Genomic DNA, 101,977 nt, shown 5'->3' with positions numbered 1-101,977 from the left:
CTCCTCAGCGGCTCAACCACCAAACACACACGCCTCGTCGCTGCGCTCCTCAGCGGCTCAACCACCAAACACACACGCCTCGTCGCTGCGCTCCTCGTCGGCTCAACCACCAAACACACACGCCTCGTCGCTGCGCTCCTCGTCGGCTCAACCGCCGTTCTTTGGTGGTCGAGCCGGGACCGAGCCCCAAGGGCGAGGACCCGTGTCGAGGCCCGGTGACCCGACATTGTCGGCAACCACCTCGGAGGTTTCGACACGTCTCGTCGCTGCGCTCCTCAGCGGCTCAACCACCAAACACACACGCCTCGTCGCTGCGCTCCTCAGCGGCTCAACCACCAAACACACACGCCTCGTCGCTGCGCTCCTCAGCGGCTCAACCACCGTTCTTTGGTGGTCGAGCCGGGACCGAGCATCGCGAGGACCCGTGTCGAGACCCGGTGACCCGACATTGTCGGCAACCACCTCAGAAGTGGTCACACGATGATCGAGCAGGTCGTTGTCGCGGTTGGCCACCATTGACCGAGAGTCGGGGGAGACGTACCGTCGGCTCTGGATACGCACGTATCCAGAATTGGGGAACGGGATGGCGGGTCGGAACGGGCACCGCACGAGCCGGGCGCCGACGACGCTGTTCGATCTGGTCACCACGCTGGGGCTGACGAGCGGGGTCGCGAACATCATCATGCAGTTGTCATTACCGCCGGTTGGGTATGGCGTCAACGAGAGCCGTGTGGTGTCGGGGAGTCCGCGCCGCCACCCGATGAAGCGGGCGCGGACCACCGGCCAGTATCTCGTGACGGCGGTGATCGGCACCGCCGCCGACCGTGACCTGATGCGCGCCGAGATCGCCGCGGTACACCAGGCGGTGGTCTCCGGTCCCGACAGCCCGGTCCGCTACAGCGGGAACTCCCCGGATCTACAGAAGTGGGTGGCAGCCTGCCTGTTCCGCTTCTACCTCGACCAGTACACCCTGCTCTACGGCGACCTCGCCGAGCCCGAACTCGACGTGCTGACGCGGGCCGCCGAACCGCTCGCCACCGGCGTCAACGTCCGCGCGAGCGCCTGGCCGACGAGCTGGTCGGAGTTCACCCGGTACTGGGACTCCCGGCTCGGTGAGCTGGCGATCGACCCGCCCGTCCGTGACGACTTCGAGACGCTGTCGAATCTCGAGTTCATCGCCGAGGCGTGGGGACCGCTCGGCAAACCGTTCCCGATGCTGCTCGGGCCGACCTATCGGTATCTGACCCGCGCGAACCTGCCCGCCGACTTCCGCATCCTGATGGGCTGGGACTGGTCGGAGCGTGATGCCCGACGATTCGATCGGGTGAAGACCGTGCTGCGGGTCGCCGACCGGTTCGGCGGACGGGCGTATGTGCGCACCGTCTATCGCCTCCAGCTCGCCGACTTCCGGATTCGGGCTCGATTGGGCGTCCCGGTGCTCGGCCCGCTCCGGGTGTCGGAGGTGCGGATCGCCGACGGCGGCGCGCCCCGGTGGATCACGCGCCGTCGTCCGCGGTGAGGATCAGCGACGGGGGAACGGATTCGGTGTCACCGACAACCCCTGTGCTGCACCCACTTCCGGGCTGAACAGCTCGCCGTTGTGGGTGCTCAGGCCCGCGGCCAGGGTGGGATCGTGGGACAGTGCACGTTCCCAGCCCTGATCGGCCAGCCGGAGCAGATAGGGCAGCGTCGCGCCGGTGAGGGCCTGCGTCGACGTGCGGGCGACGGTGCCCGGCATGTTGGCCACGCAGTAGAAGACGGTGAGTCGTGCACGGTGAACGTCGGATCGTCGTGGGTGGTGGGGTGGGAGCCTGCGAAGCAGCCGCCCTGATCGATCGCGACGTCGACGAGGACCGCCCCTGCACGCATCTGCGCCACCAGTTCGTTGGGCACCAGCACCGGTGCCTTCGCGCCGGGCACCAGGACCGCGCCGATCACCAGGTCGGCGTCGACGACGGCCTCCGCCACCGCCAGGGATGTGCTGTAGCGGGTGTGGACGCGTCCGGCGAAACGTACGTCGACAGCGCGCAGCTTGGCGATGTCGACGTCGAAGACCGTCACCTGCGCGCCCATCCCGACGGCGACGATCGCCGCGTTCATCCCCGCCACGCCGGCGCCCAGGATCACGATGTGGGCGGGTTCGGTGCCGGGGGTGCCGCCCATCAGTACGCCGCGTCCGCCCTCTGACCGCATCAGGTGATACGCGCCGACCTGTGGGGCGAGGCGGCCGGCGACCTCGCTCATCGGTGCCAGCAGAGGTAGGGAGCCGTCGGCGGCACGCACGGTCTCATAGGCGATCGCCGTGGTCCCGGCGGCGAGCAGCGCGTCGGTGCAACCTCGATCGGCGGCCAGGTGCAGATAGGTGAACAGGGTCTGTCCGGCACGCAGACGCGGGTACTCGGCCGGGGTCGGTTCCTTGACCTTGACGATCAGGTCGGCCTGCTCCCACACCTCGCCGGCGGTGGTGAGGATCTGGGCACCGGCCTGCTTGAAGTCGTTGTCGGTGATCGCCGATCCGAGTCCGGCGCCGGCCTGCACGATCACCTCGTGACCGCGGTGGGTCAGTTCGGCGATCCCCGCGGGGGTGGTGGCGACCCGGTCCTCGTGGTTCTTGACCTCGGTGGGGATGCCGATCCGCATGGTGACCTCATTCCTCGGAGGAACTACCCTCGATGGTGAAGTTCCGTCGGGGTTCACGCAACAATTCTGACGATGATTCTCGACAAGGCCTGATCGGTGAAGAACCGGCGACATCGGAGGTGTCCATGACCGAGGAATCGAAGGATGTTCGACCGCAACTCGATCACATCGACCGCCAGATCCTGCGACATCTGCAGGCCGACGCCCGCGTCACCAACGCCGACCTCGCCCATGCCGTCGGGATCGCGCCGTCGACCTGTCACGGGCGTGTGCGTCGCCTCGTCGACCTGAAGGTGATCCGCGGCTTCTTCGCCGACGTCGACCCGGCCGCCGTGGGACGGCCGCTGCGAGCGATGGTCGCGGTGAGCCTGCAATCGGATGCACGTGGTCAGATCCGGCGATTCGTCGCCGACATCACCGGGCACGACGAGGTGATCGACGTATTCTTCCTCGCAGGCAAGGACGACTACCTACTGCACGTCGCCACCGCCGACACCGAGGCGCTGCGACGGTTCGTCGAGCTGCTCAACTCCCGCCGAGAGGTCGCGGGCACCACCACGTCACTGGTGTTCGAGCACCTCCGTGGCGACGCGCCGATCTTCTGAGCGACGCCCCGAACCGGGCGACGGCGGTGGCTGCATAGACTTGACCGCAGCACCCACGACGAAAGGCTGGCATGGCTCAGGGCATCAGGGTTGGCGTCTTCGGTTCCAATGGCAAGGTCGGTCGCGCGATCGTCGCCGGGATCGAGGCAGCCGACGACCTCGTCTACACCGCCGGCGTCGACAAGGGCGACGCACCGGAATTCTTCTCCGACACCGACACCCAGGTCGTCGTCGACTTCACCCATCCCGACGTGGTGATGAACAACCTGAAGTTCTTGATCCAGAACGGGATTCACGCTGTCGTCGGTACCACCGGATTCACCGACGAACGACTCGACCAGGTCCGTGAGTGGTTGTCGGAGGCTCCCGGCGTGGGCGTGCTGATCGCCCCGAACTTCGCGATCGGCGCGGTGTTGTCGATGCGGTTCGCGCAGGCCGCCGCCCGGTTCTACGACTCGGTCGAGGTGATCGAGTTGCATCATCCGAACAAGGCCGATGCGCCGTCGGGAACCGCCTACCGTACCGCCGCGCTGATCGCCGAGGCCCGCGGCGCGGCCGGGGTCGGCAAGAGCCCCGATGCCACCACCACCGAGCTCGAGGGTGCCCGCGGTGCCGAGGTCGACGGTGTGCGTGTGCACTCGATCCGCCTCGCCGGTCTCGTCGCGCACCAGGAGGTTCTGCTGGGCACCCAGGGCGAGACCCTCACCATCCGTCACGATTCGATGGACCGCACCTCCTTCGTCCCCGGCGTGCTGTTGGGCGTGCGCGGGATCGGTGACCGTCCGGGTCTGACCGTCGGGCTCGACGACCTGCTCGATCTCTGACGACGAGGATATCCGCGAACATGGCCGCCGACCCCAAGCCCAAGAAACCCCGCGGGGGTGACGCCCGCCCGACCATCTGGATGATCGGGTTCTTCGTCGTCGCCCTGTGCGTGTACTTCGTGATCCTCGGCAAGCGGGCGATCGACCTGATCGCCGAGGGGACCGCGATCGGGATCGGGCTGGGTCTGGCGGTGCTGTTCCTGCCGCTGCTCGGCGTCTGGATGGTGGTCTCGACGCTGCGGTCGGGGATCGAGCATCAGAAGCTGGCCCGGATCATCTCCGAGCAAGGACGCGAGCTCGACGTGTCGGATCTGCCGCGCCGACCTTCCGGCCGGATCGAACGCGACGCCGCCGACACGCTGTTCGCGCAGGTCAAACAGGAGTGGGAGGCCGATCCCACCGACTGGCGCAACACCTACCGCATCGCCCGCGCCTACGACTACGCCGGTGACCGCGGGCGAGCCCGGCAGATGATGAAGCGTGCCTGCGAGCAGTTCCGCGAGTCTGCGGACGGTCAGGGCGCATGAGCCGGCTGCTGATCGTCCACCACACGCCGTCGCCGTTCTGCCAGGCGATGTTCGAGGCGGTGATCAGCGGGGCGACCGACCCCGAGATCGACGGGGTCGAGGTCGTCCGCCGGGCCGCGTTGTCGGTGACGGCGAGTGACTTCCTTGACGCCGACGGCTACGTCCTCGGAACGCCGGCGAATCTCGGGTACATCAGTGGGGCGCTCAAGCATGCCTTCGACTGCGCCTACTATCCGATCCTGGATTCCACGCGCGGCCGGCCGTTCGGCGCCTACCTGCACGGCAACGAGGGCACCGAAGGCGCCGAACGAGCCATCGACACCATCACCACCGGACTCGGCTGGGAGAAGGTCGCGCAGTATGTGGCGGTGTCGGCGAAACCCGGCAAGGACGATCTCGAGAAGTGCTGGGAGCTCGGTGCGACGGTGGCCGCTCAGCTGATCGAGAGCTGAGCGGCGCAAACCCCAGTTACAACCGAAGCTGGCTCAGCAATCGTCGGGTCGACGGTGCTGGCGCGGCGTCGATGGCCGCCAGCGCGTCCTCGCAGCGCGCGTAGCTCTCCAGGACGAGTTCGTCGAGTCCGAAGGCGCTCGCAAGACGCATCCGAAGCCGCCACGCCGGCTCGCGCAGGGGATCCTCTGCGAGAGTGATCTCGACCAACTCCTTGGATCGGGTGTGGAGCCCCAGGTTATATGCCAGTTCAGCCGCCTGGTATCGGCTCTCGGATACCTTTGCTGCGATCTCGCGGCGACGGATCTCCGCCCATTCGGTGTGGACGCCTACTGCATAGTCGCCGCGCCCGGCGATCTCGAGCATCGTCTCCAGCGTCCGCAGGCGTCGATGGTTCTCCTGTTGGCTCGCCAAGGCGATCATGGTCTCCACCGTCCCGGACTCAGTCTCGATGACGATGTCGCCCGACAAGGAGATCGTCTCGGCATCGGCTTGGAGACCGCACTCCGGAGGGAGGATCACCTTGAGCTGATGAATGGCCTGTCGCAGGTATGCCTGGGCCGATCGTCGGTTGTCGGTGTCGAAAAGACTCGACAACGCCTGCGCCCGGCTGATCGAACCCCCACGGGCCGCGATCAGCGCGAACAGCTCGTTGCTCTTCTTGATACGCGGCGTCACGGTGACGCGGTTGACCTCGATCGACAACGCGCCGAACTCACGCACGAACACCCCCGACGAGGACTGGGTGACCTGTTTGGCGCGACTCGTGCCCAAGACCAGACGTGCAAAGATGTGCCACGGCGTCTCGCTCTCGACCGACGAGTCGATCCGCCGGGAGATCACCTCGGGGAACTCCGCAAGGGCCTTCATGATGGTGTGTTTGGTGCGCTGCTTCCGCGTCGCGTCGAGCGCAAGATCGGCGGCCCGGTCGGCCTCGTCGAAGTGTCCACACCGCCAGCATGCTTCCGCCAGATAGACAGCAGCAGTAGGGAGTTCGAGAATTCTCTCGGAGCGGCTCATCGATTCGACCGCGGCGCGTAATCGTGCCAGGGCACGACGGTCGCGTCCCAGCCGAAGCATGGCGGCGCCATGCCACGTGTCGATCTGCTCGGCCGTCGACGCGTAGAGCCGGGCTGCGGGATTCTGCTCGAGGTCGTCGAGGATCTCTGCCGCACGGAGCGGCCGATCGCGTAACCGCAACTCGGCCTTGGCTTCCGACAGACTGGCAAACATCTCCCAGACGAGTGAGCCTGAGCCGATCGCCATCTCACGGCCCCGGCGAATCGAGTCGAATGCTTCGTCCTCGCGGTTCATCTCGATGAGCAGGTCGGCGCCGATCACCGCATGCAGACTCGCCGTGCCCCAGGAACTCTGCAACGCCTGCTCATACAGTTCGTACGCATCAGCGGTACGGCCGGTGCAGCGAAGCGCTGCGATCCGCCATGGGTCAGACACCGCCCCCGCCCAATTCGAATGCTGTGCTGTGGCCGCGAGCTCGGGACGACCACGCCAGTAGTCGAGCCGGGAGAACAGTCCGTCCATGATCGGATCCGCGTCGGGATCCACATCCCGTCCCGGAGTCAGTGGCTCGTCACCGACCAGGGTGAGCAACATCTCCACCGCGGCGGTCGCGGGCGATTCGTCGGTGGCGGCGAGCACCGCGTGCACGTCGTCGAGTCGGCACGCGTGGTAGTAGCTCCATGCCATCATTGCTGCAGCCCGAGGCGATTCTTCGGCCAGCTTCTCCCGCTCACCGAGGGCCTCGAGCTGGTCGGCGATCCGGGCGCCGCGGCCGTACTCCTCCCGGGCGACGGCGAGCATCAGTTCGCCGGTGGTGAGGGCGCTGGCGGCGCTCGGGCCCTGGTCGCGGAGGAGGTCGAGCCAGCGATCCGCCATGGCGTAGTCGAATCGTTCGATGATCTGTTCGACGGCCACCTCGGCCAGCGGCAGAGCCGATTCGAGCTCGCCGATCTCCAGCATCAGTTCGACGGCGTCGGGGAGTGCCCCCTGGCCCGCCAGCGTGTGCGCGAGCCGGGCCCGTAGTGCGGCGCGACCTGCCGCATCGGTTCTCTCATGCTCGATTGCGAGGCACCGCCGGAAGCACTCGTGGAATCGAATCGACCGACCGTCGGGCGCCCAGCCACCCGGCAGCCGGTACCGGTAGAGCGCGTGCATGTTCGCGGCAGCGTCGGGCAGTCCCATCGCCTCGGCGCCATCGACCGACAGCTCTTCCAGCACCGAACCGGCGAGGACAAAATCTCGCAAACTCGCCGGGAGCGGCGTCAGGATCTGCGTCCAGACATAGGTGAGGAGATCACGTTCGAGCTCTGCAGTCGGCGTCGCGGGCGAGGATCTCGCCATCGACAAGGGCTGAACCCAGCCACCGGTCAGACGAACCAGCTCGCCGTCGCTCATCGAGATGCCCGAGTCGGGTCCGGTCAGCAAGGTGGCTTCCGCCTCGGTGAACGCGAGATCGTCCTCGCCGAGGGCCAGCGTGATCTTCGCGTCACCGCGACCGCCCACGACGCGGTCCAGGCCGTGGCGCGAGATGAGCACCACGGCCAGGTCGACCGGTGCGTATCGGAGCACGCTCTCGAGGACCCGCTCGGCATCCGGTTGGTCGAGCAGGTGCTCCACCTCATCGATCACCAGCACTGCAGCAGTCCCGGCGGCGGCTTCGACAAGCAGCCCCGCACGTTCGGCGTCGGGGACGGCGAATGCGGCGATCCGGGCCGCGACCTCGGCGACCGCGGGGATCGCTCGGCTCAACGCCGCTTCGAGGTAGGTGGTCAGGCGTGCCGACTGGGTGTCGGTGGAGTACAAGGTCAGCCAGGCGAGATGCGGGTGATCGGCCAGCGCGGCAGCGACGGCACAGGTCTTTCCACTCCCGGCAAAGCCGACAACCGGGACCACACCGCCGTTCGCCACGGCCCCGACGATGCGGCGCTCGAGTCGGTTCCGCACGATCTGACCTGTGGTGGTCGGCGGCTGGATCTTGCGTTGGATGATCGGCGTCCGGTTTCGCATGATGAAACCACCATCCGAACTGCTCTTTTCGCATCGATTGAGTTCGCGTTTCGCATCCGTTAACGCTGCCGACCGCATACTTCGGCCATGCAAAGTCACGAACCTGCGCAAGGTCACGAATCGGCACGGACCGGTGGCCGGCCTGTTGCAGCGGCGCTGACCGGGCGAGAGGTACGGCGACTCACCGACATCGTCCTGGCCGCCGAGGCCGTGGGGGCTCCGGTGCCCGCAATCGCCGCGATCACCCCTGGTCTCACGTTCGAGGATGCCTTCCGGATCCGGCAGGAAGCGTTCGCTCGGCGGTTGGCCACGGTGTCGGCCATCGCTGCCGTCGTGGCCCTCCCCGACAGTCCGGTGCGGTTCTACACCGATCGCATGGTCCGTCGGGAGAGTGCGCAGGAGGAGACCGGGCAACTGCAGCTGACCGCCCAGCCCGTCGTTCTCTTCCGGGTCGACGACCCGTCAGGACCCAGGGCCACACTGGGTATCGAGGTGCGTCGGATTCGGGCACCCCATCCTGCCCGGCAGGAATGGCATACCGGGCACGACGATGTCTGCACCAATGGTGGTGCCCATCTCCTGATCGTTCCCGATCCGGACCGGTCCGATGTCACGGGGGACCCGGCGATCGAGCGCATAGCGTGGTCGGCCGGCGACGACCACATTCTTCGCACCTCCCACCGAGCGACCCAATCCGAGAGCGTCGGTGCCGCGATCTCACGTGCGCTGGACGAATTGTCGGCCGAGACGCCGGAGCGAGATCCCGAGCTCGAGGTCGGCGTCGAGCCACTGGCGCCCGCGGTCTTGCTGGCCGCCGGGACGTGCGCGACGCTGCGGTTCACCACGGCATCCGCCAAAGACTCGGACCTCCCACCGGTCGAACGCGACCATCACCTGTCATTCGCCGTCCATCAGCAGTCATGCCAAAACGGAAAGTGAAGCCCATGTCCACCTCGAACAGTGAGGTACCGACGACCACGTCGTCAGGGACCGAAAACAGCACCGTGGCGACGAAGTCCACGACGCGCCCTGCATCGGGCGGTTCACTGTCTGCCAGATTGCTTGCACGCTACGGTGTGCTGTTCCTCCTGCTGGTGATGGTGGCCGTCTACACGGCCCTCTTGCCGGACATGTTCTTCACCATGGCCAATTTCCGCGTCATCTCGTCCACCCAGGTCGTCTTGCTGATCGCTGTACTTGGTCTGCTGCTGCCGTACTCGGCGGGTGAGTTCGACATGTCCTTCGGGGCGGTGATCGCCTGGTCGGCAACCCTGACCGCTGTTCTGACCGCAAAGGCCGGTTGGGCCGTCGGACCCACACTGATCGTGGTGATCGCGTCCGCCATCGGATGGGGACTGATCAACGCATTCTTCATCGTCCGCGTCGGGATCAGTTCGCTGATCACCACATTGGGTACCGGAACGGTCATCATCGGGCTGACGCTGGCGATCTCGAACTCCCAGGTGATCGGCAACGTACCGCCGCTGTTGTCCGACATCGCCACCGGCCAGCTACTCGGATTGCCGTATCCGGTCTACGCGGTCGTGATCCTCGTCGTTCTGTTCGCGATTCTCCTGGAACACACGCCTCTCGGGCGCTATCTGTACTTCACCGGCGAAGGTCGAGAAGTGGCCCGGCTCAGTGGACTTCCGGTCGATCGGCTTCGGACCGGCGCTCTCGTCGCATGCTCGGCGATCTGCGGGGTGGCCGGGGTGCTCTCCTACGCCCGACTCGGCAGCGCCGACCCCAACCTCGGTATGTCGTTCCTGTTACCTGGCACGGCCGCGGTCTTCTTGGGTGCCACCGTGATCAAACCCGGACGGTTCAATGCCTGGGGTTCCATGATCGCCGTGCTGCTGCTTGTCACCGGTGTCAGCGGCCTGCAGATGCTCGGCGGTGCCGGCTGGCTCGAGAACGTCTTCAACGGCACCGCACTCGTCTTGGCGGTCACCTTCGCCCACCTGATGGGCAAGCGACGCGCAATCGCTTGACCGTCACGAGGCTGCTGCCGCGCCTCACCAGCTTTCCATACCGCGTTCCACTCACCCAGCCAGGCAATGGCGCCGAAGCGACCTCGCCCTTTCCCGAAAGGTTCAACCGTGTCCGAGAAGACAACCATCCGCGGCTCCGCACTCAAGTCGATCGCAGTCGCCACCGGTGTGGCCGCCGCCATGTTCACTGCCGCTTGCAGTGGCAGTGACACCAGGAGTGCAGACGGTCTGCCCTCCCGCAGCGTGACCGCCGCGGTTGACGACGCGGCCGGAAAGCAGGCCGCCATCGACCTGGTCGAGTCCGCATCCGGCCCCGTCCAGTTCATCGCACCCGGCGACGAGCTCGATCTCGCCGAACTGCAGGGCCGGACGATCGCGCTGGTGACCCTCGACCTGTCGGTGCCGTTCGTGCAGGCGGTGGTGGCAGGCTTCCAGGAGGCAGCCGAGACCGCCGGGGTCCAGGTGACCATCTTCGACGCGAAGGGATCGTCGGCTACGGCCTCCCAAGGTGTCGATCAGGCCGTCGCGGCGGGTGCCGCCGCAATCGTCGCTTTCGGCGTGAACTTCGACCAGGTCGCCGGGTCGGTTGCCGGAGCCGAAGCTGCCGGCATCCCGGTGATCGGCACCATGAACATCGACTCCAATTCGGCGCCCGAGCCGGGATCGGCGGGTTCGGTCAGTGTGGACTACTACGAGTCGGGTCGACTCCTGTCGGCGTACGCGATCGCCGAGACCGACGGCCCGGTACACGCCGCCTACCAAAACCTCCCGTCCATCGCCACCTTCACCGCGATGTTGCAGGGCGTCCAGGACGGCTTCACGGAATTCTGCCCGCAGGAGTGCACCCTCAGCGTCGACGACCTGACCCAATCGGACTTCAAAAAGGCGACTGAGGGGCTCACCTCCTCAGAGATCGCCCGTCAACCCGACCTCAACTGGATCCTCACCGCGATCGACGGTATCGCCCAGTTCACCATTCCGGCGATCGAACTGGCCGGAAAGCAGGATCAGATCCGGGTGGGCAGCATCAACGCTGTCACCGCCAATCTGGAGTTCATCGCGGACGGCCGGGTTCAGGCCAGCGATGTCGGCAACAACAACACCTGGCTCGGCTGGGCGGCGATGGACCGTGCACTGCGAGCCGCGTCCGGTGAACCTGCCGCGATGAGTGAAGTGCCGATCAAGCTGTTCGACGTCCAGACCCTGACCGGAGTCGACATCACGAACGAGGACGCCTTGTTCGACAACGTCGACTACCGCGCCCGGTACGCGGCGCTCTGGGGAAAGTGACATGACACCACTGGCGCGCGGAGTGAGTGTTCGGACGATGTCGAAGACCTTCGTCACCACAACGGTCCTGCACTCGGTCGACGCGGACTTTCCCGCGGGGTCGATCACGGCCGTGCTCGGCGAGAACGGTGCAGGAAAGTCGACGCTCTTCAAGATTCTGGCCGGGTTCCACGAACCGGACTCCGGTGCAGAACTGTTCGTCGACGGACAGGCGCATCCACTCCCGTTGACCGTGACCTCCTCGGCGCATCTCGGATTCGCGTTCGTCCACCAGGATCTCGGACTCGCCGACTCGCTGACCGTCAGCGAGAACGTCTGCGTCGGATCGTTCGTGACGCGTGCCGGTGTGGTCTTATGGCGCAAACAGCATGATCTCGTGCGGACACTGATGGCCGATCTCGGAATGGACATCGCTCCCACGGCCGCGGTGTCGACGCTGACCCGGGCCGAGAAGGCCACCGTTGCGATCGCTCGTGCCGTGTACGCCCGGGGACGTCGGTCCTCGGCGCTGCTGGTGTTGGATGAGCCCACCGCCAATCTCACCGAACGCGAACGCGACATCGTGTTCACGGTGATGCGCAATGCGGCGGCGATGGGAACGGCGGTGGTGTTCTGCACACACCGTCTCGATGAGGTCCTTGCAGTCACCGATGGAGTGATCATCCTCCGAGATGGACGGGTAGTGGCTCGGCACACGACCGCCGACATCAACGGGGAGGCGGAGCTCGTCCGTGAGATCCTCGGCCGCGAGGTCGACGAGTTCGTCGAGCGCAGGGCATCGAGTACCGATCGTGCGTCAACCGTGTTGTCGGTCCGCGGGCTCAGTGGGCACGGCGTGAACGACATCCACTTCGACGTTCGGCGCGGCGAGATCTTCGGTCTCACCGGCCTGGCCGGGGCGGGACAGGACACTGTGGGTCCGCTGCTGATGGGAGCGCAGACACGCAGTGCCGGACGTCAGTCGGTCAATGGGATCGAGCTCCGAACCGTCGACCCCCACCACGCGGTCGGTCTGGGACTGGCCTTTCTGCCGGCAGACCGCAAACGCAGCAGCGGTGTACAGGCCGCGACAATCCGGGAGAACTTCTCGATGGTCACCCTGGCGGATTTCACCAGGGGGTGGCTGGTGAACCGGAAGTCCGAACGTGAGTCGACGTTGTCGGCGATCGCCGAGTTCGACATCCGTCCGGCGGGAGACTCGGAACGACCGCTGGGTTCCTTGTCCGGCGGCAACCAGCAAAAGGTTCTCCTGGCAAAGTGGCTGACCCGAAAGAAGCTGTGTTGCCTGATCTTGCACGAACCGACGCAAGGCATCGATGTCGGCGCCAAGGCGATGGTGCTCGCCATGCTCTCCGATCTCGCCGCCCGCGGAATCGCGATCGTCCTCATCTCGTCCGAACACGAGGAGCTCTCGCATCTCTGTGATCGGGTCGCGGTGATGCGTCAGGGCACGATCGCCGCCGAACTCGAGCGCCCGACCGCACATCAGATCGCCCAGCAGTGTTATGCGAGTCGGGGTGCGGCGTGACCCGTCGCATCCTTGTCGTCAACTCGAACTCGTCTCCATCCGCCGGTGCGGCGATCGGAGCCTTGGCGGGAGAGTACGCGACCGACACGACCGAGCTGGTCACGAAGTCGGCCTCGGCCGGATGCACCGGAATCGACGGGAGACTCGACTCGGCGATCGCCGCAGTCGAAACGGCAAAGGTGATCGCCGCCCACCGCCACGATTTCGACTCCTTCGTCATCGCCTGCGGCAATGACCCGGGACTCGCGGCCGCACGGGAGATCGCAGTAGGACCGGTCGTCGGGACCGCGGAGGCGGGAATACTGCAGGCCTGCGTGCTGGGTGCCCGCTTCGCGATCCCGGTGTTTTCTGCCGCGAAGGTCACGGCGATGCATGAACTGGTGGCCGGCTACGGCCTGAGCCGACGGCTGGCGGCCGTCGTTGCGATGGAGACCACTGTCCGGCAGGCCGTGAGGTCGCCCGACGCGCTCTATCACCAGCTGTCGGCGGCAGCCCGCCGGGCACGTGATGACCATCGCGCCGACGTCGTCGTCCTGACCGGGACGGTGATGGCACCCGTGGCGGCACGCCTGCAGGCCGACCTCGGCATCCCGGTCGTCGCCGGTCTGCGAGCGGCTGTGACACAAGCAGAGTCGCTCGTCGACGCTGACCTGTCCACCTCCCGGTTCCACGGGCGCGGCGACCGCAGGCCGGGCGGCCTGGTCGGCTACCCCGACTTCGCCGACCTCTATGACCACACGAATTCCGAGCAGGAGCTGTCACGATGAAGACCATCGTCCATGGTGGGCCGATCCTTGATGTCGAATCCGGAACGTTCCATCACGATGCCGCTCTGGTCATTGCCGACGGAGTGATCGAGTCGTTCCAAACACACTTCACCGTGCCGTATTCGAGTGACCACTCCCTCATCGATGTTCGCGGGGGTCACGTTATTCCCGGGCTGATCGACAGCCACTTCCATCTGATGAGCCGATCGGGGGTCGTCGCCGACGCAGACCTGGTGACACGCAGCGTGGTCGACGGGGTGATCACCGCACGCCGCGCGGTCGAATCCGGGGTGACGACCGTCCGGGACCCGGGCTGCAAGCACCGCGGAATCCACCGGCTGCGCGACGAGATCGCTGACGGGCGAGTCATCGGTCCCCGCGCGTACACTGCCGGCCCCAACATCGTGGGGTCAGGAGCTCCAGTCGACTGGCGAAATCACTTCGCCAACGGCGCTGATCAGGTATGCGCCGCGGTGAGAGAAGAGCTGCTTGCGGGCGCAGACTTCATCAAGCTGGTGTTGTCCCACACCACGGGATCATCGCGTTGGGCAACCTGTCTGCGATACCTCAACGACGAGGAGATCGCGGTCGCGGTCGCCGAGGCCCATCTCCTCGACGCACGCGTGGGGTGCCATTGTGAGGGACTGGCCGCGGCCCGCGCCGCCGTCGCTGCCGGGGTGGATGTGATCGACCACGGACTCGCCCTCGACGACGCGTTGGTGGTGAGAATGGCGGATCAGGGCACCTTCTACGTACCGACGCTCTGGGCGTTCCGGACAAACACACATCTGCACGTGGGCAAGACCATCACTGCCGATCAGTCGGCAGACTACGAGGATCGCATCGCAAGGGTGCACCGCGAGTCGGTCCAGCGGGCGATGGCAGCGGGTGTGAAGATCGCTGCGGGCAGCGACCCGATCCACTGGATCCCCGCCCGTGACGTGTTGCTCTGTGAGCTCGAAGCACTCGTCGACGCCGGGATGAGCACCATCGACGCCATTCGCGCCGCCACGGTGGTCGCCGCGGACGCGATCGGTCGGCCGGGCATCGTGGGCACGCTCCGACGGGGCGCCCATGCCGATTTGGTCGTCGTCGACGGCGACCCGCTGACCGAACTGCGAGTGCTCGGCCGGCCCTTGCTGGTGGTCAAGGGCGGCACGACCCTGGTCGATCACCGCACTGAATCCACCCAACGTGCAGCGCTCTGGGACGACATCGCCTCGGGCTCACCGGCGTCGGCGCGACAACCGGAGATCTGGCTGTCGCGCGACTGACCGGCAGCACCACGTCATCACCCCGAAACAAAGGAACACCAATGACCGTAACCGATACCCCCCAGGCCGCCGACATCCCGCGCACCGCAGAGCAGTGGGCGGTGACCGCACGGAACATGCCGATCCAGAGCCGCGCCTTCATCGACGGCGCCTTCGTCGATGCGCGTTCCGGAGCGACCATCGACTCGATCTCCCCGGTCGACGGCTCCGTCATCACGTCTTTCGCAGCATGCGAGGTGGCCGATGTCGACGATGCGGTCGCGGCCGCGCGGCGGGCATTCGACGACGGGCGCTGGTCGGAGGCGTCGCCACGCGTGCGCCGGGAGACCCTGCTGGACCTGGCCCGACTGGTGCGGGCCCACCGCATCACGCTGGGCGCGATGATCACCCTCGACGCAGGCCGGCCCATCTCCGCGGCGCTCGGAGAAGTCGATCACACGGCGGACGTGATCCAGTTCTTCGCCGAGGCGATCGACAAGACCTTCGGCGAGGTCCCGCCGACCGCCACGAGTGCCTTCGCAACGGTCACCAGGGATCCGATCGGCGTGGTCGGCGCGGTAGTGCCGTGGAACTTTCCACTCAGCATGCCGGTGTGGAAGATCGCGCCCGCATTGAGCGTGGGCAACTCGGTGGTGGTCAAACCCGCCGAACAGGCGCCGCTGGTCGTTCAGGCCTTCGCGGAACTGGTCGCTGCGGCCGGTGTGCCCGACGGGGTGTTCAACGTCGTACCGGGGATGGGGGAGACCGCGGGCGCGGCCCTCGGCCGCCACCGCGACGTCGACAAGATCGCCTTCACCGGTTCCAATGCCGTCGGCCGCCTCTTCCAGACCTACGCGGCGCAGTCGAACCTCAAGTCGGTGTCGCTCGAACTGGGCGGGAAATCGCCACAGATCGTTCTCGCCGACGCTCCCGATCTGGACGCCGCAGCGCGCGCGGGCGCGCTCGGAGGTTTCGTGAACCAGGGCGAGATGTGCAGTGCAGGTTCACGTCTCATTGTCGAGGAGTCGATTCTCGACGAGTTCCTGATCAAGCTGCAATCGGCCAGGGAGTCCTGGCTACCAGGCGATCCGTTCGATCCGGAGACCACCATGGGACCGCTTATCGACGCTGAGTCACTGTCCCGAGTCCGGGGATTCATAGACTCCGGATCTGCCTCGGGGGCAACGTTGTTCGCCGGGGGAGACTCACAGGCGCCGGCTGGTCTGGGCGGAGGCTTCTACCTGGATCCCGTCATCTTCACCGACGTCGACAATTCGATGCCGATCGCGCGGGAGGAGATCTTCGGCCCGGTGTTGTCGGTGATCGCCGCGTCCGACGCCGATCACGCACTACGGATCGCCAACGACAGTCGATTCGGGTTGGCCGCCGCGGTGTGGTCAACGGATGTACGCACAATCCACAAGTTCACCCGGCGTCTCCGCGCCGGCACCGTGTGGGTCAACTGCTACAACAAGGCCGACGTCAACGTTCCGTTCGGGGGCTACAAGGAATCAGGCTCCGGGCGCGACAAGTCTTTGCATTGTCTCGAGCAGTACACGCAGCTCAAGACGACCTGGATGGACCTGGATGTCTAGAGCCGCCGATGGCCGCAACGGTGTCGTCGAGTGCAGTGGTGGCGGCGAGGGCGGTGGCGTCGTCAGGGACAATGGTGTCATCAAGGGCGGCCTGCTGATCACCGAAGCAGATCGGCGCCGGGTCGACGTGGCCTTCGACGCCGGCACCATCACCGCCATCGAGGAGCACATCGACATCCCGCCCGGCGTTCCGGTGATCGACGCGGAGGGCAGCTACGTGCTTCCCGGAGGGGTCGATCCACATGTTCACCTGGAAACCACCTTTCGGGGTGTGCGCACCGCGGACGACTTCGCCACCGGAACTGCGGCTGCCGCCGCGGGCGGTACCACGACCGTGCTGGACTTCTGCTTTCCCGAGCCGGGTCAGCGATTGACCGACGCTGTGGACCTGTGGAAGGCCAGGGTGGCCGCACGGGGCCTGTGGGTCGACATCGGTGTCCATGTGGTGTTGGTCCGTCCCGGACCGGAGGTCCTCGATCAACTCCCCGAGCTGGTTGCCGCCGGGACGCCGAGCGTCAAAATGTACCTCGCGTACCCGAATGCCCGGATGTCCGACGATGACCAGCTGTTCGAGGTGATGCAGGCGGCCGCTCGCGTCGGGCTGACCGTACTCGTGCACGCGGAGAACGGTCCGGTCATCGAGACACTGCGCCGCCAGGCACTCGAGCAGGGCAGGACAGAACCGCGGTGGCACGCCAGTACCCGGCCCATCGCACTGGAAGAGGAGTCGGTCCACCGGGCCGGAGTGCTGGCGGGGTTGACCGGAGCGAGGCTCCACGTGGTCCATCTGTCCGGGGCCGGCCCGTCCGCCGCGGTCACCGCCGCGCGACGTTCGGGCGCCGCGGTGACCGGCGAGACCTGCATGCACTACCTGATCTTCGACGAATCACGACTGAATGGCGATCTGCAGACCGCCGCCCCGTTCGTGTGTTCACCCCCACCGCGGTCGACATCGGATCAGAAGGCGCTGTGGCGGGCACTCGCCGATGGGCGACTGTCGGTGCTCGCCTCGGACCATTGCGGGTTTCATCTTCACCACGACAAGGTTGTCGGCGATGACTTCACCGCAATCCTCAACGGTGTCCCCGGGGTCGAGCAGCGGTTGATCCTGGCGCATCATTTCGGAGTTCGCGCAGGCCATCTCACCATGGAACGGCTGGTCGAAGTGTGTTGTGTGGAGCCGGCCCGGCGCTTCGGTCTCTACCCGCGCAAGGGCACCCTGGCGGTCGGCTCGGACGCCGACGTGGTGATCTTCGACCCCGACCGTACGCACACCATCAGCGCCCGCACTCAGCACTCCGCGATCGATCACCTCCCGTACGAGGGCATCACCGTGACCGGCGCGGTCGACACCGTGATCGCTCGTGGACGGCGGATCGTCGTGGACGGCGCCCTTGTTCCACTTGTTCCCCAGCACCGTCCCGGGCGGTTCGTCCGCCGCAGTCCCGGTACCGCCTCGGACGCCGACGGTATGCCGACCTCACCGAGGAGCCGACCATGATCTCGTCACCCGTTCCCATCCCGCCGTTCACCTCCACCTCACGCGGCGGTTCCGCCCACACTCACTACGTGATCACGCCGGCCAATCACATGCCCAGTCACCTCCACGGTCTACGCTCGACCGTGGTGCGTAAGCTGGCGACCCCACGAAATGCGCGGTCCCGGTTTGGTTTCTACCGGTTGGAGATCGAGCCGGGTGGCGGTTCCGACGGCCCGGCCGGTCGGGGATTCGAGAGTTTTCTCTACGTGGTGCAAGGGTCGCCGGCGATCGCCGTCGACGGTAACGACGGCACCGTGCTGAGCACTGGTGGGTACGTGTACGTCCCCGACGGCTGCCACTTCTCCGTGGACGCCGACAAGGCCGCGACGCTGCTGTGGATCAAAAAGCGCTACGAACCCATCGAGGGTGTTGGCACCCCCGAGGTGGTGTGGGGGAGCTTTGCGACCGCTGAGCGTATCCCGGGATCGGTGCCGGGGATCTGGCGCAGCGAGGCGTATGACCCTCGCGATCCTGCGTTCGATTTCGCGATGAGCATTCTCTACCTCGATCCGGGCGCCGTGTTCCCCCGGGTCGAGATCCACGACGAAGAGCACGGTCTCTATATGACGTCCGGGCAAGGGCTGTACTACCTGGGCGATCAGTACCACGAGGTGGCGACCGGTGACTTCGTCTACATGGCGCCGTACTGTCCGCAGTACTTCGTTCCGACGGGCGGAGAGCAAGCCGCCTACCTGCTCTACAAGGATGTGAACCGCGATGGATTCTGAGGACGTCGACATCGACTACACGGCTCAGCTACTCGAGGACCGCGCCGACGCGCTGTCCCGCCGTATCGAGGAGCAGGCACAGGTCTACCTCGCCCAGCTCGTCGACCTGGCGAAGACCCCGAGTATCAGTGCCACCGGCGAAGGGGTCCGCGAGGTTGCGGGGAAGATCGCCGACCTCCTGCGCGGCATCGGAATCGACCCCGAACTGCTCGAGACCGGCGGCAGCCCGATCGTGTGGGGATCCACCCCCGGGCACCTCGATCCGCATCTGCTGATCTACGGCCACTATGACGTTGTCCCGCCTGGCGACCCGGATCAGTGGCAGTTCCCGCCGTTTTCGGCCACCGTGCACGACGGTTCGATCTGGGGCCGGGGAGTGGGGGACTCCAAGGGCCAGATGATCGCACATATTTGTGCCCTGGCTGCGTGGCGCGATGTATTCGGTTCCCTGCCGCCACTCCGCCTCGATCTGATGTTCGACGGCGAGGACGAAATCGGTTCGGTCGACACCTCGGCCTACATTCGGGCCAACGCCGAACGCTTCGCCGCGGACTTTCTCTACACCTCGGACGCCTCGACACTCGGGGTGTGGGGTCCGGCACTCTTCCTCGGAATCCGAGGTGCCCTGTACATCGAACTGACCGTCAAGGGTGCGCCGCAGGAATGGCATTCGGCCAGCTACGGTGGCATACTTCCCAACCCCATCGGCCGACTGGCCCGTGCACTCGACGGTCTGACCGACGATTCCGGTCTGGTCCTCATCGACGGGTTCTACGACGACGTTGCCCCGATCGATCCACGGGTGCGCGCGTTGGTCGACCGCCTTCCCCGTGACTTCCTTCCTCCCGCAGACGATTTCGATATTCCCGGCTTCGTCGGGAGTACTCCGGTCGAGGACATGTTCTTCGTCCCCCGGCTGTGTATCTGCGGCATCGAGGGTGGCTACACCGGCGAGGGATTGAAGATGGCGGTCCCGACATCGGCGTCGGCGAAGGTCGACGTCGCACTGTTGGCCGGCCAGTCGCCCGCACGTGTCGCCGAGTTGCTCCGAAACCACCTCGATCAAGCCGGTTTCGCCGACGTCGAGATCACCGTGCTCGCCGACTGCCCTCCGTCGCAGATGCCGCTCGATCACCAGTTGCTGACCACTGCTATCGACTCGCTCCGCAGCGTGTGGAACATGGAGCCGGTACTGTTTCCCTCGATCGGTGGAGGAGGAGTGTTCGCCACATTTGTCGAGGCCGCAGGGCTGCCTTGCCTCCTTGTTCCCTACGCCCAGCCAGACATGCAAGAACACTCGGCGCAGGAGCACCTCTCGATCGAGTGGTTCGTCAACGGCATCAAGACGAGCGCCGAGGTGCTGCGTCGACTCAGTCTGGATGCGGTACGCACCGCAGACGGCCGGCGGCAATGAGCGCACAGACCGTCGACTGCCATTCCCACTTTGCGCCTGCCGGCGTCCTGACGAATGCCGCCAGACACGGATTCGGCTTCGCCTACGACGACGGCTGGCTCGAGACCGCGGCCGGGCGGTTGCCCGCCCACTACCCGGAGCTGATCGACCCGCAGTCCAAGCTCGACCGGATGGATGCGCTCGGTATCGAACACGCGGTCGTATCCCTGACGCCGCATCTGTTCGTGTATGAATCGAACCGACACTCTGCAGTGTTCGCATCCCTGGCGAACGACGAACTGGCGGCATTCGTCTCGACCGATGACCGACTGAGTGGCGCGATGGCCCTACCGATCGCTGATCCGGACGCGTCCCTCAGGGAACTGCGGCGCTGTCGGTCCCATGGCTTTCGGGCCGTGCACGTGGGCACGAACACACCGGACGGGCGAGGGCTGATCGGACGTACCTATGACCCGGTGTTCGAGGAACTCGTGGCCGAGGGACTGCCGCTGATGCTGCACCCCTACTACTGTGGCGCGTTTCAAGAACCGGAGTACTTTCTGCACAACTCGCTCGGAGTCCCCTTCGACACGACGGTCGCGTACGCGCGCATGGCCGCCAGCGGCGTGTTCGATCGGCATCCCACGCTGACGGTGGTACTCGCGCACGGCGGAGGATTTCTGCCCTACCAGCTCGGACGGCTCGACCACGCATGGTGCAGCCGGCCGGACCTGCAGCAGACAAGTCTCCACCCTCCGAGCGAGTATCTGGATCGAATCTACTGCGACACAGTAGTTCACGGCGCACGCTCGCTTCGGTTCCTGGTCGATACGATTGGCGTCGATCACCTGGTGCTGGGAACCGATTCGCCATACGCCACGGGCGACACGACACCCATTCAGTCGGTCGTCGCGGCCGGTCTCGAACCGCGCCGGCTTGCCGATGTTGCGACACGACTCTTCGACCTCGCTGCGACCGCCACCCGGTCCCGGTGATAGTCGATCGATGGGCTGGTCGATGTCGCGTGGGGATCGTCGACGGGTCGGGGGCGGCGCGGATTCGAACGCCTGCGTTCGCGCGGCCTGGTAGCAGCCCGGTCCTCGCTGCCGAGTCGGCGAGGGGATGGCGGAAATCGCGAACGGCCGGTCGGCCAGTCCGCGGGACAGATGTGACCCGACCTCCTCAATGGTCTGGCCGGTGCGCGATATGCCCAGATTCGGCGGGCACACGGCCGGACGGTCGAGGTGGTCGGCAACGTGTACGACGGCTCACCTTCGCCGAGGGAGAGGATCCGCCGCGGACGCCGACCACGGTGCTCGACGTCCGCTTCGGTGACGGGACCGCGGTACGGCCCACGTGAGGGCCACCGAGCCCGGGCAACCCCCGCACGTCCTAGACTGACCGTCGTGAGCGACGCGATCCGAGACCTGGCATCGGCGGAAGTGATCCCGACTCCGTACGAGGACCTGCTCCGCCTCGTCATGGACACCGGCACCCCCAAGGCCGATCGCACCGGAACCGGGACCCGCAGCATCTTCGGTGCGCAGCTGCGCTACGACCTCTCGGCCGGATTCCCGCTGATCACCACCAAGAAGGTGCACCTCAAGTCGATCGTCTACGAATTACTGTGGTTCCTGCGCGGTGACTCCAACGTGACATGGCTGCAGGAGCAGGGCGTCACGATCTGGGACGAGTGGGCCGACGCCGACGGCGAGCTCGGGCCGGTCTACGGCGTGCAGTGGCGCAACTGGCCGACCCCGTCGGGTGAGCACATCGATCAGATCTCGGCGGCCCTCGAGATGCTCAAGTCCAACCCCGATTCGCGGCGCAACATCGTGTCGGCGTGGAACGTCGGCGAGATCCCCCAGATGGCGCTGCCACCGTGCCACGCGTTCTTCCAGTTCTACGTGGCCGACGGCAAGCTGTCGTGTCAGCTGTACCAGCGCAGCGCCGACCTGTTTCTCGGGGTGCCGTTCAACATCGCGTCCTATGCGCTGCTGACCCACATGATGGCCCAGCAGGCCGGGCTCGCGGTGGGCGACTTCGTCTGGACCGGCGGTGACTGCCACATCTACGACAACCACGTCGAGCAGGTCACCCGCCAGTTGTCGCGAGATCCGTACCCGTATCCGAAACTGGAACTGCGTCAGCGTGATTCGATCTTCGACTACGAGTATGGCGACATCGCCGTGGTGGGATACCGGTCGCATCCGGGCATCAAGGCCCCGGTCGCGGTCTGAGCGTCGGAGGCATTACGGGTCGTGGTTGCGGCACCGGTGCACCCGGGGTGAGAACCTCCGGCCGGTGGCGGTGAAGCGCGCAGCGCCGCGATCCGGGTGGTCTAGCCTTGACGGGTGGTGGTCAGCGACTCAAATCTTCATCTCGACGGGATCGCGGGAATTCTCGATCACCTTCACGGCGCTGCGATCCTCTGGGATCCGGAGGTGTCCGAGCCGGTCTGGATGAATCGGGGCGCTGCCGAGGTGACCGCCGGATGGGACTCCGATTGGCGCCGGCATTTCCTGTCGGAATCCCCGGCGGGCTCGGATTCACCGCCGACGATCCGGGCGAGATCGCACGGCGTCGACCGGTCGGTGCGGGCCCGGTGTGTGGACCTCGACGTCGACGGAGAGCGGCGAATGCTCGTCCACTTCGACATGCCGACCAGGCGAACGGTCGAGGACGAACTGACGCTGACCGCGACCTATGTCGAGGCACTGAGTCGGCACACTGCGGCCGGATTGCTGGTCCTCACCGCCGAGGGCGTGGTCCTGCACGCCACCGCCCGTGTGCTGGAACAGTTCGACGTCGCCCGCGGGGACCTCGTCGGTCACCCGATCACCGACCACGCCGTCATCGGTGCCGGTGACGCCCACGGATGGTCGTCGGTGCTCGATGCGATGGATCCCATCGCCACGGTGCAATTGGACCTGATGAACCCCTCGGCCCGCACCCCGGAGTTCCTGGGCGGCACCCTCGAACGCGTGCCGCAACGCCCCGACCACGAACTGCTGCTGTCGGTGTACGACATCTCCGATCGGGTCCGCCGAGAACAGCAACGATCCCGGGATGCCGAGCACCAGAACTACCTCGCCCGTTACAACGTCATGGGTGATCTCGCGATGGCCGTCGCCCATGAACTCGGCCAACCGCTCACTGCCGCACGCAATTTCCTCGCCGTCACCCGGTCCGCGATGTCCCGGTCCGCGATGTCCCCGTCGGCGTTGTCCGCGCCGACGCCGGATGCCGACCGGGCCGACACCGCGCTGTACGGGCTCGACGGCGCCGACCGTCAGATCGATCGGGCGGCGAGCATCATCACCAGCATGCGCAGGTTCGTCGGGCACGTCGATCACGTCCAGGAGGACATCGACCTCGACGTCATCGTCGAGGAGTGTCTGTACTTCATCGGACTGCGTGCCGAGACCTCCTCGGTGACAGTCGAATTCGACCGTGCGCACGGGCCTGTTCCGGTTCGGTGCGAGCGGGTGCTGACCGGTCAGGTGATCCTGAACCTGTGTTTCAACGCTGTCGACGAGATGGCGGCGAGCCCGGAACCGGCCCGCACGATCCGACTGCGGACCCGTTCCGAGGGAGGCGTCGGCATCTTCGCGGTGCAAGACCGGGGACGCGGATTCACCGGAGATCCGTTCACCGACCCGTTCACCTCGAAGGACAACGGCAGTGGGATCGGTCTCGCACTGAGCTACCGCATCATCACCCGCCAGGACGGCGAGATCTGGGCGAAGCGCCTGCCGGTGGGCTCGGAGTTCGGGTTCGCGCTCCCGGCGGTTCCCGGCGTCGCCCCGCGGCGGTAGCCTGGGCTCATGAGCGCAGGTCACATCGTCGGTGTCGCTGATCGAGGGGAGGCGTGATGGGCGGGATCACGCTGGTCTGGGCACAGGATCGGGTCGGGGCCATCGGCCGGCGGAACACCATTCCGTGGCGTGTCCCCGAGGACATGGCCCGATTCCGTGAGGTCACCGGGACGAAGGCGGTGGTCATGGGACGTCGGACCTGGGAATCGCTGCCCGCGCGATTTCGGCCGCTGCCCGGACGCCGCAACATCGTGGTCACCCGCGCCGCCGATCTGCGTCTCGACGGCGCCGAGGTCACCCACAGCGTGCCCGATGCACTGGCACTCGCCGGAGCCGACGCCGTGGTGATCGGGGGCGGTGAGATCTACTCGGCCGCCATCGATCTCGCGACGCATCTGCGGGTCACCGAGATCGACGTCCTGGTCGAGGAGGCCGACGCCTTCGCCCCGGTCGTCGACGAGCTGCGATGGGAGCGGGCCGGTGAGGGGGAATGGCTGCGGTCGAGCAGCGGCACCCACTACCGCTTCATCGACTACATCCGGCACGCCGCGCACTGAACCCGGGTATGGCCCCCACCACACTCTCGGCCGCACAGGCGCGTCGAATCGCCCTCGTGGCGCAAGGTTTCACCGATCGCCGCCCGGCCGGCCCCGTCACCATGCGACACCTCGACCGGGTCGTCGGGCGGACCCGGCTGCTGCAGCTGGATTCGGTCAACGTGGCCGTCCGTGCGCACTACCTCCCGTTGTTCAGCCGACTCGGCGCCTACGACCGCTCCCTCCTCGATCGCGCGGCCTGGCGGCCGGGGCGCGGTGGGCGCCGGCTCACCGAGTACTGGGCCCACGAGGCCGCGCTGATCCCGGTCGACGACTGGCCGTTGTTCGCCTTCCGGATGGACGACTACCGCGACGGACGGTATCGCCACACCCGGGACCTGATGCGTCGCCACCGCGCGCTGGCTGCCGACGTCCGGGCGGTGATCGGCGAGGTGGGGGCATCCACCCCGCGTCGGATCGAGGACTCGCTGGGCATCGAACGGTCGCCGCGACGTTCCGGCGGCTGGTGGGATCGCGGGGAGGTCAAGCATCTCTGTGAGGCCATGTTCGCCGCGGGTGATCTCGCCGCCACCCGTGACGAGTCGTTCGGCCGCCACTACGACCTCACCGAACGAATCGTCGGACCCGACGTCGCGGCCCGTGTGGTCGATCGGTCCGACGCGATCGGTGAGCTCGTCGCGCGCGCGGCGTCGGCGCATGGGATCGCGACCGTCGCCGACCTGGCCGACTACTATCGGCTCAAACCCGCCGAGATCCGTTCGGCGGTGGCCGATCTCGTCGACGCCGGCGTGATCACCCCGGTCCGGGTGGCGCAGTGGCGCGACGAGGCCTACCTGCACGGGGAGGCTGCCGTGCCGAGTCGTGTGCGCAGCGCCGGTGCGCCGCGCAGCGCGATCCTCTCGCCGTTCGATCCCCTGGTGTTCTACCGGCCCCGGACCGAGCGGATCTTCGGCTTCCACTACCGGATCGAGATCTACGTGCCTGCACCCAAGCGGGTGCACGGGTACTACGTCCATCCCTATCTGCTCGGCGACGACCTCGTGGCCCGCGTCGACCTGAAGGCCGACCGCGCCCGCGGCGTCCTGCAGGTTCCCGGGGCCTTCGTCGAGGACGGCCGCGATCCCGATGTCGTGGCGCGGCGACTCGCCGCTGATCTCACCGCGCTGGCCGAGTGGCTGGGACTCTCGGCCGTCGAGATCGGAACGCGAGGGTCACTCACATCACATCTGCGGCGAATCGCCAGGTGAGTGTCGAACCCGTGTCGCCGTCGGCGTCCGGTTTTGACATGCTTGTCACCGCGGACACACGCCACCGGCGAGTGTGCGCATGCGTACAGCCGAGAGGGGTTTGCGCGCACACGAAGACGGCCGGCGGGTTGTGCAACCCGGCCGGGACCCAACGCAACCGGACGACACAGGAGACAGCATGACGGTGACCTACGGCGATCGTGAGTATCGACTGGTGATGTTCGATCTCGACGACACCCTGGCGCCGTCCAAGAGTCCCCTCGACGACCAGATGGTCACCGTACTGCGCAGCCTGCTCGGCGAGGCACTGGTGTGCATCATCTCCGGTGGCCGCTACGAACAGTTCCGGATGCAGGTGCTCGACCGTATCGGTGACATCGACGAACTCGACAACCTCCACCTCATGCCCACCTGCGGCACCCAGTACGTGCGCCGCAACGGCACCGAATGGGAGACCGTCTACGCCGAGGACCTCACCGACGACGAGAAGCAGCGCACCCTCGAGACACTCGAGACCGGCGCCAGGGAACTCGGCGTGTGGGAGACCGAGACCTGGGGTCCGATCCTGGAGGACCGCGGCTCGCAGATCACCTTCAGCGCACTCGGGCAGTCCGCGCCGGTCGACGCCAAGAAGGCCTGGGACCCGGACGGTTCCAAGAAGTCGGCGCTGCGCGCCTACGCCGCTGGGCGACTGCCCGACCTCGAGGTCCGCAGCGGTGGTTCGACGTCGGTCGACGTGACCCGCAAAGGCATCGACAAGGCCTACGGTGCACAGAAACTCATGGAGATCCTCGGCCTGGGCCGCGACGACATCCTGTTCTACGGCGACCGCCTCGACGAGGGCGGCAACGACCGCCCCGTGCTCGATCTCGGCATCACCTCGATCGCCGTGGACGGCTGGGAGGACACCCACGCCCGCCTCGTCGAACTCCTCGGACACTGAGACGCCCGCACACACGCCGGGACCTCTCCACCGCGACCCTCACCGGCACTCGGGCACCGAGGGTGTGAAGGCGGGTACCGGCGCACGGGGGGCTGTTTCAAAATGGCCGACAGCCAGAATCTTGAGGACGAACGCTCAGTTCGCCGAAGGCGATTTGGTCCCCAAATCGCTTACGCGGCGATTCAGCCCCTCTTTTTCGAGGACCAGCTGGCTCTGTTCTTGAAAATGAAACAGCCCCACGGACAGCCGGATCGGATGCGGAAGGTCCACACGGCCTTCCGCATCCGTCGCCGCCGGTGGGTGCGACGCCCGATCGGCGGATCCGGCGACTAGTGGATCTGCGGTCGGCGATCGAGATCGGGGTGCAGACCCTCGATCTCGGCCGACAACGAGATCAGCAGCGGCTCGCCGCCGGCCGGTCCGATGAGCTGTGCGCTCTGCGGCAGCCCTGCGGCGTCGAACCCGATCGGGACCGCGGCGGCAGGATTGCCCAGGACATTCCACGCCGCCGTGTAGGACGCCACATCAGAGGCGAGACGGGTCAGCCCCAGGGTGCCGTGACGATCGAGCTGCCCGACCGTCATCGCGGTGGTCGGCGTGGTCGGGGTGAGCAGCACATCGCAGCGGGAGAACAGCTCGGCGAGAAAGCGTTTCGCCGTCTTCTCGGCGCTGCGCTCGGCCCGGCCCACCACATGCCGCGTGAGACGCCCGGCCGACGCCATACGCCGGGTGCGGGCCTCGAGCAGTTCCGGATACTCCACCCGCGCCGCCTCCTCGGCCACACCGGTCGCCACCTGGATCTGGAAGGGCACCCCCAGTTTCGGGTACTGCACCGTGTTCACCGACCCGTCGTCGTCGATCACGGTGTGGCCGGCTGCGCGCAGGCGGTCGGCGAGTCCGCGCAGTGCGACGGTCGTCTCGTCGTCGACGGCCCTGCCGCCCATCGGGTTCCGCAGGGACAGCAGGATACGCAGCCGGCGTGGGGGGAGTGCTGCGGCGTCGGCGAGCGTCGACTCCAGCGGGTCGGCACGGAACCGGTCGGTCGCGGCGGCCCCGGAGATCACGTCGTAGATCAGGGCGCTGTCGGCGACGGTACGGGTCAGCGGTCCGAGCGTGCCCAATGCCCGCCAGAGGTCCGGGTTCGGGGCGGTGGGCACCCGACCCCGTTGCGGCTTGAGTCCGAACAGTCCGCACCAGCTCGAGGGCAGGCGGATCGACCCGCCGCCGTCACCGCCGATTCCCGCGGCCACCATCCCGGAGGCGACCGCGGCCGCGGTACCCCCGCTCGATCCGGCCGGGGAGCGGCCGGGATCCCACGGATTACGGGTCCAGCCGTTCGCCGCCGACTCGGTGAACGGCCAGATCCCGAACTCGGGCATCCGGGTCTTGCCGATGATGATCGCGCCGGCCTCGCGCAGCCGCCGGACGAGCTCGGAATCCGCCTGTGCCGGAGTCCGAACCGACCCGCCGCCATACGCGGTGGGCAGTCCGGCGACGTCGTTCTCGTCCTTGATCGCGATCGGCACCCCGTGCAGGGGGCCCAGCGGGCGCCGGGCCTGGCAGTCGGCGTCGAGCCGGTCGGCGGTCTCGCGGGCCTCGTCGGCGAGCACATGGGCGAACGCGTTGAGGTGCCGATCGCAGCGCGCGATCCGGCTCAGCGAGTGCTCGACGAGCTCACGTGCGGTCACCTCCCCGCCGGCCACCCATCGCCGCTGCTGCACGACAGTACTGAAATCCAGCGAACTCGACCCCGGGTCGCGATCCGGGTGATCGGGGCCGCCGGGGAAGGGGGTCGATCCGTCGGCGGTCATTGCGCGGGGCTCCGATACGTCATCGGCTCATTGTGGTCGAGATCGGTGCGCGCGGCGAGCCCGGACCGTCGCTAGCGCTCGATCGGCCCGGCCGCCGGGCTGACCCGCTGCGTGCCGTTGGCCACCCGGAAGGACTTGCCGCGGTACTGCCCGGACCGGGGGTCGGTCTTGTCGTTGAGGAAGTACCAGTCCATCTGCGCCGCAGCCGGTGTCACGGTGAACACCGAGTAGCCGTGGGCGTCGAAGTCATTCCACCGCACGTGTCGGTTGACCGCGGTCAGCGCCGACGACACGACCGAACCCGCGGTGTGCTCGGGCACCTTCAGGATGTCGTCGATGTTGCTCGAGGTGACGGAGGTGACCACGAGTTCGGTGGCGACGGTGCCGCCACCCGGATACGACGCGGCGTCCACCGGGATGTCGCACGCCCACGACGAATGGATGTCACCGGTGATGAACACGACGTTGTCGACGCGCTGGGTGCGGATCGCGTCGAGCAGGCGCCGGCGATCGGCGGTGTAACCGTCCCATTGATCGGGGTTGTAGGGGAGACCGCCCTCGGGGAGGTCGAGCATCTCGGTGAGGGCGGCGGTGTTCTGCCTGTCCAGCGGCGGGATCACCACCGGGGCGATCATCACCGGGTTGCCGACGATCTTCCACCGGGTGGATGAGCTGGTCAGGCCATTTGTCAGCCAGTTCATCTGGGCGGTACCGGTGATCGATCGGTTCGGCGCGTCGATGTCGCGCGAGGTCATGCCGACCTGTTCGTCGCGATAGGTGCGCAGATCGAGCATCGACAGTTCGAGCAGCCTTCCGAACCGCAGTCGCCGGTACAGGTGACGGCCGGTGGTGTCGGCGGTCGGGCGGACCGGCATCCACTCGTAGTAGGCGCGCTCGGAGGCGGCTTTGCGTGCAGCCCAGTCACCCTCGGACGCCTGGTGGTTCTCCGCACCGCCGCGCCACGAGTCGTTGGCGGACTCGTGGTCGTCCCAGGTGCAGATCCACGGCAGACCGCGATGCAATTCGGCGAGGTCGGGGTCGGTCTTGTACTGCGCGTGGCGGATTCGGTAGTCGGTCAGGCTGACGATCTCATGGCGGGGGTCGTTGGTCCGCACCGCGCCGGTCTTGCCGGTGTACTCGCCGGTGCCGTACTCGTACAGGTAGTCGCCGAGGTGGACGATCGCGGTGAGATCCGGATGATTGCGCAGGTGCCGATAGGCACCGAAGTATCCGGCTTCCCAATTGGCGCAGGAGACGACGCCGAATCGCACCCGCGACACGTCGGCGTCGGTGGCCGGGGCGGTCCGGGTGTGGCCGATCGGCGACACCGCGCCGCTCGCCGGGCCCGAGGTCACCCGGAACCGGTAGGTGTAGCGGGTGTCGGGCGACAGCCCTGTCGCGTCCACCTTGACCGTGAAATCGGAATCGGCAGCGGCCTGCGCCGAACCGGAGGCGACGATGGTGCCGAACGACTCGTCGCGCGCGATCTCCCAGGTGATCGCCGACGACGGTCCGCGACCCGACCCCGGGGTCGCCGCGGACGTGGCGGTGATGCGGGTCCACAGGATCACCCGATCGGGCAGGGGATCGCCGGAGGCGACGCCGTGCGCGAACACACGGCGGTCACCGGCCCCGGCCCCGGGGGCGGCGGTCGCGCGGGCGGTGTGGGCGAGGACGGGTGCGGCGACGGACAGTGCGGCTGAGGTCCGGAGCAGGTTTCGGCGCGAGGTCACGGGGGATCATTGTGCGGTATTCCCGGCGACTCGCAGGGTAGGTGTCCGGGCAATGCGCAGGTGACGTCTGCCGATTCACCTGATCGTCGACCAGAATTCACCCGCGATCGTTCTGATCGTCCGATCAAGTTTGGCGGGCGATCGCGCGGGCGACATCGATGCGCGGAAGCCTCGGGGTGGGCGCACCCGTCGAGGACGGCGGTGGGAGAATCGATGCCTGCGATCGGCGGGTCACCCTGTCGACGTGCGCGACGTGGACGTGCGCGAGGCGCATCCGTGCCGTACGAGGTACGGCAGGCATGCCGGAGAGGTCCGGGGAACAGGAGGCAACGTGTCCGAGATGGTGCCGTTGCGAGTGCAGATGGTCGCGGCCACCCGGTTCACCACCCCACCCGACGTGGACTGGGAGACCGACGCCGACGGTGGTGAGGCGCTCGTCGAGTTCGCCGGCCGGGCCTGCTACCAGAGCTGGGACAAGCCGAATCCGCGTACCGCCACCAACGCCGGCTACCTGCGCCACATCCTCGAGGTCGGACACCTCTCGCTGCTCGAGCACGCGACGGTGACCTTCTACATCACCGGCATCTCGCGCTCGTGCACCCACGAACTGATCCGTCACCGACACTTCTCGTACTCACAGCTCTCCCAGCGATTCGTCCCCGAGCACGACTCCAACGTCGTCGCACCGCCGGCCATCCGCGGCGATGCCGAACTGGAGAAACTGTTCACCGACGCCACCGATGCCGCCCGCGCCGCCTACTCCGATCTGCTGGCCGCGCTCGAGGCGAAGTTCGCCGACGTCCCGAATGCGATCCTGCGACGCAAGCAGGCCCGGCAGGCCGCACGGTCGGTACTCCCGAACGCCACCGAGACCAAGATCGTGGTGACGGGAAACTACCGGGCATGGCGGCATTTCGTCGGCATGCGTGCCACCGAACACGCCGACGTCGAGATCCGCCAGCTCGCCGTCGAGTGCCTGCGTCAGCTGATGGACGTGGCGCCGACGGTGTTCGGCGACTTCGAGATCGGCACCCTGGCCGACGGCACCGAGGTGGCCACCTCGCCGTTCGTGTTCGAGGGCTGAATCGCCTCGGTCGGCCGAACGGACCGGGACGGCGGTCGTCATCGCGCGGCGTGCCGTCCGTCACGCCGTGGGCGACACCCGATCCCGTTGCCCCGCCGTCACATGCCCACGGTAGCCTTGAGCACCATGAACGCAGCCGACTTGCAGCCCCAGTCGCACCCCTTCGGGACGAACGTGGTGGCCATGGTGACCCCCTTCCGGCCCGACGGTTCGTTGGATCTGGACAAGGCTGCCGAGCTCGCCGACCATCTGGTCGCCAGGGGCTGTGACGGATTGGTCGTCTCCGGCACCACCGGTGAGTCGCCGACCACCACCGTCCCGGAGAAGCTCGACCTGCTTCGCGTCGTCCTCGAGGCCGTCGGCGACCGCGCCCGGATCACCCAGGGTGCGGGCAGCTACGACACCGCCGAGAGCATCCGGTTCTCCCAGGCCTCCGAGAAGGTCGGGGCTCACGGTCTGCTCGTGGTGACCCCGTACTACTCGCGGCCGCCGCAGGCCGGGCTGCTCGCCCACTTCCGCGCCGTTGCCGACTCCACCGATCTACCGGTGCTGCTCTACGACATCCCGCCGCGCTCGATCGTCCCGATCGCCGACGACACCCTGCGGGCACTGGCCGAGCACCCGAACATCAAGGCCGTCAAGGACGCCAAGGGTGACCTGCACGCCGGTGCGCGTCTGATCGCGACCACCGACCTCGAGTTCCTCTCCGGCGACGACGGCCTCAACCTTCCGTGGCTGTCGGTGGGTGCCTCCGGCTTCGTGAGCGTGATCGGACACCTCGTCGCCGATCGAATGCGCGACATGCAGATCGCCGTCGAGAAGGGCGACCTGCAGACCGCTCGACAGATCAACCAGACGATGGCCCCGCTGGTCGACGCGATGGGACGTCTCGGTGGCGTCACCATGGTCAAGGAGTCGCTGCGCATCCTGGGGATGGACGTGGGCAACCCGCGATTGCCGCAGGTACCCGCCGACGGTCCGCAGATCGAGGCCCTCATCACCGACCTCCGGACGGCGGGCCTGCTGTGACGGGCCCGCGTCGTCGCGCCGCCCGCCGGGTCGCCGGGCCGCCGGCCCCGGTCGTCGAAAAGCCGCAGCAGGCCGCCGCGGAGAAGAAGAATCCCGTGCCGCAGAAGAATCCCGAGCCGCAGAAGAATCCCGAGCCGCGAAAGGTCGCAGAGCAGGCCGCCGTCGAGGCACCTGCCGCGGCTCCCGCAGACGCAGCACCTGCTGCGGCATCGGCCGGATCGGCACCCGCACAGCGGTCGGGATCGCAGCCCCGGCGCCGTGGTGGGGGTGGCCGCCACGAGCGGCGTGATGACCGCCGTCCCGGCGGGTCGGGTCGTCGTGGCGGGGGCAATGCCCCGGCCACCAACCGGCCGTCGGCGCCGGCCCCGGTCGACCGGCTCGGCACCCCGCGCCGCCTGCCCAAGGGTGCGCTGCGGGTGGTCGCGCTCGGCGGGATCGGCGAGATCGGCCGGAACATGACCGTCTTCGAGTACGACGGCCGGCTGCTGATCGTCGACTGCGGTGTGCTGTTCCCCGAGGACGCACAGCCCGGCGTCGACCTGATCCTCCCGGACTTCCGCTACATCGAGGACCGGATGGACGACGTCGAGGCGGTGATCTTGACTCATGGTCACGAGGACCACATCGGCGCGATCCCGTTCCTGCTGCGTCTGCGCGGCGACATCCCGGTGATCGGCTCCAAGTTCACCCTGGCCCTGGTCGAGGCGAAGTGCCGTGAGCACCGCCAGCGTCCCAAGCTGGTGCAGGTGCGGGAGGGCGAGACCACCCATCACGGCCCGTTCGAGTGCGAGTACTTCGCGGTCAACCACTCGATCCCGGATGCGATCGCCGTCGCGATCCGCACCGAGGCCGGCGTCGCGCTGCACACCGGTGACATCAAGCTCGACCAGCTGCCCCTCGACGGCCGGCTGACCGATCTCGCCGGGTTCAGCCGCCTCGGCGACGAGGGCGTGGACCTGTTCCTGGTGGACTCCACCAATGCCGAGGTCCCCGGCTTCGTCACCCCCGAGCGCCAGATCGGCAGCGTGCTCGACCAGGTGATCGGCAAGGCCAAGCAGCGCGTGATCGTGGCGTCGTTCGCCAGCCACGTGCACCGCATCCAGCAGATCATCGACGTGGCACATGCCCACAACCGGCGCGTCACCTTCGTCGGCAGATCGATGGTGCGCAACATGCAGATCGCCCAGGATCTGGGCTACCTGAGCGTCCCCGACGGTGTCGTGGTGGACATGGACACCGCCGCGACCCTCCCGGATCACCGGGTGGTGCTGATCTCCACCGGGTCGCAGGGTGAGCCGCTGTCGGCGTTGTCGCGGATGGCCCGCGGCGAGCATCGGCAGATCAACATCCGCGCCGACGACCTCGTCGTGCTGGCGTCATCGCTGATCCCGGGCAACGAGAACTCGGTGTTCGCGGTGGTCAACGGGCTGTCGCGGCTCGGCGCCACCGTGATCACCCAGCAGAGCGCCAAGGTGCACGTGTCGGGTCACGCCTCGGCCGGCGAGCTGCTGTACCTGTACAACGCGGTCCGCCCGAGCAATGCCATGCCGGTGCACGGCGAGTGGCGTCACCTGCGGGCCAACGCCGCGCTCGCCGAGGCCACCGGCGTCAACCCCGACCGCGTCATGCTGGCCGAGGACGGCGTCGTCGTGGATCTGGTCGACGGCATCGCCCAGATCGTCGGGCGTGTCCCGGTCGGGCACGTCTACGTCGACGGCCTGTCGGTCGGTGACGTCGGGGAATCGACCCTGTCCGAGCGGCTCGTGCTCGGTGAGGGCGGCTTCATCGCGATCACCGTCGCCATCGACACGGCCACCGGTCGCACGGTCAGCACACCCGAGGTCTCCGGGCGTGGCTTCTCCGACGACCCGGACGCACTCAAGGCCGCAGCCGACCTGGTCGATCAGGCGCTCGACGCCCTGGCATCGGAAGGCGTCACCGACACCCACCGGATCGCGCAGGCGATCCGCCGCGGCGTCGGTCGCTGGGTGGCCGAGACCTACCGTCGACGGCCGATGATCGTGCCGACGGTCCTCGCCGTCGGCGACTGAGCCGACACGCTCCATCTCCCGTCGGGCCGGTGGCATCCCTCGGGCTGTCGCCGTCCCGTCGGGGGCCGTCGGATCCGGCTAGGGTCGAACCCGTGAGCCTTGCACAAGAAGAGCGGGCCGCCCTCGTCGCCACCCTGCGCGAGGTCGGTCCCGATGCCCCGACCCTGTGCGCGGGGTGGGATGCCCGCGATCTCGCCGCGCATCTGGTGGTGCGGGAGCGCCGCCTCGATGCGGCGCCCGGAATCATGATCAAGCCGCTGGCCGGATACACCGACCGGGTCCAGAAGTCGGTGTCCGGGGGCACCGACTTCGACATCCTGCTCGGGCAGATCGCCGACGGTCCGCCGCTGTACTCGCCGATGAAACTGGTGGACCGCTGGGCCAACCTGGCCGAGATGTTCATTCATCACGAGGACGTGCTGCGCGGCGGGGTCGACCCCGACAGTGATTGGCAGCCGCGGGTGTTGTCGTCGGCGTTGGAGAAGTCCCTGACCACTCAAGTGAGGTCGATGGCCCGCATGACGTTGCGCTCGGCGCCCGCGCGGGTGCACCTGCGTACCCCCGACGGCACCGAGGTGGCCGGTGGGGGAGCGGGGCCGGAGGTGACCGTCACCGGTCGCATAGGTGAGCTCCTGCTGTTCATGACCGGTCGATCCCCGGCGGTGGTGACCTTCGACGGGGATCCGGATGCGATCGCCGCGGTTCGGGGCACGTTGCACGGCTTCTGAACCCGGACAGTGGCCGGATTCCGGGCCGATCGGGGCGTCACGGTTACAACTTCGACACATGACCGTGTTGCCAGTGTTGCCTGTGTGACTCGCGAGGCGGTCGGCGACTAGTCTGTCCGCATGGCTTCGAGAGCGAGCACGGGTACGCGCACGTCTTCATCGCGCGCCACGGGGGCAAAGAAGGCGGAGTCGGCACGCGGGGGTTCCACCGCGGGGTCGTCCCGCTCGGGTGCGCGTTCGTCCGGTTCCGGGACCCGTTCGGCCTCGGCCGGACGCGTCCGGACCACTTCCGGGGGTGGCCGGTCGAGTGCCGGTACCCAAGGGGCGGGCGGCAAGTCCGGCAATGGCCGCAGCGGCGGCGGAAAGGCCGGCAATGGCCGCAGCGGCGGCGGAAAGGCCGGCGCGGCGACCTCCTCACGGTCGCAGAGATCCGGATCGACCCGGTCGCGGTCGGGTGCCGCCGCATCCGCCGACATCTCGCGACGCTCCGGCGGTCGCACGGCCGGTGCTGCCGCGGGGGCGGTCGGCAGAGGCGTCGGCAAGGGTGTCGGTGCCGGCTGGTCGCTGCTGGCCCGCGGGGTCGGGGGAGTGGCCCGCGTCGGCGGCGGTCGTGGCGCCGGGAGCCGCGGTGGACGGTCCGATGGCCGAGGAGCGTCCGACGACGATCTGTTCGACGATCTCGACGGCGACGACGAGGGCCTCGACACGCACCCGGCCGGTCACGACGGCCACACCCATCGTCGGGACGGCACCGCACTGGCGGTCCTCGCGATCGCCGTCCTGATCGCTGCGGGCGTCTGGTTCGGCGCCGCCGGGCCGGTGGGTGCGTTCATCGACGCCTTCATCCGCGCGATCATCGGCTGGCCCGCGGTGCTGGTCCCGGTGGCGCTCGGCGTCGCCGCGATCATCCTGATGCGCCGCCCACCGAATCCGGCACAGCGCGGCCGCTACTTCGGCGCCGGTCTGCTGATCGTGCTGCCGTTCCTCGGCCTGATCCACCTCGTGTGCGGCTCACCGACCGACCTCACCGGCCGGTCGTCGGCCGCCGGCTTCCTCGGCTACGCCGTCGGTACGCCGCTCACCAGCGGGGTGACCGCCTGGGTGTCGGTGCCGATCCTGTTGCTGTGCATGGCCTTCGGCACCCTCATCCTCAGTGGCCGCACCGTTCGCGAGGTGCTCGACACCACACGCGGCTACCTGGGACTGGGCTACGTCGACGACGACGGCCGGGCCGGGTACGGGGACGACGGTTACGGGGACGGCGACGTGCCCTGGGACGACGACGCCGAGTGGGACGACTCCGACGCCGACGCCGACGACGCCGACGATCGCGATGACCGCTGGTCGTCCCGGGCCGCCGACCGTCCCTCGTGGTCGTCGGATCCGTACGACAACTACCCGCCGGATGCCGCCGACGATCCGCCGCGGCGTGCGCGTCGGTCACGCAGGCCGGCCACCTCGGGTGAGGTGCTGTCGTCGGCGGTCACCGAGCGCCTCGATGACGAGTCGGGGGCCACCTTCGGGGCACGCGGGTTCGATACAGATCCGTATGACGCCGACGCGACCCTCGATGATCCGACCCTCGATGATCCGACCCTCGATGATCCGACCATGGCCGACCTGCCCACCGAACCGCTCGGCGACGATGTCCCGTCACCCCGATCCCGCGCAGCCGGCCGACGAGCGGCCTCGCGACCCGAGGCGCCCACACGCCCGACTGCGTCCCGTGCAGGCGAGGGCCGGCCCACCGAGAGCCGGGCAGCACAGGCCCGTGCGGCCGCGAGCGCTGCGTCGGCCTCGAAGGTTCCGGCATCGAAGGTTACGGCGGTCCCGCTCGACACCGATGACGATGACGACGCCATGGCGTTCGCGGTGGAACCCACCGAGGGCGATTACCGGCTGCCGCCCACCAGTCTGCTGATCGACGGTGAGCCACCCAAGCAGGGCAGTCGATCCAATGACGACATGATCGACCGGATCACCGGCGTCCTCGAGCAGTTCAAGATCGACGCCGCGGTCACCGGTTACACCCGTGGACCGACGGTGACCCGCTACGAGGTCGAGCTCGGGCCCGGCGTCAAGGTCGAGAAGATCACCGCGCTGCAGCGCAACATCGCCTACGCCGTCGCCACCGACAACGTCCGCCTGCTCGCCCCGATCCCGGGCAAGTCGGCGGTCGGTATCGAGGTGCCCAACTCCGACCGTGAGATGGTCCGCCTGGCCGATGTGCTCACTGCGCCGTCGACTCGGAAGGACTCGCATCCCCTGGTGATCGGCCTGGGCAAGGACATCGAGGGCGACTTCGTCAGCGCCAACCTGGCGAAGATGCCGCACCTGCTGGTCGCCGGTTCCACCGGTTCGGGTAAGTCGAGCTTCGTCAACTCGATGCTGGTCTCGTTGCTGACCCGGGCCACCCCGGATCAGGTGCGGATGATCCTGATCGACCCGAAGATGGTGGAGCTGACCCCGTACGAGGGCATCCCGCACCTGATCACCCCGATCATCACCCAGCCCAAGAAGGCCGCGGCTGCGCTCGCCTGGCTGGTCGAGGAGATGGAGCAGCGGTATCAGGACATGAAGGCGTCGCGGGTGCGGCACATCGACGACTTCAACGCCAAGGTGCGCTCGGGGGAGATCACCACCCCACTCGGCTCCGAACGCGTCTACAAGCCGTACCCGTACATCGTTGCGATCGTCGACGAGCTCGCCGATCTGATGATGACCGCCCCGCGCGACGTCGAGGACGCGATCGTCCGGATCACCCAGAAGGCGCGGGCCGCGGGTATCCACCTGGTGCTGGCCACGCAGCGCCCGTCGGTGGACGTGGTGACCGGCCTGATCAAGACCAACGTGCCGTCGCGGCTGGCGTTCGCGACGTCGTCGCTGACCGACTCGCGCGTCATCCTGGATCAGCCCGGTGCAGAGAAGCTGATCGGGATGGGCGACGGGCTGTTCCTGCCGATGGGCGCCAACAAACCCGTCCGCATGCAGGGTGCGTTCATCACCGACGAGGAGATCGCCGGGGTCGTCGACTACACCAAGGAACAGGCCGAGCCGGAGTACACCGAGGGCGTCACCACTGCCAAGGCCGGCGACAAGAAGGACATCGACTCCGACATCGGCAACGATCTCGACGACCTGCTGCAGGCCATCGAGCTGGTCGTGTCGAGCCAGTTCGGGTCGACATCGATGCTGCAGCGCAAGCTGCGTGTCGGCTTCGCCAAGGCCGGTCGTCTGATGGACCTGATGGAGACCCGTGGCGTGGTGGGCCCGAGCGAGGGGTCCAAGGCCCGCGAGGTGCTGGTGAAACCCGACGACCTCGCCGGTGTGATCGCCTCGATCACCGGCGGCGGGGACGATGAGCCGGCCGGCGAGGCGGGCTGATCGACCGGCCCGGATCGAATGCGGTCGCATCCGGGCATCCACCACGACTGTGCGGTGGATGCCCGGATGCGTTAGGCTGGGCAACGATCTTGGAGGGGAGTATCCCCTTCTCACGGCGTTCCCGTCAGTACGGTCGCCGGTCACCCGACGCAGATCGTCGACGTGACCGCCGCTCCGGGGCGCCGGCCGGTGATCGAGAGTCGTCGTCATCGGTGGGAGAGACCTCCGGCATCGCAACCATTGTGCTGCGCGCTGGAGGTAGGTCGCACCCATGCATGTCTCGCCCACCCTGTGGATCATCACCTGTCTGGTGATCCTCGGTCTCTTCGTCTTCGACTTCTTCTCCCACGTCCGGGTCCCCCACGCCCCGTCCCTGAAGGAATCCGGGTTCTGGTCGGCGGTCTACATCACCGTCGCGATCGCCTTCGGCGGCTTCGTGTGGTGGAAGTGGGGCTCGACCTACGGCGGTGAGTTCTTCGCCGGCTATGTCACCGAGAAGGCCCTCTCGGTGGACAACCTGTTCGTCTTCGTCATCATCATGGCGAGATTCGCGGTGCCCCGTGAGTATCAACAGAAGGTGCTGCTGCTCGGTATCGTGATGGCCCTGGTCATGCGCGCCGGATTCATCGCCGTCGGTGCCGCCGCGATCAGCGCCTACAGCTGGGTGTTCTACCTGTTCGGTCTGTTCCTGATCCTGACCGCGGTGAAGCTGCTGCGCGAGAGCGACGACCCGGTCGATCACGAGGAACAGCGCGAGACGCGTCTGGAACGGTTCCTCAAGAAGTACCTCCGCACCACCGACGACTACGACGGCGACCGCTTGTTCACCAAGGTGAACGGCAAGCGCATGGTGACCCCGATGCTGGTGGTGCTCATCGTCATCGGCTTCACCGACGTGCTCGTCGCGCTGGACTCGATCCCCGCGATCTACGGTCTGACCGCCGAGCCGTACCTGGTGTTCACCGCCAATGCCTTCGCCCTGATGGGTCTGCGGCAGCTGTACTTCCTGCTCGGTGGGCTGCTGGACCGACTCGTATACCTGTCGATGGGACTGTCGTTCATCCTCGCGTTCATCGGCGTCAAGCTGGTGCTGCACGCCCTGCACGAGAACACGCTGCCGTTCGTCAACGGTGGTGAGCATGTCGCGGTGCCGGAGATCAGCACTCCGCTGTCGCTGGGCGTGATCGTGGCGACCCTCGCGATCACCACCGTCGCGAGCCTGCTGCGGTCACGGTGGTCCGGCGACGACCATGACGGGCCGGGCGGGTCCCCGGACGCGACGCGGCCTCAGGATTCGGTGAACGGCCCGTAGACCTGGGTCCACTCGATCACGCGGACGGCGTCGACGGCCTCCCCGGCGATGAACGGATCGTTGGCGATGAAGGCCTCGGCGCCGTCGAGTCCGCCCTCGGCGCGCACCAGCAGCAGCGCACCGGTGCCGTCGGTGTACGGGCCCACCAGCAGCACGTTGCCCGCCTTGTTCTCCTCGCCGAGCCACCGGCGGTGGTCGGGGCGCAGTCGGTCGCGGATCGCGGCCTTGGCCGGGCCGTAGCTGTAGTGGACTGCGAAGGTCGCCATGTGTCACTCCTGGGTGTCGGGATCGGTCTCGGGGACGGGTGTCCACGGTTGTGGGTTGTCGGGTGTACCACCGGAGCCGGCCGTCACCGGGTCCGGACGCCGCGGGGCCCGGGTACCACGGGTTCGGGGTACTGCCGGGTCCGGGTACTACCCGGTCCGGGGTTCGGCATACAGATCCGCGAGCATACGGGTGTTGCCGAGGGTGTTGGGCTTGACGTAGCTGAGGTCGAGGAACTCGGCCACACCGGTGTCGTACGAGCGGCACATCTCCTCGTAGACCTCCTTGGTCACCGGGGTTCCCTCGATCTCGCGGAACCCGTGACGGCCGAAGAAGGCGGTCTCGAAGGTGAGCACGAACACGCGATCGAGTTGCAGCTCGCGCGCCACGTCCATCAGCCGGCCGACGAGCAGGTGCCCGATCCCGCGTCCCGAACAGCTCGAGTCGACGGCCACCGTGCGGACCTCGCCGAGGTCGCTCCACAGCACGTGGAGGGCGCCGCAGCCGACCACGGTGCCGTCGACGTCGGCCACCCAGAACTCCTGAACCGACTCGTAGAGGGTGACGAGGTTCTTCTCCAACAGGATGCGGCCGGCGTACTGGTCGATCAGGGCCTTGATGGTGGGGACGTCGGAGGTGCGGGCGCGGCGGACGACGACGTCGGGTCGGGTGTCCGCGGGCCGCGGGGTGGGTTCCGGCGCACCGGAGGGTGCGAGATCGACGTCGTCATCGTTGTGCATGCGGTCAATCTTGCCTCCACCGGGAGGCGTTCGTGTCCGAAGGTACGACCGGTGTCGTCCGCGTGTCCGCCGGCGCGGCGCGGATCCGCCGACCGGTGCAGGTGGACGGGCCGATACCCTGGTGATCGTGCGATCGAATGAGCGGCGGTCTGTGGCGACCACCACGGACCGAGGTGCCTGCACATGACCGACCGGATGCGCCGGGCGGTGCACGAACAGGGCCTGGCCGACGTCGGACGTGGGCCCGATCACATCGCCGACCCCGTCGACGCGGTACCGGTGGTCAACATCGCCAATGCGCTGACGGTGTTCCGGATCATCCTGGTCCCGGTGTTCGTCGTCGTGCTGTTCGCCCAGGGCGGCCACGAGACCTGGTGGCGCGTGGCCGCGGCCCTCGTGTTCGGGGTCGCCGCGGTGACCGATCACATCGACGGCCGGCTGGCCCGTGGACGTGGCCTGGTCACCGATTTCGGCAAGATGGCCGACCCGATCGCCGACAAGGCGTTGATCGGTGCGGCGCTGGTCAGCCTGTCGATCCTCGGAGAACTGACGTGGTGGGTCACCGCGATCATCCTGGTCCGCGAACTCGGTGTGACCGCACTGCGGTTCTGGGTCCTGCGGCACGGTGTCATCCCGGCCAGTCGCGGCGGCAAGCTCAAGACGTTGCTGCAGGCGATCGGTATCGGCCTGCTGCTGTTACCGCTCAGCGGGTTCTGGCACACCAGTGCGATGGTGATCATGTGGGTGGCGGTCGTGATCACCATGGCGACCGGCCTCGACTACGTCTGGCAGGCGATCCGGTTGCGCGCCGGTGCCCGTGTCGGCACTGCGCCCTGAGCGAACATCGGACCGATCCGCCCGCGACGCGCCCGATACCGTGCGGCGACCACCGACATCTTCGACTACTGTCGTCCACACCGCGCGACGATCACCGGCAGGGTGACGACGGCACGGTGGAGCCGGGAACGTGACGCACCGGGAACGCGAGAGTGCTCCCGGACGTTGCATCCATGGCCGGTCGCCCGTGATTGGGTTGGCGGGCCGGGATTACGAGAGGAGACCCGATGGCGATGCTCTTGCGAGAGGCGCTCGGCGACAGCCTGCGCCGGGTTCGGACCCAGCAGGGCCGAACGTTGCGTGAGGTGTCCACCGATGCCCGGGTGAGCCTGGGATATCTGTCCGAGGTCGAACGCGGCCAGAAGGAGGCGTCGAGCGAACTGCTCGCCTCCATCTGTGATGCCCTCGACGTCGAGATCGCCGATCTGCTGCTCGAGGTGGGCGCCGCCATGCGGCCCGAACCCGTCGCAGTGGGTGCGGACAGGGTCGGTGTGGAGCGCGATGCCGCCGTCGTGGCGGCCGGGGTCGAGTCCGACGCGGCGATCGCCTCGAAGGTCGTCATCGCCGCACCCGAGGTCCATCACCGCACCGCCACGCTCGCCGCGGCCTGAGGGTGCGCCACTCGATCGACTGAATGCCGGTCGGCACCGCGGGTACGTCCCGAGACGCTAGATTGGTGTGCGAGGCTACGAGACCCAGAGCTGCGAACCCCTCAGACCCCGATCCGGTGCTGCGCGAATCCTGTCGCCGCACGGTGGTCGTGAAACCCGGAATGGAGTGGACGAGAAGCATGGCGAACCCGTTCGTGAAGATGTGGCGCTACCTGATGGCACTCGGCAACGCGAAGATCGACGAGAACGCGGACCCGAAGATCCAGATCCAGCAGGCCATCGAGGATGCCCAGCGTCAGCACCAGGCGCTGTCGCAGCAGGCGGCCTCGGTGATCGGCAATCAGCGTCAGCTGGAGATGAAGCTCAACCGTCAGCTCGAAGAGGTGGAGCGGTTGCAGGCCAACACCCGCCAGGCGCTGACCCTCGCCGATCAGGCCGCCGCGGCCGGTGACGTCCAGAAAGCGGGGGAGTACACCAACGCCGCCGAGGCCTTCGCCGCGCAGCTGGTGACCGCCGAGCAGAGCGTCGAGGATCTCAAATCGCTGCACGATCAGTCGCTGCAGGCCGCGCAGCAGGCCAAGCAGGCCGTCGAGCGCAACGCGATGATGCTGCAGCAGAAGCTCGCCGAGCGCTCCAAGCTGCTCAGCCAACTCGAGCAGGCCAAGATGCAGGAGCAGGTCTCGGCCTCGCTGAACCAGATGAGCGAGCTGTCGGTGCCGGGCAACACCCCGAGCCTCGACCAGGTGCGTGAGAAGATCGAACGTCGCTATGCCAATGCACTGGGCTCGGCCGAGCTGGCCAAGAACTCGGTGCAGGGCCGGATGGCCGAGGTGGAGCAGGCCGGGGTCCAGATGGCCGGTCATGCACGTCTGGAGCAGATCCGCGCGAGTATGTCCGGGGGGTCGCTGCCCGCCGGTGGCGCCGCAACCCCCAACGCGCAGCCCGCCGGACCGGGTCTGACCAAGCCCACCACCGAGCCCCCGCAGGCCGGCAGCTGAAGGTCGCGATTGTTGCCGGCCCCGACGCCGGCCACGCCTTTCCCGCCTTCGCGCTCGCGGAACTGTTTGCGGCACAAGACATCTCGGCGGTCGTCTACACCGGGCTGCAGTGGTACGACGTGGCCGCGGCCCGCGGTGTGGAGGTCGCCGAACTCCCGGGGTTGCCGGCGACCGTCGACGATGACGACGAGGATGCCGGCGCCAAATTGAGTGTGCGGGCAGCCCGGATGGCGGTTCATCTCGCACCGGTCCTCGCGACCCGCGGCGTCGACCTCGTGATCTCCGACGTGATCACCGTGGCCGGGCTGTGGGCCGCCGAACTCGCCGGGATCCCGGCCATCGAGCTGTCGCCGCATCCGCTGTACCTGCCCTCGCGCGGGCTCCCGCCGATCGGCACCGGGATGGCCGCCGGGACCGGCGTCCGGGGCCGGGTGCGCGACGGGCTGTTGCGGGCGGCGTCGAACGTCTCGGTGCGCGCCGGTGACCGTCAGCGGGCACGGGCGCGCACCTCGATCGGATTGTCGGCGACGCCGGCGGCACCGGTGCCGCGGATGGTCGCGACACTGCCCGGGTTGGAGGTGCCACGACCCGACTGGCCGGAGTCGGCACATCTGATCGGACCGCTGCTGTGGGAGCCCACCACCGAGGCGTTCACGCCGCCGCCGGGGGACGGCCCGCTGATCATGGTGGCGCCCTCGACGGCCGAGATCGGGGCTCCCGACATGGTGTCGGTGGTACTCGAGGCACTACGGACCGTGAACACCGAACCCGTGGTGCGCGTGGTGATCTCGTCGCTCACCCCGCCCTCGGACGAGATGCTCGAAGGGTACGGCCGGCCAGTGGTCGCCGGGTTGGGCCGACAGGACCTGTTGCTCGCCGAGGCCGACCTGGTGATCTGTGGCGGAGGGCACGGGATGCTGTCCAAGGCACTGCTCGCCGGGGTACCGGTGATCACCGTCCCCGGCGGTGGCGATCAGTGGGAACTGGCCAACCGGGTGGCCCGGCAGGGCAGCGGGATGCTGGTGCGCCCGCTGACCGTCGAGGCGGTGGCCGAGGCGGTGAACCGGGTGATCGGTGAGCGGTCGTATGCTGCCGCAGCGGCCCGGGTCGCCGCGAGCGTCGCCGATGTGGCCGATCCGGTGCGCATCGCGCGGTGGTATGTCCGGGCCGGCCTGCGGCACACCCGGGATGGACAGCGAGGAGATCTGTGACGATGCGATTGACCGAGTTCACCGAACGGGTCACCGAACAGTTCGGCACGATGTCGGCCGATGCGATCCTCACCGACCACGTGCTCACCGAACTCGGCGGCCGAACCGGCGCGCAGGCGATCGAGGCCGGAGTGGACCCACGGGACGTGTGGGTGGCGATCTGCCGCGACTTCGACGTCCCCCGCCACCTGTGGTGATCTCATCCCTGTGGTGACCGGGCCGGGTGATCGACCGGGGCGGGTGATCGACCGGGGCGACCGTCGGAGGTGATCATCGACGACGGGCGACCACTGTGACGGTGCGGGTCGGCTGCGACACGCGGCACGCCCTACTTGTCATCGAACAGATGTTCCCTCATCCTGGATGAAGGCGGAACCGTGGCGGGTGTCCGTGCGTCAAATGAAATTGTCGGACCCGTTGCGTAGCGTGCGTTGCGACATCGGCAGTCGCGTACGCGATGGCAACGGCAACCCGCAGAACGGATACGTATGAACACCCCCCGGAAGCCCCGGCGGACGACTCGAGGAGAGACCATGGCAGCAGCACCCCAGGATCGTGAGAAGGCACTCGATCTGGCCCTGGCCCAGATCGACAAGAGCTTCGGCAAGGGATCGGTGATGCGACTCGGTGAGGAGACGCGCCAGCCGATCGAGGTGATTCCCACCGGCTCCATCGCCCTGGACGTCGCACTCGGCATCGGCGGACTGCCCCGCGGCCGTGTCGTCGAGATCTACGGCCCGGAATCGTCGGGTAAGACCACCGTCGCCCTGCATGCGGTCGCCAACGCCCAGGCCCAGGGCGGTATCGCGGCGTTCATCGACGCAGAGCACGCCCTCGACCCCGACTACGCCGCACGTCTCGGCGTCGACACCGACGCCCTGCTGGTGTCGCAGCCGGACACCGGTGAGCAGGCGTTGGAGATCGCCGACATGCTGATCCGTTCCGGAGCCCTCGACATCCTGGTCATCGACTCGGTGGCGGCGCTCGTGCCCAAGGCCGAGATCGAGGGTGAGATGGGCGACTCGCACGTCGGTCTGCAGGCCCGCCTGATGAGCCAGGCGCTGCGGAAGATGACCTCGGCGCTGAGCAACTCCAAGACCACCGCCATCTTCATCAACCAGCTGCGCGAGAAGATCGGCGTGATGTTCGGTTCACCCGAGACCACGACCGGTGGTAAGGCCCTGAAGTTCTACTCGTCGGTGCGTCTGGACGTCCGCCGGATCGAGACCCTCAAGGACGGCACCGACGCGGTCGGCAACCGCACCCGCGTCAAGGTCGTCAAGAACAAGGTCGCCCCGCCGTTCAAGCAGGCCGAGTTCGACATCCTCTACGGCCAGGGCATCAGCAAGGAGGGGTCGCTGATCGACATGGGCGTGGCCGAGGGCTTCGTCCGCAAGTCCGGCTCGTGGTTCACCTACGAGGGCGATCAGCTCGGACAGGGCAAGGAGAACGCCCGCAAGTACCTGCGGGAGAACACCGACGTCCGCGACGAGATCGAGAAGAAGATCAAGGAGAAGCTCGGCATCGGCGCCACCGTCGACGCCGACGACGTCGCCCCGGCTCCGGTCGAGTTCTGATCGGAACCGTCATCGACCCGCACGACACGACGAGCCCGGACACCGACGGACGCAAGCAACCCAGCGCCTGGGATGCGGCGCTGCGACTGCTCGGGGTGCGGGCTCGTTCCCGTAACGAGATGCGGGAACGCCTCACGCGCCGGGGATTCGACGCCGACACCGTCGACGACGTGATGGGCCGCCTGGACAAGGCCGGCCTCCTCGACGACGAGGACTTCGCCACCGAATGGGTGCGTTCCCGCGGCGCGAACTCCGGCCGCGGCCGGGTGGCGCTACGGCACGAGCTCAAGGCGAAGGGCGTCGATGCATCCACCATCGAGTCGGCGTTGTCCGACATCGACCCGGCCGACGAGCGGTCCGTCGCCCGTCGGTTGGTGGACCGCAAACTCACGCCGCGGGTGATCGACGAAGCACTCGCCGACCGCGGGGCGCGGGACAAACAGCGCCGCCGACTCGCCGGGATGCTCGTCCGGCGCGGCTACCCACAGTCGATGGCCCTCGATGTGGTCGGTGAGGCGCTCCACGAAGCGCTCGTCGACCAGTGATCACCGACCACTGATCACCGACGCACAGCGCTCGCCGACCACTGCGTGGCCGGCGAGCGCTGTCGGTGTCCGGGTTGCGGTGTGACCGCCTACTTCCCGAAGGTCGGCAGGTTCTCCGAGGCCGCGATGTCGGCCTCCTCGGGGTCGGCGGCGGCCGTCCTCCGACGACCTTGCCGCAGGGTCTTCTCGACGAAGGTGGCCAGCGACGACAGACCGAAGTTGATCACGATCATCACGATCGCGACGACGATCAGCGCGGGCAGGTAGTTGCCGTAGTACGACGCCGACTGGATACCCGACCGGACCACCTCGACGTACCCGATGGCGTAGCCGAGGGCGGAGTCCTTGAGAGCGATCACCATCTGCGAGATGAGTGCCGGGAGCATCGCGGTGATCGCCTGGGGGAGCAGGATGATCCGCATCATCTGCGACTTGCGCAGGCCCAGCGCCATCGATGCCTCGGACTGCCCCTTCGGCAGGGACTGGATGCCCGAGCGCAGGATCTCGGCCATCACCGACCCGTTGTAGAGCGTCAGGCCGGTGACCACCGCTGCGAATGCCAGCTGCGATGACGGGAACACCGCGTAGTCGGCGAACAGGTAGTAGGCGAAGATCATCAGGATCAGTACCGGGATGGCACGGAACACCTCGACGAACACACCGGCGAGGGCCCGCACCCACGCGTGATCGGACAACCGGCCGATCCCGAGGACCGAGCCGAGGATCATCGCGAGCACGATCGACAGCAATGCCGCCTTCAACGTGCCCCACAGGCCGGGCAGGATGTAGGTGGTCCATGTGGTTCCGATGATGAACGGATTCCACTTGTCCGAGGTGAGCTGGTCGTTGCCGGCCAGCACCACCAGCACATAAGCCACCACTGCGATGATGATCGCGACGAACACCACCGCGATGATCGCATTGCGGATCCTGGCCTTCGGCCCGGGCGCGTCGTAGAGGACTGTTGCACCACTCATCGCTTCACCGCCAGTCGCTTGGCGAGGTAGCCGAAGACGGCTCCCTCGAGAAGGGTGATGATCATGAATCCGACCGCGATGATGATGAAGATCGCGACGATCTGATCGGAGTACGTCTCGATCTCCTCCTTCATCAGCAGCGACGCCTCACTCACTCCGATGACCGAGGCGATCGTGGTGTTCTTGGTCAGCGCGATCAGCACACTGCCGAGCGGACCGATCACCGCCCGCATGGCCTGCGGGAGCACGATGATGCCGAACACCTGGGTGAACGGCAGACCGAGCGACCGGGCCGCCTCCGCCTGCCCCATCGGGACGGTGTTGAACCCGGACCGTAGTGTCTCGCACACGAAGGTCGCGGTGTAGAGGATGAAGCCGGTGACCGCCAGCCAGAAGTTGTTGTTCTTGATGAAGTTCTCGTTGTCGGGGGCCAGTGCGAGACCGAGGTTCTGGTAGAGGCCGATCGAACAGAACAACACGATCAGGGTCAGCGGGGTGTTGCGGACGATGTTGACATAGGTCGCACCGAACCAGCGCATCACCGGCACCGGCGACACCCGCATGGCGGCGAGCACCACGCCCAAGATCAGCGCGCCGATCGCCGACCAGAAGGTCAGTTGGATGGTCACCCAGAATGCGGGCCACAGCTGTGGCCCCATGTCGGACCAGAGTTCACTCATCTGTGTTCACCCCTCGATTCAGCTCAGGTCCGCCGGGCACGGCGTGGGAGTCGTGGTCGGATTGGTGATGCCCTCGACCGTCTCGACGCTCGGGGCGGGGAAGAACTTGTACTTGGGGTCGAGCTCGGCACGGGCGATCATCTCGTCGACGTAGGCGTTGCCGATGGCCGCACGCAGCGCCTTGTCCCAGGCTCCGGACTCGATCATCTCCTGCAGGGCCTTGTTCACCGCGACCACCGCGTCGGGGTACTGCTTGGCCATGCCGATGCCGTAGTTCTCCTTGGAGAACGGGGTGCCCGCGGTCTTGAGGACATCCTTGACGCAGGCGTCCTTGGGGTAGGTCATCCCGACGATCTTGAATTCACCCGGGTAGAAATTGGCGTAGCCGGCGAGGATCACCTCGTCGGTGGTCATCGCGTCGACCTTGCTGCGGCGCAACGCCTCCACGCATGAGGAGTACGAGTCGTACTCCTGCAACTGCACCGACGGCAACTGTGCCTTCACATTCTGCGCGGGGGTCGAACCGGTGACCGAGCAGAGCTTCTTGTGGCCGGTGTCGAGATCGGTGAGCGAGGTGATCGAGTTGTCGTCGGCGCGGACGAGCAGTCCCTGATAGTTGATCAGGTACGGTCCGGCGAAGTCGACCTTCTTGGCGCGGGCCGCGTTGATCGAGTAGGTGGCGGCGATCATGTCGACCTCACCGTTGTTGATCAGCGTCTCGCGCTGCGCCGACGGTGTCTCGCGCCAGGTGATCTCCGGGTGGGCCACCCCGAGCTCGTCGGCGATGTGGTTCACCACGAACGTCGACACCGACGGGTCGAAGCCGGTCACGGACTTGTCGGGGTTGCGGATACCGAGTCCGGGTTGGTCGTACTTGGTACCGAGGGTGACCTTGCCACTGCGGATCGAGTCGATCAGGTTGCGGGGTTCGGTGTTGCCGCAGGCGGTCAGTGTGGCCGCGAGCAGTGCCCCGACCACCACGATCAGACCGACGACGCCCCTGCTTCTGGTGCGGGTGCTGTGCGGTTCACGGCCCATGTCAGTGGCCCAGGATCTTGCCGAGGAAGTCCTTGGCGCGGTCGGTCTTCGGATGGTCGAAGAACGTGTCCGGGTCGGTGTCCTCGATCACGGCGCCGTCGGCCATGAAGATCACGCGATCGGCGGCCTGGCGGGCGAATCCCATCTCGTGGGTCACCACCAGCATCGTCATGCCCTCCTTGGCCAGCGACACCATGACGTCGAGGACCTCGGTGACCATTTCCGGGTCGAGAGCGGAGGTCGGCTCGTCGAACAGCATGATCTTGGGGTTCATCGCCAGCGCGCGGGCGATCGCGACGCGCTGCTGCTGACCGCCCGACAGCTGGGCGGGATACTTGTCCTTCTGGCTGGCGATGCCCACCCGGTCGAGAAGTTCGAGGGCCCGGGCATTGGCCTCGGACTTGGACTGTTTGCGCACCTTGGTGGGTGCGAGGGTCACGTTCTGCAGGATCGTCTTGTGGGCGAAGAGGTTGAACGACTGGAAGACCATCCCGACGTCGGCGCGCAGCCGGGCGAGATCCTTGCCCTCGGCGGGCAGCGACTTCCCCTCGATCAGGATGTCGCCGGAGTCGATCGGTTCGAGCCGGTTGATGGTGCGACACAGCGTCGACTTCCCCGAACCGGACGGGCCGAGGACGACGACGACCTGGCCCCTGGGAACCTCGAGGTTGATGTCCTTGAGGACATGCAATTCCCCGAAGTGCTTTTGTACGTCCTTCATCACGATCATCGGAGGAGCGGTGGCAGTGGCCGACGGCTCCGGTACCTGGGTCGGTGATCCGGTCATATTCTGCAGACCCTAGCGAGTACACCTGGTGGCGTGTCGGTTAACGACACGCACTTTTTCTCCGATGTAACCGAATCGGCGCACGCGGTCACCCGACGAGGCGATTTGCGTGCGCCACGTACCCTGGATCGATGTGAGCATCTCTCTGTCCGAGCCGGCGGTCGGCGCCGACGAGCGCACCGGCTCGGTGCGCCGCTATCAGGTCCGCACCTACGGCTGCCAGATGAACGTGCACGATTCCGAGCGCATCGCGGGTCTCCTCGAAGACGCCGGGTACGTGCGGGCCGACGCCGATGACGACGCGGATCTGGTCGTGTTCAACACCTGCGCCATCCGCGAGAACGCCGACAACAAGCTGTACGGCAATCTCTCGCACCTCGCACCGGTCAAGCAGCGCCGCCCCGGCATGCAGATCGCCGTCGGCGGATGCCTGGCCCAGAAGGACAAGGACGTCGTTCTACGCCGCGCCCCGTGGGTGGACGTGGTGTTCGGCACGCACAACATCGGGTCGCTCCCGGCCCTGCTCGACCGCGCCCGCCACAACGAGGCTGCGCAGGTCGAGATCCGCGACGCCCTCGAGGCGTTCCCGTCGACGCTGCCCGCCAAGCGTGATTCCGCCTACTCCGGCTGGGTGTCGGTGTCGGTGGGCTGCAACAACACCTGCACGTTCTGCATCGTGCCGTCGCTGCGCGGCAAAGAGGTCGACCGCCGCCCGGGAGACGTCCTCGCCGAGGTCCAGGCGCTCGTCGAGGCCGGTGTGCTCGAGGTGACCCTGCTCGGCCAGAACGTCAACGCCTACGGCATGTCCTTCGCCGACCCGGAGCAGCCCCGCAACCGCGGTGCCTTTGCCGAGTTGTTGCGCGCCTGCGGCGACATCGACGGGCTCGAGCGTGTGCGATTCACCTCGCCGCATCCCGCGGAGTTCACCGATGACGTGATCGAGGCGATGGCCCAGACCCCGAATGTGTGCCCCCAGCTGCACATGCCGCTGCAGTCCGGCTCCGACCGCGTCCTGCGCGCCATGCGTCGCAGCTACCGTCGAACCAAGTTCCTCGGCATCCTCGAGAAGGTGCGGTCGGCGATGCCGCACGCCGCGATCACCACCGACATCATCGTCGGCTTCCCGGGTGAGACCGAGGAGGACTTCGCCGAGACCCTCGACGTGGTGGCGCAGGCCCGCTTCGCCAGCGCGTTCACCTTCCAGTACTCGCCGCGTCCGGGTACACCGGCCGCAACCATGGCCGATCAGGTGCCGCCGGATGTCGTCCGGGACCGTTACCAGCGACTGATCGCACTGCAGGAGAGCATCTGTCTGTCGGAGAACCAGGCGATCGTCGGCCGTGAGGTGGAGCTGCTGGTAGCCGCCGACGCCACCCGCAAGTCGGCCGATGCCCACCGCATGACCGGACGGGCCCGTGACGGTCGTCTGGTGCACTTCCGGCCGGGGGAGTTCGCCTCGGCGATCCGTCCGGGCGACATCGTCACCACCGTGGTGACCGACGCCGCACCGCACCATCTGATGGCCGACTCCGGGATCGGCTCGCATCGGCGCACTCGCGCCGGCGACGCCGTGGAGGCCAGCCGGACCCCGACCACACCGCCGGTCGGTGTGGGACTGGGAATCCCCGGCATCGGCCCGAGCACTTCCGTCTCCGCTGGTGGCGGCTGCGAATCCGGGGGCTGTGGTGTGCCCGCCGGGGAAACGAGGACACAGTGAGCGACAGCGACGAGACCAACCGGCGCGAGCCGGACGGCCGGGCGGATCTTTCCCCGACCGATGCCCTGGCGGGATACGAGAAGGATCTGCGTCGCGCCGAACGCAAGGTGGCCGGCGAGATCGACCCCGGTGCCCGCGGCATCGTGGTCGCGGTGGCCGTGCTGGTGGCGATGGTGTCGCTGGTGCTGCCGCACACCGGGTCGGCCAGCGGCCTGGACGTGCTCACCATGTCTCCGGATGCGATCTCCGAGCGGGTCGCGATCACCTCCCGGGTGTTCGTGTGGCTGCTCGTGGTCTTCGGGATCGGGTTCTCGATGCTCGCCCTGTTGACCCGGCGCTGGATTCTCGCGTGGATCGCCCTCTGCGGCTGCGCGGTCGCATGCGTGGCGGGCATGCTGGCGTGGTGGACCCGCAACACCCCCGGCGTGGGTGGTGTGGAACCGCCGTCAGGTGTCGGTGTGGGCCTGATCCTGGGATGGATCGCGGTGTTCGTGCTGACCTTCCACTGGTCGCGGGTGGTGTGGGCGCGCAGCAGCTACCACCTGGCCCTCGAACAGCAGCGTCGTCAGGAGAACGCGGCCCGCGAGGCGGCGACCCTGAGCCTCTACAAACGTCTCGATGCAGCTGCCGACGCGGCCAAGGACGACGACACGAACTGAGCGCTGGTCCGGTGGGCGAGAGCGTCTTCGTGGCCACCTCGGAGCTGGTGGCGTTCGGGGCTCGCCTTGCGGGGATTTCGACTCGCCTTGTCGCTGCGCTCCTCGGCGGCTCAATCATCGTTTGTGCTGGTTGAGCAGGGCGTCCTCGCGCAAGCGAGGCCGGCCGGCTGTCGAAACCTCTGGTGGTTGCGTCGGGTGGTGAGCATGTCGGGGGTGGTGGCGTTCGGGGCTCGCCTTGCGGGGATTTCGACTCGCCTTGTCGCTGCGCTCCTCGGCGGCTCAATCATCGTTTGTGCTGGTTGAGCTGGGCGTCGTCGTGGTAAGCGAGGTCGGCCGGCTGTCGAAACCTCTGGTGGTTGCGTCGGGTGGTGAGCATGTGGGGGGTGGTGGCGTTCGGGGCTCGGCTTGCGGGGATGTCGACTCGCCTTGTCGCTGCGCTCCTCGGCGGCTCGATCATCGTTTGTGCTGAGCAGGTGTCCTCGCGGTAGCGAGGTTTCTGTCGCCGCCCTCCTCGACGGTTCGGTCACCGTTGGATGGGCAGGTCAGCGGTCGGCGATCGCGCTCTGCGCGGCCTGCGCCCACTCGTGCCATTGGGAGGCCTGCTCGCGCAACTTCTGCGCCTCTCGGCCCTTGCCGCGCTCGTCGGCCTTACGGGCCTGGTCCTCGAGCTGGGCGGCACGATCGGCGAACTGTGCCGCACGGGCCAGGGCCTCGGGATCGGTGCGCTGCCACTGGGCGTCCTCGGCGTCGCGGATCTTCTTCTCGAGGGTGCGTGCGCGACCCTCGAGGGAGTGCATCTGCTCCCGGGGCACTTTGCCGATCTCGTCCCACTTGTCGCGGAACTCGCGGAACTCTCGGCGTGCGGCCTCCAGATCGGGGGCGGCGCCGATCGACTTCTCGGCGGTGTCGAGCAGCTCGGCCTTGGCCTGACCGTTTGCGGTGAATTCGGCGTCCCGCTCGGTGGCGACGGCATTGCGGGCGGCGAAGAACACGTCCTGGGCGGCCTTGAACCGCTGCCATAGGGCCTCGTCGGCGTCGCGGGGTGCCCTGCCGGCGGCCTTCCACTCGGTCAGCAGGTCGCGGAACTTGCCCGCGGTCGGACCCCAGTCGGTGGACGCCGAGAGTGCCTCGGCCTCGGCGATCAGCTCTTCCTTGCGGGCCTTGGCCCCGGCGCGCACCCGGTCGAGCTCGGCGAAGTGCGCGCCGCGGCGGCGGTTGAACGCATCACGCGCCTTGGCGTACCGCTTCCAGAGCACGTCGTCGGTCTTGCGGTCGATGCCCTTGATCGACTTCCACTCGTCGAGGATCGCGCGCAGCCGATCGCCGGCGACCTTCCACTGGGTGGACTCCGCGCCGATCGTCTCGGCCTCGGCGGCCAGCTCCTCCTTGCGGGCGATGGCCGATGACCGGGCCTGTTCCTTCTCGGCCTTGAGCGTGTCGGCCACCTCGTCTGCCGCGCCGACGATCTTCGACAACCGCTTCTCGAGTGCGTCGACGTCGCCGATGACGGCGGCGTCGGGCAGTGACTCGAGGAGATGCTTCGCAGCGACCTGGGACTTCTTCGGATCACCGGAACGCGCCGCGAGGCGTTCCTCGAGGATCTCGACCTCGGTGGCCAGATCGTCGAATCGCCGCGCGAAATGCGTCAGTCCGTCCTCGCGGGAGCCGGCCTGCCATTCACCGATCCGGCGCTCACCGGCCGATGTGGTCAGCCAGACCACGCCGTCGTCGTCGATCCGGCCATGACGATGCGGATCGGTGGCCTGCACCGGGATCGGGGTGACCGGGCCGGCCGGCGCCGGCCGCGGTCGCGGACCCGGTTTGGGTCCCGGCTTCGGTCCCGGACGCGGTGCCGGGGAGGCCCCGGATTCCGACGTGGCCGCCGGTGCCGCTGTGTTCTCGGCGTCCGAGCCGGCGGTGTTCTGTTCTCCGGTCATCGCAGGTGCCCTCCCGCATCGTGGTTGCCGCGCGTCACGGCTGCCGGTCACTGTCGCGTCCCGGCCCGCACCGATGTGCGCCGGGATCTTTCCCATTCAAGCAGCCCAGCGGCACTCATGGGGCCACAGCCGGGCAATGTCCCCTCTCCGGCGGGTCTTCGGAGGTGTGCTCGGCGGTGGCCGGGGGGTTGGACGGCTCCGCCGGCGGACGCTGCCGACGGATCGCGCGACCCGGTCGACTAGCGTCGTTGACGTGCTTGCGTCCGTGGTCTTCGTCCCCAGCGCGCCGCTACTGGTCCCCGAACTGGCCGGTCCGGAGGCCGTTGACACAGCCCCGGTCCGTGATGCCGTGCTGGCCGCGGTGTCCGCTGCGACCCCGGGCGTGTCGTCGTGGATCGCTGTCGGCGCGGCCGACCAGGGCCCCGACGGCGCCGGCCGTGCGGATGCCGATCACGGGGATCTCGGACCATCGGAATCCGACTGCGCGGATCGGGGACGTGCCGATACGGGTCATCCCGTCACCGGGACGTTCGCGCGATTCGGGGTGGACCTGCCGGTGCGCCTGACCATCCGGGGTCCGGCGACCGCCACCGGCCCCCTCGACCCCCGGCTGCCGCTGTCCATGCTGATCGCCGGCTGGTTGCGCGAGCAGATGGGCGTCGAGTCGATCCGGCCGGTGATCGTCGCGCCGGCCGCCGACCCCGCACACTGCGCCGACATCGGGGCCGCACTCGCGTCCTGTATCGATTCCGACCCGGCCCCGGTGGGGGTGCTCGTGGTCGGTGACGGCGCCACCGCGCTGTCGGCCAAGGCGCCGGGCGGGGGTTTGCGGGCCGAAGCCGTTGCGCTGCAACAGGACATCGACGGAGCACTCGGTTCTGCGGATCGTGGGGCGCTCGCCCGCCTGGCCGATGTGGACTGCCGCGCCGTGGGTGTCGGTGGCCGGCCCGCGTGGCAGGTCGCCGCGGCGCTCGTCGGTGACCGCCCGCTGCGTTCCGACGTCCACTACGCCGACGCGCCGTTCGGGGTCGGCTACATGGTTGCCACGTGGACGCCGTGACCCCGGTCGTCGGGCCGGTGCCGGTGGCCGTCGTCGGTCCTACCGCAGTCGGCAAATCCGACCTCGCGCTCGACCTCGCGGAGGCGCTCGGCGGGGAGATCGTCAACATCGACGCGATGCAGCAGTATCGCGGGATGGACATCGGTACCGCGAAGCTCCCGCCGGAGGAGCGGCGTGGCATCCCGCATCATCAGATCGACGTCCTCGATGTCGCCGAGACGGCGACCGTCGCGCAGTACCAGGTCGCGGCCACCGCCGACATCGAGCGGCTGCGCGCGGCCGGCCGGACACCGGTGATCGTGGGTGGGTCCATGCTCTACATCCAGGGACTTCTCGACGACTGGCGGTTCCCGGCCACCGACCCGGGGGTCCGCGCCCGCTACGAAGAGCTGCTCGCCGAGATCGGGGTGGGTGCCCTGCATCGCCGGCTCGCCGAGGTCGACCCGGCCGCGGCCGCGGCGATCCTCGACACCGACGGTCGACGGATCGTGCGCGCCCTCGAGGTGGTGGAGCTCACCGGGCGGCCGTTTGCGGCATCCGCGCCGGTCATCGGTGAACCGCGCTGGGGCACAAGGATTCTCGCACTCGACCGGGAGACCGGGGAACTGGACGAGCGGATCGCGCTGCGGACCCGGGCGATGTTCGCCGGCGGGCTGGTCGACGAGGTCGCCGCGCTCGCCGAGATCGGTCTGCGCGACGGCGTGACGGCCCGCCGTGCGATCGGCTACGCCCAGGTCCTCGCCGCACTCGACGGCGACTACGACCTCGCACACGCCGAGGAACTCACCTTCATCGGCACACGCCGCTATGTCCGCCGCCAGCGGCGCTGGTTCCGTCGTGACCATCGGCTGCTCTGGCTCGATGCCGCCGCCGACGACCTGACCTCGCGTGCCCTGACCGCACTCGACGATCCGCCCGGGGTGACCGCCGCCGGGCCATCGTCGGTCTGACCCTCCCGGTCGATCCGAGGGGGTGAGGGGCGGGGCGGCCGCGCGGCCGAATGTCCTGGGCTCGCTACCCTGGGTGGGTGAACAGCGATCAGGCGTGGGAGTTCGTCAAAGGACACGGCACCCAGAACGATTTCGTGATCCTCACCGATCCGGCCGCCGAACTCGACCTGCCCACCGAGGTGGTCGCCGCGATCTGTGACCGGCAGCGGGGGATCGGTGCCGACGGGTTGCTCCGGGTCTCGCGCGCCGGTGCCCTGGTCGCCGCGGGCACCCTCGACGGGCTGCCCCCCGGGGTGTCGCCCGACGACTGGTTCATGGACTACCGCAACGCCGACGGCTCGATCGCCGAGATGTGTGGCAACGGGGTCCGGGTCTTCGCCCATCACCTACGCGCCACCGGGCTCGCCGGCACCGACGAGTTCACCGTCGGTTCACGCGCCGGGGCTCGGCCGGTGATCGTGCATTCGTTCGACGCACGGGACGCCGACGTCAGCGTGCAGATGGGTCCCGCCCGGCTCGGTGTGGACTCGACGGTCACCGTCGGGACCGACGTGTACCGCGGCGTCGCGGTGGACGTGGGCAACCCGCACCTGGCCTGTGTGGTCCCCGGGCTCGATGCAGACGGTCTGGCCGCCGTCGACTTCGGTTCCGGTGTCCAGATCGATGCCGTGGTGTTCCCACACGGCACCAATGTCGAACTGCTCACCGTCCCCGCCGAGGTGGACGGCCGCCTGCATGCCCGGATGCGGGTCTTCGAACGCGGCGTCGGCGAGACCCGCAGCTGCGGGACCGGACTGGTCGCGGCGGCGGCCGCAGGGTTCGCCCACCGCGGCGAATCCACCGGGGAGATCACCATCGACGTGCCCGGCGGACGCGTGCAGATCCGCATCCTGGCCGACGACGCGTGGCTGCGCGGACCGTCGGCGCTGGTCGCCGACGGACACTTCCGGCCGGGCTGGACCGCCACCGCGATCCCCACCGCGGCGGTGACGGCCGGCGTCGCCGGGGACTAAATCAGGTGCTCGACGACGTTGACTCATGCGATCATGGAAGGCGTATGACGACATCAACTCATCTTTCGAACACCGACAGACCCGACCGTGACGACGCCCGGTACGGGGACACCGTCCCGCACGACCCGAATGGTCCGGCAGACCATGGCCCCGCAGACCATGACCCCGCAGACCACGGCCCCGCAGACCACGACCCCATGGACCGGGACACCGCCCTGGCCGGGCTGCACGGGCTGACCACGCACCGTTCCGACGATCCGACCACCGGCGAACTGCAGCTCTCCGACCGCGCATCCCTGCAGCGGGTCGCGGGCCTGTCCACCGAGCTCACCGACGTCACCGAGGTCGAGTACCGGCAGCTGCGCCTCGAACGCGTGGTGCTGGTCGGCGTGTGGACCACCGGTACCTCGGCACAGGCGCGCGCGGCCATGACCGAACTCGCCGCCCTCGCCGAGACCGCGGGCTCAGAAGTCCTCGACGCGGTGATCCAGCGGCGCCAGACACCGGACCCGGCCACCTACATCGGTTCGGGCAAGGCCGAGGAACTGCACGACATCGTCCGGGCCACCGGCGCCGACACCGTCATCTGCGACGGTGAGCTCACCCCGGCACAGCTGACCGCGCTGGAGAAGGTGGTCAAGGTCAAGGTGATCGACCGGACCGCCCTGATCCTCGACATCTTCGCCCAACACGCCACCTCCCGCGAGGGCAAGGCGCAGGTGTCGCTGGCGCAGATGGAGTACATGCTCCCGCGTCTGCGTGGTTGGGGTGAGTCGATGTCCCGACAGGCCGGTGGCCGCGCCGGCAGCAATGGCGGTGTGGGCCTGCGTGGCCCGGGTGAGACCAAGATCGAGACCGACCGCCGTCGCATCCGTGAACGGATGGCCAAGCTGCGTCGCGAGATCCGCGAGATGAAGACCGCGCGAGTGACCAAGCGGGCGGCCCGCCACCGCGGTTCGGTGCCGCAGCTGACCGTCGCCGGGTACACCAATGCCGGCAAGTCGAGCCTGGTCAACGCGATGACCGGCTCGGGTGTGCTGGTCCAGGACGCGCTGTTCGCCACCCTCGACCCCACCACCCGCCGTGCCACCCTCGACGACGGCCGCGAGGTGGTCTTCACCGACACGGTCGGCTTCGTCCGGCATCTGCCGACCCAGCTCGTCGAGGCGTTCCGGTCGACCCTGGAGGAGGTCGTCGACGCCGATCTGCTGCTGCACGTCGTCGACGGCAGCGACCAGTTCCCGCTTGAACAGATCGCGGCGGTCCGTCAGGTGATCAACGAGGTGGTCGCCGAGGACGGCGCCACACCGCCTCCGGAACTGTTGGTGATCAACAAGATCGACGCCGTCGATGCACTGCGCATGGCCGAGTTGCGCGCCGCGGTCCCCGGCGCGGTGTTCGTCTCCGCCCGCACCGGGGAAGGACTGCCCGAGCTGTTCGAGCGCGTCCGTGACCACGTGCGCCGATCCGATGTCGAGCTGACCCTGGCGGTGCCGTTCACCCGCGGTGACGTGATCTCCCGGATCCACCGCGAAGGCGAGGTGCTGTCGGCCGACCACGACGCCGACGGCAGCATCCTGCGCGTCCGGGTCCCGGAGGCGTTGGCCGGCGAACTCGCCGTGCTCGCTGTCGAGCCCGCCGCCACCTGACAGTTAGGCCCCTCGGTATCCCGCCGACGACGAAGGCCGCCCATTCGGGATGAACCCGGATGGGCGGCCTTCGCGTCTCGGCCGGGCGCGCGTCCGCTACTCGGCGTCGAGATCCTTGGCGACCAGCTCCGCGATGGTCGCGAGGACCTCCGCGTCATCGGCGCTGACCACGATGTTGGTGCCCTTCTCGGCGCCGAGGGTCATGATCATCAGCGCGGAGCCCGCATCCACGGGGTCTCCGCCCTCGAGTGAGAGGGTGACCGGGACGGCTGCGCCGGCCGCGGCGTCGGCGATGATGGTGGCGGGACGGGCGTGCAGACCGACGGCCGATCCGACGGCAACGGTGGTGCTGGGCATGGTTTCTGGCTCCTCGGGTGGAAGGGGTCGAGCGGGTGGAAGGGGTCGAGCGGGTTGCGGGGGATGTCTAGGGTCGGGTGATCGCTCAGGCCGGCACCGCCTCGAGGTCCGGGGTGGACACCGCAGCACGAGTGTGACCGAACTGCTTGGCCGCGATCACGCACATCGCCGACAACACCGTGCCCGCCGCCAGCGAGACGAGGAACCACCACCAGGCGTTCATCGCGAAGAACACGAAGATACCGCCGTGCGGGGCCCGCAGCTCCACGCCGAAGGCCATGATCAGGGCGCCGGAGAGGGCGCCGCCGGCCATCATCGACGGGATCACGCGGAAGGGGTCGGTCGCGGCGAACGGGATCGCGCCCTCGGAGATGAACGACGCACCCAACAGCCATGCGGCCTTGCCGTTCTCACGTTCCGGCTCGCTGAACAGACGCGGTCGCAGCACGGTGGAGGCCAGCGCCAGGGCCAGCGGCGGGATCATGCCCGCACACATCACCGCGGCCATGATCTCGTACTGGGCGGCACCGGCGGTGGCGGTGTCGGCGATGCCCGCGGTCGCGAACAGGTAGGCCGTCTTGTTGACCGGACCGCCGAGGTCGAAGCACATCATCAGGCCGAGCACGATGCCCAAGACGATCGCCGAACCGCCGCTCATGCTGTTGAGGCCCGAGGTCATCTGCTCGGTGATCCAGGCCAACGGCTTGCCGAGGAACATGAACAGCACCGCACCGATGATCATCGAACCGAACAGCGGGATGATCACCACCGGCTGTAGGCCACGAGCCCACTGCGGCAACGGAAGTCGGGAGATCCAGAGGCACACCACGCCGGCCAGCAGGCCTCCGATCAGGGCGCCGATGAAGCTCGCGCCGACGGCCAGGGACACCAGGCCTGCGACGAATCCGGGTGCGATACCGGGACGATCGGCGATCGCGAACGAGATGTACCCGGCGAGCACCGGTACCGCGAGTCCGAGCGCGAGATTGCCGATCGCGAAGCTCACCGCACCCAGATACTGGCCGAGTCCGCCCGGTGGCAGATCCCAGAGGCTGCTGTGCAGGGCGTAGTAGGTGGCGTCGCTCATCGACGAGTCGACGGTCTTGTTGGCGATCTCGTACCCGGCGAGCAGGAAGCCGAGGGCCATCAGCAGACCGCCTGCCGCGACGAACGGGATCATGTAGCTGACGCCGGTCATCAGGGCCTGCTGGATTCGCTTGCCCAGGCCGGGTTCCCCCGAGCCGGTGGCCTGCCCGTCCGCCTCGTCGCCGTCGCCCCCGCGGACGACGGCCGCCTGCGGATTCCCGGCGGCGGCGACGGCCTCGGCGATCATGGTGTCGGGCTCGTTGATCGCACGCTTGACGCCGGAGGCGATCACCGGCTTGCCGTGGAAACGGGACTTGCCCTTGACGCCCACGTCGGTGGCGAAGATGACGGCATCGGAACCGGCGATCACGTCGGGTGTGAACGGCGTGGTGCCGGACGACCCCTGCGGCTCGACGTGGAAGTCGACGCCTGCGCGTTCGGCGGCGTAGCGCAGGGCGTCGGCGGCCATGTAGGTGTGCGCGATTCCGGTGGGACACGCGGTGATCGCGACGATCGACAGGCGCTTGCCGTCGGCGGGCTTGCCCGTGACGGTGGGTGTCGCGGGTGCGGTGGCACTGCCGGCCGCGGGCGCGGCGGGCGTGGGTGTGGCCGCCGTGGGTGCTGCCGCTGCCGTGGATGTCGCCGCTGCCTTGGGCGCCGCGGCGGGGGCGATGGCATCGTCGACGAGGGCGACGATGTCGGCGTCGGTCTTCGCCGCCCGCAGTGCGGAGACGAAGTCGGGGCGCACGAGCGCGCGGGCCAGCGAGCTGAGCAGCTTCATGTGCTCGGCCGCACCGCCCTCGGGTGCGGCGATCAGGAAGACGAGGTCGGCGGGGCCGTCGGGGGCGTCGAAGTCCACCGGTGCCGACAGCCGGGCCATGGCCAGGCTCGCCTGCGTCACCGACGCGACACGGGCGTGAGGGATGGCGATACCGCCGGGGAGGCCGGTGGCCGACTTGGACTCCCGGGCCAGGGCGGCATCGGCGAGCTCGCCGACGTCGGTGGTGCGCCCGGCGGCACCCAGCCGTTCGGCGAGGTGGGTGATCACCGACGACGGGTCGGCACCCGCGTCGACGTCGAGGCTCACCGTGGCGGCGGTGATGATCGGTTCGGACATGGGTTTTCCTTACTGCGGGGAGAGACCCGTGGGGGTCGGGATTGTCGGGACGGGTGATCCGGTCGGCGCCGTGGATGTCGCCAGGCCGGTCACCGAGACGTGGGTGAGGTCCAGATGTTCGGGGCGAGGCGGCTGCGTGCCGGGAAGCGCGGTGGCCGCGGCACCATAGGCGACCGCCGATCGCAGCCGGCCGGGCTCGTCGTCGCCGCGCGTCGCGGCGATGAGGTAACCGGCGAGCGACGAGTCGCCGGCACCGACGGTGCTGCGGGGAACGATCGGTGGGGGTGCGGCGAACCAACTGCCACGGGTGGTGGTCAGGATCGCGCCGGTCGCACCGAGAGTGGCGAGTACGCTGCCGCCGATCCGCTCGGCCATCACCCGGGACGCGTCGACGACGGGACCGAGGTCGCCACCGGCGACGGCATCACGCATCGCGGCCGGATCGAGACCGCATGCCTCGGCGAGTTCGGTCTCGTTGGGCTTGATCAGGTCGACCGGCCCCGTCACGGCCGCGGTCAGCGGGGCGCCCGAGGTGTCGATCGCGACGCGACATCCCAGGGGGGCGAGGGCATCGGCGAGGGTGCGGTACCAGTCGTCGGGGACGCCGGCCGGGAGCGAACCGCACAACGCCACCCAGGTGGCGTCGGCGGCGCGATCGAGCAGCAGGGCCGTGAGCGCGTCGGCGGCGTCGGCGTCCAACGTCGGTCCGGGTGCGTTGATCTTGGTGGTCGTGCCGTCGGTCTCGGCGATCGTGATGTTGGTGCGGACGTCGCCGGTGACCCCGACGGCGTCGATCTCGAGCCCGACGCCGTGGAGGGCGGCCAGCAGCGGATCGCCGTCGTGGGCGGGCAGGATGGCGCGGGTCGGGATGGCGCTCTCGGCGATCACCCGGGAGACGTTGATGCCCTTGCCGCCGGGTTCGCTGCGGACATCGACGGCCCGCTGCACCTCCCCGCGCAGGAGAGGGCCGGTGATCTCGAGAGTGCGGTCGAGGCTCGGATGTGCGGTGAGGGTGACGATCATGCGATGACGACCTCGATACCGTGGGCGACGAGTGCCGCCGAGAACGCCGGGTCTATCCCGCCGTCGGTGACGAGGACGTCGATCTCGTCGAGATCGGCGAAGGAGATGAAATCCTCCCGGCCGATCTTCGAGGAATCGGCGAGGACCACCACCTTCCGTGCGGCGCGGACCATGGCCGACTTGACCGCGGCTTCCTCGGGATCGGGCGTGGACAGCCCGAGGCCCTCGCTGAGTCCGTTGGCACCGATGAACGCGACCGACGCCCGCAGACGCTCGAGGCGCGACACCGCGTCCGCGCCGACCGCCGCCTGGGTGACGCCGCGGACCCGGCCGCCGATGAGCTGCAGGGTGCAGTCGGGGAGTGCCGTCATCACCGCCGAGACCGGGATGCTGTTGGTCACCAGGGTCAGTCGCCGCTGTTGCGGGACATGCAGTGCCACCTGATAGGTCGTCGTGCCCGCGTCGACGATCACCGAACCCCCGTCCGGTGGGAGGAACCGGACCGCCGCGCGGCCGATCGCCGCCTTCTCGGCCGAGCTGCTCGACGCGCGCTCGGCGACGCCCTGTTCGTCGCCGATCTGGGCGAGGTCCGGTCGCACGGCACCGCCGTGGACCCGGGTGAGGTGTCCGCCGCGCTCCAGGATCGCCAGATCCCGTCGAACGGTCTCGCCGGTGACGTCGAACTGTTCGGCGAGGTCGCTGACCGACGCCCGGCCGTGCGTGCTCACCTGTTCGGCGATCGCCCGCTGTCGTTCTTCCGCGTACACGTTGCTCCGATCGAGTGACGCCACTCACCAGGGTTGTGGATATAAGTGGTTATCGGTGTTGATATATCTGTGTTTACGCCTGAACGTATTGACAAGTCAAGCTTTTCTTGTAACTTCGATCACAAGACGAGTGCAGAGTGAAAGGGCACGGTCGTGAATCAGCTGAAGGACGAGGTGGCGATGAAGTCGCTGCAGGGCACTCCGGTGGTCGGGGGAATCGCATACGGGCCGGTGGTCCGGGCGGGGGTGCGCATCGGGCCCGCCGGCGACCTCGAGACCCGAACCGAGGTGGGCGAGGCCGACCGCGGCGCCGAACAGGCCCGGTTCACCGCGGCGGCAGCGGCGGTGGCCGCGCGACTTCGCGACCGGGCCTCACACGCCTCGGGGGCGGCCGCCGAGGTGCTGATCGCCACGGCAGGGCTCGCCGAGGACCGCGGCTGGACCGGCGCAGTGGCCAAGCGCATCGCCGACGGCGCTCCCGCAGCCCTCGCCGCGAGCGGGGCCACCGCCCAGTTCGCCGAGATGTTCACCGCCCTCGGGGGTGTGATGGCCGAGCGCGTCACCGACCTCGAGGACGTCCGCGACCGTGTGATCGCCGAGGTCCTGGAGCTCCCGGAACCCGGTGTCCCGGTACCGGACTCGCCGTCGGTGCTGTTCGCGGACGACCTGGCCCCCGCCGACACCGCCGGTCTCGATCCCGCGCTCGTCACCGCCCTGGTCACCCGACTGGGCGGACCGACCAGCCACACCGCGATCATCGCCCGCCAGCTCGGCATCCCGTGTGTCGTGGCGGTGCCCGGACTCGGTGCCGTGGCGGCAGGTACCACCGTGCTCGTCGACGGCACCACGGGCACCGTCGAGATCGAGCCGGCTCCGGCCGCCGCGCAGGCGGCGGTGGCCACGAGCCGCCGGCAGGCCGAGGTCGTCGCCGCATGGTCGGGACCGGGCCGCACGGCCGACGGTCACGAGGTGGCGGTGCTCGCGAATGTCGCGGACGGGGTCTCCGCGCGCGCGGCGACCGGATATCCGGTCGAGGGCATCGGCCTGTTCCGCACCGAACTGACCTTCCTCGACCGCACCGACGAGCCGACGATCGACGAGCAGGCGGCGCTCTATCGCGAGGTGATCGACGCTTTCCCGGGTGGCAAGGTGGTGATCCGCACGCTCGACGCCGGTTCGGACAAGCCGCTGCGGTTCGTCGACCACGACACCGAGGCGAACCCCGCGCTGGGTATTCGCGGAAACCGGCTCACCGCAACCCATCCCGAGATCCGGATGAACCAGCTCGATGCCATCGCCCGGGCCGCGCACGAGTCCGGTGCCACCGCGCGGGTGATGGCACCGATGATCGCCGGTCCGGCCGAGGCCGCGGAGTTCGCCGCCGAAGTGCGTGCGCGAGGAATGATCGCGGGGGTGATGATCGAGATCCCGTCGGCGGCGATCCTGGCGTCGGCGGTGCTCGCGGAAGTGGACTTCGTCTCGATCGGGACCAACGACCTGACCCAGTACACGATGGCCGCCGACCGCATGTCGGCCGAGCTCGCCGAGCTCACCGATCCGTGGCAGCCCGCCGTGCTGCACCTCATCGAGGGTGTGGCCCGGGCCGGGGCCGATGCCGGAAAACCCGTCGGGGTGTGCGGCGAGGCGGCCGCGGATCCGCTCCTCGCCTGCGTCCTGGTCGGGATGGGCGTCAGCTCGTTGTCGAGTGCCCCCGTCGCGGCGGCGGGTGTCGGTGCACGGCTGGGGCAGGTGTCGCTGGCGCAATGCCGCGACGCGGCACGGGCGGCCCTGGCGACCTCGCAGGCTGCCGACGCGCGAGCGGCTGCAGCCGCGGTCCTGGCGGGCTGACAACCGCACGGCCGTGCATCGCGTGTGACAACCGCGAGGCCGTGAATCACGGTGTGGGAATCCCTGTGCGACAACCGCTGCACGATGACGCCGTCTGAAGAACTGCCTTCCGGGATGCGATTCCGGGAGGCGGTTCTCGTCGAGGCGACTCAGCCGGGTGTCAGACCCGGCGCATCACGGTGACGACCTTGCCGAGGATGACGGCGGTGTTGCCGGGGATCGGGTCGAAGAGCTCGTTGTGGGGCATCAGCCACACCTGGCCGTTGCCCCGCTTGAGGGTCTTGACGGTCGCCTCGCCGTCGATCATCGCGGCGACGATGTCACCGTTGTCGGCCACATTCTGCTGACGGACCACCACCCAGTCGCCGTCGCAGATCGCGGCGTCGACCATCGACTCGCCGACAACCTTGAGCATGAACAGCGATCCGTCTCCGACCAGCTCGCGCGGTAGCGGGAAGACATCCTCCACCGCCTGCTCGGCGAGGATCGGTCCGCCGGCCGCGATCCGGCCCAGCACCGGGACGAATGCCGGGGTGGGCAGACCGGCCGCGGTCGGGTCGTCCGACGGATTCGGGTCGATCTGGTTGTCCTGCACGTTGACCGCACGCGGCCGATTGGCGTCGCGTTTGAGCAGGCCCTTGCGTTCGAGGGTGCGCAGCTGGTGGGCCACCGACGAGGTCGAGTTGAGACCCACCGCATCACCGATCTCCCGGATGCTCGGCGGGTACCCGCGTTCGCGGACCGACCGGCGGATCACCTCGAGCACCTCGCGCTGACGCTGGGTCAGCGTGGCCTCGATGACGACCGGATCGATCGCATCCGGGTCGGCCGCGGCCCTCGACGCCCCGGTCCTCGACGATCCCGCCCTCGACGACGCCGCCTTGGGCGACCCCGCCTTCGACGACCCGGCCCTCGACTTCGCGCCCGACGACCCGGCCGCGCGCCGCGTCTTGTCACTCATCGCGTACGTGTCCTTTCCGTGCCGCCCCGCGTCGGCATCTCTGTGGTCGAGGTTATCCCACGTTCCCGACAACCTCAAACACCTGTTCGAGGTGTTTCCACGACATTCGTCAGAGCTCCGTGATAGAACTTCGAACAACAGTTCATCGAACGCGTGATCGAGAAACGGGAGGCTCTCTCTCATGCAGACAACCCTGACAACCGAACGTCGGGTGGGCACACCCACCGACCGGATATCCGTCGCCGCCGTACCGCGACCTGCGGCAGGGGTCCGCGGCGCCGATCGTCACCCCGTCGGTCGGCGTCCCGGCGGCCGCGGTGCGCTCGGGCACCCGGGCGAGGTCGAGGGCACCCGCGCGGGTGTCCAGCCCCGCGGCTTCGGCGAACCCCACACCGGCGAGCGCCGCGCCGCGGCCGAGATCCGGAGTCGTGGCCGTGTGGTGGCGGGTCGTGCCGGTGCCATGCGCGGTGGGGCCGGCCGTGTGGCCTGTGCCGACCCGGTGCGGGTCCCGGTGTCCACCGCGTCGAGGGGTGTGTTGTCGGCAGTCCATCGTCGGCGTCGCACCACCGCGGTCGCGGTGATGACCGGTGCCGCGCTCGCGATGCTGGTGTGGATCGTCGCGATCGCCGGCTCGGACTACCAGCGTGCCGCCGTCCCGTCTCCGGTCTCCACCCAGGTGGTGCACGTCCGGGCGGGGGAGTCACTCGGATCGATCGCCGCCCGGGTGGCCCCGGACATGCCGACCCGGGTGGTGATTGACGAGATCGTCGAGCTCAACGACATGGCGGGCAGCGGTCTCCAGGTCGGGCAACCACTGCTGACGCCGCGTTACCGCTGACCGGTGGGACGGTATTGTCGTGGTATGCGCTGCCCGTTCTGCAGAAACGAAGACACCAAGGTCATCGACTCGCGTGTCGCCGACGAGGGGCAGGCGATCCGTAGACGACGTTCGTGCAGTTCCTGCGGCCGCCGCTTCTCCACCGTGGAGACCGCCGTGCTCGCCGTGGTGAAGCGCAATGGCGTCACCGAACCGTTCAGCCGCGAGAAGGTCATGCGCGGCGTGCGGCGGGCCTGCCAGGGGCGCCACGTCGACGAGGACGACCTCGCCCAGCTCGCCCAGCAGGTCGAGGAGGCGGTCCGCGCCTCCGGTGCCGCCGAGATCCCCAGCAACGAGGTCGGTCTTGCCATCCTCAAGCCGCTGCGCGACCTCGACGAGGTCGCCTATCTGCGCTTCGCATCGGTCTACCGGTCGTTCGATTCGCTCGAGGACTTCCAGCGCGAGATCGACGACCTGCGCGACGAACGCTCTCGCCACGGGGATGCGGTCGGGGTCAACGGCGCCGTCTCAGCCGAGTCGGTCAAGGGTTCGTAGCGCCCGCTTCTCCGACACCGGATACCGCGTGCCCAGACGTTGGGCGAACAACCCCACCCGCAGTTCCTCGACCATCCAGTGGGCCTGCTCGTTGACTCGGTCGCGGCGCGGTTCCGGCACCTGCTCGAGGCGCTGATTCCACCGGGCGATCACCCGGTCGACACTGGCCATCGCGTCGTGATCGCGGGCCGCGGATGCGGGCAACTGCTCCAGTCGTGACCGTGCCGCCGCCAGGTACCGTGGCAGATCCTCGAGATGGGTGTGCGGTGTGGCCAGCACGAATCCGTCGAAGATCAGGTTCTCCAGCTGTTCGGCGACGTCGTCGGCCGGTACCTGACCGGAGTGGGTGTCCATCACGCGACGCAGGGGCGCCACCTCGCGTAGCGCATCAACCGCCAGTCGCAGATACTCCGGGGCCACCGCGGTCACCCGTGGACGCAATGTCGCGACCATCTTCTCGAACGCGGCCGGGTCGCGGACCGCGAGGGCCGCGTCCGCGGACACGAGGTCGCGGATGGCACGTCGGGTGCAGTCGGCGAACAACTGCGCCGACTCGCGATAGGGGTTCTGGCTCAACGCCAGCCGGCCCGCCGGGTCCAGCCCCGACGACGCCTTGGCGCTCAGTGGCGGGATCGCGGCGTCGAGCAGGGTGATCACCGCCGGGAGGTGCAGCCGCGCCGCCTCGTCGGTCGATGCCGCGGCGGTGACCTCGACGCCGTGGGGACGGGCCGGATCGCCGGCGACGCGCAGCGTCGGATATCGGGTCAGCTGTTGTCCGGCGACACGGACGGTCTCGTCGACGGCGAGTGTGCCGATACCGTCAGCGGTCCAGCGTGTGTGCCGCACGGCCGGCGCGATGGCAGCGGGAGATGGTGTGGCACCACTCAATTCGGCCAGCGAGTCTGCACGTGCGGTGATCTTCCCCGTCGGGTCGGCGAGGGCGAAGTGCATCCGCAGGTGCGCCGGGACGCGGTCGATGTCGAAGTCCTCGGGACGGACCCGGTGCCGGGTGATCTCGGCGAGCTCGCGTGCGAGCCCGCGCACCAACGGTTCGGAGCGCGGCTTGAGGCGGGACAGCGCGAGCGTGGCGAAGCGCTGCGCGGGTGCCATCGTCTTGCGCAGCTGTTTGGGCAGCGTCTTGACCAGCTCGGTGGCGAGTTCCTCCCGCATCCCCGGGACCAGCCAGTCGAAACCGGCGTTGCGGATGTGGGGTAGCAGGGGAGCCGGGATGACCACCGTGACACCATCGTCGGCAGCGCCGGGCTCGAACCTGTACCGCAGCTCCAGGCGGGTGTCGCCCTGGGCCCAGACCCCGGGATAGTCGGTGTCGGCGACGCTGACGTCGGCCGCCACGTCGGCGGGGGTGAGGTCGAGCAGATCCGGGGTGGCGCGGCGGGCGGCCTTCCACCACGAGTCGAAGTGTCGGGCAGAGGTGACCTCGGCGGGCACCCGCTGGTCGTAGAACTCGAACAGCTGGTCCTCGGAGATCACGACATCGCGTCGCCGTGCGCGGTGTTCGACGTCGGCGGCCTCGTCGAGCAGGGTCCGGTTCCGTTGGAAGAACCCATGATTGGTGTGCCAGTCACCCTCCACGAGCGCATGGCGCAGGAAGAGGTCGCGCGCGGTCACCGGGTCGACCGGCCCATAGTCGACCCGACGTCTGGCGACCAGCGGCACACCGTAGAGCGTCACGCGCTCGTAGGCCATCGCCGCGCCGCGCTTGTTCGACCAGTGCGGTTCGCTGTAGGTGCGTTTGACCAGATCGCCGGCCAGCCGTTCGGCCCACAGGGGATCGATCGACGCCACCGTGTGCGCGAACAGCCGTGAGGTCTCGATGATCTCGGCGGCCATCATGAAGGCGGGCGGCTTCTTCGACAGCGGGGAGCCGGGGAAGATCAGCAGCGTGGTGTTCCGGGCGCCGGTGTACTCACGGCCCTCGGTGTTGCGGGCGGCGATGTTGCCGAGCAGCCCGGCGAGGATCGCCCGGTGGATCGCATCGGGATTCTGCTCGGTCTCGGGTATCTCCCACCCGAGATCGTCGACGATGCCACGGAGCTGGCGGTGCAGGTCCTGCCACTCCCGGATGCGGAGATAGTGCAGGAACTCCCGCTCGCATGTGCGGCGGAACTGGTTGCCCGACAACTGCTTCCGCTGCTCATTCAGGTGCCGCCACAAGGCGAGGTAGCCGAGGAATTCCGATCCGGGCACCACGAACCGGCGGTGCGAGGCGTCGGCGGCCTCCCGGTGTTCGGCGGGTCGCTCACGCACATCCGGGATCGACAGGGCGGCCGCGATCACCAGCACGTGGTCGAGGCAGCCCTCCTCGTGAGCACCGACCAGCATGCGGGCGATCCGCGGATCCACCGGGATGCGGGCCATGGAGCGGCCCACGGTGGTGAGCCGGGGGCCTCGCGACACCTCGTCACCGGAACCCTTGTCGTCACCGGACCCCCTGTCCGCCGGGACGATCGCACCGAGTTCGGTGAGCACGGCCATGCCGTCGCGCACCGATCGCGCGTCCGGAGGCTGGACGAACGGGAATGCCGCGATGTCGCCGAGACGCAACGACGCCATCTGCAGGATGACCGACGCGAGGTTGGCGCGCAGGATCTCCGGGTCGGTGAATGCGGGACGGGCGTCGAAGTCGTCCTCGGAGTACAGCCGGATGCAGACACCCGGGGCGACACGGCCGCAGCGGCCGGCGCGCTGGCGGGCACTGGCCTGTGACACCGGTTCCACCGGCAGGCGCAACACCTTGGTGCGCGTAGCGTAGCGGGAGATGCGAGCGGTGCCCGAGTCGATCACATACCGGATGCCCGGCACCGTCAACGAGGTCTCGGCGACGTTGGTGGACAACACGATCCGACGGCCGTCCGACGGCGTGAACACCTTGTGTTGATCGGCGATCGACAGTCGTGCGTACAGCGGGACCACCTCGGCCCCGGTGGCGACACGTCGCGACAGCGTCGACGCGGCCTCGCGGATGTCACGCTCGGTGGGCAGGAACACCAGGATGTCGCCGCGCCCGTGGGCTCCCCACAGCTCGCCGATCGCGGCGTCGATTCCCTGGAACAGGTCGAGGTCGGCATGCTCGCCACCACCCTCTTCGCTGCCGGAATCGGCTCCGTCACGCAGTGTCAGCGGCCGATACCGGACCTCGACCGGGTAGGTCCGGCCGGACACCTCGAGCACCGGCACCTCGGTGGTGGCGGTGGTGAAATGCCGCGCGAATCGGTCGGGTTCGATGGTCGCCGAGGTGATGATCACCTTGAGATCGGGGCGGCGCGGCAGCAGCCGGTGCAGGTAGCCGAGGATGAAGTCGATGTTCAGGCTGCGCTCGTGCGCCTCGTCGATGATGAGCGTGTCGTAGTGGCGGAGCATCGGATCCGAGGCGATCTCGCGCAGCAGGATGCCGTCGGTCATCACCTTGACCAGGGTGTCGGCACCGGAGCGGTCGCTGAACCGGACCGAGTATCCGATCGCGTCGCCGATGCTGGTGTGGGTCTCGTCGGCGATGCGTCGTGCCACCGAACTGGCCGCGATACGGCGGGGCTGGGTGTGGCCGATCGCGCCGCGGACACCGCGGCCGAGTTCGAGGCAGATCTTGGGCAGCTGTGTGGTCTTGCCCGACCCGGTCTCGCCGGCGATCACCACGACCTGATGGGCGGCGATGGCCGCGGCGATCTCGTCGCGCGCATCGGAGACGGGCAGTTCCGGCGGGAACTCCAGGACAGGTACCGCGGCGCGACGGGCGGCGAGGCGCTTCTCGGCGGCGGTCACGGCGCGCTCGAGGCCGGCGACCTTCTCGGGTGCGGGAGAGCGGCCGAGCCTGTCCAGGCGTCGACGCAGGGAGTGTTCGTCGGCGAGGGTCACAGCGCCGATGCGGTCACGAAAGCCGCGTCGGTCGAACTGTGTGTGTCGGGTATGCGGCGCGGGGTCCTCGCGATTCGGGACCCCGCGATCCGGTTCGGTTCCTGCTGATCCCATGATGGTGTCCAGGATATGGGACCGGCGTCGCCCGGCCCCGCGTCGCCCGGTGACCCCCGGCATGATGGAGCCATGGTTGGTTCGCTGTGGCATGGGTTCGCGGATATGGGTGCGGTGTCGTCGACGGGACCGTGTGTCCTGACGCACGGGAAGGGCACCCGCGTCTGGGACCTCGACGGAAACGAGTATCTGGATGCGACCGCGGGTTTGTGGTTCGCCAACGTCGGTCACGGGCGCACCGAGATCGGCGACGCAGTGGCGACCCAGCTCGGTCGCCTGGCGCACTACTCGGGTTTCGGTGACCTGACCGCCGATGTCACCGACGCGCTCGCCGACCGCCTCGCGGCCTTCGCGCCGGTGCCCGGCTCGAAGATCTTCTTCACCTCCGGCGGCAGCGACTCGGTGGACACGGCCGCGAAGCTCGCGCGCCGCTACTGGGTGGAGCGCGGACGTCCCGGGAAGACCCTGCTCGTCGGGCGCACCAAGGCCTATCACGGCATGCACGTGGCCGGGACGTCCCTCGCCGGGATCCCGGTCAACCACGAGGGTTACGGCGAACTCATGCACGACACCCAGACCGTCGACTGGGACGACGCCAAGAGTCTGCTCGGCCTGATCGAGCGGGTCGGCGCCGACCGGGTCGCGGCGTTCTTCTGTGAGCCCATCATCGGGGCCGGCGGGGTGTACCTGCCGCCGCCCGGATACCTCGCCGAGATCCGCCAGATCTGTCGCGATCACGACGTGCTGTTCGTCGCCGACGAGGTGGTCACCGGATTCGGCCGGATCGGTGGTGACAGCTGGTTCGCGTCGACCCGATTCGACCTGCAGCCCGATCTGATGACCACGGCCAAGGGGCTGACGTCGGGATACGTCCCGATGGGTGCGGTGTACATCGCTCCCCACATCGCAGAGCCGTTCTTCGGCGGCGGGGTGTGGTGGCGGCACGGCTACACCTACGGCGGTCATGCCGGTGCGGCCGCGGCGGCGATGGCCAACCTCGACATCATCGAACGCGAGGGACTGCTCGCCGAGGCGAGCCGGCTCGAGTCCGATCTCGCGGAGGCGCTGGCGCCGCTGGCCGGTCTGGACGCGGTGGCCGAGGTGCGTACCGGGTTGGGTGTCGTGAGCGCGGTGCAGCTGGCCGATCCGTCCCGGGGGCCGGAGATGGTCCTCGCGCTGCGTCGGCACGGCGTCAGCGGACGCGCGGCGGGCCAGGGGGCACTGCAGATCTCGCCCGCGTTCGTGATGACCACCGAAGAGGTGGACGAACTCGCCGACCGGATGGGTGCGGCCCTGTCCTGAGTCGAGCCCTGTCCCGAGTCGAGCCCTGTCCTGAGTCGAGCCCTGTCCTGAGTCGAGCCGTCCTGCGCGGGTCGGGCGGGTCTTCACGACAGAAGCGGCCGCGCCCGGCATCCGGGTTCTCCGGGTGCCGGGCGCGGCCGAATCGGTGTGGCGGGGGATCAGGCTCCGGCCAGCACCTCGGTGGTGGCGATGGCCTGGCCGACGCCGGCGACGATCGAGGCGACCTTGAGGGCCTCGAAGATCGCCTCACGCTCGATGCCCGCCTCGCGCAGGGTGTTCTCGTGTGCGGCGACGCAGTGTCCGCAACCGTTGATCGAGGAGACCGCGAACGACCACAGCTCGAAGGCGGCCTTGTCGACGCCGGGGTTGCCGATGATGTTCATCCGCAGACCCGGACGGAGGTCGTCGTACTTGCCGTCGAGGAAGCCGCGGCCACGGTAGAACACGTTGTTCATGCCCATGATCGACGCGGCGCCCAGGGCGGCGTTGTAGGCCTCGGCCGACAGGTTGTCGGCGGCCTCGTCGGAGATCTCCGAGAGCACCTTCGCGTTACGGGTGGCGGCGGCGGTGGCCAGCAGGGTGCCCCACAACTGCTCTTCGTTCAGCGCGGTGGTCCGGCTGATCGAGCCGAGGTTGAGCTTGAGGTCCTTCGCGTATTCGGGAAGGGCTTCCTTGAGGTTGTCGATGCTCATGAATGTTCCTCTCAGACGCTGGCGTTCAGCAGTTCGCCGGCGTCGATGGTCGGGTCACCCTTGCGCCAGTTGCAGGCGCACAGCTCGTCGGACTGCAGGGCGTCGAGCACGCGCAGCACCTCGTCGACGTTGCGGCCGACCGAGCCTGCGGTGACCGACACGAACTGGATCTCGTTGTTCGGGTCGACGATGAAGGTCGCGCGGTCGGCGACACCGTCGGCGTTGAGCACGCCGGTGGCCTCGACCAGCTCGCGCTTGAGGTCGCTCAGCATCGGGAAGGGGAGGGTCTTGAGATCCTCGTGCTGTGCGCGCCACTGGAAGTGGACGAACTCATTGTCGACGGAAGCGCCGAGCACCTGGGTGTCACGATCGGCGAACTCGTCGTTCAGCTTGCCGAAGGCGGCGATCTCGGTGGGGCACACGAAGGTGAAGTCCTTCGGCCAGAAGAACACGATCCGCCACTTGCCGGGGTGGTCGTCGCTGGTGACGGTGGTGAAGTAGTCGTCGGGCTGCTGGGCGTTGACCTTGGACAGGTCACCGCCGATCACCGCGGTGAGGTTGTAGGCGGGGAACTGGTCGCCGATCGTCAGCAAAGCCATGGTGTGCTCTCGCTCCTTCGTGGTGTTTTCCGGCACGGTCGTACATCTACGACGACGTGTCGTTTCGATGACCCCTCCATTGTGCGCTCAGATCGGTGAAAGTGAAACGTGATGATTGGCACTATACTGATAGGTATGCCTGATAAAAGTTATCAGCCCGGTCTGGCCGGACTCCGTGCCTTCGTCGCTCTTGCTCGAACTCATCATTTCGGTTCGGCCGCAACCGAACTCGGAGTGAGTCAACCCTCACTGTCGCAGTCCCTCGCGGGGCTCGAGGCGGGTCTGGGGATCAAACTCATCGAACGCACCACCCGGCGTGTCTTCTTGACGCCCGAAGGCCAGTCGTTGCTCGGCAAGGCGATCGCCATCACCGACGCCGCCGACGACTTCCTCGCCGCTGCCGCCGGGGCGGACGATCCGCTCACCGGGCCGATCCGGTTGGGGCTCATCCCCACCGTCGCGCCCTATGTCCTGCCCACGGTCCTGCGCGGGATCGCCGCGGCGCTGCCGGACATCCGGCTGCAGGTGGTGGAGGACCAGACCGCACGGTTGCTCGCCGCGCTCCGTGACGGAAGCCTGGACGTGGCCGTGCTGGCACTGCCCGCGGAGACTGCCGGAATCGCCGAGATCCCCATGTACGACGAGGATTTCGTACTCGCGTTGCCCTCTGGTCATCCACTGGAGGGGCGACGTCGTGTCGACCCCTCGACCCTCGCCGACCTGCCGCTGCTATTGCTCGACGAGGGGCACTGCCTCCGCGACCAGGCACTCGAGGTGTGCCGGCTGGCGGGGGTGTCGCCCGATCTGGGGCAGACGCGAGCGGCGTCGCTGGCCACCGCGGTGCAGTGCGTGGAAGGCGGACTCGGGGTGACCCTGATCCCGGCCACCGCCGTCGAATCCGAAACCGCCAGTGGAGAACTGGCGACTGCCACCTTCACCAGGCCGCGACCGGGACGACGGATCGGGCTGGTCTTCCGGGCGTCGTCGGGTCGGGAGGAATCCTACCGACGACTCGCCGCGGTGATCACCGACCTCGTGGACCGGGGTGGCGCGATCGCGCCGGTGGCGGTTCAGGCCGGTTCGAGGACGAAGACCGGGAAGAGGTGATCGGCGGCGGCAAGATGGTCGGCGAAGGCCGGCCACGCCGCCACCGCACGATCGCACCACAGCTTCCGCTCGGCACCGGACACCTCGCGCGCGATGTACTCGCCGACGTGGTCGCCGTCGCGCACCTGCACCCGCGGCTCGGTGAGCAGCACCCGGTACCAGCCGGCCTCGCGTGGCGTGTCCTCGCGCACGGCGACCACCGCGTACACACCGTCGTGCTCGATCCGCATGAGTGGCGTCTGACGCAGCTCACCCGACGTGTCGTCGGCTGCGGTCACGATCACCACCGTCCGGTCGGCGGCGAGGTCGCCCGCGCCGTCGCCGGTCGTCGGCAGGGCGGCGGCCGGCGGGTCGTCGACCGCAGGCCATCCGCCGACCGACGCCGGACCCTGCTCGAACCAGCCGATCACGGGCAGGGGCCGGCCAACGGGGCGTCGCGGCGGACCGGCGGCGCGAAGCGGCACCCGACGCGCGATCGGATCGGCGCACCTCATCGGTCACCGGCGTTCGCGAGTTCTTCCCACTCGTCGAGCAGGCTCGAGTCCACCTCGCGCACCATCTGCCCGACCCGGTCGGTGATGTCCTCGATCTCGTCGGTCGCCACGGCCAGCGGAAGCCCTTGCCGCAGTACGCGATAGCAGTCGGTGAGGTAGCGCAACACGATGCCCTCGCTGCGCGCGAGACCGTAGGCGGAGATGAGCTCGGTGAAGGTCATCGCCTTCTCCAGCATCTCCCGCAGCACCGACTTCGGCTTCGGCGGGAACGACGACACCCACGGATGCCCACGGCGGTACACGCCGAAGGCGTACTCGATCTCCTCGGCCAACGGGCGCGGCCACGAGATCTCCTCCAGCCGGGCCATCCGCTCCTCGTAGTCGACGCCGTCGGCCTTCATCTCGGCGATCGCGGCATCACGGGCCACCTTGCGTTGGGCGAGCAACACCGGCCGCGGGTCCTCGAGCGTCGACTCCAGAACCGACACCACGTCCAGGGCATAGGTCGACGACGCAGGGTCGAGCAGTTCGAATGCCGCGAGTGCGAACGCCGACAACGGGTTGGTCAGCGCGAAGTTCTCCGGCATGTCCACCGACAGTGCGACGTGACGACCGTCCTCGTCGGGCTCGTCGAGGCGTACCACGATCCCGGCATTGCGCAGGTCGCGGTAGACCGCGATGGTGTGCTTGATGTGACGCAGCTGCCGGTCCCGCGGCTCGTGGTTGTCCTCGAGCAGGTGGCGGATCGCCACGAAGCAGTCACCGGGGCGGCCGAGCACCTCGAGCAGCATCGCGGTGGTCATCTGGAAATGCGAACGCAGCGGCTCGTCGGGGGCCTCGGTGAGCGCGTAGAAGGTCTTCTCGCCCCACGACACGAACCCCTCAGGGGGCTTCTTGCGGACCAGCTTGCGCAACTTCTTCGGGTCGTCGCCCGCCTTGGCGACGGCGCGCGCGTTCTCCACGTCGTGCTCGGGGGCCTGCGCGACGACGTAGCCGATGGTGTCGAAGCCGGCGCGGCCCGCGCGTCCGGCGATCTGGTGGAACTCACGGGCGCGCAGCCGACGCACCCGGGTGCCGTCGTACTTGCTGAGCCCGGCGAAGAGCACCGTGCGGATGGGCACGTTGATCCCCACGCCGAGGGTGTCGGTGCCGGCCACCACCTTCAGCAGCCCGCGCTGGGCGAGGCGCTCGACGAGGCGGCGATACCGCGGCAGCATCCCGGCGTGATGGACCCCGATCCCGGCGCGCAGCAGTTTCGACAGGGTGGAGCCGAAGCCGGTGCTGAACCGGAAGTCGCCGATGGCCTCGGCGATCGCAGCCTTCTCGGCCTTGTCACAGATCCGCGCCGACAACAGCGCCTGGGCTCGTTCGACGGCGGCCGCCTGGGTGAAGTGCACCACGTAGATCGGTGCCCGGCCACGGTCGATGAGGTCCTCGATGGTCTCGTGGATCGGGGTCAGCGCGTAGGCGTACTCCAGCGGGACCGGGCGTTGGGCGCCGGTGATCTCGCGGGTCGGACGTCCGGTGCGGCGGGTGAGGTCGTCGACGAAGAACGAGACGTCACCGAGGGTTGCCGACATCAGCAGGAACTGGGTGTCGGGCAGTTCGATCAGCGGCACCTGCCATGCCCAGCCGCGGTCACGTTCGCCGTAGAAGTGGAACTCGTCGGCGATCAGTACCCCGATGTCGCTGCCGGTGCCGTCGCGCAGCGCGAGGTTGGCGACGATCTCCGCGGTCGCACAGATGATCGGGGCGTCGGCGTTCACCGCGGCGTCGCCGGTGAGCAGACCCACCGAGTCGGCGCCGAATTGATCGCACAGATCGAAGAACTTCTCGCTGACCAGGGCCTTGATCGGGGCGGTGTAGTAGGCGCGCCGGCCATGGCAGCGGGCGAAGTAGATGGCCCCGGAGGCCACCAGCGACTTCCCCGATCCGGTCGGGGTGGCCAGGATGACGTTGTTGCCGGAGATCAGCTCGAGCAGCGCGTCCTCTTGGTGCGGATAGAACTCGATGCCGCGCCCGGACCACCATTCGGTGAACCGGTCGAACGCGGCGTCGTCGTCCCCGGGTACGGGTGCGAGTGGATCGGCGATGTCGGTCAGATCGGGAATGGCCGACCGCCCGGGGTGTCGTCGGGACCGTCGTTCTTGTCGTCGCCGTTGAGACCGGCGAGGAACTGCTCGAGTTCGGCGCCGAGTTCCTCACCGCTGGGCAGCGAGCCCTCGGTGGCGAGCAGCGAGGCCCGTTCGGTCTGCGCCTCCTGGAACGCGTCGTACTGCTGCTCGAGGGCCTTGACCACCGATTCCACCTCGGAGTTGCCGCTGACCTCGGAGTCGACCTGTTCGCGGACCCGTTCGGCGGCGGCGTCGAGTGCGGCCACCGGCAGTTCGAGGCCGGTGTGGTCGGCGACCGCGGTCAGCAGCCGGGCCGACGCCGCCGGGTAGTCGGTCTGCGAGAGATAGTGGGGCACATGCACCGACAGCCCGGTGGTCCGTCGGCCGTGTTCGCCGAGCCGCAGTTCCAGCAGCATCGATGCGCTCGCCGGCAGCTTCATCGCCGAGCCCCACCGGGGCAGATCCCCGAGCGATTCCGGGTCGTTGCCGTGGGCGGTGATGGTGGCCGGGCGCGTGTGCGGGACGGCCATCGGGATCGCGTTGAGGCCCACCACGTCACTGACGCCGAAATGATCGGCGAGCCGGCGGACGGCCTCACCGAACTTCTCCCAGCGCAGGTCCGGCTCGGCACCCGACAACAGCAGGAACACCTTGTCCCCGGCGTCGCGGACGGCGTGCAGGGTCAGTTGCGGCATGGTGATGTCGGTGAAGGTCTCGCCGCTGAACGAGATGGTCGGGCGCCGGGACCGGTAGTCCATCAGCTCGTCGGCGTCGAAGGTCGCCACCAGGTCTGATTCCAGGGTGTCGCGCAGATGGGCGGCGGCCAGTGCCACGGCGTGTCCGGCGTCGGCGAAACCGTCGAGCGCATGGACCAACACCGGGCCCGTCTCGGACTCGCCCCGGGACATGTGTGGCGCGGGAAATGCCAGTTCGTACAACGAGCCGTCCCCGGTCGGGTGCTCGTTCATGTCGTCGCTCCTCGGTGTTCGCGGCCGGATATGTCGGTGATTGTCTCGCATCGGTCATATCCGGGACCAATCATGCAGGTCGCAGGGTCGTACAGTGCTCACGAAGGAAGAAGTTCCCCTGTTCACCAGGGTCCAACGCCACATCGGCGGGAGCGATTCCCGACTTGCCGTGCCCGGGCCGGTGTGTCGGGGGCATCCGTGCGCATCCGGGGTGGCACGGTGGGGAAACGGTCATGTGCCCGGGCCGGTGTGTCGGTGGCCGGTGTGTCGGTGGGTAGGGCCGGACCGGCCGGAGAGAGGACTGGTGGTGTGAGGAGAGATCGGGGACGCCGGATGCGCCGGACCGCGATGTTCGCCGTGGCCGCGCTCGCGCTGTCGGTGGTCGCGGCGTGTGGGGTCGACGGCCGGGCGGTACCCGCACGCGAGGACCTCACGCCGCTCGCGGTCACCGCCGACGACTTCCCGGTGCCCGGCGCCACTCGGGTGCCACAACCCGCCGTCGGGTTCGCGCTCGACGGCCTGACCTTCCGCGACCCGGCAGCGGTCGATCCGGCGGACTGCACCCCGCCGGCCCTCGATCCCACCGGCGCGGTGGTCCTGCAGGTCATCCCGTCCGGCGGCCCGCAGTCGTACACCGCCGCCGTCGCCTACTCCGACGACGACCTGTCGTCGGTGAACGACCAGGCCGGGCAGTGCCCGCGGTACACCGTCGGCGGCGGGACGGTGAGCGTGCACGTGGGAACCGACGTGCCGCGACCGGACCTGCCGGGCGTGGCCACCACCGAGGTCGTGCGGGCGGTCACCTCCGATGCTCCCGGCGCGGGCACCGACACCCAGCTCCACAGTCGGACCCTGATCGGGCAGCGCGGCAGTGTTCGCGTGTATGTGCAGCAGCGCTGGTCCGGCACCGAGGCGCCGTCGACATCCGCCCTGGATGCGTTGTTCACCGTCGCGACCAGCCGCGCCTTCGGCTGAGTCGGTCACCCGGCGGGCTGCCACCCGGACCGAACGCCGCACCGCACCACCTGGCCGACAGACGCCAACTGTGCACACCTCACCAAATGTGCACAGCCGGTCGGGACTGCGGTGACGGCGGACTCGTCGACGGCGGGGGACCGCACGATGAGCGCATGAACCAGCCACCTCGCCCGCATCGCCCCGGACCACCGCGACCGACTGCCACCGCCCTGCTGACCGCCGTCCCGGGCCTGCTCGGCTTCATCCCCGAGTCGTCAGTGGTCCTGATCTCGATGACGGGGCACAACCGGGTGCACGCCACCATGCGCTACGACCTCTCGCTGCGGGCCGACGGTGAGCCCGACGACGATCTGCTCGCCGTGCTCGATCGACTCGGCGGCATCGTCGCCGGCCAGGGGCCGGAGTTCGTCGTGGGTGCGATCGCCGACAACCGGTTCGCACCGCGGGATGAGCGCTACCACCGGGTCTTTGCCACCGCCGACACCTTCCTCACCGCCGCAGGCGGGATCGCACACGGATTCGTCGTCACCGAGTTCGAGGAGCATGCACCCTGGGAGCTGATCTGGCAGGGACACGGGCCGGCGCGGGTGCGGACCGGTGCGGGTGACGCCGGGCGCGACCGGCTCGGGTGGCCCGATCGGCGGATCGTCGGCTCGATGGCCGACCCGCACATCGCGCCGACCGCGGTACGGCATGCGGTCGACACCGGCCGGCGACTTCTCGCCCGCCGCTCGGACATCGCCGAGATGCTCGCGCCCCTGCCGCACTGTGAATCCGAGGACTGCGCGGTGACGGGGCCGCGTGCCGCGCGATCGCGGACCGATGCGACGACCACGGGGTTCGCCGGCATCACCGAGCTCGATCCGATCGGGGGTGACCGGATCACCCGGGACAGACGGGCACTGCTGGCAGCAGTGATGGGCGCCCTGCGGACGCGTCCCCGCCTCGACTGCACCACGGTGTCGGAGCTGGAACGTGCCATCACGACACCGGCCGTGCGTGACGCGTTGTTGGCGTGTGCCGTCACCGATCTACGGCTGGACGCGGAATGGTTGTGGCGCATGCTGACCCGGCGATTGACCGGACACGGACGGGCACAGGCGGCGTCCCTGCTCGGTCATCTGCACTACATCGCGGGGGAGGGCAGCTACGCCGGTGTCACGATCGACGTCGCACTGGCCGCCGACCCCGGGGCTCGGCTCGCGCAGCTGCTCGACTCCGCGCTTCGGGGCGGGGTCCACCCACAGATGCTGTGGGAGGTGATCGCCGAAAGCCGTGCCGCTGCCGCCGCGCTGGGTGTGGAGCTGCCCGCGATCACCCTGGGCCGGACGGCGTGACCCGGGGTGGCCTGCGGCGATCCCCGGCCACCCCGGGGATGGCCGCCGCCGTCACGGATGTTCGGCGCCGCAGTCCTCGTCAGACCTTGTCGACGAAGATCGAGTGCGCCATCTCGCCCGACAACACCAGGCCGTCGTGTCCGGGTGTGTCGATCTCGACGTGCTGCGGGGTCACGGTGACGGTGACGCGGGCGTTCGGGACCACGCCGGCCTCCCGCAGATCGGCGATCAGTTCACGGTCGGACTGCGCGTGCTCGGCGACGCGTCGCACGATCACCGCGACCGGTTCACCCTGCGGCAGATCGGCGACACGGCTCGCGGTGTCGGTCGGCGACGACACATCTGCACCCAATGCCTCGAGGCCGGGGATCGGGTTGCCGTACGGCGAGGTGGTCGGGTTGTCGAGGACCTGCAGCAGGCGACGCTCGACGTTCTCGCTCATCACGTGCTCCCACCGGCACGCCTCGTCGTGGACCTGATCCCACGGCATGCCGATGATGTCGACGAGCAACCGCTCGGCCAGACGATGCTTGCGCATCACCGCGATCGCGAGGTTGCGACCCTTGTCGGTGAGTTCGAGGTGCCGGTCGCCCGCCACCCGCAACAGCCCGTCACGCTCCATGCGGGCGACCGTCTGGGACACGGTCGGTCCGCTCTGCTCCAGCCTCTCGGCGATGCGTGCCCGAAGCGGCACGATGCCTTCCTCTTCGAGGTCGTAGATGGTCCGGAGGTACATCTCAGTGGTGTCAACGAGATCGTTCACTGTGCGCAGTCCCTTCGTCGTCATCCAGGTTACCCTGCGGTTCCGGCCGTCCTGAGCATCCGTCGGCGGCACCGTGTCAGTGACACACCACCCGATCGGGTGGTGCCTGTGATGGAACTCGCCCGCAACCCGAAGTGAGCACCTGGCTCTCATCACCCACTAGCCTGAAGGGGTGGTGAGCCAGGAGGGTCCTCGATGAACGCGGCAGTGATCTGGAGTGAGGACTTTCTGTCCTATCGGTGGGCGCATTCGCACCCGATGAACCCGGTGCGGCTCGCGCTGACGATGACCCTGGCGCAGAGCCTGGGCATCCTCGACGACGTCGATCTCACCCCGCCCCTGCAGATCGATGACGACGCGCTCACCGTCGTGCACTCGCGTGACTACATCGACGCGGTGCGCGCCGTCGGGTCGGGTACGGCCTCGCTGTCGGGGCCGTTGCTCGAGCGGCTGTTCGGCCTCGGTGACAGTGACAACCCGGTGTTCGACGGCATGCACGAGGCGGCACGGTTGCTCGTCGGTGGCACCCTCGCCGCGGCGCAGGCGGTGCACTCCGGCTCGGTGCGGCGGGCGGTGAACATCGGCGGTGGCATGCATCACGCGATGAAGGCGCGCGCCGCCGGGTTCTGCATCTACAACGACTGTGCGGTGGCCATCCGCTGGCTGCTCGAGCAGGGCTACGACCGCATCGCCTACGTCGACATCGACGCCCACCACGGCGACGGCGTGCAGGTGGAGTTCGCCGCCGACCCGCGGGTGCTGACCGTGTCGCTGCACCAGCATCCGGCCACCCTCTGGCCCGGTACGGGCTGGCCCACCGAGGTCGGCGACGGCGACGCCCAGGGCACCGCGGTCAACCTGCCGTTCATGCCGGACACGTCGGACCGGTTGTGGCTGCGCGGATTCCATGCGGTGGTGCCGTCGGTGATCGCAGCGTTCCGACCGCAGATCCTGATCAGTCAGTGCGGTGCCGACTCCCACCGCGCCGACCCGTTGACCGACCTGTCGCTGACCGTCGACGGGCAGCGCGAGGCGATGATCGCCATGCGCGAGCTCGCCGAGAAATACTGCGAGGGAAGGTGGATCGTCGTCGGTGGTGGTGGCTACGGCGTGGTGAACGTCGTACCGCGATCCTGGTCACACATGATCGGCGTGGTCCTCGACAAGGATGTCGACGTCACCACGCAGATTGACGAAACCTGGTGTGCCACAGCCGAACAGATCGCCACGCTGGTGCACACGGACTATGCTCGGCCACCGGAGACGGTGATGGGGGACACTGGCGCGGACGTGAATTTCCCGGCCTGGGACGGTGATACGGGCCAGCAACCGCCGGACGGGGTCAGCGAGTCGGCCCTGCGGCAGACCGACCGTGCGATCATGGCTACGCGCAAGGCCGTTCTTCCCCTACACGGACTCGACCCGGAGGACCCCCGTGACTGACCAGCAGGCACCCCCGACCGCCGGTACGGACGAGGCGACCCCCCGCGGTCCCTGGGACTACCCGCGGCACTGGATCGCCGACGTGCTGGCCTCCGACGGTGGTGTCGTCCATCTGCGCCCGATCGTGCCCGACGACGCCGACCGGGTGGTGCGGTTCCACGCCGGACTCAGCGAGCGGACCCGCTACATGCGGTACTTCGGGCCCACCCCGACCCTGCCGCCCCGCGAGGTGGTGCGGATGACCACCGTCGACCACAACCAGCGGGTCGCGCTGGTGGCGGTGCTCGGCGGCGAGATCATCGCGATCGGTATCTACGAGGGCCTCGCGATGGACGGCAAGCCCGAGTCGGCGGAGGTGGCCTTCGTCGTCGCCGACGACCACCAGGGTCGCGGGCTGGGGCCGATCCTCTTGGAACATCTCGCCGGCGCGGCCGCCGAGAACGGGTTCACCCGGTTCGAGGCGGAGGTGCTCAGCGAGAACCCCAACATGGTGGCGGTGTTCCGTGACGCCGGCTACCAGATCTCTCGGGCCTTCGACGGCGCCACCGTGCACGTGGAGTTCCTGATCGACCCCACCGAGGCGTTGCTGTCGGTGCGCAACGCCCGCGAGCGCGCCTCCGAGGCGCGGAGCGTCGCCAACCTCCTGCGGCCGACATCGGTGGCCGTGATCGGTGCCTCCCGCGACCCGAAAAAGGTCGGCAATGCACTGCTGGCCAACATCCTCGCCGGTGGTTTCGCCGGGCCGGTCTTCCCGGTCAACGGACCCGCGCATCCCGCCGAGGGGGCCGATGACGCCACTTCGGCCGCCCACCCGCCGGCCCGTCACGTCGCAGTGCACGGGAACCCGCGGCGGCAGACGCGGGAACGTCCGCCGTCGGTGCGGGGTATCCGTGCCTACGAGACCGTTCGCGACATCCCCGACCCGGTCGACCTGGCAGTGGTCGCCGTGCCCGCTCCGATGGTCGACGCCGTCCTCGACGACTGCCTGGTGAAGGGGGTGCGCACCCTGGTGATCGTCTCCGCCGGTTTCGGTGAGAGCAGCGAGGCCGGCCTGGCCAGCGAACGCCGACTGCTCGAACAGGTTCGGGCCCACGGCATGCGGCTGGTCGGACCCAACGCGCTCGGCGTCGCGAACAACGACCCCGAGACCGCACTCAACGCGACCCTGGCGCCCCGCATCCCGGCCGCCGGCCGCGTCGGCTTCTTCTGCCAGTCCGGCGCCCTCGGGATCGCGATCCTCGACACCGCGGCACGCCGTCAGATCGGCCTGTCGACCTTCGTCTCCGCAGGCAACCGCGCCGACGTCTCCGGTAACGACCTGCTGCAGTATTGGGACACCGACACCGCCACCGACGTCATCCTGCTGTACCTGGAGAGTTTCGGTAACCCGCGAAAGTTCTCCCGGATCGCGCAGCGGGTGTCGCGGTCCAAGCCGATCGTCGCGGTGAAGTCCGGGCGGGGAGCACTCAGCCCGGCCCGCGCGGCCCGATCGGCGGCTGCCACCCTCGACGACCGGATCGCGCAGATGGTGCTCGAACAGGCCGGCGTCATCCAGGTGGACACCATCTCCGAGCTGTTCGACTGCGCGACGATCTTCGCCTACCAGCCGCTGCCGCGCGGCCCGCGAACCCGGATCATCGGGAACTCGTCGGTGATCGGCAGCATCGCCGCCGACACCGCCCGCAGCCGCGGGCTCGAGGTGATCGACACCGTCGATCTCGGCGCGGGTGCCTCGGAGGAGGAGTTCGAGTCCGCGGTTGCCGCGGCGATGGCATCGCCCGAGGTCGACGCCATCATCGTGGTGTTCGTGCCGCCGGTCGCGGTGGACGCCGACTGGCATGCACGGGCGTTGATGGCCGCGGCCAACACCCCCGACGCCGACGGCCCCAAACCGATCGTCAGTACCTTCCTCGCCGTCGAGGGCATCCCGCCGGGCCTGATGCGACCCGGCCCCAACGGGCTGCCCGAACGCGGCTCGATCCCGTCGTATTCGAGTCCTGAACGCGCCGCGGCTGCCCTGGCACACTCGTGGGCGTATGCGCGCTGGCGTGAGCAGCCCGAGTCCGGTGTGGTCCGACCGGCCGGCCTCGACCCCGAGGCGGCCCGGATGTTCGTGCGGGAGAAGATGGCCGACCTGCAGGACGTCGTCGAGACCGACGAGCCCGGCAAGGTGCTCGGGCACCTCGAGGCGGCTCGGCTGCTGGCGTGGTACGGCATCGAGATCGTTCCCTTCCGTGAGGTCCGCACCCTGCACGAGGCATCGGCGGCCGCCCGCGAACTGGGGTTTCCGGTGGCGGTCAAGGCCACCTCGGCGGGCTGGCGTGGCCGCATCGACCGAGAGGGCGCGCGCCTCGACCTGCCCGACCCGACCGCGGTGGTCGGTGCGTTCGCCGAGCTCATCGAGCTGACCGGCGACCCGGTGTTGCACGTGCAGAAGATGGCGCCGAAGGGGATCGGCACCGTGATCACCATGCGCGACGACACGTCCTTCGGGCCGATAATCTCGTTCGGGTTGTCGGGGAGCACCTTCGACCTGCTCGGCGACCGCGCCTTCCGGGCCATCCCGCTCTCCGATCGCGACGCCGCAGACCTCGTCACCGCACCGCGGTCGGCTCCGCTGCTCGACGGGTACCGGGGCGAGCATCCCGCCGACAAGGACGCGTTGGTCGACTTGCTGCGACGCATCTCGGCACTCGTCGACGACATCCCCGAGATCCGTGAGGTACATCTCGACCCGATCCTGGTGTCCACCGATACCGCCGCGGTGCTGCACGCCCAGATCCGTATCGGCCCGGTGCCCGACAAGGCGGACAGCGGACCGCGACGACTCGCCTGATCGTGTCGGGGATTCGGTGATCAGCGACGGATCGCGCTCGGTGGGCCGACCCTGACCGGCGCCGATCGGCCGTCGAAATCCGGTGCGATGGGCGTGTGGGTGACACCGCAGAGTTGGTGGCTTCTGAGTTGATGGCTTCGGAGTTGGTGGCGTCGCGAGGTCTGGTGGCGGAGATTTCGACTCGTCTCGTCGCTGCGCTCCTCGTCGGCTCAATCGGCGAAGCCTGCGTCTCGACGGTGTGTTCCTCGTCGGCTCGATCGGCGAAACCTGTGTCTCGTCCCGCGACGGAATGCGCTCGGTTCCTCAACGCTGATTGAGCAGGACGTCGTCGCGGAGCGACGCCGACCGGCCGTCGAAATCCGGTGCGATGGGTGTGTGGGTGGCACCGCGGAGTTGATGGCTTCGGAGTTGATGGCTTCGGAGTTGATGGCTTCGGGGTTGGTGGCGTCGCGAGGTCTGGTGGCGGAGATTTCGACTCGTCTCGTCGCTGCGCTCCTCGTCGGCTCGATCGGCGAAGCCTGTGTCTCGACGGTGTGTTCCTCGTCGGCTCGATCGGCGAAGCCTGCGTCTCGACGGTGTGTTCCTCGTCGGCTCGATCGGCGAAGCCTGTGTCTCGACGGTGTGTTCCTCGTCGGCTCGATCGGCGAAGCCTGTGTCTCGTCCCGCGACGGAATGCGCTCGGTTCCTCGACGCTGATTGAGCAGGACGTCGTCGCGGAGCGACGCCGACCGGCCGTCGAAATCCGGTGACATCACGGTTTCGGCGATCACCTTCGGAGGCGGTCACCCACCCGAGGCGCACCGCCGTACTTGTGGGCAGTCGGTCAACCTCCCGGACACAGCACCGACCCCGTCGGCGTCGGAACGCTGACGGGGTCGGTGGGTCGACGGGAATGTGCAGGTCAGCTGGCGTATGCGCGGAGGCGCTCGGCGCGATCTCCCTGCCGCAGCTTGCCCATCACCTCGCGCTCGATCTGGCGGACCCGCTCACGCGAGAGTCCGAACAGCCGGCCGATCTGGTCGAGGGTCCGTGGCTGGCCGTCGTCGAGTCCGTAGCGCATCCGGATCACCTGCTGCTCCCGCTCGTCGAGGGTGGCCAGGACCGCCCGCACGTCGGAGTGCAGCAGACCGGCGATCACCGCGTTCTCGGCGGAGGTGGCCTCGGCGTCCTCGATGAAGTCACCGAGCGGGGCCTCCTCGTCGCTGCCGACAGGCATGTCGAGGCTCACCGGGTCGCGGCTGTGGTCGAGCAGATCGGCGATCTTCTCCGCCGGGATTCCGGTCTCGGCGGCCAGCTCGTCGTCGGTGGCCTCACGGCCGAGTTGCTGGTGCAGTTCGCGCTTGATCCGGGCGATCTTGTTCACCTGCTCGACCAGGTGGACGGGCAGCCGGATGGTGCGGCTCTGATCTGCCATACCGCGGGTGATGGCCTGACGAATCCACCAGGTGGCGTACGTCGAGAACTTGAAGCCCTTGGCGTAGTCGAACTTCTCCATTGCCCGGATCAGCCCGAGGTTGCCTTCCTGGATCAGGTCGAGCAGCGGCATGCCGCGGCCGGTGTACCGCTTCGCGAGAGACACCACCAGGCGGAGGTTCGCCTCGAGCAGATGCGACCGGGCGGCCTCACCCTCGCGGATGACGACCGCCAGGTCGCGCTTCTTGACGGCCGAGAGACGCTTGCGGTTCTCCAGGACATGCTTGGCGTAGAGCCCGGCCTCGATCTGCTTGGCGAGTTCGACCTCCTGCTCGGCGTTCAGCAGTGCGGTACGGCCGATTCCGTTGAGGTAGACGCGGACGAGATCGGCGGCAGGGGACTGCGCGTCCAGGTCTTGCTCGGTCATGGCGGGGCGGGCCGAAGTTGCGGACTCGTCGGCCGTGGTGGTGGACGAGGGCGTGGAGCGAGTAACGGTGGAGCGTGACATTCGGCCTCCTGACTTGAGTGCGTTCACTTCGTCCAACGTGGGTCAGGGTGGGAAAGTTCCCGGTGGTTCCCGAGCGCGGGAACCGTGCAGAAAGCCTGTGGCCTGTGGATATCCCGCACCGGCCGAGAAGATCGTCTGAGAAGTTCCTGAGATGATCCCGCGGGTGCAACTGCGGCGCTCAGGCCCCGCCGGAGCCCTCGACGGTGTGCGAATCGACGGTGCGCGATTCGTGGGTCCGGGCGTCTGCGGCGGGGGAGGTCGGCGTGGCCGACTCCGTGTCGCTCGAGAAGCCTGCCGTACCACCCGGTTCGGTGTCGGCCGGGTCGGTACCGGTGGAATCGGGCCGCGCCGAGTCCGTATCTCCGGCTCCGGTGTGTGTCCACTCGGTATCCGCGGTTTCGGTGTCGGCCGAGTCGGTGCCGGCCGATCCGGGGGTGGTGCCGTTGGAGTAGGTGGCGTTCGCGTCGATGACCCGGAAGGTCGCGCTGAGCGACGCCGGACCCAGCACGTCGTGCTCCGGGCCGTGCATGTAGCTGGGATGCTCGCCGCGTTTGCGCGGTGGGCGGTCGTTGGCGATGAGCACGGCGATCCACGGCAGGGGAATCGACGCGGCGATGATCGCCAATGCGAGCAACCCCGAGCCGGTCGAGCTGTAGACGATGCCGGCGATGATCAGGGCAGGCACCCGGAACGCCATCAGGATCAGGTACTTCCGAACCCGTGCACGATGCTGTTCGTCATAGGGCTGGGGAGCGCCGGTGATCAGGAAGGCGTCGGACCCGCCGTGATCCCGTGTGGACCGGCCGGTCGGAGAATCCTGTTCACCCATATCTCCACTGTCCCACTTCTGGACGCCGAAAGCACAGGCGGGGCGACGGGGTCGTCGGACGCCGGTGTGGTGACGCACAATGGTGACATGTCTACCGAAACCATCGAGCGGCCCGACCTCGACGAGTGGTCCGACACCAAGACCGACGAGCGGCCGGACGCCGACGCGACCGACCATTCCGACGACGATCGGCCCAAGTTCTTCCACTACGTCAAGAAGGACAAGATCGCCGAGAGCGCCGTCATGGGCAGCCATGTCGTCGCCCTCTGCGGAGAGACCTTTCCGGTGACCCGTGCCGCCAAGCCCGGCTCGCCGGTGTGCCCGAAGTGCAAGAAGATCTACAACCGCATGCGTAAGGAGTAGCGCGCTCAGTCCGCTCGGTGCTCGGTCGGGTCGTCGGCGTCGTGCTCACCGTCGGCCCGCCGACGCCGGCTGATCGGACCGCTGGACAGGCGTTCGGGCAGTGTCTTGAGCTGCTCGGTGACCTCGGCTGTCTGGGTGGACACCCACTCGCGCACCTGCACCGTCATCGTCGGCTTGGCCGGCCACATCGACTGCAGTGCGGCGTTGAACTCGGCGCCGATCACGATCGCGAAGCCGAGGAAGAACGCGAACAGCAGGAACGCGATCGGCGTCGCGAGCGCGCCGTAGGAGTAGCCCGCCCGCACGATCTGCGCCAGATAGATGCGCAGGATGTAGCTGGCGATCCAGAAGAACACCCCCGCCACGATCGCCCCACCCACCAGTCGGTGCCACGGCAGCGGGTTGGGCAGCGCGAGGTGGTAGAGCGTCGTCAGCACCAGCAGCATCAACACCGTGACGAACGGGAAGTAGCCGAACGCGATGAGCTGACTGACGATCGGATCCCACGAGTCCGGCACGATCTTGCGCAGGTAATCCGGCCCCAGCGCCACCAAGGGCAGTAGCGGGACCGCAACCGCCAGGAACACCACGTAGAGCAGCAGCGCGAAGATCCGCTGCCACACCGGGTTGCGCACCTCATGCTGGTCGTGGGCCCGGACGATCGAGGCGACGAAACACGACACCGCCGACGACCCGGCCCACAGGGACAGCAGGAAACCGACGGAGATGACGCCCACCCGGCCGCGGCCGAGCACGTTGTCGACGGTCGGCTTGATCAGATCGTCGACGACGCTCGCGGAGAAGGTGCGGTCGGCGAAGGAGATGATCCGGTCGGAGATGACCGTGACCGTGTCGGGGCCGAACCAGCCGGCGAGGTAGCCGACCGAGCCCAACACCCCCAGCAGGAGCGGCGGCAACGAGAGCGCCTGCCAGAACGCGGCCTGGGCGGCCCAGCCGACGATGCCGTCGTCCCACGACTTCACGATGGTGCGCCACAGCAGGCGATGAAGGTTACGCCAGACCGGCAGCGGTTGGTCATTCGGTCCCGACCGACGATCCCCTGACGATGTGCCCGACGGTGATGTCCCCGACGGGCGGTGCCCCGGCGGCTTCTCCCCGGTACAGCGCGGCCCGGGGACGGATCTGCCGGACGGGAGGGCATCGGTCACTGCGTCGTCGGACACCGAAGCAGCCCCCGACGACCGATGGTCGTCGGGCGGCAGTGGTACCGGGTTACGGCGTGGAGTGCTTATGGGTACAGCATCCCTGATCGTCGCCGACGTCGGCGCGACACCCCGTCACCTGGTGTGTCATGGCGGTGTGTCCCGAACCGCATGTGTCGGCGACACCGTCGTCGGTGCGGATCGGTAGCATGATCGAGGCTCGATGCGCTGCACCGGGCGTCCCCGCGCCGCGACCTCGTTCTCGCCCCGCGGCGTGACCAGCCTCCTCTCACGCGAACACGGAGTCAGTACCCCAGTGACCTCTGCCGAAGACGTCGTCTCTGCTGCCACCGCAGGTCCGCCGCTCCGCGCCTGGCAGCGGCGCGCCCTGACCCGGTACCTCGCGACCGCTCCCAAGGATTTCCTCGCGGTGGCGACCCCGGGTGCAGGTAAGACCACCTTCGGCCTGCGCGTGGCGCGTGAACTGCTCGACGACCGCACCGTCGAACAGATCGCGGTGGTCGCCCCGACCGAACACCTCAAACATCAGTGGGCCGAGGCCGCCGCGCGCGTCGGCATCCAACTCGACGCCAACTTCCGCAACTCCACCGGCCAGACGAGCACCGACTTCCACGGGGTGGCCCTGACCTACGCCCAGGTCGCCGCGCACCCCACCCGGCACCGTGTGCGCACCGAACGTCGCCGCACTCTGGTGATCCTCGACGAGATCCACCACGGCGGCGACGCGAGGTCTTGGGGTGATGCGATCCGGGAGGCCTTCGACGACGCCGAGCGCCGCCTGGCGCTCACCGGTACACCCTTCCGCTCCGACGACTCGCCCATCCCGTTCGTCACCTACGAACCCGAACCGGGCGGGGCGATGCGCTCCCGCGCCGACCACACCTACGGCTATGCCGATGCGCTGCGCGACGGCGTGGTCCGGCCGGTGGTGTTCCTGGCGTACTCGGGCCAGGCGAGCTGGCGTAACAGCGCGGGGGAGGAGTTCACCGCGCGGCTCGGCGAGCCGCTGTCGGCGGAACACACCAGCCGTGCCTGGCGCACCGCCCTGGATCCGCACGGCGACTGGATTCCGTCGGTGCTGCAGGCCGCCCACACCCGGCTGCGGCAGCTGCGCGCCGGCGGCATGCCCGATGCGGGCGCCCTGGTGATCGCCACCGACCAGACCGTCGCCCGCGACTACGCCGAGTTGATCACCTCGATCTCCGGGAAGGCGCCCACCGTGGTGCTCTCCGACGACCCGAAGGCGTCGTCGAGGATCGCCGAGTTCTCCGCCTCCGACGACGAATGGATGGTGGCGGTCCGCATGGTGTCCGAGGGTGTCGACGTGCCACGCCTGGCCGTCGGCGTCTATGCCACCAGCTCGTCCACGCCGCTGTTCTTCGCGCAGGCCATCGGCCGGTTCGTGCGGTCGCGCCGACCGGGTGAGACCGCCAGCGTGTTCCTGCCGTCGGTGCCGGTACTCCTCGACCTGGCCAGCCAGATGGAGGCAGAACGCGACCATGTGCTCGGCAAGCCGCATCGCGAGAGCGACGGACTCGACGACGCCCTGATCGCCGATGCCAACAAGCAGAAGGACGAGCCCGGCGAGGAGGAGAAGAGTTTCCAGTCGCTGCACGCCGACGCCGAACTCGACCAGGTCATCTTCGACGGGTCGTCGTTCGGCACGGCCACCTTCACCGGCAGCGACGAGGAGGCAGATTATCTGGGCCTGCCCGGCCTGCTCGACGCCGACCAGGTCAAACAGCTGCTGCGGCAGCGGCAGGAAGACCAGGTCGCGCGACGCTCCGCCGATCCCACACCGGAACCCAGGGCCGAGGCGCAGCCGCGGGCGGCCGGCGAGAACCTGCACGCCTTGCGCAAGGAACTCAACACGCTGGTCGCCATGCATCATCACCGGACCGGCAAACCGCACGGGGTGGTACACAGTGAGCTGCGCAGCCGTCTCGGCGGTCCGCCGACGGCCCTGGCATCGGCCGACCAGCTGCGCGAGCGCATCCAGGCGCTCCGCGAGTGGCGCTGAGACGGGCACCGGGAAGCGGCTCCCGAACGGGCGAACCCGAAAACAAGCGAAAGACCCGGCGGGTTCATCCGCCGGGTCTTTCGCTGGTGAGAGGGTCAGTTCGTGATGGTCACACGAGTTCGGTGGCAGAGTCGTCGAGCACCGTGGCGCTCATCTCGACCAGCCGCGCCTCGTGCTCGTTGAAGTGGTGCCGGCAGAAGAGGAGTTCGCCGCCCTTGGGGAGCACGGCACGCACCCTTGCCGCCGCGCCGCAGCGATCGCAACGGTCAGATGCGGTCAGCGGCATGGAGATCGGGGTAGTGGTCGCGATGTCTGGCATTGTTTCCTCCGTCCCGGTCCGGCGCTCGGGCGCCATTCCTTCAGAGCCGACACATCCGGGCGATGCGTCAACCTCACTGTGTCAGACGTTCGGGCGGTTCGTATTGTTCCGACGCGCCGCGAGTTGTGTCGTCACTCACCCGTTACAACAGAGCCGCCGCCGGAAACACGCCCGACAGGGCATGTAACCGGCGGCGAGACGGTCATCACAGAAACCGTGTGAGAACTAGTCCAGGTAGTCGCGGAGAACCTGGGAGCGCGACGGGTGGCGCAGCTTCGACATCGTCTTGGACTCGATCTGGCGGATGCGCTCACGGGTGACACCGTAGACCTGACCGATCTCGTCGAGTGTGCGCGGCTGGCCGTCGGTGAGACCGAAGCGCAGACGCACCACACCGGCCTCACGCTCGGAGAGCGTCTCGAGGACCGACTGCAGCTGATCCTGCAGCAGCGTGAAACTCACCGCGTCGACCGCGACGACCGCCTCGGAATCCTCGATGAAGTCACCGAGCTGGCTGTCGCCTTCGTCGCCGATGGTCTGGTCCAGGGAGATCGGCTCACGCGCGTACTGCTGGATCTCCAGCACCTTCTCGGGCGTGATGTCCATCTCCTTGGCGAGCTCTTCCGGGGTCGGCTCGCGGCCGAGGTCCTGGAGCAGTTCGCGCTGGATACGGCCGAGCTTGTTGATCACCTCGACCATGTGCACCGGGATACGGATGGTGCGGGCCTGGTCGGCCATGGCGCGGGTGATGGCCTGGCGGATCCACCACGTCGCGTAGGTGGAGAACTTGTAGCCCTTGGTGTAGTCGAACTTCTCGACCGCACGGATCAGACCGAGGTTGCCTTCCTGGATGAGGTCCAGGAACGCCATGCCGCGACCGGTGTAACGCTTGGCCAGGGACACCACCAGACGGAGGTTGGCCTCGAGCAGGTGGTTCTTCGCGCGATTGCCGTCACGCGAGATCCAGTTCAGGTCACGCTTCTGGGTGGTGGTGATCTTCTCACCGGACTCCAGGATGCGACGCAGTCGCTCAGTGGCGAACAGGCCGGCCTCGATCCGCTTGGCGAGCTCGACCTCCTCCTCCGCGTTGAGCAGTGCGACCTTGCCGATCTGCTTGAGGTAGGCGCGCACCGAGTCGGCCGAAGCGGTGAGCTCGGCGTCCTTGCGGGCCTGCCGCAGGGCCTCGGATTCCTCCTCGTCCCAGACGAAGTCGCCGGACGACTTGGCGTCGTCCTTGGGCTTCTTGTCCACGGACGCGGCGGCGGGCTTCTTCGCGGCAGCGGGGGTCGCGGGGGTCGAGGTCTCTTCGCCCTCGTCCTCCTCGTCGTCGGCGGAATCCTCGGCGTCGTCGTCCTCGTCGTCGACGTCGAGATCGTCGATCTCCACGTCGTCGTCGAGGTCGGCGTCGGGACCGTCGATGTCGTCGATCGAGGTGGCCTCGAGATCGGCGTCGTCGGCTCCCTCGCCGGACTTGGGCGAGGTGGCCTTCTTGGCCGCAGCCTTCTTGGCGGTCCGCTTGGCGGGTGCCTTCTTGGCGGCAGCCTTACGGGGTGCCTTCTTGGCCGCCGCTTTCTTGGCGGCCTTCTTCGCGGGTGCCTTCTGCGCCGGGGTGGTCGTCGTCGAGGTCGAGTCGTCTACCTCGGCGCCCTCCTGACGGGTTTGGGTGGCTGCCACGTACAACCTTTCGGGATGAATCTCACAACCGTCGCGGCAGCGTGAGCCGTCGCGGATCAGGGCTTGGTCCGGCACAATGGGCACCGGTGCGTTCCATTGTAACGACACCACCCCCGTTCATGTGACAAAGGCCAGGTCAATGGGGTCGCGTCGCTGTTCTGATCAGGCTCTCAGGCCTTGTTCGACAGCCATCGCGGCGCCGACGATCCCGGCGGTGTTGCGCAGGGTGGCCGGCACGACGGGGGTGCTATTGGTCAGGAACGGAATCCATTTGTCTGCCTTACGGCTGATGCCGCCGCCGGCGATGAACAGTCTCGGCCAGAACAGTGCCTCGTAGGTGCCCAGGACCTCGGAGACCTTCTCGGTCCACTTCTCGTAGGACCACTCCTTGACCTCCTTCACGCGTGACGATGCGATGTGCTCGGCCTCCTTCTTGCCGACCAGCAGGTGACCGAGTTCGGTGTTCGGCACCAGCTTGCCGTCGACCAGCAGGGCCGAACCGATGCCGGTGCCGAAGGTGAGCAGCATCACCACCCCGTCGACGCCCTTGCCGGCCCCGAAGGCGACCTCGGCGAGCCCGGCCGCGTCGGCGTCGTTGAGCACCGAGACCTGACGGCCGCCGAGTGCCGTGCCGAACAGTTCCGAGACGTCCGTACCGATCCAGGCCTTGTCGATATTGGCCGCCGTGCGCATCACGCCGTCGGTGACCACACCGGGAAGGGTGATACCGACCGGACCGGCCCAGCCGAAGTGGGCGACCACCTCGGCGACCCCGCCGGCCACCGCGTCGGGGGTGGCCGGTTGCGGGGTGAGTACCTTGAACCGGTCGCCGACCAGCTCACCGGTGTCGAGGTCGACGACGCCGCCCTTGATGCCGGAGCCCCCGACGTCCACTCCGAAGCTCAGATGTGTTGCGGGGGAGGGCGAGTCGGATGCGGCGGGTTCGGTCATGGGAGATCCTCTCGGATGATGACTGTCGTTGTCGGAAGTCTCGGTGTACCAGGCTATCCAGGGCGGGCGCGGTGCGCGCGGTTCCCGGCGAACTCGACATGTCCCCCCGGGGTGGGCGCTCGCGGTCCGCGGTCGGCGGTAGGCATGTGCCCGCCGCCGCGCGTGGCGGCCGGATGTGTTGACATGGACGGGTGCAGGAACAGATGAGCCAGACCGACCGGGAACGCGCTGCCGAGCTCGGGGAGGTGGCCGTCACCGTCGCCGAGGCCGCCGCGGCGCACGTGCGGACACGACGGCCGGAGCTGTTCGGCATCGCCGGAGAAGGTGGTGCCCACGAGCAGAGCGAGGCGGTCGCGACCAAATCGACCCCGACCGACCCGGTGACCCTTGCCGACACCGAGACCGAGGAACTGATCCGGACCCTGCTGCGGCGCCACCGCCCCGACGACGAGATCCTCGGTGAGGAGGAGGGCGGCAGTGTCGCCGTGCCGTCCGGGGTCCGCTGGGTGGTCGACCCGATCGACGGCACGGTGAACTTCATGTACGGCATCCCGGCCTATGCGGTGTCGGTGGCCGCGCAGATCGACGGGCAGTCGGTGGCCGGTGCGGTCGTCGACGTCGCCCGACGGGTCACCTACGCCGCGACGCTGGGGGGCGGAGCGTTCCAGCAGGGACCGGGCGATCCATGGCACCGGTTGCGGTGCAACGACATCGATCAGGTCGAGATGGCGCTGGTGGCCACCGGCTTCGGATACGACGCGCACCGCAGGCGGGCGCAGGGACGTCTGGTGGCCCAGATGCTGCCGCGGGTCCGTGACCTGCGGCGGATCGGTGCCGCTGCCCTGGACCTGTGCATGGTGGCCAGCGGCGCGGTCGACGCGCACATCGAACACGGGCTGAGTCCCTGGGACTGGGCGGCCGGCGGTCTGATCGCGGCCGAGGCCGGCGCGACGGTGCTCCTGCCGCCGCCGGATTCCCGTGCGGCCGACGGACATCCCACCATCGCCGTGGCCGGCGGGGTGGCCGAGGAGTTCCTCGCACTGCTCGACGAGATCGGCGCGCGGGTCTGTCTCACCGCCGAGTGACACCGCCCCACGCCGGATTCCACTGCCATTCCGGATTCCACTGCCGTCCCGGGTGCCGGTGCCATCTCAGGTGCCGCGGCCGTCAGGGGTCGGTGGCCGTCCACCCCGGGCCACGCCCGGGGTGAAAGCCACCGACGGGTCCGCGGATGGGCCGGCGGATGGGCCCATCGACCGGGTGGGGGCCGAGACCGGCCGTCCGGGCCCGGCGCACGCCGACCCCGGCCACGATCAGCACTTCTGTGAGTGCACCGCGCTGACGAGGCCCGGGTCGACGGCATTCTTGTCGCTCTTGGGGTCGGCGGAACGCAGCGCCTCGAGGGCTGCCTGCGCATCCTGCGACTGCTCCTGTGCGCGGTAGTGCTCGCCGAGGGCGACGTCGACGGTGGTGTCGCGGCGGCCGTCGTCGACGAGCTGCGCACAGGGGATGGCCAGCCACACCGCTGCCGCTGCCGCCTTGCCGGCCGGGCCGAACCGGATCTGGGCGACACAGTTGAGGTCGCGGTTCGGGTACACCGGGTCGTCGCCGAAGGCGGAATCGGTGGCCGGGGTGAAGCCGAGGTGGGTGAGGTCATCGGAGGCCGAGCGGGCGGCACCGCGGGTGGTGGAGGCGTTGAGCACCCGGACCTGGAAGGTGGCGAGCGTGGCCGGTGCCACGGCCAGCATCTCGTCGCGATTGGCGACGGTCACCGTCGGGGCCGCGGCGCTCGACGGAGCAGCTGTCGGGGTCCCGGAGGCGCCGGTGGCCGTCGGGGTGGCCGGGGTGGGCTGGTTGCAGTCGGTGGGCGTCGCGGAGGCCTCGGAGTTCGACAGTGCCACCCCCCACACGATGACCGCGAGTACCACCAGCACCGCCAGCAGGATGATCGCGGGACGGAAACTGCGGCGCCGGAACGGGTGACCGTTGTGATCGGTCGGGTAGCCGGTCGTGATCTGCGATACCACGCGCCCACTGTAGAGGGTGAGGGCGTCGACACGCCGCCGGACGCCCCGACGGAGTGCATGTTGACTTGAGGTCTGCTCTCTTCTATGCTTCGGGCGCCCGCCCTCCCGGAACTGTTGGAGGTCATGGCAATACAATGTGATCAAGATCACAACAGTACGGCGGGTGGCGGGTAACGAATCGCACCGGTCATGACGTTGTAGGGACGCCGGCAAGACAATCCCGGCGACTTCGCGCTCCACGGTTCGCAGGTCACGAGCCCGAACCCGCGGCGCTCTCCTTCAACCAGGTAAGGCACACAATGGCTACTGATTACGATGCGCCACGTCGCACGGAGTCCGAGGATCTGAATGAGGACTCGCTCGAGGAGCTGAAGGCCCGTCGCAGTGAGGCGCAGTCGGCGGCTGTCGACGTCGACGAAACCGATACCGCGGAGTCCTTCGAACTCCCCGGGGCCGATCTGTCCGGCGAGGAGCTCTCGGTTCGGGTCGTCCCGAAGCAGGCCGACGAGTTCACCTGCAGCAGCTGCTTCCTCGTCTATCACCGCAGCCGTCTCGCCCGTGAGAGCGGTTCCGAGATGATCTGTGTCGACTGCGCCTGAGCCCTCGGGCCGACCCGGTCCTAGTCGGACCCGGGCCGCCCATCCCGATCTCCGGGTGCAGTCCCCTCGTCCGGTGCGGTCACAGCCTCGGCCGCATCGGGCACTCCGAGGGCTTTCAAGAGCTCGGCCGGACGCCGCGTCGACACCAGCCAATACGGTGTCGGATCGTCCGGATCGTCGAGCACCAGCAACACCATCGTCTTGACCCACGCGCGGTGCACCAGGAATGCCGCGGGGTCGAGCTGACGTCCGAGCGCGGCACTCTTGGCCGTCGCCGGGATCGTGGCCGCACGGCCGATCACCGCGCGCGGCAGCTGGGCCTTGGCGGCATGCAACTCGCGGTCGGCGGTCACCGTCACCTGCGTCCGGCTCATCGACCACAACACCAGGGCACACAGCACCGCAGCACCCACGTACCCGAAGTAGCCCCACGCGGAGCGGTGCGCCGACAACGAGATCTCGTAGCCGACGACGCCGGTCACGACCAGTGCGGCCAGCCACCACCACCAGGGCACGTACAGACGCTCGCTGAAGCGGTCGGTGCCGGTGGAAGATGAGGGGCCGGTGGGGGACGAGGGGCCGCTCGGCGATGATGGATCACTCACACGACCAGCGTAGTCTGCCAGCGTGGCCGCTGATCTGACCCCTTCCTCCACCGAAGACCCCGCCGGGACGAGTCCGGAACTCCTGCCGATCCGCGTGCGGCGACTGGATCCCGGAATCCCGTTGCCGACCCGCGCACACCCGGGCGACGCGGGTGTCGACCTCTGTTCGACCATCGATCTCGAACTCCCCGCCGGTCGCCGACAACTCGTCGGCACCGGCATCGCGATTGCCCTGCCGTTCGGCACCGTCGGCCTGATCCACCCGCGCTCGGGTCTCGCCGCCCGTGCCGGATTGTCCATCGTCAACGCCCCGGGCACCATCGACGCCGGATACCGCGGCGAGATCAAGGTGTGCCTGATCAATCTGGATCCCTCCGAGACCGTCCACATCAGCCGGGGCGACCGGATCGCCCAGCTCATCGTCCAGCGAGTCGAACTGCCAGGCTTCGTCGAGGTCGACGAGCTCGACGACACCAGTCGTGGGACCGGCGGTCACGGATCGAGCGGGGGACATGCCATCCTGGGCGATCCGCAGGCCGGGTGAGCAGGGTCGGTGACCGTCGCCCGAGCTGAGCTCGACTACCCTCGAACCGGTCGACCGGGCAGTTCGACCGGGTCGGGCGAGGAGAGACGGAGCTGATGGCACAGGACGGGGAGTTGCGGGTCGGGCAGGCGCTCGGACCGTATGACATCGAGGCACTGGACACGCCGGCCGAAGAGCTGGCCAATTCGCACCTGGACCTCGGATCGGTGCTGGTGCCGGTGGTCGAGGGCGGTCAGGTCACCGTCGAGATGAGCCCGGACCATCAGCCCGAGGGCGTGTACCTGGTGACCCCGGTCGGCCGGATCTCGGTGACCGCGTTCGCCGCCCCGAGATCGCCCGGCCTGTGGCGTGAGGTGGTGCGCGAGCTGGCCTCGTCGCTTCGCGACGACGGCGCGACCACCAGCGTCGAGGACGGCCACTGGGGTCGCGAGGTGCTCGCCGAGGTACCCGGAGCCGCCCACCGCTTCATCGGCGTCGACGGACCGCGCTGGATGGTGCGCTGCGTGGCCAGTGGCCCGGCCGAGTCGGCCGGGCAGCTGGCACAGCTCGCGCGCGCGGTCCTGGCCGAGTCGGTGGTGCGCCGCGGCAAGGACCCGGTGCCGCCGCGAGAGATGCTGCCCATCGTGCTGCCGCCGGTGCTCGCCGAGCAGGTCGCCGCCGCCCAGCAGCAGATGTTCGGCGAGACTCCCGAGGCCGACGGAGCCGAGCAGGCCGCGTCCGGACCCCAGCAGGTCGCCGACGTCGCCCCGGCCGGTGCCCGGAGCGACGATGCCCGGAGCGACGATGTCGCACCCGGCGATCGGGTTCCGGGCGGAGCGCTCGATCAGATCGAGCAGGCCACGGTCGTGACCGAGGCATCCGCATCCGAGGCGGCCGCCACCGAAGCCGCCGACACCTCCGACGATGAGTCGGCCGACACCGCTGCGGGCGTGGCCCCGGACGCCGGTGATGCCGACGAGGCCCCGCCGTCGAGCGGATCGGCCATGCAACGCTTCCGACGGCGGCGTTCCAAGAACTGAGTTCCCCGACCGGCCGGGTGAGTCCCCTGGGCTCACCCGGCCGTCGTCACACGTACCGACTGCCAGGCGCGTGCGCACGCCCGGCCGAGGATCTCCGGCTGCTCACCCCATGCGGTGAGGGTCACCTCCTCGAGTGAGGCGTGCACCGCCGCGTCGGCCCACGCCTGCGCCACGCCGATCGGGTGCAGCGCGTCGTCGGCAGCCGCCACGATTCCCAACGGCACAGTGAGCCCGGCGATCTCGGTGAGGGTGGGAGCGTGGTGGTCCGCGGCCCGTTCCAGCTGGACGACGAGTCCGGGATGCAGTGCCCTCCACGACCGTCCGAGCTCGGCGGCCAGCCACGGGGGGCTGCCCTGCGCCATCGCCGCGACGGTCGCATCGAGGCCGTCGGCGCGCAGTGCCTGCGCGGTGGCCCGTGCGGCGGCCGCGGCGACCGCGGTGGTCGCCGGCCCACTCCAGGCGGGTAGAGCCGCCCACACGCCCGCGCACTGCCCTGCGTCGGCCGCCAGGGCCCATTCCACCGCCACGGCGGCCCCGATGGACACCCCGCCGACCAGGATTCGACCCCGCCGATCGGCGATGTCGGTGAGGCGGCGGCGATATCCGTCGATCAGGTCGTCGGTGGGTTGCAGGCCGATCAGTTCGACGCCGAGATCTGCTGCGGCCGGGCCGAATGCACGGCGCACGAAGTCGGCGTCGGATCCCGTTCCGGGGAGCGCGACCAGCACCTCTGGACGGTCCGGGATGTTCGTGTCATCTGCGGGCATGAACAGATCATGCCGCGCGTTGTACCCCATGAGAACGTGGGTCTACGCTGAGGCGAGTTCCTACCGATCGAAGTTCGTCCCCGGAGGTTTGTGATGCCGACAACCGGTTATCTCAAGCGGCTGACGCGACGGTTGACCGAAGACCTCGGCAACGTCGACGCCGAGCAGATCGCAGCCGAGTCCCAGGCCACCGGTGCCCAGCGCGCCGCAGAGTGTTGTCGAGGCGACGAGGTCTCGATGCACGGCGAGCTGAGGTCGGTGGAGACCTGCTCGCGCGCCGCCAAGACCGGCGTCAAGGCGGAGTTCTTCGACGGCTCTGACGTGGTGCTGCTGAAGTGGCTCGGCCGCAACCGGATTCCCGGGATCGAGCCCGGACGCAAGATCTCCGTTCGAGGTCGCCTCGCCGAGCACGACGGCATGAAGGTGATCTACAACCCGTACTACGAACTCCAGAGCGGCGAGGACTGACCGTCGCTCGCCCTCGTGGTGATCGATCAGCCGGCCGTCGCTCGGCATCGTCGGATCCCCGATGTCGATCGCGTGGGGATCTGTTTGTGCGTCACCGCCATTGCGGGGGTCACCTCTCGATGTCGGCCGACTGAGGTTTCGACTCGTCTCGTCGCTGCGCTCCTCGTCGGCTCAACCATCGTTCTTTGATGGTGGAGCCGGGACCGGGCCCGAAGGGCGAGGACCCCCCGAAGTGGTCGCCACGCGTCGTCGGGCGTCGGAGGTTTCGACTCGTCTGGTCGCTGCGCTCCTCGTCGGCTCAACCATCGTTCTTTGATGGTGGAGCCGGGACTGGGCCCGAAGGGCGAGGACCCCCCGAAGTGGTCGCCACGCGTCGTCGGGCGTCGGAGGTTTCGACTCGTCTGGTCGCTGCGCTCCTCGTCGGCTCAACG

Annotated in this window: 86 protein-coding genes and 2 pseudogenes; 56 read left to right on the top strand and 32 right to left on the bottom strand. The window is 68.5% G+C overall.

Annotation, left to right across the window (positions count from 1 at the left end; translation table 11 throughout):
• The first annotated feature begins 583 nt into the window (after positions 1-583).
• The gene (locus ACWDUA_RS03805; RefSeq protein ID WP_449749648.1) at positions 584-1,519 is read left to right on the top strand and encodes an oxygenase MpaB family protein; all 936 of its coding nucleotides are present in this window, start codon (positions 584-586) and stop codon (positions 1,517-1,519) included.
• A 3-nt stretch (positions 1,520-1,522) separates the two neighbouring features.
• Here the strand turns inward: ACWDUA_RS03805 and ald are convergent.
• Positions 1,523-2,640: pseudogene (gene ald / locus ACWDUA_RS03800) on the bottom strand (alanine dehydrogenase).
• A 125-nt stretch (positions 2,641-2,765) separates the two neighbouring features.
• Here ald and ACWDUA_RS03795 point away from each other — a divergent pair.
• The 4 genes from ACWDUA_RS03795 (at position 2,766) to ACWDUA_RS03780 (ending at position 5,048) form a co-directional block, all read left to right on the top strand.
• Entirely contained in the window at positions 2,766-3,245 is a 480-nt protein-coding gene (locus ACWDUA_RS03795) for an Lrp/AsnC family transcriptional regulator (RefSeq protein WP_449749647.1), read from the top strand.
• Positions 3,246-3,316: 71 nt separating this feature from the next.
• Positions 3,317-4,069 (top strand): 4-hydroxy-tetrahydrodipicolinate reductase, encoded by a 753-nt coding sequence (gene dapB / locus ACWDUA_RS03790; RefSeq protein ID WP_449749646.1) that lies wholly within the window; start codon positions 3,317-3,319, stop codon positions 4,067-4,069.
• A gap of 20 nt (positions 4,070-4,089) precedes the next feature.
• Positions 4,090-4,596, top strand: coding sequence for a hypothetical protein (locus ACWDUA_RS03785; protein WP_449749645.1), 507 nt, complete (start codon positions 4,090-4,092; stop codon positions 4,594-4,596).
• Entirely contained in the window at positions 4,593-5,048 is a 456-nt protein-coding gene (locus tag ACWDUA_RS03780) for a flavodoxin family protein (RefSeq protein ID WP_449749644.1), read from the top strand. Before ACWDUA_RS03785 ends, ACWDUA_RS03780 begins: the two co-directional genes overlap by 4 nt.
• 16 nt (positions 5,049-5,064) lie before the next feature.
• On the opposite strand, the gene ACWDUA_RS03775 is transcribed toward ACWDUA_RS03780, so the two are convergent.
• On the bottom strand, positions 5,065-8,073 hold the full coding sequence (locus ACWDUA_RS03775) for a BTAD domain-containing putative transcriptional regulator (protein WP_449749643.1): 3,009 nt from the start codon (positions 8,071-8,073) through the stop codon (positions 5,065-5,067).
• Between the two features lie 87 nt (positions 8,074-8,160).
• Here ACWDUA_RS03775 and ACWDUA_RS03770 point away from each other — a divergent pair, with 87 nt between their 5' ends.
• The 16 genes from ACWDUA_RS03770 (at position 8,161) to ACWDUA_RS03695 (ending at position 26,723) form a co-directional block, all read left to right on the top strand.
• Complete coding sequence (locus ACWDUA_RS03770; protein ID WP_449749642.1) at positions 8,161-9,012, top strand: hypothetical protein; 852 nt, start codon at positions 8,161-8,163, stop codon at positions 9,010-9,012.
• A gap of 119 nt (positions 9,013-9,131) precedes the next feature.
• Positions 9,132-10,064, top strand: coding sequence for an ABC transporter permease (locus ACWDUA_RS03765; RefSeq protein WP_449749641.1), 933 nt, complete (start codon positions 9,132-9,134; stop codon positions 10,062-10,064).
• Between the two features lie 108 nt (positions 10,065-10,172).
• Positions 10,173-11,354, top strand: a complete 1,182-nt coding sequence (locus tag ACWDUA_RS03760) for a sugar ABC transporter substrate-binding protein (protein WP_449749640.1) — start codon at positions 10,173-10,175, stop codon at positions 11,352-11,354.
• Positions 11,355-11,391: 37 nt separating this feature from the next.
• On the top strand, positions 11,392-12,882 hold the full coding sequence (locus ACWDUA_RS03755) for a sugar ABC transporter ATP-binding protein (RefSeq protein WP_449749639.1): 1,491 nt from the start codon (positions 11,392-11,394) through the stop codon (positions 12,880-12,882).
• Complete coding sequence (locus ACWDUA_RS03750) at positions 12,879-13,649, top strand: aspartate/glutamate racemase family protein (RefSeq protein WP_449749638.1); 771 nt, start codon at positions 12,879-12,881, stop codon at positions 13,647-13,649. The genes ACWDUA_RS03755 and ACWDUA_RS03750 overlap by 4 nt, the downstream gene beginning before the upstream one ends.
• Positions 13,646-14,923 carry an amidohydrolase family protein gene (locus ACWDUA_RS03745; protein ID WP_449749637.1) on the top strand — a complete coding sequence of 426 codons (1,278 nt, stop codon included), beginning with the start codon at positions 13,646-13,648 and terminating at the stop codon, positions 14,921-14,923. The genes ACWDUA_RS03750 and ACWDUA_RS03745 overlap by 4 nt, the downstream gene beginning before the upstream one ends.
• A gap of 41 nt (positions 14,924-14,964) precedes the next feature.
• Positions 14,965-16,497, top strand: coding sequence for an aldehyde dehydrogenase family protein (locus ACWDUA_RS03740; protein WP_449749636.1), 1,533 nt, complete (start codon positions 14,965-14,967; stop codon positions 16,495-16,497).
• Positions 16,490-17,998: a dihydropyrimidinase gene (hydA, locus tag ACWDUA_RS03735; protein ID WP_449749635.1), complete on the top strand. Its 1,509-nt coding sequence runs from the start codon at positions 16,490-16,492 to the stop codon at positions 17,996-17,998. Before ACWDUA_RS03740 ends, hydA begins: the two co-directional genes overlap by 8 nt.
• The gene (gene allE / locus ACWDUA_RS03730; RefSeq protein ID WP_449749634.1) at positions 17,995-18,765 is read left to right on the top strand and encodes a (S)-ureidoglycine aminohydrolase; all 771 of its coding nucleotides are present in this window, start codon (positions 17,995-17,997) and stop codon (positions 18,763-18,765) included. Before hydA ends, allE begins: the two co-directional genes overlap by 4 nt.
• Entirely contained in the window at positions 18,755-20,179 is a 1,425-nt protein-coding gene (locus tag ACWDUA_RS03725; RefSeq protein ID WP_449749633.1) for a M20/M25/M40 family metallo-hydrolase, read from the top strand. Before allE ends, ACWDUA_RS03725 begins: the two co-directional genes overlap by 11 nt.
• On the top strand, positions 20,176-21,153 hold the full coding sequence (locus ACWDUA_RS03720; RefSeq protein ID WP_449749720.1) for an amidohydrolase family protein: 978 nt from the start codon (positions 20,176-20,178) through the stop codon (positions 21,151-21,153). Before ACWDUA_RS03725 ends, ACWDUA_RS03720 begins: the two co-directional genes overlap by 4 nt.
• 411 nt (positions 21,154-21,564) lie before the next feature.
• Complete coding sequence (locus tag ACWDUA_RS03715; RefSeq protein WP_449749632.1) at positions 21,565-22,398, top strand: thymidylate synthase; 834 nt, start codon at positions 21,565-21,567, stop codon at positions 22,396-22,398.
• Positions 22,399-22,512: 114 nt separating this feature from the next.
• Positions 22,513-23,976, top strand: coding sequence for a sensor histidine kinase (locus ACWDUA_RS03710; RefSeq protein WP_449749631.1), 1,464 nt, complete (start codon positions 22,513-22,515; stop codon positions 23,974-23,976).
• Positions 23,977-24,032: 56 nt separating this feature from the next.
• Positions 24,033-24,533 (top strand): dihydrofolate reductase, encoded by a 501-nt coding sequence (locus ACWDUA_RS03705; protein WP_449749630.1) that lies wholly within the window; start codon positions 24,033-24,035, stop codon positions 24,531-24,533.
• An 8-nt stretch (positions 24,534-24,541) separates the two neighbouring features.
• On the top strand, positions 24,542-25,780 hold the full coding sequence (locus ACWDUA_RS03700; protein WP_449749629.1) for a winged helix-turn-helix domain-containing protein: 1,239 nt from the start codon (positions 24,542-24,544) through the stop codon (positions 25,778-25,780).
• A gap of 178 nt (positions 25,781-25,958) precedes the next feature.
• Positions 25,959-26,723 carry an HAD-IIB family hydrolase gene (locus ACWDUA_RS03695; RefSeq protein WP_449749628.1) on the top strand — a complete coding sequence of 255 codons (765 nt, stop codon included), beginning with the start codon at positions 25,959-25,961 and terminating at the stop codon, positions 26,721-26,723.
• A gap of 329 nt (positions 26,724-27,052) precedes the next feature.
• Here ACWDUA_RS03695 and ACWDUA_RS03690 read toward each other — a convergent pair whose 3' ends face one another.
• Both ACWDUA_RS03690 and ACWDUA_RS03685 read right to left on the bottom strand, forming a co-directional pair.
• Complete coding sequence (locus ACWDUA_RS03690; RefSeq protein WP_449749627.1) at positions 27,053-28,534, bottom strand: amidase; 1,482 nt, start codon at positions 28,532-28,534, stop codon at positions 27,053-27,055.
• A gap of 71 nt (positions 28,535-28,605) precedes the next feature.
• Entirely contained in the window at positions 28,606-30,267 is a 1,662-nt protein-coding gene (locus ACWDUA_RS03685; protein WP_449749626.1) for an alkaline phosphatase D family protein, read from the bottom strand.
• 331 nt (positions 30,268-30,598) lie between these two features.
• On the opposite strand from ACWDUA_RS03685, the gene thyX reads away from it, so the two are divergent.
• The 6 genes from thyX (at position 30,599) to ACWDUA_RS03655 (ending at position 39,855) form a co-directional block, all read left to right on the top strand.
• Positions 30,599-31,351, top strand: coding sequence for an FAD-dependent thymidylate synthase (gene thyX / locus ACWDUA_RS03680; RefSeq protein ID WP_449749625.1), 753 nt, complete (start codon positions 30,599-30,601; stop codon positions 31,349-31,351).
• Positions 31,352-31,477: 126 nt separating this feature from the next.
• A complete protein-coding gene (dapA, locus tag ACWDUA_RS03675; protein ID WP_449749624.1) occupies positions 31,478-32,380 on the top strand; it encodes a 4-hydroxy-tetrahydrodipicolinate synthase in 903 nt (300 codons plus the stop codon).
• Positions 32,377-34,431: a ribonuclease J gene (locus ACWDUA_RS03670; RefSeq protein WP_449749623.1), complete on the top strand. Its 2,055-nt coding sequence runs from the start codon at positions 32,377-32,379 to the stop codon at positions 34,429-34,431. The genes dapA and ACWDUA_RS03670 overlap by 4 nt, the downstream gene beginning before the upstream one ends.
• 92 nt (positions 34,432-34,523) lie before the next feature.
• Positions 34,524-35,159, top strand: a complete 636-nt coding sequence (locus tag ACWDUA_RS03665; RefSeq protein WP_449749622.1) for a TIGR03085 family metal-binding protein — start codon at positions 34,524-34,526, stop codon at positions 35,157-35,159.
• Positions 35,160-35,279: 120 nt separating this feature from the next.
• Positions 35,280-38,543 carry a DNA translocase FtsK 4TM domain-containing protein gene (locus tag ACWDUA_RS03660; protein ID WP_449749621.1) on the top strand — a complete coding sequence of 1,088 codons (3,264 nt, stop codon included), beginning with the start codon at positions 35,280-35,282 and terminating at the stop codon, positions 38,541-38,543.
• A gap of 271 nt (positions 38,544-38,814) precedes the next feature.
• Complete coding sequence (locus ACWDUA_RS03655) at positions 38,815-39,855, top strand: TerC family protein (RefSeq protein WP_449749620.1); 1,041 nt, start codon at positions 38,815-38,817, stop codon at positions 39,853-39,855.
• On the opposite strand, the gene ACWDUA_RS03650 is transcribed toward ACWDUA_RS03655, so the two are convergent.
• Both ACWDUA_RS03650 and ACWDUA_RS03645 read right to left on the bottom strand, forming a co-directional pair.
• Positions 39,831-40,121: a YciI family protein gene (locus ACWDUA_RS03650; protein WP_449749619.1), complete on the bottom strand. Its 291-nt coding sequence runs from the start codon at positions 40,119-40,121 to the stop codon at positions 39,831-39,833. The genes ACWDUA_RS03655 and ACWDUA_RS03650 overlap by 25 nt on opposite strands.
• Positions 40,122-40,268: 147 nt before the next feature.
• Complete coding sequence (locus tag ACWDUA_RS03645; RefSeq protein WP_449749618.1) at positions 40,269-40,859, bottom strand: amino-acid N-acetyltransferase; 591 nt, start codon at positions 40,857-40,859, stop codon at positions 40,269-40,271.
• 183 nt (positions 40,860-41,042) lie between these two features.
• On the opposite strand from ACWDUA_RS03645, the gene pgsA reads away from it, so the two are divergent.
• From pgsA to ACWDUA_RS03610, 7 genes are all read left to right on the top strand, one after another.
• Positions 41,043-41,696, top strand: a complete 654-nt coding sequence (gene pgsA / locus ACWDUA_RS03640) for a CDP-diacylglycerol--glycerol-3-phosphate 3-phosphatidyltransferase (RefSeq protein ID WP_449749617.1) — start codon at positions 41,043-41,045, stop codon at positions 41,694-41,696.
• A gap of 227 nt (positions 41,697-41,923) precedes the next feature.
• Positions 41,924-42,307 carry a helix-turn-helix domain-containing protein gene (locus ACWDUA_RS03635; RefSeq protein ID WP_449749616.1) on the top strand — a complete coding sequence of 128 codons (384 nt, stop codon included), beginning with the start codon at positions 41,924-41,926 and terminating at the stop codon, positions 42,305-42,307.
• A gap of 179 nt (positions 42,308-42,486) precedes the next feature.
• Positions 42,487-43,305, top strand: a complete 819-nt coding sequence (gene pspA, locus ACWDUA_RS03630; RefSeq protein WP_449749615.1) for a phage shock protein PspA — start codon at positions 42,487-42,489, stop codon at positions 43,303-43,305.
• A complete protein-coding gene (locus tag ACWDUA_RS03625) occupies positions 43,302-44,516 on the top strand; it encodes a glycosyltransferase (RefSeq protein WP_449749719.1) in 1,215 nt (404 codons plus the stop codon). The genes pspA and ACWDUA_RS03625 overlap by 4 nt, the downstream gene beginning before the upstream one ends.
• A gap of 2 nt (positions 44,517-44,518) precedes the next feature.
• A complete protein-coding gene (locus ACWDUA_RS03620) occupies positions 44,519-44,713 on the top strand; it encodes a DUF3046 domain-containing protein (protein ID WP_449749614.1) in 195 nt (64 codons plus the stop codon).
• A 336-nt stretch (positions 44,714-45,049) separates the two neighbouring features.
• Positions 45,050-46,093, top strand: coding sequence for a recombinase RecA (recA, locus tag ACWDUA_RS03615; RefSeq protein ID WP_449749613.1), 1,044 nt, complete (start codon positions 45,050-45,052; stop codon positions 46,091-46,093).
• Between the two features lie 11 nt (positions 46,094-46,104).
• Positions 46,105-46,638: a regulatory protein RecX gene (locus ACWDUA_RS03610; RefSeq protein WP_449749718.1), complete on the top strand. Its 534-nt coding sequence runs from the start codon at positions 46,105-46,107 to the stop codon at positions 46,636-46,638.
• Positions 46,639-46,727: 89 nt separating this feature from the next.
• Here the strand turns inward: ACWDUA_RS03610 and ACWDUA_RS03605 are convergent, their stop codons facing one another.
• From ACWDUA_RS03605 to ACWDUA_RS03590, 4 genes are read right to left on the bottom strand one after another with little or no spacing between them, the layout of a single operon-like run.
• Entirely contained in the window at positions 46,728-47,615 is an 888-nt protein-coding gene (locus ACWDUA_RS03605; protein WP_449749612.1) for an amino acid ABC transporter permease, read from the bottom strand.
• A complete protein-coding gene (locus ACWDUA_RS03600; RefSeq protein WP_449749611.1) occupies positions 47,612-48,295 on the bottom strand; it encodes an amino acid ABC transporter permease in 684 nt (227 codons plus the stop codon). The genes ACWDUA_RS03605 and ACWDUA_RS03600 overlap by 4 nt, the downstream gene beginning before the upstream one ends.
• An 18-nt stretch (positions 48,296-48,313) precedes the next feature.
• The gene (locus ACWDUA_RS03595; protein WP_449749610.1) at positions 48,314-49,333 is read right to left on the bottom strand and encodes a glutamate ABC transporter substrate-binding protein; all 1,020 of its coding nucleotides are present in this window, start codon (positions 49,331-49,333) and stop codon (positions 48,314-48,316) included.
• Between the two features lies 1 nt (position 49,334).
• Positions 49,335-50,063, bottom strand: coding sequence for an amino acid ABC transporter ATP-binding protein (locus tag ACWDUA_RS03590; RefSeq protein WP_449749717.1), 729 nt, complete (start codon positions 50,061-50,063; stop codon positions 49,335-49,337).
• A gap of 190 nt (positions 50,064-50,253) precedes the next feature.
• Between ACWDUA_RS03590 and miaB the strand changes: the two genes are divergently transcribed.
• Both miaB and ACWDUA_RS03580 read left to right on the top strand, forming a co-directional pair.
• A complete protein-coding gene (gene miaB / locus ACWDUA_RS03585; protein WP_449749609.1) occupies positions 50,254-51,837 on the top strand; it encodes a tRNA (N6-isopentenyl adenosine(37)-C2)-methylthiotransferase MiaB in 1,584 nt (527 codons plus the stop codon).
• The gene (locus tag ACWDUA_RS03580) at positions 51,834-52,496 is read left to right on the top strand and encodes an Rv2732c family membrane protein (protein WP_449749608.1); all 663 of its coding nucleotides are present in this window, start codon (positions 51,834-51,836) and stop codon (positions 52,494-52,496) included. Before miaB ends, ACWDUA_RS03580 begins: the two co-directional genes overlap by 4 nt.
• Before the next feature lie 542 nt (positions 52,497-53,038).
• Here the strand turns inward: ACWDUA_RS03580 and ACWDUA_RS03575 are convergent.
• Positions 53,039-54,433 carry a DUF349 domain-containing protein gene (locus tag ACWDUA_RS03575; RefSeq protein ID WP_449749607.1) on the bottom strand — a complete coding sequence of 465 codons (1,395 nt, stop codon included), beginning with the start codon at positions 54,431-54,433 and terminating at the stop codon, positions 53,039-53,041.
• A 253-nt stretch (positions 54,434-54,686) separates the two neighbouring features.
• Here ACWDUA_RS03575 and ACWDUA_RS03570 point away from each other — a divergent pair, with 253 nt between their 5' ends.
• The 4 genes from ACWDUA_RS03570 to hflX all read left to right on the top strand — a co-directional run bounded on the left by ACWDUA_RS03570 (position 54,687) and on the right by hflX (position 59,105).
• Positions 54,687-55,493 (top strand): hypothetical protein, encoded by an 807-nt coding sequence (locus ACWDUA_RS03570; RefSeq protein WP_449749606.1) that lies wholly within the window; start codon positions 54,687-54,689, stop codon positions 55,491-55,493.
• Positions 55,481-56,443 (top strand): tRNA (adenosine(37)-N6)-dimethylallyltransferase MiaA, encoded by a 963-nt coding sequence (gene miaA / locus ACWDUA_RS03565; RefSeq protein WP_449749605.1) that lies wholly within the window; start codon positions 55,481-55,483, stop codon positions 56,441-56,443. The genes ACWDUA_RS03570 and miaA overlap by 13 nt, the downstream gene beginning before the upstream one ends.
• 77 nt (positions 56,444-56,520) lie before the next feature.
• Positions 56,521-57,456, top strand: coding sequence for a diaminopimelate epimerase (gene dapF, locus ACWDUA_RS03560; protein WP_449749604.1), 936 nt, complete (start codon positions 56,521-56,523; stop codon positions 57,454-57,456).
• 197 nt (positions 57,457-57,653) lie between these two features.
• Positions 57,654-59,105 (top strand): GTPase HflX, encoded by a 1,452-nt coding sequence (gene hflX / locus ACWDUA_RS03555; RefSeq protein ID WP_449749716.1) that lies wholly within the window; start codon positions 57,654-57,656, stop codon positions 59,103-59,105.
• Between the two features lie 96 nt (positions 59,106-59,201).
• Here the strand turns inward: hflX and ACWDUA_RS03550 are convergent, their stop codons facing one another.
• The 4 genes from ACWDUA_RS03550 to ACWDUA_RS03535 all read right to left on the bottom strand — a co-directional run bounded on the left by ACWDUA_RS03550 (position 59,202) and on the right by ACWDUA_RS03535 (position 63,455).
• Positions 59,202-59,462, bottom strand: coding sequence for an HPr family phosphocarrier protein (locus ACWDUA_RS03550; RefSeq protein ID WP_449749603.1), 261 nt, complete (start codon positions 59,460-59,462; stop codon positions 59,202-59,204).
• A gap of 85 nt (positions 59,463-59,547) precedes the next feature.
• Entirely contained in the window at positions 59,548-61,665 is a 2,118-nt protein-coding gene (locus tag ACWDUA_RS03545; protein ID WP_449749602.1) for a PTS fructose transporter subunit IIABC, read from the bottom strand.
• A gap of 9 nt (positions 61,666-61,674) precedes the next feature.
• Positions 61,675-62,688: a 1-phosphofructokinase family hexose kinase gene (locus ACWDUA_RS03540; RefSeq protein WP_449749601.1), complete on the bottom strand. Its 1,014-nt coding sequence runs from the start codon at positions 62,686-62,688 to the stop codon at positions 61,675-61,677.
• Positions 62,685-63,455, bottom strand: a complete 771-nt coding sequence (locus ACWDUA_RS03535; protein WP_449749715.1) for a DeoR/GlpR family DNA-binding transcription regulator — start codon at positions 63,453-63,455, stop codon at positions 62,685-62,687. The genes ACWDUA_RS03540 and ACWDUA_RS03535 overlap by 4 nt, the downstream gene beginning before the upstream one ends.
• A gap of 180 nt (positions 63,456-63,635) precedes the next feature.
• On the opposite strand from ACWDUA_RS03535, the gene ptsP reads away from it, so the two are divergent.
• Positions 63,636-65,303, top strand: a complete 1,668-nt coding sequence (gene ptsP, locus ACWDUA_RS03530) for a phosphoenolpyruvate--protein phosphotransferase (RefSeq protein ID WP_449749714.1) — start codon at positions 63,636-63,638, stop codon at positions 65,301-65,303.
• A 160-nt stretch (positions 65,304-65,463) separates the two neighbouring features.
• Here the strand turns inward: ptsP and lexA are convergent, their stop codons facing one another.
• A complete protein-coding gene (lexA, locus tag ACWDUA_RS03525; RefSeq protein WP_449749600.1) occupies positions 65,464-66,264 on the bottom strand; it encodes a transcriptional repressor LexA in 801 nt (266 codons plus the stop codon).
• Between the two features lie 181 nt (positions 66,265-66,445).
• Between lexA and ACWDUA_RS03520 the strand changes: the two genes are divergently transcribed.
• Complete coding sequence (locus ACWDUA_RS03520) at positions 66,446-67,102, top strand: LysM peptidoglycan-binding domain-containing protein (RefSeq protein WP_449749599.1); 657 nt, start codon at positions 66,446-66,448, stop codon at positions 67,100-67,102.
• Positions 67,103-67,126: 24 nt separating this feature from the next.
• Positions 67,127-67,636, top strand: a complete 510-nt coding sequence (gene nrdR / locus ACWDUA_RS03515; protein WP_449749598.1) for a transcriptional regulator NrdR — start codon at positions 67,127-67,129, stop codon at positions 67,634-67,636.
• On the opposite strand, the gene hrpA is transcribed toward nrdR, so the two are convergent.
• Positions 67,610-71,623: an ATP-dependent RNA helicase HrpA gene (gene hrpA / locus ACWDUA_RS03510; RefSeq protein ID WP_449749597.1), complete on the bottom strand. Its 4,014-nt coding sequence runs from the start codon at positions 71,621-71,623 to the stop codon at positions 67,610-67,612. The genes nrdR and hrpA overlap by 27 nt on opposite strands.
• A 72-nt stretch (positions 71,624-71,695) precedes the next feature.
• Here hrpA and ACWDUA_RS03505 point away from each other — a divergent pair, with 72 nt between their 5' ends.
• A complete protein-coding gene (locus ACWDUA_RS03505) occupies positions 71,696-72,925 on the top strand; it encodes an aminotransferase family protein (RefSeq protein ID WP_449749596.1) in 1,230 nt (409 codons plus the stop codon).
• A gap of 158 nt (positions 72,926-73,083) precedes the next feature.
• Here ACWDUA_RS03505 and ACWDUA_RS03500 read toward each other — a convergent pair whose 3' ends face one another.
• Together ACWDUA_RS03500 and ACWDUA_RS03495 are read right to left on the bottom strand one after the other, a co-directional pair.
• A complete protein-coding gene (locus ACWDUA_RS03500) occupies positions 73,084-73,617 on the bottom strand; it encodes an alkyl hydroperoxide reductase (RefSeq protein WP_449749595.1) in 534 nt (177 codons plus the stop codon).
• Positions 73,618-73,628: 11 nt separating this feature from the next.
• Positions 73,629-74,216 (bottom strand): peroxiredoxin, encoded by a 588-nt coding sequence (locus ACWDUA_RS03495; RefSeq protein WP_449749594.1) that lies wholly within the window; start codon positions 74,214-74,216, stop codon positions 73,629-73,631.
• A gap of 135 nt (positions 74,217-74,351) precedes the next feature.
• Between ACWDUA_RS03495 and ACWDUA_RS03490 the strand changes: the two genes are divergently transcribed.
• A complete protein-coding gene (locus ACWDUA_RS03490; RefSeq protein ID WP_449749593.1) occupies positions 74,352-75,323 on the top strand; it encodes a hydrogen peroxide-inducible genes activator in 972 nt (323 codons plus the stop codon).
• Here the strand turns inward: ACWDUA_RS03490 and ACWDUA_RS03485 are convergent.
• Genes ACWDUA_RS03485 through ACWDUA_RS03475 form a run of 3 tightly spaced genes read right to left on the bottom strand, consistent with a single transcriptional unit; the run spans position 75,287 to position 78,899 of the window.
• The gene (locus ACWDUA_RS03485) at positions 75,287-75,817 is read right to left on the bottom strand and encodes a nitroreductase/quinone reductase family protein (RefSeq protein WP_449749592.1); all 531 of its coding nucleotides are present in this window, start codon (positions 75,815-75,817) and stop codon (positions 75,287-75,289) included. The two genes, ACWDUA_RS03490 and ACWDUA_RS03485, sit on opposite strands and share 37 nt — an antisense overlap.
• Positions 75,814-77,910 (bottom strand): DEAD/DEAH box helicase, encoded by a 2,097-nt coding sequence (locus tag ACWDUA_RS03480; RefSeq protein ID WP_449749713.1) that lies wholly within the window; start codon positions 77,908-77,910, stop codon positions 75,814-75,816. Before ACWDUA_RS03480 ends, ACWDUA_RS03485 begins: the two co-directional genes overlap by 4 nt.
• A gap of 5 nt (positions 77,911-77,915) precedes the next feature.
• Positions 77,916-78,899, bottom strand: coding sequence for a PAC2 family protein (locus tag ACWDUA_RS03475; protein WP_449749591.1), 984 nt, complete (start codon positions 78,897-78,899; stop codon positions 77,916-77,918).
• 309 nt (positions 78,900-79,208) lie between these two features.
• Here ACWDUA_RS03475 and ACWDUA_RS03470 point away from each other — a divergent pair, with 309 nt between their 5' ends.
• Positions 79,209-79,874 (top strand): hypothetical protein, encoded by a 666-nt coding sequence (locus tag ACWDUA_RS03470; RefSeq protein ID WP_449749590.1) that lies wholly within the window; start codon positions 79,209-79,211, stop codon positions 79,872-79,874.
• Positions 79,875-80,029: 155 nt separating this feature from the next.
• Entirely contained in the window at positions 80,030-81,214 is a 1,185-nt protein-coding gene (locus ACWDUA_RS03465) for a DUF4192 domain-containing protein (protein WP_449749589.1), read from the top strand.
• 79 nt (positions 81,215-81,293) lie between these two features.
• On the opposite strand, the gene ACWDUA_RS03460 is transcribed toward ACWDUA_RS03465, so the two are convergent.
• The gene (locus tag ACWDUA_RS03460; protein WP_449749712.1) at positions 81,294-81,977 is read right to left on the bottom strand and encodes an iron dependent repressor, metal binding and dimerization domain protein; all 684 of its coding nucleotides are present in this window, start codon (positions 81,975-81,977) and stop codon (positions 81,294-81,296) included.
• A 195-nt stretch (positions 81,978-82,172) separates the two neighbouring features.
• Between ACWDUA_RS03460 and ACWDUA_RS03455 the strand changes: the two genes are divergently transcribed.
• Both ACWDUA_RS03455 and ACWDUA_RS03450 read left to right on the top strand, forming a co-directional pair.
• Complete coding sequence (locus ACWDUA_RS03455) at positions 82,173-83,420, top strand: acetoin utilization protein AcuC (protein WP_449749588.1); 1,248 nt, start codon at positions 82,173-82,175, stop codon at positions 83,418-83,420.
• Complete coding sequence (locus ACWDUA_RS03450; RefSeq protein ID WP_449749587.1) at positions 83,413-86,256, top strand: bifunctional acetate--CoA ligase family protein/GNAT family N-acetyltransferase; 2,844 nt, start codon at positions 83,413-83,415, stop codon at positions 86,254-86,256. Before ACWDUA_RS03455 ends, ACWDUA_RS03450 begins: the two co-directional genes overlap by 8 nt.
• 901 nt (positions 86,257-87,157) lie before the next feature.
• On the opposite strand, the gene ACWDUA_RS03445 is transcribed toward ACWDUA_RS03450, so the two are convergent.
• Together ACWDUA_RS03445 and ACWDUA_RS03440 are read right to left on the bottom strand one after the other, a co-directional pair.
• Positions 87,158-88,177, bottom strand: coding sequence for a sigma-70 family RNA polymerase sigma factor (locus tag ACWDUA_RS03445; protein WP_449749586.1), 1,020 nt, complete (start codon positions 88,175-88,177; stop codon positions 87,158-87,160).
• Positions 88,178-88,607: 430 nt separating this feature from the next.
• A pseudogene (locus ACWDUA_RS03440) lies at positions 88,608-89,006 on the bottom strand (DUF3099 domain-containing protein); the annotation flags it as partial.
• An 87-nt stretch (positions 89,007-89,093) separates the two neighbouring features.
• On the opposite strand from ACWDUA_RS03440, the gene ACWDUA_RS03435 reads away from it, so the two are divergent.
• Positions 89,094-89,369: a DUF3039 domain-containing protein gene (locus ACWDUA_RS03435; RefSeq protein WP_449749585.1), complete on the top strand. Its 276-nt coding sequence runs from the start codon at positions 89,094-89,096 to the stop codon at positions 89,367-89,369.
• Between the two features lie 5 nt (positions 89,370-89,374).
• On the opposite strand, the gene ACWDUA_RS03430 is transcribed toward ACWDUA_RS03435, so the two are convergent.
• Positions 89,375-90,553, bottom strand: coding sequence for a YihY/virulence factor BrkB family protein (locus ACWDUA_RS03430; RefSeq protein ID WP_449749584.1), 1,179 nt, complete (start codon positions 90,551-90,553; stop codon positions 89,375-89,377).
• A gap of 295 nt (positions 90,554-90,848) precedes the next feature.
• On the opposite strand from ACWDUA_RS03430, the gene ACWDUA_RS03425 reads away from it, so the two are divergent.
• Entirely contained in the window at positions 90,849-92,573 is a 1,725-nt protein-coding gene (locus ACWDUA_RS03425) for a DEAD/DEAH box helicase (RefSeq protein WP_449749583.1), read from the top strand.
• A 109-nt stretch (positions 92,574-92,682) separates the two neighbouring features.
• Here ACWDUA_RS03425 and ACWDUA_RS03420 read toward each other — a convergent pair whose 3' ends face one another.
• From ACWDUA_RS03420 to ppgK, 3 genes are all read right to left on the bottom strand, one after another.
• On the bottom strand, positions 92,683-92,892 hold the full coding sequence (locus ACWDUA_RS03420) for a DUF7455 domain-containing protein (RefSeq protein ID WP_449749582.1): 210 nt from the start codon (positions 92,890-92,892) through the stop codon (positions 92,683-92,685).
• 225 nt (positions 92,893-93,117) lie between these two features.
• Positions 93,118-94,566, bottom strand: a complete 1,449-nt coding sequence (locus ACWDUA_RS03415; RefSeq protein WP_449749581.1) for an RNA polymerase sigma factor — start codon at positions 94,564-94,566, stop codon at positions 93,118-93,120.
• A gap of 162 nt (positions 94,567-94,728) precedes the next feature.
• Entirely contained in the window at positions 94,729-95,517 is a 789-nt protein-coding gene (gene ppgK / locus ACWDUA_RS03410) for a polyphosphate--glucose phosphotransferase (protein ID WP_449749580.1), read from the bottom strand.
• Between the two features lie 203 nt (positions 95,518-95,720).
• On the opposite strand from ppgK, the gene ACWDUA_RS03405 reads away from it, so the two are divergent.
• Positions 95,721-96,602: an inositol monophosphatase family protein gene (locus ACWDUA_RS03405; RefSeq protein WP_449749579.1), complete on the top strand. Its 882-nt coding sequence runs from the start codon at positions 95,721-95,723 to the stop codon at positions 96,600-96,602.
• Positions 96,603-96,830: 228 nt separating this feature from the next.
• Here the strand turns inward: ACWDUA_RS03405 and cei are convergent, their stop codons facing one another.
• Positions 96,831-97,544, bottom strand: a complete 714-nt coding sequence (gene cei, locus ACWDUA_RS03400; protein ID WP_449749578.1) for an envelope integrity protein Cei — start codon at positions 97,542-97,544, stop codon at positions 96,831-96,833.
• Positions 97,545-97,843: 299 nt separating this feature from the next.
• On the opposite strand from cei, the gene ACWDUA_RS03395 reads away from it, so the two are divergent.
• On the top strand, positions 97,844-98,143 hold the full coding sequence (locus tag ACWDUA_RS03395) for a DUF4193 domain-containing protein (protein ID WP_020793611.1): 300 nt from the start codon (positions 97,844-97,846) through the stop codon (positions 98,141-98,143).
• A 20-nt stretch (positions 98,144-98,163) separates the two neighbouring features.
• Here the strand turns inward: ACWDUA_RS03395 and ACWDUA_RS03390 are convergent, their stop codons facing one another.
• Positions 98,164-98,748, bottom strand: a complete 585-nt coding sequence (locus ACWDUA_RS03390) for a DUF3093 domain-containing protein (RefSeq protein WP_449749577.1) — start codon at positions 98,746-98,748, stop codon at positions 98,164-98,166.
• 82 nt (positions 98,749-98,830) lie between these two features.
• On the opposite strand from ACWDUA_RS03390, the gene dut reads away from it, so the two are divergent.
• Both dut and ACWDUA_RS03380 read left to right on the top strand, forming a co-directional pair.
• Positions 98,831-99,292 carry a dUTP diphosphatase gene (gene dut / locus ACWDUA_RS03385; RefSeq protein ID WP_449749711.1) on the top strand — a complete coding sequence of 154 codons (462 nt, stop codon included), beginning with the start codon at positions 98,831-98,833 and terminating at the stop codon, positions 99,290-99,292.
• 95 nt (positions 99,293-99,387) lie between these two features.
• Positions 99,388-100,311: a DUF3710 domain-containing protein gene (locus ACWDUA_RS03380; protein WP_449749576.1), complete on the top strand. Its 924-nt coding sequence runs from the start codon at positions 99,388-99,390 to the stop codon at positions 100,309-100,311.
• A 32-nt stretch (positions 100,312-100,343) separates the two neighbouring features.
• Here ACWDUA_RS03380 and ACWDUA_RS03375 read toward each other — a convergent pair whose 3' ends face one another.
• Complete coding sequence (locus tag ACWDUA_RS03375) at positions 100,344-101,078, bottom strand: alpha/beta hydrolase (protein WP_449749575.1); 735 nt, start codon at positions 101,076-101,078, stop codon at positions 100,344-100,346.
• 93 nt (positions 101,079-101,171) lie between these two features.
• Here ACWDUA_RS03375 and ACWDUA_RS03370 point away from each other — a divergent pair, with 93 nt between their 5' ends.
• Complete coding sequence (locus tag ACWDUA_RS03370) at positions 101,172-101,546, top strand: OB-fold nucleic acid binding domain-containing protein (protein ID WP_449749574.1); 375 nt, start codon at positions 101,172-101,174, stop codon at positions 101,544-101,546.
• Positions 101,547-101,977: the final 431 nt, after the last annotated feature.

This window comes from Gordonia sp. NPDC003376 (assembly GCF_053589235.1).
The sequence above is the reverse complement of the archived record's forward strand: the minus strand, read 5'-3'. Positions and strand labels throughout refer to the sequence as shown.

Excerpts from the sequence above, each read along its gene's own strand:
- ACWDUA_RS03770 (WP_449749642.1), top strand. The coding sequence starts at position 8,161 with ATGCAAAGTCACGAACCTGCGCAAGGTCACGAATCGGCACGGACCGGT.
- nrdR (WP_449749598.1), top strand. The coding sequence starts at position 67,127 with ATGCGCTGCCCGTTCTGCAGAAACGAAGACACCAAGGTCATCGACTCG.
- ACWDUA_RS03370 (WP_449749574.1), top strand. The coding sequence starts at position 101,172 with ATGCCGACAACCGGTTATCTCAAGCGGCTGACGCGACGGTTGACCGAA.
- ACWDUA_RS03495 (WP_449749594.1), bottom strand. The coding sequence starts at position 74,216 with ATGGCTTTGCTGACGATCGGCGACCAGTTCCCCGCCTACAACCTCACC.
- ACWDUA_RS03475 (WP_449749591.1), bottom strand. The coding sequence starts at position 78,899 with ATGAACGAGCACCCGACCGGGGACGGCTCGTTGTACGAACTGGCATTT.
- ACWDUA_RS03575 (WP_449749607.1), bottom strand. The coding sequence starts at position 54,433 with ATGACCGGAGAACAGAACACCGCCGGCTCGGACGCCGAGAACACAGCG.
- ACWDUA_RS03700 (WP_449749629.1), top strand. The coding sequence starts at position 24,542 with ATGGCCCCCACCACACTCTCGGCCGCACAGGCGCGTCGAATCGCCCTC.
- ACWDUA_RS03505 (WP_449749596.1), top strand. The coding sequence starts at position 71,696 with ATGGTTGGTTCGCTGTGGCATGGGTTCGCGGATATGGGTGCGGTGTCG.
- ACWDUA_RS03705 (WP_449749630.1), top strand. The coding sequence starts at position 24,033 with ATGGGCGGGATCACGCTGGTCTGGGCACAGGATCGGGTCGGGGCCATC.
- ACWDUA_RS03595 (WP_449749610.1), bottom strand. The coding sequence starts at position 49,333 with ATGGGCCGTGAACCGCACAGCACCCGCACCAGAAGCAGGGGCGTCGTC.
- ACWDUA_RS03745 (WP_449749637.1), top strand. The coding sequence starts at position 13,646 with ATGAAGACCATCGTCCATGGTGGGCCGATCCTTGATGTCGAATCCGGA.
- ACWDUA_RS03780 (WP_449749644.1), top strand. The coding sequence starts at position 4,593 with ATGAGCCGGCTGCTGATCGTCCACCACACGCCGTCGCCGTTCTGCCAG.
- dapB (WP_449749646.1), top strand. The coding sequence starts at position 3,317 with ATGGCTCAGGGCATCAGGGTTGGCGTCTTCGGTTCCAATGGCAAGGTC.
- ptsP (WP_449749714.1), top strand. The coding sequence starts at position 63,636 with ATGAAGTCGCTGCAGGGCACTCCGGTGGTCGGGGGAATCGCATACGGG.
- ACWDUA_RS03775 (WP_449749643.1), bottom strand. The coding sequence starts at position 8,073 with ATGCGAAACCGGACGCCGATCATCCAACGCAAGATCCAGCCGCCGACC.
- ACWDUA_RS03660 (WP_449749621.1), top strand. The coding sequence starts at position 35,280 with ATGGCTTCGAGAGCGAGCACGGGTACGCGCACGTCTTCATCGCGCGCC.
- dapA (WP_449749624.1), top strand. The coding sequence starts at position 31,478 with ATGAACGCAGCCGACTTGCAGCCCCAGTCGCACCCCTTCGGGACGAAC.
- ACWDUA_RS03520 (WP_449749599.1), top strand. The coding sequence starts at position 66,446 with ATGCAGACAACCCTGACAACCGAACGTCGGGTGGGCACACCCACCGAC.
- ACWDUA_RS03550 (WP_449749603.1), bottom strand. The coding sequence starts at position 59,462 with ATGCCCAGCACCACCGTTGCCGTCGGATCGGCCGTCGGTCTGCACGCC.
- ACWDUA_RS03395 (WP_020793611.1), top strand. The coding sequence starts at position 97,844 with ATGGCTACTGATTACGATGCGCCACGTCGCACGGAGTCCGAGGATCTG.
- ACWDUA_RS03375 (WP_449749575.1), bottom strand. The coding sequence starts at position 101,078 with ATGCCCGCAGATGACACGAACATCCCGGACCGTCCAGAGGTGCTGGTC.
- ACWDUA_RS03690 (WP_449749627.1), bottom strand. The coding sequence starts at position 28,534 with ATGACCGCCGACGGATCGACCCCCTTCCCCGGCGGCCCCGATCACCCG.
- ACWDUA_RS03650 (WP_449749619.1), bottom strand. The coding sequence starts at position 40,121 with ATGGCGACCTTCGCAGTCCACTACAGCTACGGCCCGGCCAAGGCCGCG.
- ACWDUA_RS03620 (WP_449749614.1), top strand. The coding sequence starts at position 44,519 with ATGCGATTGACCGAGTTCACCGAACGGGTCACCGAACAGTTCGGCACG.
- ppgK (WP_449749580.1), bottom strand. The coding sequence starts at position 95,517 with ATGACCGAACCCGCCGCATCCGACTCGCCCTCCCCCGCAACACATCTG.
- ACWDUA_RS03755 (WP_449749639.1), top strand. The coding sequence starts at position 11,392 with ATGTCGAAGACCTTCGTCACCACAACGGTCCTGCACTCGGTCGACGCG.
- ACWDUA_RS03540 (WP_449749601.1), bottom strand. The coding sequence starts at position 62,688 with ATGATCGTCACCCTCACCGCACATCCGAGCCTCGACCGCACTCTCGAG.
- ACWDUA_RS03605 (WP_449749612.1), bottom strand. The coding sequence starts at position 47,615 with ATGAGTGGTGCAACAGTCCTCTACGACGCGCCCGGGCCGAAGGCCAGG.
- ACWDUA_RS03655 (WP_449749620.1), top strand. The coding sequence starts at position 38,815 with ATGCATGTCTCGCCCACCCTGTGGATCATCACCTGTCTGGTGATCCTC.
- ACWDUA_RS03485 (WP_449749592.1), bottom strand. The coding sequence starts at position 75,817 with ATGAGGTGCGCCGATCCGATCGCGCGTCGGGTGCCGCTTCGCGCCGCC.
- pspA (WP_449749615.1), top strand. The coding sequence starts at position 42,487 with ATGGCGAACCCGTTCGTGAAGATGTGGCGCTACCTGATGGCACTCGGC.
- ACWDUA_RS03380 (WP_449749576.1), top strand. The coding sequence starts at position 99,388 with ATGGCACAGGACGGGGAGTTGCGGGTCGGGCAGGCGCTCGGACCGTAT.
- ACWDUA_RS03795 (WP_449749647.1), top strand. The coding sequence starts at position 2,766 with ATGACCGAGGAATCGAAGGATGTTCGACCGCAACTCGATCACATCGAC.
- recA (WP_449749613.1), top strand. The coding sequence starts at position 45,050 with ATGGCAGCAGCACCCCAGGATCGTGAGAAGGCACTCGATCTGGCCCTG.
- ACWDUA_RS03545 (WP_449749602.1), bottom strand. The coding sequence starts at position 61,665 with ATGTCCGAACCGATCATCACCGCCGCCACGGTGAGCCTCGACGTCGAC.
- ACWDUA_RS03465 (WP_449749589.1), top strand. The coding sequence starts at position 80,030 with ATGAACCAGCCACCTCGCCCGCATCGCCCCGGACCACCGCGACCGACT.
- lexA (WP_449749600.1), bottom strand. The coding sequence starts at position 66,264 with ATGAGTGACAAGACGCGGCGCGCGGCCGGGTCGTCGGGCGCGAAGTCG.
- ACWDUA_RS03740 (WP_449749636.1), top strand. The coding sequence starts at position 14,965 with ATGACCGTAACCGATACCCCCCAGGCCGCCGACATCCCGCGCACCGCA.
- ACWDUA_RS03725 (WP_449749633.1), top strand. The coding sequence starts at position 18,755 with ATGGATTCTGAGGACGTCGACATCGACTACACGGCTCAGCTACTCGAG.
- ACWDUA_RS03645 (WP_449749618.1), bottom strand. The coding sequence starts at position 40,859 with ATGCACAACGATGACGACGTCGATCTCGCACCCTCCGGTGCGCCGGAA.
- hrpA (WP_449749597.1), bottom strand. The coding sequence starts at position 71,623 with ATGGGATCAGCAGGAACCGAACCGGATCGCGGGGTCCCGAATCGCGAG.
- ACWDUA_RS03445 (WP_449749586.1), bottom strand. The coding sequence starts at position 88,177 with ATGTCACGCTCCACCGTTACTCGCTCCACGCCCTCGTCCACCACCACG.
- ACWDUA_RS03435 (WP_449749585.1), top strand. The coding sequence starts at position 89,094 with ATGTCTACCGAAACCATCGAGCGGCCCGACCTCGACGAGTGGTCCGAC.
- ACWDUA_RS03490 (WP_449749593.1), top strand. The coding sequence starts at position 74,352 with ATGCCTGATAAAAGTTATCAGCCCGGTCTGGCCGGACTCCGTGCCTTC.
- pgsA (WP_449749617.1), top strand. The coding sequence starts at position 41,043 with ATGACCGACCGGATGCGCCGGGCGGTGCACGAACAGGGCCTGGCCGAC.
- ACWDUA_RS03805 (WP_449749648.1), top strand. The coding sequence starts at position 584 with ATGGCGGGTCGGAACGGGCACCGCACGAGCCGGGCGCCGACGACGCTG.
- ACWDUA_RS03405 (WP_449749579.1), top strand. The coding sequence starts at position 95,721 with ATGAGCCAGACCGACCGGGAACGCGCTGCCGAGCTCGGGGAGGTGGCC.
- hydA (WP_449749635.1), top strand. The coding sequence starts at position 16,490 with ATGTCTAGAGCCGCCGATGGCCGCAACGGTGTCGTCGAGTGCAGTGGT.
- ACWDUA_RS03720 (WP_449749720.1), top strand. The coding sequence starts at position 20,176 with ATGAGCGCACAGACCGTCGACTGCCATTCCCACTTTGCGCCTGCCGGC.
- hflX (WP_449749716.1), top strand. The coding sequence starts at position 57,654 with ATGGACCGGGACACCGCCCTGGCCGGGCTGCACGGGCTGACCACGCAC.
- ACWDUA_RS03455 (WP_449749588.1), top strand. The coding sequence starts at position 82,173 with ATGAACGCGGCAGTGATCTGGAGTGAGGACTTTCTGTCCTATCGGTGG.
- ACWDUA_RS03695 (WP_449749628.1), top strand. The coding sequence starts at position 25,959 with ATGACGGTGACCTACGGCGATCGTGAGTATCGACTGGTGATGTTCGAT.
- ACWDUA_RS03600 (WP_449749611.1), bottom strand. The coding sequence starts at position 48,295 with ATGAGTGAACTCTGGTCCGACATGGGGCCACAGCTGTGGCCCGCATTC.
- ACWDUA_RS03420 (WP_449749582.1), bottom strand. The coding sequence starts at position 92,892 with ATGCCAGACATCGCGACCACTACCCCGATCTCCATGCCGCTGACCGCA.
- allE (WP_449749634.1), top strand. The coding sequence starts at position 17,995 with ATGATCTCGTCACCCGTTCCCATCCCGCCGTTCACCTCCACCTCACGC.
- ACWDUA_RS03500 (WP_449749595.1), bottom strand. The coding sequence starts at position 73,617 with ATGAGCATCGACAACCTCAAGGAAGCCCTTCCCGAATACGCGAAGGAC.
- ACWDUA_RS03785 (WP_449749645.1), top strand. The coding sequence starts at position 4,090 with ATGGCCGCCGACCCCAAGCCCAAGAAACCCCGCGGGGGTGACGCCCGC.
- ACWDUA_RS03635 (WP_449749616.1), top strand. The coding sequence starts at position 41,924 with ATGGCGATGCTCTTGCGAGAGGCGCTCGGCGACAGCCTGCGCCGGGTT.
- ACWDUA_RS03590 (WP_449749717.1), bottom strand. The coding sequence starts at position 50,063 with ATGATCGTGATGAAGGACGTACAAAAGCACTTCGGGGAATTGCATGTC.